Origin of the sequence: Halopiger aswanensis, assembly GCF_003610195.1 — an archaeon.
Taxonomy (GTDB): Archaea; Halobacteriota; Halobacteria; order Halobacteriales; family Natrialbaceae; genus Halopiger; species Halopiger aswanensis.
Genome location: NZ_RAPO01000003.1, coordinates 1 through 110664 on the forward strand (window position 1 = coordinate 1; position 110664 = coordinate 110664).

109 protein-coding genes, 6 tRNA genes and 1 other RNA gene (1 of these 116 only partly in view) are annotated in these 110664 nt (G+C 65.2%); 47 read left to right on the forward strand and 69 right to left on the reverse strand.

Annotation, left to right across the window (positions count from 1 at the left end; genetic code table 11):
* On the reverse strand, nt 1–1658 hold a 1658-nt coding region (locus ATJ93_RS13960), incomplete at its 3' end, for an archaea-specific SMC-related protein (protein ID WP_120245288.1).
* 269 nt (nt 1659–1927) lie between these two features.
* On the opposite strand from ATJ93_RS13960, the gene ATJ93_RS13965 reads away from it, so the two are divergent.
* The gene (locus ATJ93_RS13965; protein ID WP_120245289.1) at nt 1928–2356 is read left to right on the forward strand and encodes a hypothetical protein; all 429 of its coding nucleotides are present in this window, start codon (nt 1928–1930) and stop codon (nt 2354–2356) included.
* Nucleotides 2357–2414: 58 nt separating this feature from the next.
* Here the strand turns inward: ATJ93_RS13965 and ATJ93_RS13970 are convergent, their stop codons facing one another.
* Nucleotides 2415–3410 carry a succinylglutamate desuccinylase/aspartoacylase family protein gene (locus ATJ93_RS13970; RefSeq protein WP_120245290.1) on the reverse strand — a complete coding sequence of 332 codons (996 nt, stop codon included), beginning with the start codon at nt 3408–3410 and terminating at the stop codon, nt 2415–2417.
* A 140-nt stretch (nt 3411–3550) separates the two neighbouring features.
* Between ATJ93_RS13970 and ATJ93_RS13975 the strand changes: the two genes are divergently transcribed.
* From ATJ93_RS13975 to ATJ93_RS14000, 6 genes are all read left to right on the forward strand, one after another.
* Entirely contained in the window at nt 3551–4069 is a 519-nt protein-coding gene (locus ATJ93_RS13975; RefSeq protein WP_120245291.1) for a peptidylprolyl isomerase, read from the forward strand.
* A gap of 204 nt (nt 4070–4273) precedes the next feature.
* Nucleotides 4274–9256 (forward strand): PAS domain S-box protein, encoded by a 4983-nt coding sequence (locus tag ATJ93_RS13980; protein WP_120245292.1) that lies wholly within the window; start codon nt 4274–4276, stop codon nt 9254–9256.
* Between the two features lie 88 nt (nt 9257–9344).
* Nucleotides 9345–10334, forward strand: a complete 990-nt coding sequence (locus tag ATJ93_RS13985; protein ID WP_120245293.1) for an oxidoreductase — start codon at nt 9345–9347, stop codon at nt 10332–10334.
* Nucleotides 10335–10420: 86 nt separating this feature from the next.
* Nucleotides 10421–10765 carry a ferredoxin gene (locus tag ATJ93_RS13990; RefSeq protein ID WP_120245294.1) on the forward strand — a complete coding sequence of 115 codons (345 nt, stop codon included), beginning with the start codon at nt 10421–10423 and terminating at the stop codon, nt 10763–10765.
* Nucleotides 10766–10853: 88 nt separating this feature from the next.
* Nucleotides 10854–10937, forward strand: a tRNA-Leu gene (locus ATJ93_RS13995).
* 428 nt (nt 10938–11365) lie between these two features.
* Entirely contained in the window at nt 11366–11806 is a 441-nt protein-coding gene (locus ATJ93_RS14000; RefSeq protein WP_120245295.1) for a universal stress protein, read from the forward strand.
* Between the two features lie 284 nt (nt 11807–12090).
* On the opposite strand, the gene ATJ93_RS14005 is transcribed toward ATJ93_RS14000, so the two are convergent.
* The 6 genes from ATJ93_RS14005 to nadA all read right to left on the reverse strand — a co-directional run bounded on the left by ATJ93_RS14005 (nt 12091) and on the right by nadA (nt 18911).
* Nucleotides 12091–13638: a TrkH family potassium uptake protein gene (locus ATJ93_RS14005; RefSeq protein ID WP_120245296.1), complete on the reverse strand. Its 1548-nt coding sequence runs from the start codon at nt 13636–13638 to the stop codon at nt 12091–12093.
* Nucleotides 13638–14306 (reverse strand): potassium channel family protein, encoded by a 669-nt coding sequence (locus tag ATJ93_RS14010; protein WP_120245297.1) that lies wholly within the window; start codon nt 14304–14306, stop codon nt 13638–13640. Before ATJ93_RS14010 ends, ATJ93_RS14005 begins: the two co-directional genes overlap by 1 nt.
* Nucleotides 14307–14607: 301 nt before the next feature.
* The gene (locus ATJ93_RS14015) at nt 14608–15303 is read right to left on the reverse strand and encodes an RNA 2'-phosphotransferase (protein ID WP_120245298.1); all 696 of its coding nucleotides are present in this window, start codon (nt 15301–15303) and stop codon (nt 14608–14610) included.
* An 86-nt stretch (nt 15304–15389) separates the two neighbouring features.
* Nucleotides 15390–16205: a carboxylating nicotinate-nucleotide diphosphorylase gene (gene nadC / locus ATJ93_RS14020; protein ID WP_120245299.1), complete on the reverse strand. Its 816-nt coding sequence runs from the start codon at nt 16203–16205 to the stop codon at nt 15390–15392.
* 6 nt (nt 16206–16211) lie between these two features.
* Nucleotides 16212–17762: an L-aspartate oxidase gene (locus ATJ93_RS14025; protein ID WP_120245300.1), complete on the reverse strand. Its 1551-nt coding sequence runs from the start codon at nt 17760–17762 to the stop codon at nt 16212–16214.
* Between the two features lie 15 nt (nt 17763–17777).
* On the reverse strand, nt 17778–18911 hold the full coding sequence (gene nadA, locus ATJ93_RS14030) for a quinolinate synthase NadA (protein ID WP_120245301.1): 1134 nt from the start codon (nt 18909–18911) through the stop codon (nt 17778–17780).
* Between the two features lie 204 nt (nt 18912–19115).
* Between nadA and gfo6 the strand changes: the two genes are divergently transcribed.
* Both gfo6 and ATJ93_RS14040 read left to right on the forward strand, forming a co-directional pair.
* Nucleotides 19116–20186, forward strand: a complete 1071-nt coding sequence (gene gfo6, locus ATJ93_RS14035; protein ID WP_120245302.1) for a D-xylose 1-dehydrogenase Gfo6 — start codon at nt 19116–19118, stop codon at nt 20184–20186.
* 62 nt (nt 20187–20248) lie between these two features.
* Complete coding sequence (locus ATJ93_RS14040) at nt 20249–20788, forward strand: lamin tail domain-containing protein (protein ID WP_120245303.1); 540 nt, start codon at nt 20249–20251, stop codon at nt 20786–20788.
* Nucleotides 20789–20792: 4 nt separating this feature from the next.
* Here ATJ93_RS14040 and ATJ93_RS14045 read toward each other — a convergent pair whose 3' ends face one another.
* The 4 genes from ATJ93_RS14045 to ATJ93_RS14060 all read right to left on the reverse strand — a co-directional run bounded on the left by ATJ93_RS14045 (nt 20793) and on the right by ATJ93_RS14060 (nt 24157).
* On the reverse strand, nt 20793–21260 hold the full coding sequence (locus ATJ93_RS14045) for a DUF2267 domain-containing protein (protein ID WP_120245304.1): 468 nt from the start codon (nt 21258–21260) through the stop codon (nt 20793–20795).
* A 105-nt stretch (nt 21261–21365) separates the two neighbouring features.
* Nucleotides 21366–21761: a HalOD1 output domain-containing protein gene (locus tag ATJ93_RS14050; protein ID WP_120245305.1), complete on the reverse strand. Its 396-nt coding sequence runs from the start codon at nt 21759–21761 to the stop codon at nt 21366–21368.
* A 104-nt stretch (nt 21762–21865) separates the two neighbouring features.
* A complete protein-coding gene (locus ATJ93_RS14055; RefSeq protein WP_120245306.1) occupies nt 21866–22522 on the reverse strand; it encodes a helix-turn-helix domain-containing protein in 657 nt (218 codons plus the stop codon).
* A 60-nt stretch (nt 22523–22582) separates the two neighbouring features.
* Nucleotides 22583–24157: an amidohydrolase gene (locus ATJ93_RS14060; protein ID WP_120245307.1), complete on the reverse strand. Its 1575-nt coding sequence runs from the start codon at nt 24155–24157 to the stop codon at nt 22583–22585.
* A 139-nt stretch (nt 24158–24296) separates the two neighbouring features.
* Here ATJ93_RS14060 and ATJ93_RS14065 point away from each other — a divergent pair, with 139 nt between their 5' ends.
* The 3 genes from ATJ93_RS14065 (at nt 24297) to ATJ93_RS14075 (ending at nt 26615) form a co-directional block, all read left to right on the forward strand.
* Complete coding sequence (locus ATJ93_RS14065) at nt 24297–24716, forward strand: hypothetical protein (protein ID WP_120245308.1); 420 nt, start codon at nt 24297–24299, stop codon at nt 24714–24716.
* 88 nt (nt 24717–24804) lie between these two features.
* Complete coding sequence (gene hmgA, locus ATJ93_RS14070; RefSeq protein ID WP_120245309.1) at nt 24805–26055, forward strand: hydroxymethylglutaryl-CoA reductase (NADPH); 1251 nt, start codon at nt 24805–24807, stop codon at nt 26053–26055.
* 74 nt (nt 26056–26129) lie between these two features.
* The gene (locus ATJ93_RS14075) at nt 26130–26615 is read left to right on the forward strand and encodes a GNAT family N-acetyltransferase (RefSeq protein ID WP_120245310.1); all 486 of its coding nucleotides are present in this window, start codon (nt 26130–26132) and stop codon (nt 26613–26615) included.
* Nucleotides 26616–26624: 9 nt separating this feature from the next.
* Here the strand turns inward: ATJ93_RS14075 and ATJ93_RS14080 are convergent, their stop codons facing one another.
* The 3 genes from ATJ93_RS14080 to ATJ93_RS14090 all read right to left on the reverse strand — a co-directional run bounded on the left by ATJ93_RS14080 (nt 26625) and on the right by ATJ93_RS14090 (nt 28809).
* Nucleotides 26625–27149: a DUF5817 domain-containing protein gene (locus ATJ93_RS14080; protein ID WP_120245311.1), complete on the reverse strand. Its 525-nt coding sequence runs from the start codon at nt 27147–27149 to the stop codon at nt 26625–26627.
* 86 nt (nt 27150–27235) lie between these two features.
* Nucleotides 27236–27898: a hypothetical protein gene (locus tag ATJ93_RS14085; RefSeq protein WP_120245312.1), complete on the reverse strand. Its 663-nt coding sequence runs from the start codon at nt 27896–27898 to the stop codon at nt 27236–27238.
* Nucleotides 27895–28809 (reverse strand): GAF domain-containing protein, encoded by a 915-nt coding sequence (locus ATJ93_RS14090; protein ID WP_211334065.1) that lies wholly within the window; start codon nt 28807–28809, stop codon nt 27895–27897. Before ATJ93_RS14090 ends, ATJ93_RS14085 begins: the two co-directional genes overlap by 4 nt.
* 168 nt (nt 28810–28977) lie before the next feature.
* Here ATJ93_RS14090 and ATJ93_RS14095 point away from each other — a divergent pair, with 168 nt between their 5' ends.
* Nucleotides 28978–29319 carry a cupin domain-containing protein gene (locus ATJ93_RS14095; RefSeq protein WP_120245314.1) on the forward strand — a complete coding sequence of 114 codons (342 nt, stop codon included), beginning with the start codon at nt 28978–28980 and terminating at the stop codon, nt 29317–29319.
* A 292-nt stretch (nt 29320–29611) separates the two neighbouring features.
* Here the strand turns inward: ATJ93_RS14095 and ATJ93_RS14100 are convergent, their stop codons facing one another.
* From ATJ93_RS14100 to ATJ93_RS14115, 4 genes are all read right to left on the reverse strand, one after another.
* Nucleotides 29612–30823 carry an ABC transporter substrate-binding protein gene (locus tag ATJ93_RS14100; RefSeq protein ID WP_120245315.1) on the reverse strand — a complete coding sequence of 404 codons (1212 nt, stop codon included), beginning with the start codon at nt 30821–30823 and terminating at the stop codon, nt 29612–29614.
* 128 nt (nt 30824–30951) lie between these two features.
* The gene (locus ATJ93_RS14105) at nt 30952–31404 is read right to left on the reverse strand and encodes a GNAT family N-acetyltransferase (RefSeq protein ID WP_120245316.1); all 453 of its coding nucleotides are present in this window, start codon (nt 31402–31404) and stop codon (nt 30952–30954) included.
* Between the two features lie 135 nt (nt 31405–31539).
* Nucleotides 31540–32817: an isocitrate dehydrogenase (NADP(+)) gene (gene icd / locus ATJ93_RS14110; protein ID WP_120245317.1), complete on the reverse strand. Its 1278-nt coding sequence runs from the start codon at nt 32815–32817 to the stop codon at nt 31540–31542.
* Between the two features lie 263 nt (nt 32818–33080).
* Nucleotides 33081–33389 (reverse strand): hypothetical protein, encoded by a 309-nt coding sequence (locus ATJ93_RS14115; protein ID WP_120245318.1) that lies wholly within the window; start codon nt 33387–33389, stop codon nt 33081–33083.
* Nucleotides 33390–33481: 92 nt separating this feature from the next.
* Between ATJ93_RS14115 and ATJ93_RS14120 the strand changes: the two genes are divergently transcribed.
* Together ATJ93_RS14120 and map are read left to right on the forward strand one after the other, a co-directional pair.
* Nucleotides 33482–34462 (forward strand): isoaspartyl peptidase/L-asparaginase, encoded by a 981-nt coding sequence (locus ATJ93_RS14120; RefSeq protein WP_120245319.1) that lies wholly within the window; start codon nt 33482–33484, stop codon nt 34460–34462.
* A gap of 371 nt (nt 34463–34833) precedes the next feature.
* The gene (gene map, locus ATJ93_RS14125; RefSeq protein WP_120245320.1) at nt 34834–35748 is read left to right on the forward strand and encodes a type II methionyl aminopeptidase; all 915 of its coding nucleotides are present in this window, start codon (nt 34834–34836) and stop codon (nt 35746–35748) included.
* 106 nt (nt 35749–35854) lie between these two features.
* Here the strand turns inward: map and ATJ93_RS14130 are convergent, their stop codons facing one another.
* Complete coding sequence (locus tag ATJ93_RS14130; protein ID WP_120245321.1) at nt 35855–36055, reverse strand: DUF7835 family putative zinc beta-ribbon protein; 201 nt, start codon at nt 36053–36055, stop codon at nt 35855–35857.
* Between the two features lie 277 nt (nt 36056–36332).
* Between ATJ93_RS14130 and ATJ93_RS14135 the strand changes: the two genes are divergently transcribed.
* Nucleotides 36333–36872 carry an HIT family protein gene (locus tag ATJ93_RS14135; RefSeq protein ID WP_120245322.1) on the forward strand — a complete coding sequence of 180 codons (540 nt, stop codon included), beginning with the start codon at nt 36333–36335 and terminating at the stop codon, nt 36870–36872.
* Between the two features lie 111 nt (nt 36873–36983).
* The gene (locus tag ATJ93_RS14140; protein ID WP_120245323.1) at nt 36984–37907 is read left to right on the forward strand and encodes a mechanosensitive ion channel family protein; all 924 of its coding nucleotides are present in this window, start codon (nt 36984–36986) and stop codon (nt 37905–37907) included.
* A gap of 6 nt (nt 37908–37913) precedes the next feature.
* Here ATJ93_RS14140 and ATJ93_RS14145 read toward each other — a convergent pair whose 3' ends face one another.
* The gene (locus ATJ93_RS14145) at nt 37914–38150 is read right to left on the reverse strand and encodes a glutaredoxin family protein (RefSeq protein WP_013879366.1); all 237 of its coding nucleotides are present in this window, start codon (nt 38148–38150) and stop codon (nt 37914–37916) included.
* Nucleotides 38151–38624: 474 nt separating this feature from the next.
* Between ATJ93_RS14145 and ATJ93_RS14150 the strand changes: the two genes are divergently transcribed.
* Nucleotides 38625–39554 (forward strand): nucleotidyltransferase domain-containing protein, encoded by a 930-nt coding sequence (locus ATJ93_RS14150; RefSeq protein ID WP_120245324.1) that lies wholly within the window; start codon nt 38625–38627, stop codon nt 39552–39554.
* Between the two features lie 476 nt (nt 39555–40030).
* Nucleotides 40031–40846, forward strand: a complete 816-nt coding sequence (locus ATJ93_RS14155; protein ID WP_120245325.1) for a DNA-directed RNA polymerase subunit epsilon — start codon at nt 40031–40033, stop codon at nt 40844–40846.
* 18 nt (nt 40847–40864) lie between these two features.
* On the opposite strand, the gene ATJ93_RS14160 is transcribed toward ATJ93_RS14155, so the two are convergent.
* Complete coding sequence (locus tag ATJ93_RS14160) at nt 40865–42337, reverse strand: M28 family peptidase (protein ID WP_120245326.1); 1473 nt, start codon at nt 42335–42337, stop codon at nt 40865–40867.
* Between the two features lie 96 nt (nt 42338–42433).
* Between ATJ93_RS14160 and pepF the strand changes: the two genes are divergently transcribed.
* From pepF to ATJ93_RS14180, 4 genes are all read left to right on the forward strand, one after another.
* Nucleotides 42434–44227: an oligoendopeptidase F gene (gene pepF / locus ATJ93_RS14165; protein ID WP_120246007.1), complete on the forward strand. Its 1794-nt coding sequence runs from the start codon at nt 42434–42436 to the stop codon at nt 44225–44227.
* 214 nt (nt 44228–44441) lie between these two features.
* Nucleotides 44442–45674 (forward strand): proteasome-activating nucleotidase Pan2, encoded by a 1233-nt coding sequence (gene pan2 / locus ATJ93_RS14170; RefSeq protein WP_120246008.1) that lies wholly within the window; start codon nt 44442–44444, stop codon nt 45672–45674.
* 310 nt (nt 45675–45984) lie between these two features.
* The gene (locus ATJ93_RS14175) at nt 45985–46470 is read left to right on the forward strand and encodes a pyruvoyl-dependent arginine decarboxylase (protein ID WP_120245327.1); all 486 of its coding nucleotides are present in this window, start codon (nt 45985–45987) and stop codon (nt 46468–46470) included.
* A gap of 95 nt (nt 46471–46565) precedes the next feature.
* Nucleotides 46566–46964: a DUF5811 family protein gene (locus ATJ93_RS14180; protein WP_120245328.1), complete on the forward strand. Its 399-nt coding sequence runs from the start codon at nt 46566–46568 to the stop codon at nt 46962–46964.
* Between the two features lie 181 nt (nt 46965–47145).
* On the opposite strand, the gene ATJ93_RS14185 is transcribed toward ATJ93_RS14180, so the two are convergent.
* The 3 genes from ATJ93_RS14185 to ATJ93_RS14195 form a co-directional block, all read right to left on the reverse strand.
* Nucleotides 47146–47580, reverse strand: coding sequence for a DUF6276 family protein (locus ATJ93_RS14185; protein ID WP_120245329.1), 435 nt, complete (start codon nt 47578–47580; stop codon nt 47146–47148).
* 79 nt (nt 47581–47659) lie between these two features.
* The gene (locus tag ATJ93_RS14190) at nt 47660–48409 is read right to left on the reverse strand and encodes a V-type ATP synthase subunit D (protein ID WP_120245330.1); all 750 of its coding nucleotides are present in this window, start codon (nt 48407–48409) and stop codon (nt 47660–47662) included.
* A 153-nt stretch (nt 48410–48562) separates the two neighbouring features.
* Entirely contained in the window at nt 48563–48766 is a 204-nt protein-coding gene (locus ATJ93_RS14195; protein WP_120245331.1) for a zinc ribbon domain-containing protein, read from the reverse strand.
* A 57-nt stretch (nt 48767–48823) separates the two neighbouring features.
* Between ATJ93_RS14195 and ATJ93_RS14200 the strand changes: the two genes are divergently transcribed.
* Nucleotides 48824–49171: a hypothetical protein gene (locus ATJ93_RS14200; protein ID WP_211334066.1), complete on the forward strand. Its 348-nt coding sequence runs from the start codon at nt 48824–48826 to the stop codon at nt 49169–49171.
* A gap of 156 nt (nt 49172–49327) precedes the next feature.
* On the opposite strand, the gene ATJ93_RS14205 is transcribed toward ATJ93_RS14200, so the two are convergent.
* From ATJ93_RS14205 to ahaH, 8 genes are read right to left on the reverse strand one after another with little or no spacing between them, the layout of a single operon-like run.
* Nucleotides 49328–50737 (reverse strand): ATP synthase subunit B, encoded by a 1410-nt coding sequence (locus tag ATJ93_RS14205; RefSeq protein ID WP_120245332.1) that lies wholly within the window; start codon nt 50735–50737, stop codon nt 49328–49330.
* 2 nt (nt 50738–50739) lie between these two features.
* Complete coding sequence (locus tag ATJ93_RS14210; RefSeq protein WP_120245333.1) at nt 50740–52503, reverse strand: ATP synthase subunit A; 1764 nt, start codon at nt 52501–52503, stop codon at nt 50740–50742.
* Between the two features lie 3 nt (nt 52504–52506).
* The gene (locus ATJ93_RS14215; RefSeq protein ID WP_120245334.1) at nt 52507–52839 is read right to left on the reverse strand and encodes a V-type ATP synthase subunit F; all 333 of its coding nucleotides are present in this window, start codon (nt 52837–52839) and stop codon (nt 52507–52509) included.
* Nucleotides 52836–53885 (reverse strand): V-type ATP synthase subunit C, encoded by a 1050-nt coding sequence (locus ATJ93_RS14220; protein WP_120245335.1) that lies wholly within the window; start codon nt 53883–53885, stop codon nt 52836–52838. The genes ATJ93_RS14215 and ATJ93_RS14220 overlap by 4 nt, the downstream gene beginning before the upstream one ends.
* Entirely contained in the window at nt 53882–54463 is a 582-nt protein-coding gene (locus ATJ93_RS14225; protein WP_120245336.1) for a V-type ATP synthase subunit E, read from the reverse strand. The genes ATJ93_RS14220 and ATJ93_RS14225 overlap by 4 nt, the downstream gene beginning before the upstream one ends.
* Nucleotides 54464–54486: 23 nt before the next feature.
* Nucleotides 54487–54759 carry a hypothetical protein gene (locus ATJ93_RS14230; RefSeq protein WP_120245337.1) on the reverse strand — a complete coding sequence of 91 codons (273 nt, stop codon included), beginning with the start codon at nt 54757–54759 and terminating at the stop codon, nt 54487–54489.
* Nucleotides 54760–54762: 3 nt separating this feature from the next.
* Nucleotides 54763–56997, reverse strand: coding sequence for a V-type ATP synthase subunit I (locus ATJ93_RS14235; protein WP_211334067.1), 2235 nt, complete (start codon nt 56995–56997; stop codon nt 54763–54765).
* A 4-nt stretch (nt 56998–57001) separates the two neighbouring features.
* The gene (ahaH, locus tag ATJ93_RS14240) at nt 57002–57334 is read right to left on the reverse strand and encodes an ATP synthase archaeal subunit H (protein ID WP_120245339.1); all 333 of its coding nucleotides are present in this window, start codon (nt 57332–57334) and stop codon (nt 57002–57004) included.
* A 156-nt stretch (nt 57335–57490) separates the two neighbouring features.
* Here ahaH and ATJ93_RS14245 point away from each other — a divergent pair, with 156 nt between their 5' ends.
* Nucleotides 57491–58114, forward strand: a complete 624-nt coding sequence (locus ATJ93_RS14245) for a methyltransferase domain-containing protein (protein WP_120245340.1) — start codon at nt 57491–57493, stop codon at nt 58112–58114.
* Nucleotides 58115–58124: 10 nt separating this feature from the next.
* Here ATJ93_RS14245 and ATJ93_RS14250 read toward each other — a convergent pair whose 3' ends face one another.
* Nucleotides 58125–58619 carry a type IV pilin gene (locus ATJ93_RS14250; protein WP_120245341.1) on the reverse strand — a complete coding sequence of 165 codons (495 nt, stop codon included), beginning with the start codon at nt 58617–58619 and terminating at the stop codon, nt 58125–58127.
* Between the two features lie 104 nt (nt 58620–58723).
* On the reverse strand, nt 58724–59992 hold the full coding sequence (locus ATJ93_RS14255) for a DUF7096 domain-containing protein (protein ID WP_120245342.1): 1269 nt from the start codon (nt 59990–59992) through the stop codon (nt 58724–58726).
* Nucleotides 59993–60036: 44 nt separating this feature from the next.
* Here ATJ93_RS14255 and ATJ93_RS14260 point away from each other — a divergent pair, with 44 nt between their 5' ends.
* Entirely contained in the window at nt 60037–61494 is a 1458-nt protein-coding gene (locus tag ATJ93_RS14260; RefSeq protein ID WP_245977582.1) for a helix-turn-helix transcriptional regulator, read from the forward strand.
* Between the two features lie 46 nt (nt 61495–61540).
* Here ATJ93_RS14260 and ATJ93_RS14265 read toward each other — a convergent pair whose 3' ends face one another.
* The gene (locus tag ATJ93_RS14265; RefSeq protein WP_120246010.1) at nt 61541–62338 is read right to left on the reverse strand and encodes a hypothetical protein; all 798 of its coding nucleotides are present in this window, start codon (nt 62336–62338) and stop codon (nt 61541–61543) included.
* 444 nt (nt 62339–62782) lie between these two features.
* The gene (locus ATJ93_RS14270) at nt 62783–63778 is read right to left on the reverse strand and encodes a radical SAM protein (protein WP_120245343.1); all 996 of its coding nucleotides are present in this window, start codon (nt 63776–63778) and stop codon (nt 62783–62785) included.
* A gap of 260 nt (nt 63779–64038) precedes the next feature.
* Between ATJ93_RS14270 and ATJ93_RS14275 the strand changes: the two genes are divergently transcribed.
* The gene (locus tag ATJ93_RS14275; RefSeq protein WP_120245344.1) at nt 64039–65175 is read left to right on the forward strand and encodes a DUF373 family protein; all 1137 of its coding nucleotides are present in this window, start codon (nt 64039–64041) and stop codon (nt 65173–65175) included.
* Between the two features lie 61 nt (nt 65176–65236).
* Here ATJ93_RS14275 and ATJ93_RS14280 read toward each other — a convergent pair whose 3' ends face one another.
* The 4 genes from ATJ93_RS14280 to ATJ93_RS14295 form a co-directional block, all read right to left on the reverse strand.
* Nucleotides 65237–66079 carry a polyprenyl synthetase family protein gene (locus ATJ93_RS14280; protein WP_120245345.1) on the reverse strand — a complete coding sequence of 281 codons (843 nt, stop codon included), beginning with the start codon at nt 66077–66079 and terminating at the stop codon, nt 65237–65239.
* A gap of 57 nt (nt 66080–66136) precedes the next feature.
* Complete coding sequence (locus tag ATJ93_RS14285) at nt 66137–68842, reverse strand: methyl-accepting chemotaxis protein (RefSeq protein ID WP_170155584.1); 2706 nt, start codon at nt 68840–68842, stop codon at nt 66137–66139.
* Nucleotides 68843–69034: 192 nt separating this feature from the next.
* Nucleotides 69035–69988: an electron transfer flavoprotein subunit alpha/FixB family protein gene (locus ATJ93_RS14290; protein WP_120245347.1), complete on the reverse strand. Its 954-nt coding sequence runs from the start codon at nt 69986–69988 to the stop codon at nt 69035–69037.
* Nucleotides 69985–70776 (reverse strand): electron transfer flavoprotein subunit beta/FixA family protein, encoded by a 792-nt coding sequence (locus ATJ93_RS14295; protein ID WP_120245348.1) that lies wholly within the window; start codon nt 70774–70776, stop codon nt 69985–69987. Before ATJ93_RS14295 ends, ATJ93_RS14290 begins: the two co-directional genes overlap by 4 nt.
* Nucleotides 70777–71090: 314 nt before the next feature.
* Between ATJ93_RS14295 and ATJ93_RS14300 the strand changes: the two genes are divergently transcribed.
* Nucleotides 71091–71585 carry a TRAM domain-containing protein gene (locus ATJ93_RS14300; RefSeq protein ID WP_120245349.1) on the forward strand — a complete coding sequence of 165 codons (495 nt, stop codon included), beginning with the start codon at nt 71091–71093 and terminating at the stop codon, nt 71583–71585.
* Nucleotides 71586–71803: 218 nt separating this feature from the next.
* Entirely contained in the window at nt 71804–72262 is a 459-nt protein-coding gene (locus tag ATJ93_RS14305; RefSeq protein ID WP_120245350.1) for a Tfx family DNA-binding protein, read from the forward strand.
* Between the two features lie 185 nt (nt 72263–72447).
* On the opposite strand, the gene ATJ93_RS14310 is transcribed toward ATJ93_RS14305, so the two are convergent.
* Both ATJ93_RS14310 and ATJ93_RS14315 read right to left on the reverse strand, forming a co-directional pair.
* Nucleotides 72448–72723, reverse strand: coding sequence for a PadR family transcriptional regulator (locus ATJ93_RS14310; RefSeq protein WP_013879332.1), 276 nt, complete (start codon nt 72721–72723; stop codon nt 72448–72450).
* Nucleotides 72724–72984: 261 nt separating this feature from the next.
* Complete coding sequence (locus ATJ93_RS14315; RefSeq protein WP_013879331.1) at nt 72985–73179, reverse strand: cold-shock protein; 195 nt, start codon at nt 73177–73179, stop codon at nt 72985–72987.
* Nucleotides 73180–73656: 477 nt separating this feature from the next.
* Here ATJ93_RS14315 and ATJ93_RS14320 point away from each other — a divergent pair, with 477 nt between their 5' ends.
* The 3 genes from ATJ93_RS14320 to ATJ93_RS14330 all read left to right on the forward strand — a co-directional run bounded on the left by ATJ93_RS14320 (nt 73657) and on the right by ATJ93_RS14330 (nt 76556).
* Nucleotides 73657–74382 (forward strand): queuosine precursor transporter, encoded by a 726-nt coding sequence (locus ATJ93_RS14320; RefSeq protein ID WP_120245351.1) that lies wholly within the window; start codon nt 73657–73659, stop codon nt 74380–74382.
* Between the two features lie 86 nt (nt 74383–74468).
* Complete coding sequence (locus ATJ93_RS14325; protein ID WP_120245352.1) at nt 74469–75566, forward strand: aminopeptidase; 1098 nt, start codon at nt 74469–74471, stop codon at nt 75564–75566.
* Between the two features lie 375 nt (nt 75567–75941).
* Complete coding sequence (locus ATJ93_RS14330; RefSeq protein WP_120245353.1) at nt 75942–76556, forward strand: DUF309 domain-containing protein; 615 nt, start codon at nt 75942–75944, stop codon at nt 76554–76556.
* A gap of 337 nt (nt 76557–76893) precedes the next feature.
* Here the strand turns inward: ATJ93_RS14330 and azf are convergent, their stop codons facing one another.
* Nucleotides 76894–77637, reverse strand: coding sequence for an NAD-dependent glucose-6-phosphate dehydrogenase Azf (gene azf, locus ATJ93_RS14335; protein ID WP_120245354.1), 744 nt, complete (start codon nt 77635–77637; stop codon nt 76894–76896).
* Nucleotides 77638–77771: 134 nt separating this feature from the next.
* On the opposite strand from azf, the gene ATJ93_RS14340 reads away from it, so the two are divergent.
* The 3 genes from ATJ93_RS14340 to ATJ93_RS14350 all read left to right on the forward strand — a co-directional run bounded on the left by ATJ93_RS14340 (nt 77772) and on the right by ATJ93_RS14350 (nt 79585).
* Complete coding sequence (locus ATJ93_RS14340) at nt 77772–78143, forward strand: dihydroneopterin aldolase family protein (RefSeq protein WP_211334068.1); 372 nt, start codon at nt 77772–77774, stop codon at nt 78141–78143.
* 107 nt (nt 78144–78250) lie between these two features.
* A complete protein-coding gene (locus ATJ93_RS14345; RefSeq protein ID WP_120245356.1) occupies nt 78251–78964 on the forward strand; it encodes a hypothetical protein in 714 nt (237 codons plus the stop codon).
* Between the two features lie 153 nt (nt 78965–79117).
* The gene (locus ATJ93_RS14350) at nt 79118–79585 is read left to right on the forward strand and encodes a DUF5790 family protein (protein ID WP_120245357.1); all 468 of its coding nucleotides are present in this window, start codon (nt 79118–79120) and stop codon (nt 79583–79585) included.
* Nucleotides 79586–79676: 91 nt separating this feature from the next.
* On the opposite strand, the gene ATJ93_RS14355 is transcribed toward ATJ93_RS14350, so the two are convergent.
* The gene (locus tag ATJ93_RS14355; RefSeq protein WP_120245358.1) at nt 79677–80420 is read right to left on the reverse strand and encodes a creatininase family protein; all 744 of its coding nucleotides are present in this window, start codon (nt 80418–80420) and stop codon (nt 79677–79679) included.
* Nucleotides 80421–80567: 147 nt separating this feature from the next.
* Here ATJ93_RS14355 and ATJ93_RS14360 point away from each other — a divergent pair, with 147 nt between their 5' ends.
* Complete coding sequence (locus ATJ93_RS14360; RefSeq protein WP_120245359.1) at nt 80568–80915, forward strand: DUF5789 family protein; 348 nt, start codon at nt 80568–80570, stop codon at nt 80913–80915.
* A gap of 37 nt (nt 80916–80952) precedes the next feature.
* Here ATJ93_RS14360 and ATJ93_RS14365 read toward each other — a convergent pair whose 3' ends face one another.
* Entirely contained in the window at nt 80953–82917 is a 1965-nt protein-coding gene (locus ATJ93_RS14365) for an ABC transporter ATP-binding protein (RefSeq protein ID WP_120245360.1), read from the reverse strand.
* Between the two features lie 75 nt (nt 82918–82992).
* Nucleotides 82993–83484 carry a DUF192 domain-containing protein gene (locus tag ATJ93_RS14370; RefSeq protein ID WP_120245361.1) on the reverse strand — a complete coding sequence of 164 codons (492 nt, stop codon included), beginning with the start codon at nt 83482–83484 and terminating at the stop codon, nt 82993–82995.
* A gap of 60 nt (nt 83485–83544) precedes the next feature.
* Here ATJ93_RS14370 and ATJ93_RS14375 point away from each other — a divergent pair.
* A tRNA-Val gene (locus ATJ93_RS14375) sits at nt 83545–83618 on the forward strand.
* Nucleotides 83619–84239: 621 nt separating this feature from the next.
* On the opposite strand, the gene ATJ93_RS14380 is transcribed toward ATJ93_RS14375, so the two are convergent.
* Nucleotides 84240–84686 carry a DUF7344 domain-containing protein gene (locus ATJ93_RS14380; protein WP_120245362.1) on the reverse strand — a complete coding sequence of 149 codons (447 nt, stop codon included), beginning with the start codon at nt 84684–84686 and terminating at the stop codon, nt 84240–84242.
* A 225-nt stretch (nt 84687–84911) separates the two neighbouring features.
* Between ATJ93_RS14380 and ATJ93_RS14385 the strand changes: the two genes are divergently transcribed.
* Together ATJ93_RS14385 and ATJ93_RS14390 are read left to right on the forward strand one after the other, a co-directional pair.
* Nucleotides 84912–84985: transfer RNA gene (locus ATJ93_RS14385), tRNA-Phe, on the forward strand.
* Nucleotides 84986–85323: 338 nt separating this feature from the next.
* Nucleotides 85324–86076, forward strand: coding sequence for a sulfite exporter TauE/SafE family protein (locus ATJ93_RS14390; protein WP_245977584.1), 753 nt, complete (start codon nt 85324–85326; stop codon nt 86074–86076).
* Between the two features lie 78 nt (nt 86077–86154).
* On the opposite strand, the gene ATJ93_RS14395 is transcribed toward ATJ93_RS14390, so the two are convergent.
* From ATJ93_RS14395 to ATJ93_RS14415, 5 genes are all read right to left on the reverse strand, one after another.
* Nucleotides 86155–86910, reverse strand: coding sequence for an ABC transporter permease (locus tag ATJ93_RS14395; RefSeq protein WP_120245364.1), 756 nt, complete (start codon nt 86908–86910; stop codon nt 86155–86157).
* Complete coding sequence (locus tag ATJ93_RS14400; RefSeq protein ID WP_120245365.1) at nt 86910–87758, reverse strand: ABC transporter ATP-binding protein; 849 nt, start codon at nt 87756–87758, stop codon at nt 86910–86912. The genes ATJ93_RS14395 and ATJ93_RS14400 overlap by 1 nt, the downstream gene beginning before the upstream one ends.
* A gap of 91 nt (nt 87759–87849) precedes the next feature.
* Entirely contained in the window at nt 87850–88680 is an 831-nt protein-coding gene (locus ATJ93_RS14405) for an ABC transporter permease (RefSeq protein WP_120245366.1), read from the reverse strand.
* On the reverse strand, nt 88677–89840 hold the full coding sequence (locus ATJ93_RS14410) for an ABC transporter substrate-binding protein (protein ID WP_120245367.1): 1164 nt from the start codon (nt 89838–89840) through the stop codon (nt 88677–88679). Before ATJ93_RS14410 ends, ATJ93_RS14405 begins: the two co-directional genes overlap by 4 nt.
* Nucleotides 89841–90452: 612 nt before the next feature.
* Nucleotides 90453–92435 (reverse strand): ABC transporter ATP-binding protein, encoded by a 1983-nt coding sequence (locus tag ATJ93_RS14415; RefSeq protein ID WP_120245368.1) that lies wholly within the window; start codon nt 92433–92435, stop codon nt 90453–90455.
* A gap of 326 nt (nt 92436–92761) precedes the next feature.
* Here ATJ93_RS14415 and ATJ93_RS14420 point away from each other — a divergent pair, with 326 nt between their 5' ends.
* A complete protein-coding gene (locus ATJ93_RS14420) occupies nt 92762–93622 on the forward strand; it encodes an aldo/keto reductase (protein ID WP_120245369.1) in 861 nt (286 codons plus the stop codon).
* A gap of 5 nt (nt 93623–93627) precedes the next feature.
* Here ATJ93_RS14420 and ATJ93_RS14425 read toward each other — a convergent pair whose 3' ends face one another.
* The gene (locus ATJ93_RS14425) at nt 93628–94923 is read right to left on the reverse strand and encodes a hypothetical protein (RefSeq protein ID WP_120245370.1); all 1296 of its coding nucleotides are present in this window, start codon (nt 94921–94923) and stop codon (nt 93628–93630) included.
* A gap of 289 nt (nt 94924–95212) precedes the next feature.
* Nucleotides 95213–95284: transfer RNA gene (locus ATJ93_RS14430), tRNA-His, on the reverse strand.
* Nucleotides 95285–95462: 178 nt separating this feature from the next.
* Here ATJ93_RS14430 and ATJ93_RS14435 point away from each other — a divergent pair.
* Nucleotides 95463–95918: a DUF5814 domain-containing protein gene (locus ATJ93_RS14435; protein ID WP_120245371.1), complete on the forward strand. Its 456-nt coding sequence runs from the start codon at nt 95463–95465 to the stop codon at nt 95916–95918.
* Between the two features lie 21 nt (nt 95919–95939).
* Here ATJ93_RS14435 and ATJ93_RS14440 read toward each other — a convergent pair whose 3' ends face one another.
* Nucleotides 95940–96368 carry a ribbon-helix-helix protein, CopG family gene (locus tag ATJ93_RS14440; RefSeq protein WP_120245372.1) on the reverse strand — a complete coding sequence of 143 codons (429 nt, stop codon included), beginning with the start codon at nt 96366–96368 and terminating at the stop codon, nt 95940–95942.
* A gap of 146 nt (nt 96369–96514) precedes the next feature.
* Here ATJ93_RS14440 and ATJ93_RS14445 point away from each other — a divergent pair, with 146 nt between their 5' ends.
* Both ATJ93_RS14445 and ATJ93_RS14450 read left to right on the forward strand, forming a co-directional pair.
* Entirely contained in the window at nt 96515–97483 is a 969-nt protein-coding gene (locus ATJ93_RS14445) for a VOC family protein (protein WP_120245373.1), read from the forward strand.
* 3 nt (nt 97484–97486) lie between these two features.
* The gene (locus ATJ93_RS14450) at nt 97487–98176 is read left to right on the forward strand and encodes an alpha/beta hydrolase (RefSeq protein WP_120245374.1); all 690 of its coding nucleotides are present in this window, start codon (nt 97487–97489) and stop codon (nt 98174–98176) included.
* A 44-nt stretch (nt 98177–98220) separates the two neighbouring features.
* On the opposite strand, the gene ATJ93_RS14455 is transcribed toward ATJ93_RS14450, so the two are convergent.
* The 4 genes from ATJ93_RS14455 to ATJ93_RS14470 form a co-directional block, all read right to left on the reverse strand.
* On the reverse strand, nt 98221–98856 hold the full coding sequence (locus ATJ93_RS14455) for an RPA family protein (RefSeq protein WP_120245375.1): 636 nt from the start codon (nt 98854–98856) through the stop codon (nt 98221–98223).
* A gap of 1 nt (nt 98857) precedes the next feature.
* Nucleotides 98858–99787, reverse strand: coding sequence for a replication factor A (locus tag ATJ93_RS14460; protein ID WP_120245376.1), 930 nt, complete (start codon nt 99785–99787; stop codon nt 98858–98860).
* A 137-nt stretch (nt 99788–99924) separates the two neighbouring features.
* Nucleotides 99925–100518 (reverse strand): MogA/MoaB family molybdenum cofactor biosynthesis protein, encoded by a 594-nt coding sequence (locus ATJ93_RS14465; protein ID WP_120245377.1) that lies wholly within the window; start codon nt 100516–100518, stop codon nt 99925–99927.
* A gap of 119 nt (nt 100519–100637) precedes the next feature.
* Nucleotides 100638–100710, reverse strand: a tRNA-Asn gene (locus ATJ93_RS14470).
* A gap of 126 nt (nt 100711–100836) precedes the next feature.
* Between ATJ93_RS14470 and cca the strand changes: the two genes are divergently transcribed.
* Nucleotides 100837–102276: a CCA tRNA nucleotidyltransferase gene (gene cca, locus ATJ93_RS14475; protein WP_120245378.1), complete on the forward strand. Its 1440-nt coding sequence runs from the start codon at nt 100837–100839 to the stop codon at nt 102274–102276.
* A gap of 45 nt (nt 102277–102321) precedes the next feature.
* Here the strand turns inward: cca and ATJ93_RS14480 are convergent, their stop codons facing one another.
* The 3 genes from ATJ93_RS14480 to ATJ93_RS14490 all read right to left on the reverse strand — a co-directional run bounded on the left by ATJ93_RS14480 (nt 102322) and on the right by ATJ93_RS14490 (nt 105322).
* Nucleotides 102322–103350 (reverse strand): histone deacetylase family protein, encoded by a 1029-nt coding sequence (locus tag ATJ93_RS14480; protein WP_120245379.1) that lies wholly within the window; start codon nt 103348–103350, stop codon nt 102322–102324.
* 7 nt (nt 103351–103357) lie between these two features.
* Nucleotides 103358–103789: a histone family protein gene (locus ATJ93_RS14485; protein ID WP_120245380.1), complete on the reverse strand. Its 432-nt coding sequence runs from the start codon at nt 103787–103789 to the stop codon at nt 103358–103360.
* Between the two features lie 66 nt (nt 103790–103855).
* On the reverse strand, nt 103856–105322 hold the full coding sequence (locus ATJ93_RS14490; RefSeq protein WP_120245381.1) for a single-stranded DNA binding protein: 1467 nt from the start codon (nt 105320–105322) through the stop codon (nt 103856–103858).
* A gap of 340 nt (nt 105323–105662) precedes the next feature.
* Between ATJ93_RS14490 and ATJ93_RS14495 the strand changes: the two genes are divergently transcribed.
* Nucleotides 105663–105735, forward strand: a tRNA-Arg gene (locus tag ATJ93_RS14495).
* Between the two features lie 364 nt (nt 105736–106099).
* On the opposite strand, the gene ATJ93_RS14500 is transcribed toward ATJ93_RS14495, so the two are convergent.
* The 3 genes from ATJ93_RS14500 to ATJ93_RS23705 form a co-directional block, all read right to left on the reverse strand.
* Entirely contained in the window at nt 106100–106435 is a 336-nt protein-coding gene (locus tag ATJ93_RS14500) for a DUF7344 domain-containing protein (RefSeq protein WP_120245382.1), read from the reverse strand.
* 111 nt (nt 106436–106546) lie between these two features.
* A complete protein-coding gene (locus ATJ93_RS14505; RefSeq protein ID WP_120245383.1) occupies nt 106547–107218 on the reverse strand; it encodes a helix-turn-helix domain-containing protein in 672 nt (223 codons plus the stop codon).
* Nucleotides 107219–107267: 49 nt separating this feature from the next.
* Nucleotides 107268–107642 carry a HalOD1 output domain-containing protein gene (locus ATJ93_RS23705; RefSeq protein WP_170155585.1) on the reverse strand — a complete coding sequence of 125 codons (375 nt, stop codon included), beginning with the start codon at nt 107640–107642 and terminating at the stop codon, nt 107268–107270.
* A 298-nt stretch (nt 107643–107940) separates the two neighbouring features.
* On the opposite strand from ATJ93_RS23705, the gene ATJ93_RS14515 reads away from it, so the two are divergent.
* On the forward strand, nt 107941–108249 hold the full coding sequence (locus tag ATJ93_RS14515; protein ID WP_170155586.1) for a HalOD1 output domain-containing protein: 309 nt from the start codon (nt 107941–107943) through the stop codon (nt 108247–108249).
* Between the two features lie 10 nt (nt 108250–108259).
* Here the strand turns inward: ATJ93_RS14515 and ATJ93_RS14520 are convergent, their stop codons facing one another.
* On the reverse strand, nt 108260–108601 hold the full coding sequence (locus tag ATJ93_RS14520) for a DUF7344 domain-containing protein (protein ID WP_120245384.1): 342 nt from the start codon (nt 108599–108601) through the stop codon (nt 108260–108262).
* A 132-nt stretch (nt 108602–108733) separates the two neighbouring features.
* An RNA gene (rnpB, locus tag ATJ93_RS14525) (RNase P RNA component) lies at nt 108734–109249 on the reverse strand.
* A 105-nt stretch (nt 109250–109354) separates the two neighbouring features.
* Between rnpB and ATJ93_RS14530 the strand changes: the two genes are divergently transcribed.
* Nucleotides 109355–109954 (forward strand): TIGR00296 family protein, encoded by a 600-nt coding sequence (locus ATJ93_RS14530; RefSeq protein ID WP_120246012.1) that lies wholly within the window; start codon nt 109355–109357, stop codon nt 109952–109954.
* Nucleotides 109955–110193: 239 nt separating this feature from the next.
* Here ATJ93_RS14530 and ATJ93_RS14535 read toward each other — a convergent pair whose 3' ends face one another.
* On the reverse strand, nt 110194–110664 hold the 3' portion of the coding sequence (locus tag ATJ93_RS14535) for a chlorite dismutase family protein (RefSeq protein ID WP_120245385.1). It continues 267 nt past the right edge of the window; the window shows 471 of its 738 coding nt (coding positions 268–738); its start codon lies beyond the right edge, outside the window — the gene reads right to left on this strand; the stop codon is at nt 110194–110196.

Below are 110664 nucleotides of genomic sequence, written 5' to 3' on the forward strand. Positions count from 1 at the left end.
TCGCGGACCGTCTGGCCGACGCGTTCGATCCAGATCCGGTCGATGTTCTCGTACTCGAGAATCTCGAGGACGGTGTCCATGTGCTCGTTAAACGACTCGACGGCCTCGCGCTCGATCCGGTCGATCCGGGTGCGCAGGTCCTCGAGTTCGTCGCGGATCTCCTCGCGGCGAGCCTCGAGGTCGTCCTGCTCCTCGAGGGCCGATTCGATCTCCTCGATCTCCTCGGTCGTCGTCTCCAGCTCCCGCTCGAGCCGCCCCAGCGAGAACTCGAGTTCGTTGGCGCGGCGGTTGAGTTCCAGCAGGCTCTCCTCGTCTCCGTCCTCGTCCTCCTCGGGTTCGGCCTCGGCTTCCAGCGCCGCGGCCTCGTCCTCGAGTTCGTCGATTTCGGTTTCTAGGTCGTCCTGCTGTTCGGTCAGTTCCTCGAGATGCCCCTCGCGGCGCTCGATCTCGTTTTGAACGTCGGTCAGCCGTTCTCGGAGACGCTCGCGTTTGCGTTCCGTCTGTTCGATCTCGCGTCGCTCGGCTCGCAGCGACTCGATTCGGTCTTCGATCTCGTCGCGCTCGCTCAGTTTCTCCTCCTGGAGCGAGCGGAGCCGTTCGATCGTCGCCTCGATTTCGCTGCGCTGGACCTCGCTGCCGCAGGTCCAACAGCGGACGGTCTCGTCGTCCTCGAGCAGCGCGTCGGTGACGGTCCCGTCGTCGCTCGCGCCGTCGTCGCCCTCGGCCAGTAGCTCCCGAATCTCGGGGTGGGAGCCCTCGAGCATCTCCTCGTTGAACTGGACGATGCTCTGCAGTTGGCTCACGACGCCGTCGATCGACTGGGACTGGCGCTGGAGCCGGTCGATCTCCTCGTCGATGGACTCCCGATCCATCGCGTCGGTCTCGGGTAACTCGTCGCGCTCGGCTTCGATCTCCTCGCGCTCCTCGCGCAGCGCCGCGAGGCTCTCGCGTTCGGTCTCGAGATCGAAGCGGACGTCCTCGAGTTCCGAGCGGCGCTCGCGCAGTTCCTCGAGCTTTTCCTCGAGTTCGTCGGACTCGGCCTGCTGGTCGTCGGCCTCGTCTTCGGCCTCCTCGATGGCTTCCTTGACTTCCTCGAGTTCGGCGCGTTTCTCCTCGATCTGGGTCTCGATGTCGGTGCGCTGGCGCTCGAGTTCGGGCAGGTTACTCTTGAGCGACTCGAGGCGGTCGAGTTCGTCGGAGATTTCGTCCTTTTCGGCCGTCAGCCGAGTGATCTCGGCCTCGATCTCGTCGGTGTCGATCGGCCGGAGGATGATCTCGCGGAGATCGTCCTGCGTCGTCACCGCGCGCCGCGCCGGGTTCGACTCGAGCAGGAAGGCGAAGAGTTCGGCGAGTTCCGGATCGTCGAGGTACGGGTCGCCTTCCGTGACGACGGTGTTTCCGGCCCGTCGAAGTTGTCGGGTGTACGTGTCGCCGTCGAGTTCGAGTTCGACTTCGCCCTCCTCGGCGTCGGCCTTGAGAGACGCAGATTCGCCGCCGAGTGCGGCCATGAACGCCTGGAGCAGCGAGGTACGGTTGGTCGCGTTCTGCCCGGCCAGAACTGTAACCCCCGAATCGAGTTCGACTGTCGTTTCGTTGATGCCGCCGATATTTCGGGCCCAGAGTTGGGCCTCGCGTGGTACGGACTCCTGAGTGGCCATTGTTAGTTACTTTCCTATCCGAGTGATAAACCTTTGGTGGAAGGCGAAGCCGATGCCTCCGTGCGATACTCTCACGACTGAATTCGGCTGAACTGGGCCTATGCTTATCCCCGGAATAGGAAAGGTCGCCCGCGACCCTACGGCTTCGTCAACGCCCCGAATCGACTCGTTCGACTCACCGGTCGGCCGAATTCCGGCGGTGGTCCGTCGATCGTCGTGCGGCCGTTCCGGTGCTTCGGTTTATATACGAAGCCGCGGCCAAGCGCGGCATGCCGACTCGAAACCGCCGGTCGCGGCGAACCGCGATACGGACGATCGGCTCGCTCAGCGTCGGAGCGCTCGGCCTCGCCGGGTCCGCGGGCGTACGAGCCGACTCGAGCGCTACCGGAGACGACTGTGATGGCGATGCGGGCGCCAGTGGCGGCGATGGTACCGATAGCGGCCACGACGACGCCGGTGACACTGTCGACGACGTCCCCGACGGCGCAACGCGCTACGTGGCCGTCGTCGATCGGATCGTCGACGGCGAACACGTCGTCCTCCTGCTCGAGAAGGAGGGCGAACTGGTCGACCAACTCGTGATTTCGGTCGACGAGTTCGACGAGATCGCGGAGGGAGACCTCCTGCTCGTCGACGTGAACGACGGCGAGTTGCGCGACTACGAGCACATCGACGAGCGACCGCCCGGCGGCGTGTGAGCGGACGCGTATGAACGGTCGATACGCGTGACGGGACGAACAGGACGGACGAGACGACCTACGCCTCGCGAACCAGCGCGACGCTCGCCAGCTGGTCGCCGGCCACGACGGTCGCCTCTCGCGTGAGGGCGTAGAGAATTCCGTCGCGGTCCGCGACGGCCTCCTGCAGCGGCTCGTAGGTCGTCGGGTTGTACACCGTTCCGAGGACCGTCCCCTCCATCACTCGATCGCCGACCTCGAGCGACGGCTGCGGTCGGAACAGCCCGGAGTCGGCGGCGCTGACCTGCCCGAGGTGGTTGCGCGCGAGCGTCTGCTCGCGGTCGGGTACGTCGCCGGGGAGCATCTCGAGGTGCCGGAGCACGTCGAGCAGCCCGTCGACGCCGCTTTCGACGACGTCGTCGAGGATCTGCTTGTTGTGGGCGAGTTCGGGCGTGATCGAGGGGATGCTTTCGTTCGAGGCGGCGACCCGGAGCTTCCCCGCGAAGTTCCGGCGGTGCCACTCGTCGTCGGCGTCGTCGTCCGCCTGTTCGCCGAGCAGGAGCGCAGTGCCGAACGCCTCGGCGAGCCGGCGGGAGCGCGCGTCGCCCTCGCGGAAGACGACGTGGGGGTGCATGTCCGGACTGCCGGTGTGGAGGTCGACGATGGCGTCGGCCCGTCCGGCGTACTCCCAGAGGCGGGCGGCCATGCGCTGGTGGAGGCTGCCGTCGGCGTCGCCGGGCCAAACCCGGTTCATGTTGGGGTTGACGCTGTCGATGATCTCGGGCGTCGTGTAGGAGACGCGATCGAAGGTGAGCGGGTTCGCGACGGGGACCGCGACGACGGTTCCCGACAGGGACTCGAGCGGGAGGCGGTCGTGAAAGCGCCGGAGGACCTCGGTGCCGTTGACTTCGCGGCCGTGCTGGGCGGCCTGGACGTAGAGGGTCGGCGCCGGGTCGTCGGTCGGTTCGTCGGCCGATTCGTCGCCGCGGTAGGTGTGGACCGTCGTCGTGAGTTCGACGCCGGAGGGGAGTCGCGCGAGCGTCACCGTCTCGGACGTGTGCGTCCCGGTTCCCATACCGATCCTTTGCGATCCGGCGGTATGTACCTGCGGGGGCCGTTTGCCGGCCGCGGGGGCGGGTGCGGGACCGAGACGGCGGAAACTGAGCGAATCGCGAGACCACTACCGTTTTCACCCGCGCTGCCGTCGCGGTGGGTATGGGAGACCTTACTGCAACCCTGCACACGAGCAAGGGCGACATCGACGTCGAACTGTACGACGAGCGCGCACCCCGCACCGTCGAGAACTTCGTCGGGCTCGCGACCGGCGAGCGGACCTGGACCGATCCCGAAACGGGCGAGGAAGTCGACGGCGAGCCGCTGTACGACGACGTGCTCTTCCACCGGATCATCGAGGACTTCATGATCCAGACCGGCGACCCGACCGGCACCGGACGGGGCGGCCCCGGCTACCAGTTCGACGACGAGTTCCACGACGAACTGCGCCACGACGACGCGGGCATCCTCTCGATGGCCAACTCCGGCCCGAACACCAACGGCTCGCAGTTCTTCATCACGCTCGACGCCCAGCCTCACCTCGACGACCGCCACGCCGTCTTCGGCAAGGTCACCGACGGGATGGACGTCGTCCGCGAGATCGGCAGCGTCTCGACCGACGCCAACGACCGGCCGCAGGAGGACGTGCTCCTCGAGTCGGTTACCGTCCACGACGAGTAACGAACCCGGTCCGAACCGCGCCGTCCGATCGCTCCCCGCAGTTGCGACACCGTCACCGCTCGAGCGGGGGTCCGATCGGCCGGTCGCTGGCGGGTCGATCGGGAGCGGTTCGATCAAGTAGACGCTCGGTTCGCTGGCGGGTTTGTTTCGGACTGACGTACCAGACAAAGACGTTTTACCGACGGCACTGCTGTATATCGGTGAATGGGATCGTCGTCCACCGACGCGGACCACAGCGCGCAACTTCGTCGTCAGGAAGCGATCGCGGATCTGAGTCAGCAGGCGCTCGAGACGGGAGCGGCGGCTATCGACCAGTTGTTGGACGACGTGACGACCGCCGTCGCGGCGGCGCTCGACCTCGAGTACTGTACGATCGTCGAGAGCCAGGCCGACGGGACCGGCGCCGTCTACAGGGCCGAAGGCGGCCTCGAGACCGACCGCATCGGTGCGACGGTGACCGCAGACCGGTTGGCGCAGATCGAACGCGCCCTTCGCGCCGACGGACCGGTCGTCAACGAGTTTCCCGCAGACGGGGGTGTCCCGACGCCGCTGGCCGATCGCGGCGTCATCGACAGCGCTGCCGTGCGGATCGGGCCGCGCGACGATCCGTGCGGCGTCCTGAACGCGTACGCGACCGATCGCCGCGCGTTCACCGAGGACGAGCTGGCCTTCCTCGAGCGGGTCGCAGCCGTCCTCGCGTCGGCGGTCGAAAACGCCGACGCGAGGCGCGACCTCGAGCGGACGGAGCGACGGTTCGAGGCGATCTTCGAGGACCCGAACATCCTCGTCGGCCTGCTCGAGCCCGACGGGACGGTGATCGACATCAACGGGACGGCGATGGAGTACGTCGCGGCGGACCTCGAGGACGTGACCGGCGAGCCGTTCTGGGAGACGCCGTGGTGGGGCGAGGGCGACGACGTTCGAGACGACGTCCGGGAGTGGACCGAGCGAGCAGCGGCCGGCGAGTACGTGACTTTCGAGGCCGATCTCACCCGTCCGAGCGGGGAGCAGTACACGCTCGAGGGCGCGTTCCGTCCGGTTACGGACGACGACGGAAACGTGACGTCGGTCATCGTCTCGGACCGCGACGTCACCGTACGCGAGGAGCGCGAGCGCCGGCTGTCGACGCTGATGGACAACGTCCCGGGGATGGTCTACCGCTGCGAGAACGAGCGGGGGTGGCCGATGGAATTCGTCAGCGACGCTTGCGAGGATCTGACCGGCTACGACCCCGGGGCCCTCGAGCGCGACGAGGTTAGCTGGGGCGAAGACGTGATGGTGCAGGCGGACCGCGAGAAGCTGTGGCAGACGGTCCAGCGCGAGACCGTCTCGGACGAGGATGGTCACACGTTCTCCGAGACCTACCGCATCGAGACGGCCGACGGAGAACGACGCTGGGTCAGAGACTACGGGCGGGGACTCTTCAACGAAGACGGCGACCTCGTCGCCGTCGAAGGGATTATCGCGGACATCACCGAGCGCAAGCGCCTCGAAGCCGAACTCGCGGAGAGCGAGCAGCGCTACCGCACGCTGGTCGAGCACTTCCCGAACGGCGCGGTCGCGCTCGTCGACGAGGATCTGACCTACCGGACGGTCGGCGGCAGCCCGACCGACACGGCCGGCGTCACGGCCGACGAGGTCGAAGGAAAAACGGTTTCCGAGGCCGTGCCGCAGCCGCTCGCCGACGAACTCGTCCCCCGCTACGAGCGCGCCCTCGAGGGCGAGTCGAGCGCGTTCGAGACGGCGATCGACGGCCGCGTCTTTGACTTTCACGTCGTCCCGGTTCGGGACGACGACGGCGAGGTGTTCGCCGCGCTCGGCATGTCCCAGGACGTCACCGAGCGCTACGAGTACGAGCGGGAGCTCGAGGACGCCAAATCGCGACTCGAGGCGGCGACCGAAGCCGGGGCCGTCGGAACCTGGGAGTGGCACGTTCCCGAGGACCGGATGGTCGTCGGCGAGACGTTCGCCGAGACGTTCGGGGTCGATCCCGAGTCGGCCCGCGACGGCGTCCCGCTCGATCGGTTCCTCGAGGCGGTCCACGAGGACGACCGCGATCGAGTCGAACGGAAGATCGAAGCGGCCCTCGAGTCCTGCGGCGAGTACGAGGCCGAGTACCGCGTCCGCAACGCCGACGGCGAGATCCGCTGGGTGGTGGCCCGCGGTCGCGTCGAGTGCGACGCGGACGGCGACCCCGTCCGGTTCCCGGGTGCGGTCACCGACATCACGGAACGGAAGCGCGCGCAACTGCAACTCGAGCGGACGACCGACCAGCTCGAGACGCTGTTCGACGTCCTCCCCGTCGGCGTCATCGTCGCCGACGGCGACGGTGAGATACTGCAGGCCAACGACACCGCCGAGGAGATCTGGGGCGGCACCGCGTTGGACGCCCGCTCCGTCGAGGAGTACGAGAAGTACCCGGTCTGGTGGGCCGACTCGGGCGAGCGGGCCGCGCCCGAGGAGTTGACCCTCGCGCGGGTGCTCGACGGCGAGGAGGTGACCGACCCCGACATCTTCGAGATCGAGACCGACGACGGCGAGCGCCGGATCATTCGGGCGGAAGGAATGCCGATCCGGAACGACCGCGGGGAGGTGATCCGCGGCGTCGCCACCATCACCGACATCACCGAGCGCCGGGAGTACCGGCGCAAACTCGAGGAGAGCGAGCAGCGCTACCGGACGCTGATTGACAACTTCCCCAACGGCGCCGTGGCCCTGTTCGACGAGGACCTGCGTTACCGGATCGTCGGCGGCACCGCCTTCGAAGAGATCGGCGACGCCGCGGAGACGATCGTCGGCAAGACCGTCCACGAGCGGTACCCCCCAGAGCTGGCCACTCGGCTGGAGACGGCGTTCGAGGACGCGCTCGAGGGCGAGGCCAGTTCCTTGGAGATCGCGTTCTACGACCGCGACTGGATGACCCACACGGTCCCCGTCACGGACGACGACGGCGAGATCTTCGGCGGGATGGTGATGGTCCAAGACATCACCGAGCGCAAGGAACGCGAGCAGAAACTCCGCGAACGGGAGCGCCGGCTCGAGCAGTACAAGGAGTACACCGACGCGATTCTGGACGCGATCGACGACGTGTTCTACGTCGTCGACGAAAAGGGCGAGCTCCAGCGGTGGAACCGGAGCGTGGCCGAGGTGACCGGCTACGCGGACGAAGAGATCGACGCGATGTCGCCGACGGAATTAATCGCGCCTGACGATCACGAGGCCCTGTTTGAGGCGATCCGGGACGGCTTCGAGACGGGTTCGACCAGCGCGGAACTGACGGTCCGGACCGCCGACGGCGAACACGTCCCCTTCGAGTTCAACGCCTCGCGGCTTGCGGATCCGTGGGGGAACACCGTCCTCGCGGGCATCGGACGCGACATCACCGAGCGGCTCGAGCGCCAGCGCCGACTCGAGGAGAGCGAGCGGCGCTACCGGACGCTGGCTCAGCACTTCCCCAACGGCGCCGTCGGCGTCTACGACCGCGATCTCGCGTATACGCTCGCGGCAGGCGAGGAACTCGGCGCGACGCTCCCGCCCGCGGATCGGCTCGAGGGGAACCTGATGCCCGACATCTTCCCCGAGCACACGGTCGGGGACCTCGAGCCGGTGTTTCGGGCGGCCGTCGAAGACGGCGAGACCACCAGTACGGAGACAACGTTCGGCGGCCGCCACTGGCGCGTCTGGGCGACGCCGCTGCGCGACGCCGACGGCGAGATCTTCGCCGGATTGAGTTTCGCGCAGGATGTCACCGAGCAGGTCGAGCGCCAGCGCCACCTCGAGCGGTACGAGACGATCGTCGAGGAAGTTAACGACGGCGTCTACGTGGTCGACGAGGACGGCCGCTTCACGACGGTCAACGAGACGTACGCTGACATGGTCGGCTACGACCCCGACGACCTGATCGGCGAACACGTCTCGCTCGTCGTCGACGACGAGGTGGCCGACCGCGTCAGCGACCTCGAGGAGACCGTCGCCGGCGACGCCGAGTGGCCGACGGTCGAGGCCGATCTGCGGACCGCCGACGGCGACACCGTCCCCGTCGAGGCGAGCTTCGCGATGTTGCCCGAGGACGGCGGCGAGTGGCACCGAGTCGGCATCGTCCGAGACATCAGCGACCGGAAGGAGCGGGAACGCCAGCTCGAGGAGTCCGAGCGGCGCTACCGAACGCTGATCGAGAACTTCCCGGACGGCGCGGTCGGGCTGTTCGACGAGAATCTCACGTACACGGTCGCGGGCGGCCAGCTGCTCGGCGAAGCTGGCGTTCAGCCGGACGACCGCGTCGGAAATAGCGTGTACGACACCTACCCGGACGAGGTCGTCGAGGAAATCGAACCCTACTACCGGGCCGCGCTCGAGGGCGAATCCAACACCTTCGACGTCGAGTTCTACGGGCGACAGCTCCACGCGCACACCCTGCCCGTCAGGAACGCCGACGGCGACATCTACGCCGGCATGGTCGTCGTGCAGGACGTCACCGAGCGCCGCGAGTACGAGCGGAAACTCGAGCAGTCCAACGAGCGCCTCGAGCGGTTCGCCTACGCGGCCTCCCACGACCTCCAGGAGCCCCTGCGGATGGTCACGAGCTACCTCCAACTCCTCGAGAACCGCTACGCCGAGGCCTTCGACGAGGACGGCCAGGAGTTCCTCGCGTTCGCGGTCGACGGCGCCGACCGCATGCGCGACATGATCGACGGGCTGCTCGAATATTCGCGGGTCGAGACGCGCGGCGATTCGTTCGAGCCGGCGGACCTGAACGCGGTCGTCGACGAGGTATTGGCGGATCTGCAGTTCCGCATCGAGGAGACCGACGCCGAGATCTCGGTCGCGGACCTTCCGGAACTCGAGGCCGACGCGAGCCAGCTCCGGCAGGTGTTCCAGAACCTGCTCTCGAACGCGCTCACCTACAGCGGCGACGAGCCGCCCCGGGTGCACGTCAGTGCCGACCGGCGCGGCGACGAGTGGGTGCTCTCGGTCGAAGACGACGGGATCGGCATCGATCCAGCCGATCAGGATCGGGTGTTCACGATCTTCGACCGGCTCCACAGCCGCGCGGAGTACGACGGCACCGGGATCGGGCTGGCGCTGTGTGAGCGCATCGTCGAGCGCCACGGTGGCGAGATCTGGGTCGACTCCGAACCCGGCGAGGGCTCGACGTTTTCGTTTACGCTCCCTGCGTCTCGCGACTGAGCGCCGCGACTGAGCGCGAACACGGGCCGATACCGGTAACGCCTCCAGCTACCCCATCCGTTTACTCGGAGCGGACCGTACCGTGCGTATGGGCTGGACGGCCGACGACATCCCCGATCAGAGCGGACGCACCTTCGTCATCACCGGCGCGAACAGCGGCATCGGCCTCGAGGCGACCCGCGAACTCGCGCGCAGCGGCGGCGCCGTCGTCATGGCGTGTCGGAGCGTCGAGCGCGGCGAGGACGCGGCCGACGACGTTCGGGAGGCCGTTCCCGACGCCGACCTCCGCGTCGAGGAACTGGACCTGGCGGACCTCGAATCGATCCGGGCGTTCGCGGATCGCCTGAAAGACGACGCGACGATCGACGTGCTGATCAACAACGCCGGCGTGATGGCGATTCCGCGCAGCGAAACCGCAGACGGGTTCGAGACGCAGTTCGGCGTCAACCACCTCGGCCACTTCGCGCTCACGGGACTGTTGCTCGACCGGCTCGCCACCGGCGACGAGGGCGGGGACGACGACGGCGACGCCCGCGTCGTCACCGTCTCGAGCGGCGTCCACGAGCAGGGCGAGATCGACTTCGAGGACCTCCAAAGCGAGCGGACCTACGACAAGTGGGACGCCTACGCGCAGTCGAAGCTGGCGAACGTCCTGTTCGCGTACGAACTCGAGCGGCGGTTCCTCACGGGCGACATTTCTGCCAAGAGCATCGCGGTGCATCCGGGCTACGCGAACACGGGGTTGCAGACCCGCGGTCCCGAGCAGAGCGGCGACCGGCTGCGGAAGGCGGCGATGCAGCTCATGAACACCCTGTTCGCGCAACCGGCCGAGATGGGCGCGCTCCCGACGCTGTACGCTGCAACGTCGCCCGAGGCCGAGGGCGGCGCGTACTACGGCCCCGGCGGCTTCATGAACATGCGCGGGACGCCCGAGCGGCAGGCCTCTTCCGACCGGTCCTACAACGAGGAGACCGCCCGCCGGCTGTGGGCCGTCTCCGAGGAGCTGACCGACGTTACCTACGACCTGCCCCGGCCGAAGAACCACGCGGATCTCGAGGAAGCGGTCGCGACGTCGTAGCGCGGTGCTCGAGTTGGGGAATTGGATGTACGCGGACATTCGCCCCGACCGTAATGCGAAAGGCTGCTCGCCCGAATTCACGAGTAATGAGCGACGACGACAGCGTCATCCAGCGCGCCAGCGACGTCGGGTCGGCGGAGGCGCCGCCGGTCGAGGAAAAGCCCTACAAGATCATCTTCGAGGCCAACAAGTGCTTCGGCGCGGGCAAGTGCGCCGAGGTCAGCGACAACTGGGAGATGTCGATCGCCTCCGGGATGGCCCAGCCCAAAGCGTACTTCATCGACGACGAAGACCTCGAGCACAACGTCCGTGCGGCCGAGGTCTGTCCGGCCAAGAAGGACGACGGCTGTATCCACGTCGTCGACCGCCGGACGGACGAGGAGATCGCGCCGGATCCCCACGGCGACGGGACGCTGAGCGTCGACTGGTAACTCGAGCGGGTCCGGCGGTAGGACGAACCGCTCGAGACACACCGAAACGCACATCCCGACCCGGCGTCAACCAGCGATTGCCTTCTGTGCGAGGGTAGCCAAGCAGGCCAACGGCGGTGGGCTTAAGACCCGCTCCCGTAGGGGTCCTTGGGTTCAAATCCCAACCCTCGCATGTCGCCGCGAACACACCGTGAGCGGCGACTGCGTTTGCGGATTTGAACTACGCCAGTCGCAGCGTCCGAACGTAGTGAGGACGACCGTCTGGAGGTGGTTCAAATCCCAACCCTCGCAGATCTTTCCGAATCGCTCGTGAGCAGCGACTCCACGACGCGGACGATTCTATCGGCGATTCTCCTCTCGAGCCCAGACGTCGCTCGAACTAGCAACTGATCCGGACCATCCCTGACCGACAACTCGTCTGGGTGCCGTCTATCGGAGGAGATCGTATATAACGATAGAGTATTTATTCCTACTGTAGATTACCGATACCCGAATTAGATACGATTAAGTTACGGAATCAAGAAGGAAGCTGCAGAGACACATGATGACCGACACATGTCGGACCCATCTCGAGCGAGCGATCGAACGCGGAGGAAACAAATGACGAAGTCGCTGCTCACCCACCTGCTCGTCCCGATAGCGAACGAGAAGGATGCCACCGCGACGTGTCGCGGCCTCGAGTCGTACGTCGGCGCCGAGACGGAGACGATCACCGTCGTCCACGTCATCGAGAAGGCGGGCGGCTACATGGATAAGGCGCCGCTCGAGGCGCGAGAACAGCAGGCCGAGCGGGTGTTCGAGATCGTCGAGGGCCACTTCGCTGACGGTCCGCAGGTGCGACGGGAACTCCGGTACGGAACCGACGTGATCGACGAGATCGTCGCAGCGGCCAACGAGTTCGACGTCTCGGCGATCGGGTTCACGCCGCGGTCGGAGAGCCGGGTTCGCGAACTGCTGGCGGGCGATCCCGCGTACCGGCTGATCACCGAGAGTCGGCATCCGGTCATCGTCTTCTCGGACGCGACGGAGCAGGAATCCTAACCTAACGATCTATCTGGTAATCGTCGGCGCGGGCAACATCAGCACAAATCTGATTCGACCGCTTCCGGACGGCTATCTCGTCGTTGCACTCGAGCGAGACGGCGACGTGCGGTGCGGTCTTCCGACGGTTGAATCTGTACCGTGATCGGCTCACCAGCTGCCGCCGCTCGGTCGACTATCGCTGCGGTCGCGATGCTCGACTCATTGCTGGGACGCAATCGGTGTCGCCGTCTCGAGTGAAAGGAGAATCAAGCCGGCTCTGGGAATCCAGCCCCGTACCGAGGTTAGCGATAGAGCCCGGCGCGAAGCAACATCCCGCGGAACAGCACCAGCACGGGGATGATCTCGAGGCGACCGACCCACATGTTCAGCAGGAAGACGACCTTCGCGGGCGTGGGCATCTCCGGCCCCGTAATCCCGGCGGAGAGCCCGACCGTACTCTGGGCGCTCATCACCTCGAACAGCACGTACTCGGCGCGGACGTCGGTCGGCAGCGTCGCCAGTAGCACGGCGACGCCGACCGCCAAGAAGAGCAGCCAGAGAACGAACACGATCGCCGCCTCCTCGAGTTCCCTGCTGGCCTGGGCCTCGCTGAGCGATCGGTCGCCGATCCGGAGCCGGCGGACCGCCGAGGACGGCGTGAAGATCCCGGCGATCCGCCAGCGGGCGCCCCTGACCAGCGTGATCGCTCGGATGAGCTTGATGCCGCCGACGGTCGACCCCGCCGCGGCGCCGGTGAGCATACCGGCGCAGACGATCAGCGTCGCGTCCGCGGTCCAGATCTGTTCGGCGCCGTTGCCGATCGCCGTCGTGCCGAATCCGGCGTTCGAGGTCCCCGAAACGAACTGGAACAGGCCGTAGCGGAACGACTCCTCGAGCGTGTCGTAGGTTCCGCGGAGGTAGAGCGTGCCCGTCAGGACCAGCGAGCCGATGGAGAACCAGATGAATACCCAGCGCGTCTGCAGATCGGTGTAGAAGTTCTCGAGTTCACCCTTGAACAGGAGGTAGTGAACGGGGAAGGCGATGCTGCCGGCAACCATGATCGGGATGACGGCGTACTCGATCGCGGCGCTGTCGTAGTGGCCGATCGAGTCGGCGTGAATCGAGAACCCGCCGGTGGCGATGCCGGTCATCGCGTGGTTGATCGCGCCCCACAGCGGCATGCCGGCGACGAAGAGCAGCGCGATCCCGCCGACGGTGAGGATTACGTAAATCTTCCAGATTTCCCGGACCGTCGAGATGATGCTGGGATGAATCTTCGTCGACCGGGCCTCGCTCTCGTACAGCGTGAGCGAGCCGCTGCCAGGACGTGCCAGAATGGCGACGGTGAGGACGATGACGCCGACCCCGCCGATCCACTCGGTAAAGGAGCGCCACCACAGGAGCGTCGCCGGCAGTTGTTCCTCGGTGTGAGCCATCGTCAACCCGGTCGAGGTGAAGCCGCTGAGACTCTCGAAGATCCCGTTCAGCGGATCGCGGAAGGCGGCGGTCGTCTCGTTGAGTGCCGGGGCATTCGCCCACGCGGGGAACGGGTCTATCGCGATCGTCCACGCGATCAACAGGAACGGGAGGCCGCCGAAGACGCCCACCGCCGCCCACGCGGCTGCTGCGATGAGCATCCCGTGGAGTTTGTCCGGTTCGGGCGCGTCGGAAAACTGGCGTACGAGTCCGGCGCCGAGACCGAACACGATGAGCCCTGCGGCGATGAGGGGCGGAATCGCGTAGAACTCGTCGTAGAGAATCGCTACGCCGGTCGAAACGAACATCATCAGCGAAATGATCCGCAGGATGCGCCCGACGTCCCGACCGACCGTCCGAAACTCGACTCTCATTACTGTGAACCCGTAAACGCCGCGACCGCATCCGACAGCGTCGCGTCGTCGGTAAAGACAGTCACCGTATCGCCGGCGTGAATCGTCGTTCCTCCCTTCGGCGCTCGCACCTCACCGTCGCGCTCGAGCGCGACGACGAGACAGCCGTCGGGGAGTCGGCCCTTCTCTTGGGCCGTCGACAGCACCTGCCCGTTCATCGGGGCGTCGTCGGTGACGGTTAGCTCGATCAGTTCGGTCTGATCGTCGAGTTCGATGAAGTCGCTGACGTTCGGGTAACGAACGGAGTGATAGAGGTAGTCGGCGATCAGCCGCTGGGGGTTCTCGATCAGGGACACGCCGATCTTCTCGAACACCGGCAGGTTTTCCGGCTCGTGAACGACGCTGACGAGGTTGGGCACGTCGTGTTCCTGCGCGAGCAACATCACCATGATGTTGACCGCGTCGACGTCCGTCGTCGAAATAACGGCGTCTGCACGGTCGATGTCGGCATCCTGCAGCGTGCCGTGGTTCGTCGCGTCGGCGTTCAGGACGAGGCAGTCGTACTCCGCCGAGACCTCGTTAGCCCGTTCCTCGTCGGTTTCGATGACGACCACGTCGTTGCCGTCGTTGACCGCGAGATCGATCAAATTCGAGCCGATGCTTCCCGCGCCGATGATTACGATATACATGTGAATCTCACCAGGGAATGGCCGCCGGACGCGGCCCGCTTGCGCTCGTCAGCGCCACCGCAGCCGCGATCCGTCGACCGCGTGGAGGGCACGCCGATCCGGTTCGCTACCGGTATCGTCGTCGGATCTTATGCTATTGATTACGGATTGCCCAATATAAACTCACCCATATTACGTATTCGATAATGCCGTCAGAATCCAAATGACATTCGGGCCACAGATGCGAACGGGACTACGGAGAGCCGCCGAGGTGCGCCACCGCTCTCGAGAAGCCGGGTATCCGCGATCGAGTGTCGGCGGACTACGCCGCCGACGCTGCGCGCTCGAGGTACGCGGGCGGCACCGCGTCGGTCGTGTACGTTTCTTCGCCGCGCTTGGTGATCCGACGGCCATCTGCGAGCATCGCCGCGGCGTCGACGACTAATACGACCGGCTCGGCGGCGTGGCGCTGTCCGACCCGTCGGGCCGCCTTCCGGCTCTCCGAGAGGTGGACCTGCTGGCGCGACATCGGCTTGAGCCCCTCCTCGCGGATCGACGCGAGATTCTCGGGCGCGGTGCCGTGGTAGAGGTCGTCGGGCACCGGCGAATCCGTCGGGTCCGAGGCGCTTTGCGCCTCGCTCTCGAGGTCGACGTCGACCGAGTGGCCGTAGGCGGCGCGGACGCGATCTGCGTCGGAGCCGCCGTCGCTCCCCGTCCGCTCGAACCGTCCCTTCGGATCCGTCGCGATCACGCCCGCGACGTGGCGTTCGTCCGCCCAACCGTACTTGCGCTCGACCGCAGCCACGAGGTCCGCGTAGGCGGTCCAGCCGCGCTCGTCGAGGTCGATGCCGGCGTCGTCGGGGAAGTGCCGGAGCGCACCGCTCATGAACTTCGAGAGTCGCTGCCGGCGTTCACCGGAGAGCAGTTCCGAGCCGCGCTCGCCGCAGGCGGGACAGCCGTCGCCCTCGTCGGCGGAGAACGGTCCGTGCGTCGGACAGGTTCGAATCGGTGCCGTCACGGATATGCGGATGTGGACGCTCGAGCGGAAAAGGTCGCTTGGTCCGCAGTCATCTCGGCGCTCGACGCCGCCCGAGACCCGTACCGCTACTCGCCGGTCCGGAACGACAGATCCAGCGACGGCGCCGAGTGGGTCAGCGACCCCATCGAGATGACGTCGACGCCCGTCGCGGCGTAGTCGGCGACCGTCTCGAGGGAGATCCCGCCGCTGGCTTCCGCGAGCACCCCCTCGTAGTCGGCGAGCGCGTCGACGGCCTCGCGCGTCTCGGCGGGCGTCATGTTGTCCAGCAGGACGATGTCGGCGCCCGCGTCGGCCGCCCGCGGCGCGTCCGCAACCGTCTCCACCTCGACGTCGAGCTTCGTCGCGAACGACGTCCGCTCTCGGAAATGCGCGACGGCGTCCTCGAGCCCCATCTCCGCGATGTGGTTGTCCTTGACCATCACCATGTGCGAGAGATCGAGCCGGTGGGTGTCGCCCCCGCCGGCGACGACGGCTCGTTTCTCGAGGCCGCGCAGGCCCGGCGTGGTCTTGCGCGTCGCGGCGATGCGTACGTCGTCGGATTCGGTCCGGGCACGATCGACGACACGACGGGTCCGTGTCGCGATCCCCGAGGCGTGCCCGGCGAGGTTGACCGCGACGCGTTCCCCGCGGAGTACGTCCTGTGCGTCTCCCTCGACCGCGAGTAGTTCGTCGCCCGAATCGACGTGAGTGCCATCCTCGAATCGATCGACGACATCGACGCCGAGGTAGTCGAAGACGCTCGCGGCGGCCTCGAGGCCGGCGACGACGCCCGATTCCTTCGCAACGAGGCGGCCGCTCGTCTCGCCGGGGACGTGATTCGTCACGTCGTGGTGGCCGACGTCCTCGCGGAGCCAGCGGTCGATCTGCGCGTCGGTGATCATGGCAGGTTAGTCGTCTGCGGGCTGCTCCCGTTCCGCGGGTTGTTCGTCGGTGTCGTCGACGACGTAGTGACACCCCCGCGATTCGGTGTTCTCGCTCGCGGCGCGGGCGATCAACAGCGCCGCGACGCTGGCGTTCCGAAGCTCGTAGAGCTCGCGCGACGTCCGCGTGCGGATGTACGCGTCGACCTCCCCCTTGAGCCGCCGGAGAACGCCGTGGGCGCGGGCGATCTCGTCCGGATCGCGCTCGAGGCCGAGGTACTCGTCCAACGTCGCCTGCAGCCGGGTGAACTTCTCGGCGGCGAACCGCTCGGGGAGGTCGGGGTCGCGGTTGCGGAGTTCGGGGGCGTCGACGATCTCGGGCTCTGGAGCAGTCTCGACCACGTCTTCGCCAGCGCGGAGCCCCCAGACCAACCCCTCGAGCAGACTCGTACTCGCCAGGCGGTTCGCGCCGTGGACGCCGGTGCGCGCGCACTCGCCGACGGCGTAGAGTCGGCCGAGCGTGGCGCGGCCGCGGTCGTCGACGTCGATCCCGCCACAGCAGAAGTGCTCGCAGGGTGCGACCGGAATCTCGCTCTCGAGGCCGCGCTCGCGGCACTTCTCCGCGAGATCGGGGAAGTCGGCCTCGAACTCGAGGGGGCTGACGTCGAGGACGACCTCGCCCGTTTCCGCGCGCTCGCTCGCGACCGCGCGGGCGACGACGTCGCGGGGGGCGAGTTCGGCGTCGGGGTGGTAGTCGGGCATGAACCGATCGCGGTCGGCGTTGCGGAGAACGGCGCCTTCGCCGCGCAGGGCCTCTGACAGCAGGAACGGGTCCTCACCCGCATAGGCCGTCGGATGGAACTGAACGTACTCCATGTCCGCGACGTCGGCCCCGGCGAGCGCCGCCATGGCGATGCCGTCGCCGGTGGCGTCGTCCGGGTTAGTCGACCGCGAGTAAAGGGCGCCGATACCGCCGGTCGCCAGAATCGTCGCGCCGGCGTAGATGGGGTGACCGTCGGGTTCCTCGTCGCTGAGAGCGCCGTATACTCGTCCCTCGTGGGTGATCAACTCGAGGGCGGCCGTGTCCTGCCGAACCTCGATGCGGTCGTGGTCGTCGACGTAGTGCAGGAACGGCCGCAGGATGTGCGAGCCGGTAGAGGCGTCGACGTGGAGGATGCGCTCCTCGGAGTGGGCGGCCTCGCGGGCGTAGTCGAACGCGCCGTCGCCGTCGTCACTGCGCTCTGCCTCGTCGAACTCGATCTCGAGCGTGTCGATGAGCACGTCCTCGACGGCGTCGTCGGCGTTTTCGACGAGCACGTCGACTGCGTCGGGATCGGCGGTACCGTCGCTGGCCGCGATGATGTCTTCCTTGAGCGACTCGGGATCGCCGCGGGTGGTCGAGATGCCGCCTTGCGCCCAGTCGGTACTGGCGTCGTCGGGGCGTTCGGCCTTGGTCACCAGGAGGACGTCGGCACCCTCGCGGGCGGCGGCGAGCGCGGCCGCGCAGCCGGCGATGCCGCTGCCGACGACGAGAACGTCCGCGGTGTCGTACGCGCGGTCTTGAATAGTATCTGTCATCGTTGGTCGGTATCGTTAGATCTCGAGCATTCGATCGAGCGCCACCTCGGCGAGTTCCTTCTCCTCCGGGGCGACCTCGATCACGTTGCGTTCGCGACCCGCGACGAGTTCCTCGAGGACCCACGTCAGGTAGTTGGGGTCGATCTGGCGCATGGCGTTGCAGTCCATACAGGCCTCGCCGCAGAGGGGCAGCACCTCGACCTCGGGGTGCCACCGCTGGAGGTGGTTCGTCAGGTGGATCTCGGTACCGATCGCCCAGGTTTCGCCGGAGTCGGCGTTCGCGACGGTCTCGCAGATGGTGCTCGTCGAGCCGACGACGTCGGCGGCCTCGACGACCTCGCGGCGGCACTCGGGATGGACGACGACGTTCGCCTCGGGGTGGTCCTCGCGAATCTGGTCGATGTGCTCCTCGCGGAAGCGCTCGTGAACCTGGCAGTAGCCGTCCCAGAGGATGATGTCGCGCTGGGCGACCTCCGCGGCGTCCTTCCCCTCGGGGTCCCACGGGTCCCACTCGACGATCTCGTCTTCCATGCCGAGTCGGTGCGCGGTGTTCTCCCCGAGGTGCTTGTCGGGGAGGAACAGGACCTTGTCGCCCTTGTCGAAGGCGTACTCGAAGGCTTTGTGCGCGTTCGAGGAGGTACAGACGAGCCCGCCCTGGCTCGCGCAGAAGGCCTTCAGGTCCGCGTAGGAGTTCATGTAGGTGATCGGCACGATGTCGGCGTCGGGCGCGGCATCGGTGATCTCGGCCCACGCGCTGTCGACCTGCAGGGCCTCGGCCATCCCGGCCATCGGACACGACGCCTCCATCGACGGGAGAATCACCGTCTGGTCGTCGTCCGTGATGATATCGGCGCTCTCGGCCATGAACGTCACGCCGCCGAAGATCACGTACTCGGCGTCCGCGTTCGCGGCCTCCTTCGAGAGCTGGTAGGAGTCGCCGACGAAGTCCGCGTGCTCGACGATCTCCCGGCGCTGATAGTTGTGCCCCAGCACGACGACGTCGTCGCCCAACTCTTCGAGCGCCGCCTCGATGCGCTCCGTTCGCTCGTCCGCGTCGAGCTCCCGGTAGCGCGGCGGTAGCTGCTCGAGGTTGTCGTATTTGAACAGACTCAGATCAGTATCCAGTTCCGTCGTTTCCATTGTGACCATCGTGCGACACCTGTGGGTACTCTCATCTCACAGAGCACTATTGAATAAATTTTCCCTTCGATACCTGATTTCGGCGGATTACCATCGACTGGTCACGGTATCGAATCATCAAAATCGGTCGTTCAGGCCTGAAAACAGGTCCTCGAGCCCGATTGTCCGCCGATCGTGGATTGCTGTCTTTTCGGTGCAGTCCCTAGCGGTGGTATGGCACTCGAGGACGCGTTCGACGACTTCACGCGCCGCGACTGGGCGGAGACGACCGTCGACGGCACGGTTCGGCTCGCTATCGTCGGAATCGGGGGCTTCGCCCGCAACCGCGCGCTCCCCGGAATCGCCGCGGGGGAGTACTGCGAGACGACCGTGCTGGTCACGGGGTCGCCCGATCGCGCGCGAACGATCGCCGAGGAGTTCGACGTCAACCACGTCATCGACTACGACGCGTTTCGGGCCGGCGATCACGCGGAGACGTACGACGCGGTCTACGTCGCGACGCCGAACGCGACCCACGGCGAGTACGCGATCGCCGCCGCCGAGCACGGCAAACACGTCCTCTGCGAGAAGCCGCTCGAGACGACGGTCGAGCGCGCCGAGGAGATCGTCGACACCTGCCGAGACAACGGCGTCGCGCTGATGACCGCCTACCGGCTGCAGACGGAGCCGGTGGTCCGCCGAACGCGCGAACTCGTCCAGAATGGGGCCATCGGGACCGTCGTCCAGGTTCACGGCGCCTTCTCGCACCCGTTGCTGGAACACACCGGGCCGGAGACGTGGCGGCTCGATCCCGATCTCGCCGGCGGCGGCGCGCTGGTCGATCTCGGCGTCTACCCGCTGAACACCACTCGATACCTCCTCGGGTGCGAGCCGACCGCGGTCTACGCGACGACCCACTCGAGCGGCGGCCCGTTCGCGGCCGTCGACGAACACGTCGCCTTCCAACTCGAGTTTTCGACGGACGCGACGGCCTCCTGTACGGCGAGTTTCGACGCCCACGCGAGCAGCCAACTCGAGCTAGTCGGGACCAACGGCAAGATCGCGATCGCGTCGCCGTTCGGGGGCGTCGTCCCGCAGGATATCGTCGTCGAGAGCGGCGAGATGCGGATGGAGTACACCGGGCCGCCGGTCGACGAGGTGCGCGAGGAGTTCGACTACTTCGGCTACTGCGTGCTGACCGACACCGATCCCGAACCCGACGGCGCGGACGGCGTGGCGGATCTACACGCGATCGAGGCGGCCTACGAGTCAGCCGAGACCGGACGGCGGATCGACCTCGAGTGACAGGTTGAAATCGCGGTTTGACCTTGGGTCAGGACTTTATCCCGAGCCGACGAGTAGCAACCGTGAACCGGCGCACCGTCATCGCGGCGAGCGCGTCCGGCATTGTCGCGGGAGTCGGCGGCTGCCTCGCACCGCTCGAGCGCCGGAACCCGTCCGCCGGGACGGACGACGGCGTGCGTATCCTCGGCGTCTACGCGGCCGACGCGGATCGTGACTTCATCGACGGCCCGTATATCGCCCTCGAGAACGGCGCCGACGAACCCCGAACCGTCTCCGGATACGTCGTCGAGTATCCCGCCGATCGTCGGTACCGAATTTCGGACCTGACGCTCGAGGCGGGGGCGCAACTCGCAGTCATCCACGAATACGGAGCCGATTCGACCCTGCTCTCGAGCCCACCGGTCTACCTCCGGTATACGGGCGGTGAAAGCGACGAAGACACCGGTGCGGCAGGGTCCAGCCTCGAGCCGGACGGAACCGTCCGCGTCAAGGACCCAACTGGTGCCGTCGTGGCCGAAGCCCGCTACGAGGCGTTCGGGTGCGACGGCGGGACCGCGACGACTGCGGCGGGCGACGAACTCGAGTGCCGACACGGAGGGTAGCGATCTATCCCTGTTGCTGCTCCCAGGGCGTCGTCTCGGCGTCGACGAGTTCGAACAGTTCGCCGTACTCCTCGGGGAGCTGGGCTTCGATGTTGCCCATCTCGCCGCCGGGAACCTGCTCGTTCAGCAGCGCCACGACCGCCTTGGCTCGGAACACCGCGTCGGATTCATCGATTCCCGACGGCCGGCCGTAGCCGGTCTCGAGGTCCAGATCCTCGTAGTTCAGCCGCTCGTGGACGCGGGTGACGAACTCGTCGAAGTCGAACTGCTGGCCGTGGTCGGCCTCGAGCAGGTAGCGATCGATCTCCATCGGCAGCGGGCTCGCGATGTCCGTCGCGGCGCCCTCGCCGATCCGTTCGCCGAGCGTCTCGAGGACGGCCCGCGTCGTGCGGACGGCTTCGGCCTGTCGGCCGGCTTCGATGCGGTGCTGTACTTCGCCCACGAAATCGGTGTAGCTCGTATCGGACGCCATGGTGGATCAAAAGGCACTGAGGACGGCACCGGGGAAAGCCACTCCACCGGAATGCGCAAGTTTGAGCGGCCGCCGTAACGGGGCAGCATCGGCTCGACCGCGTCCTCAGTTGCGTTCGGCGTCGGTTCCGGAATCGTGTGCTGTCTCGACTCCGGATGCGGAGGCGGACTGCGCCGACGGCTGCGGTAACGCGGCCGTCACGGCATCCGCGCCGGGACGATCGTAGATCGAAATTCGACCGTCGGACACCACCCGGACGTCCAATCCTTCGACGACGGCAGTCGCGTCAATCACGGACCCGGTCGTGCGCGCGTGGTTAACCAGTGCCTCGAGCGCGCCGGTGTCGGTCGCCTCGACCAGCGGCGGGATCGACGCGGGGTCCCGATCGGCGACGGTCGCGATCGCAGTGACGATCGCATCCAGCAGTTGGTCGGGTGCGGACGGATCGAAGTGAGTGCGGTGGACGAGCGCCCGATCGTGATCGTCGAGAACGGAGTTCATGGGGTGTGTACTCCCGTTGACCGGTTGAATCGGCGTGCGGCATATGCCCGGTTTTATATAGCCCGGCTGGACGGTGCGGTCAGTGGCACGCCAGCGGCCCACGGTCACCGGCGAACGGTGTTCTCGACGAGCGCACGCAGTCCCCGCCGGAGCCGGCTGCTCACCGCGGACGACGAGACGCCGAGCCGATCGGCGAGATCAGCGATCGAGGCGTCCCGCGGCTCGTTGAAGTAGCCAGCATCGTACGCGGTCGCGAGCGTTTCCCGCTGAACCGGCGTCAACCCGTAGCCGCCCGAGTCCCCATCGCCCTCGTCGGCGTGATAGAGCCGGTCGACGATAACGTCGACGTCCTCATCCCGGCAGTAGGTTCGAAACGCCCGCAAGTCGTCGAGGTCGGGCACCTCGAGGGTCGCCGCCCAGCCGCCGGGTGCGCTCTCGGCGCGGAGGACGCGCATGCCGAGGTCCGCGGCGCGGGGCAAGACGAGTCGCTCCCGCGACGTCAGGCGCATCCGATAGACGCGGAAGTCGCCGCCGTCGATGATGATCGACGGCTCCGACACCGTCGGATCGTCGGCGATGGCCCGATCGAAGCGATCGAAATCGCCGCCGTACACCTCGAAGAAGAGGTAGTACTCGCCCGGCCCGGCGATCGTCTGGTACTCGAGTTCGGCGGTCACCTCGGGAACGGCCTCGATCGTCGGTGCGAGCACGAGCTCCGGATGGGCGAGCGTGAGTTCGGCGATGACTCGCGAGGCGCTCATACCGCAGCGTTGACCGCCGAAGACAATGAGGGTTGGTACCGATCCCCGATACCCAATCGGCTACCGGTCTCGGGCGTCGAAGACCGGCTCTCCGTCGACGACCGTCATCGCCACGTCGATCTCGTCGATTCGGTCGGGATGCTCCCACGGCGACTCCTCGAGCACGACCAGATCCGCTCGTTTGCCGACCTCGAGGGTCCCCAGCCGGTCTTCGTCGAAGCCGGCGTAGGCGGCGCCGAACGTGTACGCGCGCAGCGCCTCGGTCACCGAGAGCCGCTGGTCTTCGGTCGGTGCGTTGACCGCGTAGTGGATCCCCAGCAGCGGGTCCAGCGGCATGCAGTCCGAGCCGAACGCGAGCGGGGCACCCGCCTCGAGGGCTTGCCGGAACCGGTTGGTCCGCTTGCGTCGCTCCTCGCCGAGTCGCTGGTCGTAGAGGCCGCCCTCGTCGGCCCACCGGTGGAAGTTCGGCTGCATCGAGGCGACGATGCCCGCGTCGGCCATGCGCTCGAACTGTTCGTCGGTCGCGAGTTCGGCGTGTTCGATCCGGTGGCGGCTCCCGGCGGGATCGGCGGTGTCCTCGAGTCGCGTCAGCGTCTCTTCGATGGCTTCGTCGCCGATAGCGTGGACGGTAAGCTGGAAGCCTTCGTCGTCGGCGGTCGCGACGAGGTCACCGAGTTCGTCGGGATCGACGACCCACTGGCCGGTGGCGCCGTCGGCGGCATCGGCGTCCGCATCTGCGTAGGGTTCGCGGAGCTTCGCCGTCTGGCTCCCCAGGCTGCCGTCCGAGAAGGACTTGATCGCGCCCGTCTGCACCAGGTCGCCGCCGGCGTCGGTCGTCAGCCCGACGTCGACCAGGCTCTCGAGGTGGTCGCTCCAGTAGTCGATCCGCACGCGCAGCGGGAGGGCGCCGTCGGCGGCCAGTTCGCGGTAGACGCGGGGCGCCTTCGAATTGCGAACCTTGTCGTGGACGCCGGTGACGCCGAGTTCGACCGCGCGCTCGGTCGCCGCCTCGAGCACCTCGCGCATCGCCTCGCGGTCGGCCGTGATCGTCCGTCTGACCGCTTCGGCGGCGTCCTCAACGGCGACGCCGGTCGGCTCGCCGTCCTGGTAGTGGAGGTCCGACTCCGGAAGATCGTCCGCCAGCCGCTCGAGCGCGACCGAATTCAAGGAGGCGGTGTGCAAGTCGACCCGCAGGGCGGCGACCGGCCGATCCTCGCTCACTGCGTCGAGATCGTCGCGGGTGAGCCGGCTCGAGCGATCCGCCCACTCGCTCTCGTCGTAGCCGAAGCCGAGGATCCAGTCGGTACTCGCGTCATCGTCGACGATTCGCTCGGCTTCGGCGCCGAGCAACTCGAGGCACTCCTCGGCGCTGTCGGCCTGCGAAAGGTCCGCGTGGACGAGGTGCTGGCCGAGTTGCTCCATGTGCGTGTGGGCGTCGATGAAGCCGGGCAAGACGACCCGTCCGTCGCAGTCGATCACCTCGGTCTCGACGCCGTCGAGGAACTCGACCTCGTAGGCGTCCGCGAGACGGACGATTTCGCCGTCGCGGACGGCCATGGCTTCGTAGACGGTATCGGGCTCCGTCAGCGAATGGATCTCCGCGTTCGTAAACAGGCGGTCTGCGGCCTCGGTCATGCTTGCAAGCGCGCGTGCGAGGCGCAAAACGGTTGTGAAGGCGGCCGTTCGCTCGCGGTAGTGCACGACGGTACACCGAAGGAATGTCCACCGTGTAACAAGAAGCAACGTTGATAGTTCCGCGATACGATTCGCCCCTATGGTCTCCCGCGAGAACCGCGTCATCGCCGGTTCGTTCGTCCTCTTCGTGCTCGCGATGGTCGGATGGTTCGTCCTCGAGAATGCAACCGGTATCGCCGACGGCGATCACCCTCTCGTCATGTTTCTCGTCCTCTACGGGCTACCGGTCGTCCTCCCGCAACTGTACCTCGCGGCCACCGGCGACGGGGGCGTGACGCCGCGGACGCGGGTGCGGTTCGCGGTGGCCTTCTCCGGGCTGTTCGCGCTCGTCACCGTCGGCAGCGCCGGCGTCCGGTGGTCGTGGTCGACCGCGTTCGACGACCTCGAGATGCTCCAGTACACGCTGCTCGGCGCGATCGGTATCGGCGCGTTCGGCGGCTTGTTCTGTTACGAGGTGCTCGCGGGCTATCGCTCGAGTATGGCGGATACCGCGCCGTGAGCGGAACCGGCGTCGAAACCGTCCCGCACCGCGTCGCCCCAGACGGGAATCAGCAATCCTTAGGACCGGGCGGCCGCTCCTCTGAGTCATGACCAGCGATTCGGATTCGAATTCCGACCCGGCCACCCTCGCCGATCGGGTGCAGGACGGCGACCTCCGCATCCACGAGCTCGAGGAGCACGCCGACTACGACACCGCCGCCGAAGCCCGCCGGCTGCTCGTCGAACGGGAGACGGACGCCGACCTCGAGGCGGTCGGCGACTACACGTTCGACGCCGAGCAAGCGGACCCGAACATCGAGAACATGATCGGCGCGGCGCAGGTACCGATGGGCGTCGTCGGGCCCGTCCCCATCGACGGCAGTGCGGCGGACGGCGAGCACTACCTGCCGCTCGCGACGACCGAAGGCGCGCTGCTGGCCTCGGTCAACCGCGGGCTCTCCGTGATCCGCTCGTCGGGCGGCGCGGACGCTCGGGTGACGAAAAACGGCATGACGCGCGCACCGGTCTTCCGAGTCGACGGCGTCGCCGAGGCCGCCGAGGTCGTCGAGTGGGTCAACGACAACGTCGCGGCGCTGCGCGAGGCCGCCGAGTCCACGACCAGCCACGGCGAACTGATCGACGTCGAACCCTACGTCGTCGGCGACTCGGTCTACCTGCGCTTCGCCTACGACACCAAGGACGCGATGGGGATGAACATGGCCACGATCGCCACCGGCGAGGCCTGCGAGGTCGTCGAAAGCGAGACGCCGGCCGACCTCGTGGCGCTCTCGGGCAACCTCTGCTCGGACAAGAAACCCGCCGCGGTCAACGCCGTCGAGGGCCGTGGCCGCTCGGTTACCGCCGACGTCGTCATTCCCGGCGAACTCGTCGAGGAGCGCCTCCACACGACCGCCGATGCCATCGTCGAGGCCAACACCCGAAAGAACCTCACTGGGAGCGCCAAGGCCGGCAGCCTGGGTTTCAACGCTCACGCCGCCAACGTCGTCGCCGCGGCCTTCCTCGCGACCGGTCAGGACGAGGCCCAGGTCGTCGAGGGCGCGAACGCGATCACGACGATGGACACGCGCGATTCGGACGGCGACGGCCCCGCGGACCTCTACGCCAGCGTCTCGCTGGCCTCCCTCGAGGTCGGCACCGTCGGCGGCGGTACGAAACTCCCGACCCAGGCCGAGGCGCTGGACGTCCTCGGGCTGCGGGGCGGCGGCGACCCGCCGGGCTCGAACGCCGACGCGCTGGCCGAGATCATCGCCGTCGGCGCGCTCGCCGGCGAGCTCTCCCTGCTCGCGGCGCTATCCTCGCGCCATCTGGCGAGCGCTCACGAGGATCTCGGTCGGTAGCGACTCGAGTGACTCGGGGACCGAACACCGGGACGGATGACAGCGTATATGTTCCACCTGTGAGATGAACGCCTGTGTCGCTGGAGTGTACGATTCGTCCCGCCGCACCCGACGAGACGGAGGCCATCTTCGTCGTTCACGTCGCGGCGATTATCGCCCACGGCCCCTCAGCGTACACCGAGAAACAAGTTGCGGCGTGGGCCGCGAAGACGGACGGAACCGATAGATACGCGGCCTCGATCGAAGATCCGTCGACTGAAATCGTCGTCGCAGAGGTCAACGAGCGTATCGTCGGCTTCGGCGAACTCGACGTCGGAAACGGCGAGATCGAATCTATTTTCGTCGATCCCGACTGGGGCGAACGCGGGATCGGGTCGTCGCTCCTCCGCCACTTCGAGCAGCGGCTCCGCGACGAGGGATTTAGCCGTGTTCGGCTCCGAGCCGCGCTCAACGCGGTGGGCTTTTACGAACGCCGGGGATACGACCCCGGCGAGCGAGTAACGACGCGGACGACGAACGACGTCGCTCTCGAGTCGCGCTGGATGGAGAAGCCGATCTGAATCGATAGCTTAGAGCAGTCGGTACCGCCCGCGACTCTCGCTCACGTCGCCGCGTCGCGTCAGTTTCTCGAGTCCCGTCCGAACGTCCTCGGCAGAAACGCCGCGCTCGCCGGCGTACTCGACCACCTCGTCCTCCGTCGGCCGCTCGAGTTCCCGCAGCGCGTCCCGGATGATTTCCTTCTTGCTCCCGCTGCGGGTCGGCCCGCGCGGATCGCGGTCGCCGGCGGCTTCGACCGCCTCGACGTCCAGTCCGGACTGCTCGAGGTACTCGTCGTCGTCGACGACGCCGTCGGCGACCTCGTCCTCTAAGGCGTCGAACGAGTCCAGTTCGGCGAAGGCCTCGCCCTCGCCCTGGCGGTTCGCGAGCATCGAGGCGCGCACGTCGCGGGCGTGGCTCGCGTCGTCGGTCTCGACGAACTTCTTGCGCTTCTCGTAGGCCTTCCGGGCGCCACAGCGGGGACACTGGGTCGTCTCCGATCGCCCTTCGATGATCCAGAGGTTCGAACACTCGCTACAGCCGACGACGGCGTACATGCTCGTCTCGAGGTGGGTTCGGGCGGTAGTTGAACCTTCGGACCGCGGCTCAGTCCACCGTCGCTCGACAGAAACGAACCGCCGCCCTACAGCGAAACCTCGAGCGTCTCGTCGGTGCCCGCGAGTCCCGACACCGAAAGCGTCGCCGATTTCCGCCCCGTCTTTTCGACGTCGATGCGAGCGGTGAACGAGGTCTCCATCCCGGTGAGCATGCTGTTGACGTCCGTCTCGAGGTCGGCGCTCGTGTCGAACGCACAGATCCCGACGCCGTCGCCCCGGCGGAGTTCCGTCAGGAAGTTCGAGTTGAGGAATCGGTAGACCGAGCGCGCGTCCTCGATCTCTTCGCAGATAGTCGAGCAGAGGAAAATGCCGGTCCGGAACCGGTCGACGGACTGTTGCGAGGTGGCAACGAGACTCGAGAACTCCATCCCCAACCCCGTCAGATCGGAAATATCGTCGACGATCGAGATACCGTCGCCGTTGCCCCGTCCCTCCCGGGCGAGCACCGACGACCGGGAGCCCGCGTCCGCACCCGCGCTCGCCTGATTCAGCGACCGCCGAACCGCGTGGCCGCGCTGTTCCGTGGTCAGAACGATACTTTGTTCGTCTTCCGACGCGGCGACGAGCGCGGCGAAGACGGCCTCGAGCGCGTCGGCGTCGTCGCCGGTCAGCAGGATCGAGGTTCCGCTGTCGATTCCCTCGATCGGGAGCGAGTCGACGCCGAACTGGCCGGATCCGGCGACGCTCATCGGTCCACCTCCGCCTCTGCACCGGTACCGGCACCCGCCGGCGCGTCCGTCGCCGTCGCGCGGCTCTCTCGGACGGTCTGGCGAAGCTCGAGGATCTCCATCGCCGTCGCGGCGTACTGTTGGAGCGTCTCCCGCTCGGCCGGCGAGTAGCCCCGCGCTTCGTGGTCGAGCACGCAGACCTGGCCGATGACCTGCCCGTTCGGCGCGGTCATGTTCGCGCCGGCGTAGGAGACGATTCCCAGGTTCTCGAGTTGCGCGTTCCGGTTGAACCGCTTGTCGTCGGCGATGTCTTCGACGACCATCACGTCCTCCTGAAGCATGCTGTGGGTGCACATGGTATCCTCGCGGGTCAGCGAGTCCCAGTCGGCGCCGGTGCAAGCCAGGAAGTTCTCCTCGTCCTCCTCGATCAGCCCGATAAAGGAGACCGCGACGTCGAAGTGGTCCGCGATCAGGTCGGTCAGCCGGTCGAAGCTCTCCTCGATCGGCAGTTCGTCGATATCGTACTCCTCGAGCGTCTCGAGGCGCTCGTCCTCGTCGTCCGGCGCGAGGAAGCCGACCTGCGCGCTGTGATCGATCACGTCGTTGACGACGAAGCCCAGCCGATCGTCGGCGTCGGGCAGGTCGCGGTTGAGGTACTCGACGATCACTTCCTCGAACGATTCGGTATCGATATCGGCGGGCGAGACGTCCGTAAAGAGGACGCAGGGCGTCTGCGGCGCCTCCGCGCGCAGCGCGTCGACGACGTCCATGCCGGTCCCGTCCTCGAGTTCGTAGGCGGTCACGACGCCGACGACCGGCTCGTCCGCGAGCGTTTCGGTCGCCGCGTCGACCGACGTAGCCTCGACCGCGGTCAGTCCGTCGTCCGCATCGATCGTCGACGCGACCGACGAGACGCGTTGGTCAGAATCCACACAGAGAACAGTTCTGGTCATTCCGCAGTAGATACCGAGAACCGTATTAAAAAGCGTCTGGCCAACGATAACGGACTGTTGACAGGTGCGAGCCGGCGAAGCCGGCGAATCCGGCGGCGTTCGACGACCGCCCCGAGAACTATAGGCTCTCGGCGGGTTCCCGTACGCATGGAGCGGACATCGCTTTCCGACCTCGAGATCGCGGAGGCAGCCGACGGCGTCCACCTGGCGCTGATGGCCGGCACCGAGTCGATGAACGTCCAGCACTTCGAGATCGAAGCCGGCGCGACGGTCGAGGAGCACAGCCACCCCCACGAGCAGACCGGGTTCATCTACGAAGGGGAACTAACCTTCCTGACCGACGGCGAGGAGCTCACCTGCGGCCCCGGCGATTCCTACGCGATTCCGGGGGACCAGCCCCACGCGGCCGAGAACCGCGGCGACAAACCGGTCCGGGGCGTCGACATCTTCAGCCCGCCGCGGGAGAATCCGAGTTGGCAAGGGGAGTAGGGACTGTGTATCGACTGTTGACCACCGTTTTCTCGAGCGCTGCGGTATCGCGGCCGTTCGTAAACAGCTAGTTGACCGCCGCACTCGAGTTTCTGGTCGGGCCGAGGCGCCGCGGTGTCGACGCTCGCTTCGGCTGCCGGCGCGTTCCTGCAGGTGCTCGTCCTCGTGCCGGTAGTCGGACTCGTCGGGCGGTACGCTCGAGAACAGATCATCGATACGTGACTGGTCATCTCCGAGTCACCGCCGGTAGGCGGTGATCGTAGAACTCGGTTGGAACCGGAGATCTGCGGTCTCAGATGTTCCCTTCGATGATATCACGTACGCGCTGTCGATCGAACAATTGGTTCGATTCCGGCACGTCAGGGAACGAATCTGCGTCGAACTCGCCAAACTCCTCAGGGAACAACTGCTGACAGACCATCTCCGTCTGCAAGAGATTGACCAGCGGTCCCTGCGAACCGAAGGCGCCCGGATAGATCGCGCCATTCCGGACAGCAGTCAGTCGGTCGCCAACTGCGTACTCTTCCATCGGCGTAACATACTGTTCACGGAACGCCGCCGCCGAAAACCGGTCCGTGTCACCCGTCGTTCCGATCCCCCAGTGGACGATGATCATCTCCGGATCGACTTCGAGCAGTTGTTCGTAATCGATCGTCCCCGCATCAACCATCTCGTCCGAGAATGCGCTCTCGATACCGAGGTCTCGGTATGGCTTCATTTCAATGCCCTCGATCTGCGTGTTCATCGGATAGAAGGTCCCCTCGCTGGGGTCGGACGCACTGTTAATGAGCGCAATCTCCGGCCGTTCCTCTTCGGGGGGTAGTCGCGACCGAACTTCGGTCCGTAGCTCACGGTGGATGTCCGCCAGCGCTTCGTATCGGTCGTGCTCCTGAAAGAGGTCCGCGAGCCGTTCGAACGCGTCGTACAGCGAGTACAGTTTGTAATTATGCCACTCCCGCCGTCGAAGGATATTGTTCCCGAAGAACGGAGCCACATTCTGGCGGATCTCTTTGGTGTCCGATCGATCCCACGAGTCGTCCCACCCCGTTTCGTGCATATAGTTGGGATCCATCAGAATTACGTCGGGGTCGAGTTCGTAGAAGATCTCCTTATCCCAGCCCCCCGCCGACAGCGATTCCGTTTCCGAGACCGGCGGGACGTCGAGTCCGTACGGCTCGAAGAGGAATCCCGGAATCATGTTCGTTGATGTCAAAAATCCGTTCCGCTTTCCGAGAGCAAACGCCATGTCTGCCCACTCGCCGTTGTTCACGATGTATGTCTCGGGGACGCCGTCGAAGGTATGACATCCCGAGGGTTCAATGCACGCTTCGTACGCTTCGTCCGTTCCCATTGACTGACCATCATCGGTCGTCGACTCAGAAGTGGAATCGGAACCGTTCCAGCCGGCACATCCTGCGAATAGGCCGCCGGTAACGACCGCCCCGCCGTACTTGATCCAATCGCGTCGCGTCGCCGCGTCCTGCGTCGCGTAATTGCGCTCCATGTCTTTAGGCTAGCCTAAAACAACAAAGTAGTTACGGGTTCAACATATCGACACCACCCATACTGGCAATTAAATGTAAACAGAACCAGGCGGTCGGAACAGGAGTCAGACAACCGGTTGGAGGCCGATCACTCGAGGGACTTGCGCATTTCGATGTGCGGAATTCCCGCTTCGTCGAACTCCTCGCCGCGACTTTCGTAGCCGAGCGAGCGGTAGAACCCCTCGACTCGAGTTTGGGCGTGGAGTTTGATCGCCTCGAACCCGCGCTCTCGAGCCGCCTCCTCGGTGGCACACATTAGTTCGCGGCCGACGCCGGCCTCGCGGTGGGACTCGAGGACGGCGACGCGTTCGACTTTCCCGACGACGTCACCGTCGTCGGTCTCGTACTCGCGCAGCCGCGCGGCGCCGACCGGCTGGCCGCCGGCGTAGGCGACGAAGTGGACCGCGTCCGCGTCCGGGTCGTCGTGTTCGTCGTACTCGAGGTCCTCGTCGACGCCCTGTTCCTCGACGAAGACGGTCTGTCGGACGGCGAAGGCGTCCTCCCGTTGCTTATCGTCGTCGACGACGTGTACGTCGGTCATCGCGACGGGGTAGGGAGTCGCGTCGTGAGAACGTTACGACACGGTCCGACCGGTGCCGGAACGCGCAGTTCCCGCTGAGCCGCGAGGAGCGATAAAAACGAAAGAGAGCGATCTTGCGGATCGTCGCCGTACGACTTACGAAAGCTTCTCGATGTTGTCGACGACTTCAGCCGTGTACTCGCTGGTCGCGAGCTTCTCGGCGTCCTCGAGCTGACGCTCGAGGTCGTAGGTGACCTTGCCGGAGGAGATGGTCTCCTCGACGGCGTCGCGGATGAGGTCGGCGGCGTCGTCCCAGCCGAGGTAGTCGAACATGAGACGGCCCGAGAGGATCATCGCGGTCGGGTTGGCCATGTCCTGGCCGGCGCGCTTGGGCGCGGAGCCGTGGACGGGTTCGGCGAGCATGCGACCCTTACCGAAGTTGCCGCCCGGTGCGATGCCGAGGCCGCCGATCTGGGCGCCCGCGGCGTCGGAGAGGTAGTCGCCGTTGAGGTTCGGCATGGCGAGCACGTCGAACTCGTCGGTGCGCAGCTGCATCCACTGGAGCATCGCGTCGGCCAGTCGCTCCTCGACCATGACGGCGCCCTCGGGGATGTCGATGTCGTCCTGCTCCTCCCACAGCGAGTCGGGTGCCGCGAAGACCTCGTCGTCGGGGTACTCCTCGTCGGCGACCTCCATGCCCCACTCGGAGAACTGCCCCTCGGTGAACTTCATGATGTTCCCCTTGTGGACGAGCGTGACCTTGTCGCGGTCGTGCTCGAGGGCGTAGTCGATAGCCTCGCGGACGAGGCGCTTCGAGCCCTTCTCGGTGATCGGCTTGATGCCGATGCCGACGGGACCGTCGTGGATGGTCGAGTCGAAGCCCATCTCGTTCTCGATGAAGTCTCGAACCTTCTCGACTTCCTCGGTGCCTTCCTCCCACTCGATGCCGGCGTAGACGTCCTCGGTGTTCTCCCGGAAGGTCACCATGTCCATCTGCTCGGGCTCGGACATCGGCGACGGGACGCCGTCCAGGTAGTAAGTCGGCCGGACGTTCGCGTACAGATCGAGCGTCTGGCGCAGCGCGACGTTCAGCGAACGGAAGCCGGCGCCGACGGGCGTCGTGAGCGGGCCCTTGATCGCGACGCGGTGTTCCTTGATGGCTTCGACCGTCTCGTCGGGGAGGTTGACGTCTTCCCCGTACTTCTCGCGAGCGGACTCGCCGGCGTAGACGCGCATCCAGTTGATCTCGCGTCCGGTCGCTTCCGCGGCGGCCTCGAGGACTTCCTGTGCGGCGGGGCCGACGTCCTGCCCGATTCCGTCGCCGTGGATGATCGGGATGATCGGGTTGTCGGGCACCTCGAGCTCGTCTTCGGTACCCTCTTTCAGCGTAATCTTTTCCCCGTCGTCAGGGACCTCGATTTTGTCGTAGCTCATTTCGTCTGTACGGTGCCCCGATGGGGGTAAAAGACCTACCATTTCTCTCGCCGTCCGTGAACGTCGTTCGTCGATTAGCAGGGGTCGTATTCGTCGATAACGATGTGCGACAGCGCGTGTAATCGCGAAAATCCCGCTGGATCGGAATTCACGGTTGTATAAACATTCGTCGTATAACGGGCGTATCGGACTAAAGATCCAAACTTGGGGTCGACGATACTCGCGGGAGAACGCCGGCAAACCCGGCATTCGTCTATATTGTATTATCGTGAAGGTCTATCCTGGTCGCACCGCGCCCGCTCTCGGCCAGTGTCGTCGTCCCAGTAGCGGACGATCGTCGCGACGCCGAGACAGACTGCTGCCAACCCGAGAACTCCAACGACGATCCCGACGATGCTCGTCAGCCAGGATTCGGCGGATCCAACCCACAGGACGGTCCCGAGCGTAATTCCGACGACGACCTGTGCCGTACCGACGTCAACCGGATCCCGCGGCTCCGCGCGCAGCACGCGGCCGAGCGCAACCGCCGACATGACGGCACAGAATACGACGAGGAGGGCGACCGGCGTCATCGTCGCCGTCGGTTCACAAGCCGCGGTCGTAAGTGTGGGGGTTTCGATTCAATCCCAGAAGATCGTTATCCCGGGCGTCCGTCCGACGGCGTATGCAGCTACTCGTTCACGGTGGCGCCGGCAGCGAGCCTGACGAGCCAGAACCCAGGGCAGCGGTCCTCGAGCGGGCGGCCGAAGCCGGTGCGGAGCACTCTTCGCCAGTTGACGCGGTCGAAGCGGCGGTGAACGTCCTCGAGTCCTCGCCGCGGTTCAACGCCGGCGTCGGCGGCGCCGTCCAGAGCGACGGCGAGGTTCGGACGGACGCCGGGATCATGACCGACGATCGGTCGGTCGGCGCGGCCTGTTCGATGCCCGGCGTCGAGCACGCGGTCAGCGTCGCCCGCGTCGTCATGGAAGAAACGCCCCACGGGTTCGTCTCCGCCGACCACGCCGTCTCGCTGGCCGAGGCGTTCGATATCGAAACCGGCGTCGACCTCTGGGCGGATCGCACGCGCGAGCAGTGGGCCGACCTCGAGCCCCCGACCGGCGGGACGATGGCGGAACTCGAGTGGATCCGCGAGCGGTACGGGAACGCGGATCCGGGCGGCCGTGAGTCCGATGCCGAGTCAGGCGCCGATTCAGAACGAGCGTCGACCACCGATACCGATGTCCACGACCACGACAACGCTGAACGAGGTCCAGCGAGCCGCGATCCGCGGGATCACGACACCGTCGGCGCCGTCGCAATCGACGGCGACGCCCTCGCGGCGGCGACCTCCACCGGCGGCCGGTGGCTCGCGCTCGCCGGGCGAGTCGGCGACGTCCCGCAGGTCGGGTCCGGCTTCTACTGCTCGCCCGCCGCGGCCGTGAGCGCGACAGGTGCAGGCGAGGATATCGCTCGAGTCACGCTCTCACGTCGGGTCGCGAGCCACGTCGAGCGCGGCCTCGATGCCCAGACGGCGGCCGAAACGGCGATCGAGGAGTTCGCCGAACTGACCGGCTCGAGTGCCGGCGTCATTACCGTCGACGCGGCGGGAAGACTCGGCTCGGCGTACAACAGTGGGGCGATGCAAACGGCGCGAGCGGAACGCTAATTGGATCATCTACAGTCCGCAATCGATTTCGACTCCGACTCCAACTTCGACTCTGAGTCCGAGTTCCATCTCAGGTTCTAGCTCCCGAGCGGAATCACCTCGAGACCGCGACGAGGGTCCACCTGTAGACGGACAATTCGGCGGTCTCGAGGCGACCCGGTTCACGATCACGACGCTCGTCGAACTGATCGCCCGGGGTAGTCGCTGGCGCTCTCGCGCCAGTCGAGAAACGGAGACAGGAGGGTATAATTCGGCGCGACCGTTTCGCAGCGTTCCGGGCGGTTTACGTGACGTTAGGGGGACAAACGACAGCATTCGATGCGCCACCCGGAGGCGGAACCTCTTTTTGTCGACCGATCCAACCCGGGAACATGGCCGAATCCGACGCAGACGTGGACCTCGAGTCCGAGAAGTACGAAAAACACCGCGAAGCGGGCGAGATCCTCGCGCAGGTACGCGAGGAAGCAGCCGAACGCGTCGAGGTCGGCGCGAGCCACCTCGAGGTCGCCGAGTACGCCGAGGATCGGATCCGCGAACTCGGCGGTGAACCGGCGTTCCCGGTCAACATCTCGATCGACGAGGAGGCCGCCCACGCCACGCCGTCGATCGACGACGACACCACCTTCGGCGAGGAGATGGTGAATCTGGACATCGGCGTTCACGTCGACGGCTGGCTCGCCGACACCGCGATCACCGTCGACCTCTCGGGTAACCCCGAACTGGCCGAAGCCTCCGAACAGGCGCTGGAGGCCGCCCTCGAGGTCGTCGAACCGGGCGTCGAGACCGGCGAGATCGGCGCCGAAATCGAGGACGTCATCGACGGCTACGGCTACAACCCCGTCGTCAACCTCACCGGGCACGGCCTGGGCCACTGGGAACAACACACCAGTCCCAACATCCCCAACCGCGCCGTCTCGCAGGGGGCGACCCTCGAGGTCGGCGACGTCGTCGCCATCGAACCCTTCGCGACCGACGGCGGCGGCAAGGTCACCGAAGGCGCCAGCGAGGAGATTTTCGCGCTCGAGCACGAGGGAACCGTCCGGAACCGCCAGGCTCGCGCGGCGCTCGATCAGATCACCGAGGAATTCAAAACGCTCCCGTTCGCGACGCGCTGGCTCGAGACGGATCGCCCGGAAATGGCGCTGCGACGGCTCAAGCGAAACGACATCGTCCACGGCTACCCCGTGCTCAAGGAGGACGACGGCTACCTCGTCAGTCAGAAGGAACATACCGTCATCGTCACCGAAGACGGCTGTGAAGTAACGACGAAGGGCGAGAACGAGTAGTCCAGTATCGCGGTTCCCCAACCGGTGACGCCCGTGCGGGCGGCGATCTGGAGCGGAGAGCGGAGAGAGATCGGGGCGGTGGTTCGATTGCAGTTCTGGGGCCGGATTACGCGTTGTTCATCCGCGGACTCGTGCGGTTGCCACAGCGCTGGCACTCGCTGACGCGGTAGGGCTCGCGGGAGAACTGTGAGTTTTCCTCTTTGAGGCTCTCGGTTCGAATCTGGACCGACACCTCGTGGAGCGTCTCCAGGTCGCAGTCGTCACAGTATTCGGTCATCCCATTGAATGAGTCATCTGTCGTTGCCATTACCGGTTTACTTGCGTTAGTCTTAGCTTAAAGCCCCGCTTCATTTCGAGATCTGAGTCGAAACGCCCCGGAGCGGGCCGCTCCGGGACGAAACGTCCTAAGATAGTTCGATATCGTTTATGTGTATTTCTCAGCGCGTATGTAACGTGAACAGGAATTTCCTGAAATCGTAGTAATTTGCTATTACCAACGGCCGCTGTCGGCAGTTCTTGCCACGACTCGTCGCGTGCCGCGCTCGTGCGCAACCAGTATAGGGCCGGCGCGAGTGACCTCGCGTATGGAGCAGGTGTTCGCACCGTGGCGGATCGAGTGGATCAGACGCGACGAGACGAACTCCGACATCGAGGACTGCGTCTTCTGTGAGTTGCCCGAACGGGACGACGACCGGGAAAACCTGCTCGTCGCGCGTAGCGAGCACGCCTTCGTCATGCTGAACAACTACCCCTACAACCCGGGCCACCTGATGGTTATTCCTCACTGTCATACCGGCGACTACGGTGAACTCGAGGACGAGCAGTTGCTCGACCACGCCCAGTTGAAACAGCGCACGTTCGACGCGCTCGAGGAAGCGCTCGAGCCCGACGGCTTCAACGCCGGACTCAACCTCGGCGACGGCGCCGGCGGTTCGATCGACGACCACCTGCACACGCATGTCGTCCCGCGCTGGGAGGGCGACACGAACTTCATGCCGGTCATCAGCGATACCACGGTTATCGTCGAAGCGCTCGAGGACACGTACGACAATCTCCACGATGCGTTCGCCGGGCAGGACGGGGCGGTCGTCTCGGACGAAGACAGCGCCGTCGTCTTCGAGTGATCGGCTGAGTCGACGTCCAGTTCTCAGGTCGACCGCATCGGATCATCACCGCGAGCAGGAGGGCGACTGCCGGCCGAATCCTTGTCCCTCTCGCCGTCGAACCCGGCTGGCGTGTACGTACTGACCCGACTCGAGGAACTGCTCGCGGCGTACCTGACGCTGCTGGACAACGTCGCGACATTTCTCTTGACGGCCCTCCTCGCGTACGCGGTCGGTCGCGTCGTCGTCCTCCCGCTGCTCGGACTCGCGATGGACTACCGCGGGACCGAGCGGACACTCCGCGAGGGGCTCGAGCAGGTCGCAGCCGCCGGCGTCATCGTCGGCGCGGTCGTCGTCGGGCTCTGGATCGCCGGCCTCGACTTCCTCCTCGAGCGAGCGGCGATCCTCGTCGCCGGGTTGACGGTCGCGCTCGGCTTTGCGGCGCAGAACGTCGTCGGCAACTTGGTCAGCGGCGTCTTCATCGTCACCGATTCGACGTTCAATATCGGCGACTGGATCCGCTGGTCGGAGCAGGAGGGGGTCATCGAGGACATTCGCTTCCGATCGACGCGGGTCCGGACCTTCGACAACGAGGTGATCACGGTGCCCAACTCCGAACTGACCGCGAACGCGGTCACCAACGCCGTCCTCAACGAACGGCTTCGGCTGACGGTCCCCGTGTCGGTCAACTACGACGACGACCTCGAGACAGTTGCCGCGGTGCTCACGGACGCGGCGGACGACCACCGCGATATCCTCGAGCACCCCGAGCCGACTGTCCGTATCGCGGACCTCGGCGACACCGTCGACGTCGTCGCGGCCTTCTGGATCGCCGATCCCGACCGCGACACCTACGCTCGAGTCCGGTCGTCGTACGCCCGCGAGATCGTCGACCGCCTCGATGCCGCGGGGATCGATCTGGGGCAGGCGAATCCCCAGGCGCTCGAGGGAGAGATCGGCGTAGTACCGCCATCGGAAGTCGCGTCAGAATGGGGCCCGGCGTGGCTTTCGACCGCCGAGTCGGGATCGGAGGCGTCGGAATCCGACGTCTCGTAGTCTGGTTCAGGCGTAGCTCGTCTCGAGGAAGTCGAGAATCCGCTCGGATTCGGCCATCGTCACGCCGTACTCCTCGTCGACGATGACCGGGACCTGTCGCTGCCCGGAAACGCGCTTGACCTCGTCGCGCTCGGAGTGGGGCGCGTCGACCCAGACGCTCTCGTAGTCGATGTCGAGCTCCTCGAGTCGGTCGGCGACGGCCTCGCAGTACGGACAGCCGTCGAGCTGGTACAGCGTTACCATAGGCGCCCGTTCGCGTCGAATCGACAAAAGGGTAGGTGCCCGCGTTACACCAGGGTTCGTACGTAGCCTCCGATCGTCCGACGAATACCCTCCATCTCGATACAGCGAGCACCCCTGGCCCGCTTTAAGTGTCTCTGGTCACAAGGTGGAGCTATGACGGAGGAGTGCCGGTTCTCGTGGTAAACTTCACTTCTAGTGTCGACTCCGGCGTTCGACGGGCCCGCCCACCGCGAACCCGTATCGCTTTAAGTGCCTCTACTCACAAGGAGTAGATACGACAGGAAGTTCTTCAGCCGAATTTTCCTCTTCGGGTTTCGTCGCTGCCAGCGACAGCTAATTCGAACGACGGTCAGCACCTGACCTCGACCCCGTTGTTCCTTTAAGTGCTTCTGGTCACAAGGTAGAGCTACGAAGGGAGATTCTCCCGGTCCTCGCTGTCTTTTCCGCAGGGCGTGCCGTAATCTCGGTCAGTACATGGTAGCCGTTCCGGACCGCGTCCGCAAACGGATCGACGAGCAACTCACGTCCCTCGAGCAGCGCCACGACATCACTGTCGCGTTCGCGGTCGCTCGCGGCAGCCACGCGTGGGGCGCTGCGAGCCCGAAGAGCGACTACGACGTCGGCTTCGTCTACGTCCCCGACGACCTCCGGACCTACGCGCACCTTGAAGGGGCGAGCGAGACGATCACCGAGAGCCGCAGCGATGTCGAATATCAGGGCTCGAACGTCCGCAAGTTCGCACAGTTGCTCGCCGACTCTAACGAGGGCGCGATCGAGCTCCTGCGGAGCCCGGTTCGGTACCGCGTCGCGTACGACCCCGCCGACCTAACTGATTACGTCACGCGCGCGTACAACCCGATCGAGTGCTACCACGACTGGCGGGCGATCGCCGCAAACAACTACCGGAAGTACCTCTCGGACCACCTGGTCCGCAGCGACGACGCGATTTTCCCGATCCTCGAGCGGACCGAGGACGGGTACGTCGTCGAAGCGGACGACAGCAACGCCGAGACGGTGACGATCGCAGCCGACGACGAGCGCTTCGAGGAAACGCAAACCCGGCCCACAGTCAAACGGAATCTCACCGTTTACCGTGCGGCGATGTACGCCCGCTACCTGAAAGAAACCGGGGAGCGGGGTGGCCACGACCTGCCGGCGATCGACTTCGGAGCGTTTCTGGCTGAACAGGCACCCTCCGTCTTCGACCCCGATCGAATCGATCGGGCGCGGGTGCTGCTCGAGCGGAAACGTCGCGGCGAGGGTGGCGTCCGTGTCGACGATCAGGTCGGGCGCGAGTTCGCCCACCCGCCGAAGCAAATCGATCCTGCGGTCCACGCGCGGGAGGGCCCTGATCACGAGCGATTGAACGCGTTCATCGACGACGTAATCGCAGCGGTTCGATGATCGGGCCCCTCGCCGATGGCGGACGCACCAGTCGCCGACCGTCGACGCTCCTTTAAGTCACTCTGGCCATAAGGTAGAGCTATGACGGGAGGTCGTCGTTTCTCACGTTCTCAGCTCAGTAGCAATGGCCATCAGGAGGTCTCACTGTGAGTATCGGTGTCCTCGGCCCGGTTTAAGTAGTGCTGGTCACGAGGCAAAGATACGAAGGAGATTCTCCCGCGCGCTATCCTCCGTAGTCGCTTGTCCGTCGCTGCTACGACTACTACGTCGAACGTGATTTGATACGCCCGATCATCGCCGGCGTTCTTTAAGTGTCTCTGGTCACAAGGTGGAGCTACGAAGGGCTTTTCGAGACGACTCCTCCGATCGATCAGCGACGGTACTCTCGTCGATCACGGATGATTGCGGTTTATTCGTAGAGACCCCGCAGAAACGAGCGAGCCTTTTTCCGTCTCCCTGTCTGAGCGAATACCAAGATGAGAGACGACGGTTCCGAACCCGGTCCGGGCGGTCCAGACGGTGTCGGCCGCGACGCGGCCGTCGCCGACGAGTACGGCGACGAGTCGTACGGAGCGCCCGGCACCGGCGTCGACCCTGACCCCGAACGCCGCCTCGAGACCCGTCCCGGGTCCGGATCGCTCTCCCGCGCGGACGTCCAGCGCGACTCGACGGTCCGCCAGTGGGGCGTCGTCACGCCCAGCGCGACCGTCATCGGTCGTCCCGAGTCCCCCGACGCGGACCTTTCGGAGAGCGTCCGCCGCCTCCACGACGAACAGCACGCGGCGACGCCGGGCTACAGCGAGCGCGCCCACCGGCTGGACCGACTGCGAACGACTCAGGCGCTGTGCAACGCCCTCGAGGTGACGCCGTGGCAACGGGACCTCGCGCTCGGCGTCATGGACGAGATCGATCTGACGGCGTTCGGCAGCCAGCGCGCGATCGAGAAGGTCGCGCTGGTCGTGATCCGTCACGTGGTCGACGTCGACCGGCGCTCGTACTTCGGGCTGGACGACATCGACGCGCAGGCGCTGTCGGCCGACCGCATGGAGGAACTGTTCGCTCAGTACCGCGCCCACGACATCACCGAGGAGGAGACGTTCAAGAAGCTCGCCGCGAAGTACGGCCTCGATACAACGAGCCTGAACCGGCTCCGGCGCGTCCTGAAGGAACAACTCGAGGACGAACTGCCGGCCTACGGTCGCAACCCGTACCGCGACCCGAACCTGCCGGGCGTGACCGACCGCAACGAGTCCCCGAACCCGGCCGACGAGGCCGACAGCGAACCGGCCTGAGATTCGGACGCGACGCAATCAGTCCCACGTCGGTGGCCAGATCTCCGCCGCTCGCATTCCCGGCTCGTACTCCTGTTCTCGGAGGCGCTCGCGTAATGCTTCCTCGTCGATTCGCGGCACCGACCGGTGCGTTAACTCGCGCACGAGCAGCGCCGTCAGCATGGCGTGTTCGCGCAGATTTCGCGGATCGACCTTGTCCCGCGTGTCCGCGGTCGTGTGCCCCCAGCCGCGGCCCCGCTCGCGTCCCTCGGGCGGCTCGCTGTGGAGTTGCAGCGACGGAACGCTAGCGCGCAGGAACGGCCAGTGGTCGCTGAACGGGTGCGGGTCGGGTTCACGAACAACCGGCTGTCCCGCCTCGCTCGCGACGTCCTCGGCGAGATCGGCGAGCGGCTCGGACCCGTGGGAAAGCGCCCGCAGGTTCCGGAACCGACCCGCGCCGTCGACGTTGACGACGGCCCGCACCGACTCGAGGTCCAGTCGGTCGGCCAGCGCCTCGGCACCCAAGAGGCCGATCTCCTCGCAGCCGACGCCGACGATCCGGACGGTACACTCGAGAGCGTCCTCGATGTCGGCGAGGATCTCGCTCGCGGCGGCGACGGTCGCGATGCCGCAGCCGTTGTCCAGCGCGCCCTCGGTGATGTCGTGGGCGTCGTAGTGGGCGACGACCACCACCTCCTCGTCCGTCTCCGGCCCGAGTTTCCCGTAGACGTTCTGACTCGAGCCCTCTCGAGTCTCCGCGTCGAACCGAATCCGCGCTCGCGTGCCCCGTTCGGCGTACTCCGAGAGCCAGTCGCCCGTCTCGGCGCTGACGCCGATTCCGGGGACGGCCGCCTCGGCGTTGAACTTCAGCGCGCCCGTCGGCGGGAGTTGGCCGGGAACGTGATTGGCGAAGACGAACGCCTCCGCGCCAGCGTCGACGGCGTGGCCGAACTTCTCCATGCGGTGGACGAACCGCTGGCCCTCCGGCGTGGTCGTGCTCGCGAGGGCGATCGCCCCCTCCAGATCGGCGTCCTCGATCTCCGCGGGGGTTCCGTGACCGACGTCGACGAGCGGCCCTTCCACCTCGGCGGGCGGCGCGTACGGGAGCGCGATCGCCTCGAAGGAGCGCTCGACGCGGCCCGCATCCGTCGCGTCGCCGTCCGCGTCTCCGTTCTCGTCGTCGCGCCGATCGTCGGTCGCGCCGGTCGCCGGATCGCCACCCAGAACGGTGAACGCCGTCGTGCCGCGTTCCCACCGCTGCATCGGAAACTCCTCGAGCCGGACGTCCTCGAGACCGACCGCCGAAAACGTCTCGCGGACGATCTCGGCGGCTCGGCGCTCACCAGCGGAGCCGCCCATCCGATGGGGGAGTTCGGTCAGTCGCGTCAGCAGCTCCCAGGCTCGATCGTCGGTCCACGCGCGACCGAGCGCGCGCTCGAGGGTCGCGTCGTGGTTGCCGTCGCGCTCCCGATCGTGGTCGCGGTCACCGTCGGAATCGTCCGCCCCGTCCATACGAACGCATTCGCCTCGAGCGGCAAAAATTTCCGGCGCGCACACCGCCTGTGGGTCTCCGACACGCTTTACCACCTTCGTTCCGAAAACCGGGCTATGAGTTCCGTACCCGAACGTTCCGAGATCGACGAGGAGTACACCTGGGATCTCGAGAGCGTCTACGCGACCGACGAGGACTGGGAGGCGGCGTACGAAGCGGTTGCCGAGCGCGTCGAGGAGCTACAGACCTACGAGGGACAGGTCACCGACGACGCCGAGACGCTGCTTTCGGTCCTCCAGTTGCGCGACGAGATCATGCGCGAGGTGTCGACCGTTTCGGCCTACGCCCGGATGCGCCGCGACGAGGACACGACGAACCAGCAGTACCAGGCGCTGACCGCCCGCGCCCAGTCGCTGGCGGCCGACGCCCAGTCGGCGGCGTCGTTCATCGACCCCGAGATTCAGGAACTCACCCGCGAGGAGTTCGACGAGATGGTCGAGGCGGAACCGGACCTCGAGACCTACGACCACTACGTCGACGACGTCCTCCGGATGAAACCCCACACCCGCTCGGCCGAGGTCGAGGAGGTGCTCGCGGAACTGAGCGAGGTCACCGGAGCGACCGGCGAGGTGTACAACATGCTCTCGAACGCGGACATGGAGTTCCCGACCGTCGAAGACCCTGAAGGTGAGGCGGTCGAGATCACCCAGAGCAACTTCACGAACCTGCTCAAACGGCCCGATCGGGATTTCCGTCAGCGCGTCTACGAGGGCTACTTCGACGAGTGGGAGTCCGTCCGGAACACGGTCGCCTCCGCCTACAAGAACAGCGTCAAGGCCGACGTCAAGACGGCGCGCGCTCGCAACTACGACACCGCCCGCGAGGCCGCGCTGGACGGCCCGAACGTCCCCGTCGAGGTCTACGACACGCTCGTCGATACCGTCCACGACAACCTCGACAAGCTCCACCACCACACCGAACTCAAGCGCGAGGCGCTGGGCGTCGAGGACCTCCAGATGTGGGACCTCTACATGCCACTGACCGGCGACGAAGGCCCCGACCTCGAGTACGATCAGGCCACGGAGTACGTCGTCGACGCCCTCGAGCCGCTGGGCGAGGAGTACCAGTCCCGCGTCGCCGAGGGGCTCGACTCGCGCTGGGTCGACGTCTACGAGAACGAGGGCAAGCAGTCCGGCGCCTACTCGGGCGGCACCTACGATACCCAGCCGTTCATCCTGATGAACTACCAGGACGACATCTCCTCGATGTACACGCTGGCCCACGAACTCGGCCACTCGATGCACTCCGAACTGACGAAGGAGGAACAGCCCTTCGTCTACTCGGGCTACGAAATCTTCGTCGCCGAGGTCGCCAGCACCGTCAACGAGGCGCTGCTGACCAACCACCTCCTCGAGACCGTCGACGATCCCGAGTTCAAGAAGCACGTCCTCAACGAATTCTTAGAGCGCGTTCGCTCGACGCTCTACCGGCAGACGCTGTTCGCGGAGTTCGAACACGAGGCCCACCGCCTCGAGGAGGCGGGCGAGGCGCTCACCGCCGACCGACTGGACGAACTCTACCGCGAGCTCAAGGCCCAGTACTACGAACCCGCCGCGATCGACGACCGGATCGCCCGCGAGTGGATGCGCATCCCGCACTTCTACCGGGCCTTCTACGTCTACCAGTACGCGACCGGCATCTCGGCCGCGCTCGCGATCACGGACCGAATCTTCGATCAGGGTGCCGAAGCCGCCGACGACTACCTCGAGTTCCTCCGGCAGGGCTCCCGCGAGTACCCGCTGGAGCTCCTGCGGATCGCCGGCGTCGACATGAGCAGTTCCGAACCGATCGACCGCGCGCTCGAGACCTACGGCGACCGACTGGACGAACTCGACGCGCTGCTCGAGTAACTGAGCCGCCCGCGAGCACGGCTGCGACCGTCGATCGCAGTTGAGTACAGAGTCACAGCCACCCGTCGTCTTTTCCGTCGACCCCGCACCGAGCGGCCGCCACTGTAATCACGGTGACACCGTCATTTGCAGGCTCCATACGCGTGACCGACCAGAAAACCGTCCGGGACCCAAAGGCACATTTATCGCCGGGGACTTATCCGTGTACGTCAAGATGTCTCGAAGCCCCTCTCTTCCCGAACGACCCCATCGCGATATCGACCCCGATCTGCCCGACGACGAGCGGCTCGAGGCGCTGCGCGATCATTTCGACGATATCGTCGACGTCCACGAACAGCTCTCCGACCAGCTCGACGAGGCCGAGAAGCGCCGCGAGCAACTCCGCGAGAAAGTCGACCGCGTCGAGCGCGAGAACGAGACGCTCAAGAGTTCCTCGCTGTACATCGCGACCGTCGAGGACGTGATGGCCGACGACGAGGTCGTCGTCAAGCAACACGGCAACAATCAGGAGGTCCTCACCGAGGTCTCGCCGCGCGTCGCCGACCGCGTCGAACCCGGCGATCGCGTCGCCGTCAACGACTCCTTTGCGATCCAGACCGTGCTGGACGCCGAGACCGACGCGCGCGCCCAGTCGATGGAGATCACCGAGAAGCCCGAGGTCGGCTACGAGGACATCGGCGGCATCGACGAGCAGGTCCGCGAGGTCCGCGAAGCCGTCGAGCAGCCCCTCTCCGAGCCCGAAGTCTTCGACGAAGTCGGCATCGAACCGCCCAGCGGCGTCCTGCTGTACGGCCCGCCGGGCACCGGCAAGACGATGCTCGCGAAGGCCGTCGCCAACAAGACCGACGCCACCTTCATCAAGATGGCCGGCTCCGAACTCGTCCGCAAGTTCATCGGCGAAGGCTCGCGGCTCGTCCGCGACCTCTTCGAGATGGCCCGCGAGCGCGAGCCCGCCATCATCTTCATCGACGAGATCGACGCCATCGCCACGACGCGGTCGGAGTCCAAGACCTCCGGCGACGCCGAGGTCCAGCGCACCATGATGCAACTGCTCTCGGAAATGGACGGCTTCGAGGCCCGCGGTGAAATCCGTATCATCGCCGCCACCAACCGCTTCGACATGCTCGACCGCGCGATCCTTCGTCCGGGCCGGTTCGACCGCCTCATCGAGGTCCCCGAACCCGACCGCGACGGCCGCGAGCAGATCCTCGAGATCCACACCCGCGACATGAACATCGCCGATGGGGTCGACTTCGACGCCCTCGCCGACGATACTGAGGGCTACTCCGGGGCCGACATCGAGAGCCTCGCCACCGAGGCCGGCATGTTCGCTATCCGCAACGAGCGCAACGAAGTCACTCACCAGGACTTCGTCGAGGCCTTAGAGAAGATCGAGAACGACGACTCGAGCGACGTGATCTCTTCGGCCGGGTACTTCTACCAATAAGAACGAAGTTTTGCTCTACGGGTGCGCCTTCGGCGCACCCTCGGCAAAAATCCGATTAAAAGCACTCCTCCTTCCTCTCCGCTCGCTGCGCTCGCTTCGAGTCAGTCGTCGGCCCGCTCGCTCAGCCTGCGGCTTCGCTCGCGGTCAATTTCGGTGGGATAGCCTGCCCTCCCCCGACTCGCAGCGTCCTCAGTTCTTCGGACACTGCTCGCGGCCACCGTGGTTCGATCAGGTGGGTTCGGTGTGATCCGTCCCCTTCGAGCCACCCGCGAATCGCAAGCCCTTACGCCGCTCGTCTCCGAACACGGATATGACCTCGAGTACGATTCGCGTCGTCTGGGGTGTCGCCTCGGCGCCCACGGCGATGGCCTCTTACGACGCCGCGCTGGCGGAAGCGGGCGTCGAGAACTACAATCTCGTTTCCGTTTCCTCCGTGATCCCGGCGGGTGTCGACGTCGAGGCCGTCGGCACGGCGCCCGACCTCGGTCCCGCTGGCGAGCGCCTGACCGTCGTCGAAGCGCGTGCCACGTCCGCAGGACCCGGTCGGGTGAGCGCGGCGCTGGCTTGGTCCCAATCCGTCGACGACGGGCCGGGCCTGTTCTACGAGACGGCCGGTGAAATGGACCGCGAGGACGTCGAACGACGCGTCCGCGAGGGGCTGGCCGCGGGGCAGGAACTTCGCGACTGGGAGTTTACCGAGCCGCGGGTCGCGGTCGAGAGCGGCCAGGCCGAGTCCGGAACGTACACGACGGCGCTGGTGCTTGCCGTCTACGGCGAGAGCGAACCGATTCTCTGACGCGCACGACAGCGCTCGAGACGGATGCGGAGGAAGACTGTACGAAGCCGAACCCTTTTGATCCGTCGGACCCATGATATCCATACACACTTCTCATGAACGGAAATACGCCGTACGCAGGGTTGCCGGGAGAGACGGCCGCAGGGCAGCGCGCCGCAGCGGACGTTCCTGACATCTCGAGCGCACAGAAACGGCTGCTCCACCGCGACGTCTCCCGGATTGCGGCCCGCACGCGGGAGTTCCTCCCCGACGAGTACGTCGTCGACTCCCAGATCTCGACCGGCGCCACCGGGCCGCAGGTGACCGTTGCCGTTCGCCCTCCGGTCGGCCACGCCGTCAGTGCCGGCTTCACGCCGAATTTCGAGGACGACGCGTCCGAAGGCGAGGTTATCGATCCCGACGAACGCGACGAAGTTGCCCGCGGGCTGGCCGCCAGCGCCGCGCTCCAGATGAAACAGGCGATGAGCAGTAACGTCAAGCCGACCGGGAAGTAGATCGAGAGTCGACCGCGGCGTTGCGGTAGGGTTTACGATCGCTGACCCCCTCGTATCGCGATCGGGTCCCCATTTTGCTTCCGACTTCGGTTCCGTCTCTGACTCCAACTCTGACTCCGGTCTCACAGAACGGACCCTACTCTATGCACCTCGAGTCGAACGACGAGCGACGAGTGCACGTTCAGTACAGCAGTTGCTCGAGTTGGTGCTGGCGCCGCTCGAGATCGATCGCTGGCTCGACTTCGGGATCGGCAACAAGGCGGTCGATCACGAGAAGCGGATCCGTCCCGGCGCGTTCGACCGCGCGGAGCAGCGACTCGATCGCCGAGCGGTTCGTCGCTAGTGACGAACACAACCCGAGCGCGAGAGCCAGCGGGATCGCTCGCTCGGGTTCAGTTGGGAACGCATCGCTGACACGGCGGAAGTCGGGGTCGTACTCATCCGCGTTCGGTTCTTCCGCTCTCGCGGTAGCAACGGACTCGAGCGTAAGACAGTGCGGACAGAACGCGACGGTTCGGGCTTCATCGGGTGCGTAGTCTCGGTACTCGTCGGGAACCGAAACGCAAAGCATCGACGTCCGACACTCGGGACAGGACTGAGATTGTGAATGGACCATCGAAACTGAAAGACAAATTGACGGGCGACGAGGGTACTGGGGCGGCGGACGTCCGCTCGTGTGTACTGTGGTGGGAGCGTTACTGGTTCGCCGCAGGCGACTGCGCGGCGGTATCGGGCTGGACGTCCTCGAGTTCGTCCTGTTCTTCTTCGGCTTCCTTCGCCTCAGCTTCCTCGGCTTCCTTACGCTGTTCTTCTTTCTCCTCGGCTTCCTTCTTCTCCTTGATCTTCTTCAGGCGGAAGGTCTCCTCGCGCTCTTGCTCCTCGAGTTTCTGCTCGATGTACTCCTGGCTGTCGTAGAGTTCGGGCAGGAGCTTGAACTCCAGCGCGTTGACGCGGCGCTTGGCCGTCTCGATCTCGCGGAGCATCTTTTTCATCGCCGTCTCGACCTCGGCGGCGAGAATGATGCTCTCGAGGAGGTCCTCGTAGGCTTCGGCGGCCTCGTCGATGCGGGCCGACGAGCCCATGATCCCGTAGCCGCGCTCGTCGAGACTCTTGGAGACGCGGGAGGATTCGATCTGCGGGACGACGACGCCCATGATGTTCTTGGACTCGGTGGTGATCTCGGGGTGTTCCTGCAGCGCGGCGGCGGCCCCGCGAACCGCGACGTCGCCCTCCATGGCCCGTGCCATGTTGATCTTCTTCTGGGCCTGTTCGTAGTCGTCGGCCAGATCACCGCGGACGTCCTGGGCCTTGTCCAGGATGTCCATGAACTCCATGATCAGCCCGTCCCGTTTCTTCTCGAGTGTGCCGTGCCCCCGCTCGGAGAGTTCGATGCGGTCCTCGATCTCCATCAGGTTCTTGCGGGTGGGCTTGACGTCCTTGGCCATCTTGGGGGAACCTTGCGCCCCCAGTCGGATAACTGTTTACAGTTTTTTGCGGCGTCGGTCGCGAGAGCGCGTCCGTCGCCGTGCTCGTCCGGACAACGGCAGCGCCGCCGTCGAACTCGAGGCGGTGTACGAAACCGAGTCTCGACGACCGGCTCAGCCCAGGAAAAGGTCGACCATATTCCCCGAGGTCTGGCCGCGATACAGCTCGGAGTAGCCGCAGTTCGTACAGCTGACGACCATGAACTTGCGGTTCTGGATGTCGAACATCTTCGAGAGACCGGAGCCGGTCGTTGCGATCTCGTCCATTTCGGTCTCCGTGTGCCCACACTTCGGACAGCCGCGCTCGTCGTCTTTCATATCTCGACGTTCGTGTCATTCGATAAAGTCTTTGTGCTCGAGCGGACAGCGCTAGCTATGTCCGCCGCGTTCGTCGTCCTCATGCTCCTGTTCGCAGTGGCGGTCCCGCTCGTGCTCTGGGTGGCGATCGAGAACGAGACGTCGAATACAACGGTCGTCGACCGCGCGGACGCCGAGCGGATCGCGAAAGAACGCGGCGGCCGAGGTGGGTCACGATCGAGCACATCGGCTTCGGAGCCGACGGCTGACTCAAGCGGGTCCGACCGGGAGCACGCGATCGCGGATCGAGTCGACGACGATCGTGACGAGACTACCGGGTGGGGGAGTCCGTCGGAACACCGGGGGGACGATTCGTCGTGGGACGTCGACCGGGAGAACGGGACTCGAGACGACCGGCACCGCTAATCTCCGTATCTTTCTCACACGGAAGCGGTTGTCGTAGACATGCGGGAATTGCATCGCGACGGAGAGCGACCGCTGACTGTTCGACGGTAAACCAAGGAAAAACGGTCGATCGAAAGTGCGATCCGAGAATCGGAAGTGGCGAGCGACGAGCCGCGATCAGTCGGCCGTCACTTCGGCCGCTTCGGTTTCGTCCTCGCGGTAGTGCTCCTCGATGAGTTCCTCGTCGATACGGTTGAGTTCCGCCTTCGGGAGATCCGACAGCAGGTCCCAGCCGAGCTCGAGGGTGTCCTCGATCGAGCGGTTGGTGTCGTACCCCTGCTGGACGAACTCTTCCTCGAAGCGGTCGGCGAAGTCGAGGAACTTGTTGTCCCGCTCGGAGAGGGCTTCGCGACCGACGATGTTCACGAGGTCGCGCAGGTCCTCACCCTCCGCGTACGCGGCGTACATCTGGTCGGAGACGTCGCCGTGGTCCTCGCGGGTCAGGCCCTCGCCGATACCGTCGTCCATCAGCCGGGACAGGCTGGGCAGGACGTTGATCGGCGGCTCGATACCCTGGCTGTTTAGGTCCCGATCCATCACGATCTGGCCCTCGGTAATGTAGCCGGTCAGGTCCGGAATCGGGTGGGTGTCGTCGTCGCCGGGCATCGTCAGGATCGGAATCTGCGTGACTGATCCGTCCTTGCCCTCGATACGACCGGCGCGCTCGTAGAGCTGGGCCAGGTCGGTGTACATGTACCCGGGGTAGCCACGGCGACCCGGGACCTCCTCGCGTGCGGCACCGATCTCACGGAGCGCCTCACAGTAGTTGGTCATGTCCGTGAGGATGACCAGCACGTGGTAGTCCTTCTCGAAGGCCAGGTACTCGGCCGTGGTGAGCGCGAGTCGCGGCGTGACCTGGCGCTCGACGGCCGGGTCGTCCGCGAGGTTCATGAAGACGACCGACCGCTCGAGTGCGCCCGTGCGCTCGAAGTCGTCCATGAACTCGTTTGCCTCTTCCTGAGTAATGCCCATCGCGCCGAAGATGACGGCGAACTCCGAGCCGCCTTCGCCCTCTTCTTCCGGCACGGTCGCCTGTCGCGCGATCTGGAGCGCGAGTTCGTTGTGGGGCAGGCCGGAGCCGGAGAAGATCGGCAGCTTCTGGCCGCGAACCAGCGTGTTCATGCCGTCGATGGCGGAGACGCCGGTCTGGATGAACTCCTCCGGATACTCCCGCGAGTAGGGGTTGATCGCCTTCCCGACGATGTCCTGTCGCTTGTCCGGGACGATCTCCGGGCCGCCGTCGATCGGGTTCCCGGAGCCGTCGAGCACCCGCCCGAGCAGATCCTCGGTGACGGGCATCTTCATCGTCTCGCCCAGGAAGCGCACGGAGGCGTTGCGGTCGATGCCGCCGGTCCCCTCGAACACCTGGATCGAGACGATGCCCTCGCTCGATTCCAGTACCTGTCCGCGCAGGGTCTCACCCTGCGGCGTTTCGATCTCGACGATCTCGTCGTACCCGACGGGCTCGTCGACCTCGGCGAACACCAGCGGACCGCTGATTTCCGTGATCGTTTGATATTCTTTCATCGTTAGTACAGTGCTCGCAGTTGTTCCTTGAGATCCGCTTCGATCTCGTCGATGAAGTCCTCCCAGTCCTCGGCAGTACCCATCCGGTTGAGCCGCGGCGCGGCGTCGACGTCCTGAATCTCGTCGACCGGGACGCCAGCGTCAAGCGCCTCGAAGGCCTCGTCGTTGAACGTCTTGATGGCCTGGAGCATCCGGTAGGTCTTCTCCGGTTCACAGTAGGTGTCGACGTCGTGTAAGGCGTTCTGCTGGAGCCAGGCCTCACGCAGGTAGCGAGCGACCTCGAGCGTGAGCTGCTGGTCCTCCGGCAGGGCGTCCTTCCCGACGAGCTGGACGATCTCCTGCAGTTCGTCCTCCTCGTCTAACACGTCGACGGCCCACTGGCGAACCTCGGCCCAGTCGTCCGCGACGTTCGACTCCCACCACGGGTCGAGCTGGTCCTTGTACAGCGAGTAGGACTCGTTCCAGTTGATCGAGGGGAAGTGCCGACGCTCCGCGAGGTCGGCGTCCAGCGCCCAGAACGTCTTGACGATACGCAGCGTGTTCTGGGTGACCGGCTCGGAGAAGTCGCCGCCCGGCGGCGAGACCGCGCCGACGACCGAAATCGAGCCTTCGCCGCCGCCCAGCAGCTGGAACTTGCCGGCGCGCTCGTAGAACTCCGAGAGCGCAGCCGCGAGGTACGCGGGGTACCCCTCCTCGCCGGGCATCTCCTCGAGTCGGGAGGAGATTTCGCGCATGGCCTCGGCCCACCGTGAGGTGGAGTCGGCCATCAGCGCGACGTCGTAGCCCATGTCGCGGTAGTACTCCGCGATCGTGATGCCCGTGTAAATGCAGGATTCGCGGGCTGCGACGGGCATGTTCGACGTGTTGGCGATGAGGCAGGTCCGGGCCATCAGCGGGTTCCCGGTCTGGGGGTCCGGCAGTTCCGGGAAGTCCTCGATGACCTCGGTCATCTCGTTGCCGCGCTCGCCACAGCCGATGTAGACGACGATGTCCGCGTCGGACCACTTGGCGAGTTGCTGCTGGGTGACGGTCTTTCCGGACCCGAACGGACCCGGAATGGCGGCCGTTCCGCCCTTCGCGAGCGGGAACAGCCCGTCCTGGACGCGCTGCCCGGTCACGAGGGGCTCGGTCGGCGTCTCCTTGTCGCCGGCGGGGCGGGCCTCACGGACCGGCCACTCCTGGCGCATCTGGATCTCCTCGCCGTTGTCGAGTTCGACGACCGTCTCCTCGACGGTGAACTCGCCGCTCTCGACCGACGTCACTTCGCCGCCCTCGTAGTCCGGCGGCACCATGACCTTGTGGTCGATCGTGACGGTCTCGGGAACGATCCCGACGACGTCACCGGGTTCGACCTCGTCACCTTCCTCGACTTCGGGGGTGAACTCCCACTCCTTCTCGAGGTCGATACCGGGGGCGTCGACCCCGCGGTCGAGGAACGCGGTCCCCATCTTGTCCTCGAGGACGTCGAGCGGGCGCTGGACACCGTCGTAGATGGAGTCCATCATGCCCGGTCCGAGGTCGACGGAAAGGGGCTCGCCCGTGTTCTCGACGGGTTCGCCCGGGCCGACGCCGGACGTTTCCTCGTAGACCTGAATCGTGGTCAGGTTCCCTTCGATCTCGATGACCTCGCCCATCAGCCCTTCGTCGCCGACGTAGACGACGTCGTTCATCCGGGCGTCGAGGTCCGTGGCGGTCACAACCGGACCGCTCACGCTTTCGATTACACCGTCTTCGTCGACGGATTCGATGTCTTCTGCCTGGCTCATAGTTTAGCTCTCTTCGTCCTCTTCCATCAGGTCGATACCGATCGCACGCTTGATCTGGTCGCGCAGTCCGCCGCCACCGGTGCCGCTCCCGATGGTGACGACGACCGGTTCGACGCTCGTCTCGACGTTCTGGCGAACGCCTCGAGAGAGGTACTCGAGGTCGTCGTCGTGCATGACGACGATGCCGACGTCGTCATCGTTCAGAACGTCCGTGACGGCGTCGTCTAAGTCTGTGCCTTTCTCGTCGTCCGGCACGTTCTCGAAGCGACGGACTCCCGCGAGGCGGAAGCCGGTCGTAAACTCCGGACTGCCGACGACTGCGATTTCCTGGCTCATAGGATCACCAGTTCCTCCTCGATCTCGCTTTCCTCGAGTCCGACCTCGCGGCCCCGCGCGATCGCGCGGATGTTCTCGACCTCGCGCTCCTTGGCGAGGATGTACGACAGCACGGCCGACACCGACACCGGGTAGATGCTCGAGAGGGTGTCCGCGTACTCGAGCAACGCAGCGTCTAGTGCGTGCTCGAACTGGATAAGGCTGTCAGCGTCGCGCAGCCGATCGAGTGCACCCGAGAGTCGATCGCCGTACCGACTGTCGTCGATGTGGTCGACGAGTTCGTCGTAGTCGGCGACGAGCCGACTCAGCTCCGATTCGTCGAACAACACGCCGCCTGCGATGTAGTAGGCCGCAGGATCGAGGTCGGCGCCGCTGCGTGCGAGCCGCAGGGCGTTGCGGGCGTTGCGGAAGTCGATCTCGGCTTCCAGAAACTCGACGTACTTCGCTTCCGGCCCCTCCTCGGGACGACCGAGGTCGTCGAGCAGGTGCTCGTAGAACTCCCGGTCTAAGGCGTTCTCGAGCGGGACGAGTGTGCCGGTCTCCTCGAACTCCTCGAGCCCCGCCGAGAGCGGCTCGTAGTAGATGGTGTCCGAGAGGAGTTCGACGACGTCTTCGATCTCGTCGACCTCGAGCAGTCGATCGAGCATCGCGTCGTCGAGTTCGCCGGCACGGATGAGGTCCGTCTGGATCTCCTCCGCGGGCGTGTCGGTGTAGATCCCGCGGATGATCGTCTTGACGTTCCAGACGTCGAACTTCCGGAGGTACCGGCTGATCAGGTCGTAGAGCCGTCCCTCCGCCCAGTCCAGCAGGTCCTGGAAGTGCTTCGCGAGGTTGCGGTTCAACGCGTACTCGATCAGATCGACTCCCGAAAAGCGTGCCCCGAGCTCGTTGATCTCACGTTCGTACTCCGACTCCTCCATGAACCGAGCGATCTCGCTCGGCCCCATTCGGACCAGCTTGCGGTAATCCTCGTCGTCGAACAGCTTGGCTCGTCGCGACCGAACGCGAGCGTTGACGTACTCCGTGTTCGAGGCACCGAGGCTCATTGTTCGAAGAGTCGGTTGCTGATCTCCTGGAGGTTATCTTCCCAGACGTCCTCGAGCACCGAGTCGAAGGTGTTGTTGACCCGGACGCGGGACTGGTCGCTCTCGACGACGACGCCGCCGAGGCAGTCGTACTCGCCGGCGTACTCGTAGCCGTCGTAGTCCTCGAGGATCGACTCGATCAGTTCCTGGTCGTCCTCGCGACCGTAGACGTTGACGTCGTCGCCCGCGTCGAACTCGGTACCGGCGGCCTCGAGCAGGTCGCGAGTGAGCTCCTCACGGGAGTCTCCGTCGAGCGAGGCGAGTTCCTCCTCGACCTGCTCGCGGACCTCGCCGAGGACGTCTCGGCGCGCCTCCAGGCGCTTCTGTTTCGCCTCCAGCTTCGCGCTGGAGAGGCGCTGTTCGCGCAGTTGGTCGATCTCGCGGTCGACCTCCCGCTCGGCCTCCTCGAGGGTCGCCTCGGCGTCCGCCTCGGCGGCCGACTCGATCTCGTCGGCTCGAGACTCGCCCTCGGCACGGATTTCCTCCGCACGCGCGTGGGCCTCTTCCCGAATGTCTTCAACGACTGTGTCCAAACTCATTGGTGAAAGAAACGGGAAAGGGGTTATCCGACGATGAAGACGACGACCAGAGCCAGGATCACGAGCGTCTCAGGCAGGACGGTCATGATCAGCCCGGGAACGAACAGGTCGTCGTCCTCGGCCAGTGCACCGACGGCAGCCGCACCGATACCGCGCTCGGCGTAACCCGATGCGAGCGCAGCGAGACCGACCGCGATCGCAGCGGCACCCGCGTCGTTCAGGAACGGCGCGGCTTCGCCGGCGGTTTCTCCGTTCTGCAGTACAACTTCCGTGAACGCTGTCAGTGGTTCCATCATTGGTTAGTCCTCGCTGTAGGTTCGATCGTGTCCGAACGGTTCGTATTTCTCCCCACCGCCGTCATAAAACTTGTTAAAGAACTCGACGTACTCGAGGCGCACAGCCTGTAAGCCGGCGCTTGTCACGCCAAGCGCTAACACGACGAGGTGTCCGACGACTAGAATGACGAGGCCGCCGAGCAGCCCTGCGGTCCCCGAGTGCATGAGGCCGCCGAAGATGACCTCGGCGCCTTCGCCGTAGTGTTCGGCGACGTAGCTCGGTTCGTGGTTCCGCAGGAAGTGGAATGCGCCCTCAGGGTCCTCGTACCCGCCGAAGAACAGCAGGTTGACCACGAAGGCCATGCCGGCCTTCGCGAGCAACACTGCGCCCATTCGGGTGTACGAGAAGACGTTGACGATGACGTCGATGAACTCGACTGCTTCGATCGGTTCGCTGATGATCAGCAGCGCGAACCCGATGAAGAAGACGAGCAACGGCGCCGAGAGCGGGAAGTCGGCGAATCCAAGCGGAATCGTCACGAGTACCCACTCCGGGAAGCCAGTGAACCCGATGGGGAACGGACCATCGCTCGCGAACGTCTCGAACAGGAAGCCGGGCTTCGTGCCCGCTGCCTGCCGCGAGAAGATCCAGATCCAGATGCCGTTGAGCATCAGGAGCCACGAGCCGCTGTGGAAGACGGCGTCCTTGACGCCGTGGCTGAGGTTCTCGTAGAAGTCCAGGATGTACCCGATGTTCAGGTGGACGATCCCGGCGAGCACGCTCACGACCATCCAGCCGAGTGCGAAGTCAGCTGCCGCCGGCTCGAGACCCTTGTTGAGGGGCAGGAGCTCGCTGTGCAGCAGGTCGTGGAACAGCACTTCGCCGAGGATGTGCAGTCCGAAGATCTCGCCGTAGATGATCCCGAACAGGATCGTGAACACCCCGGCCCAGATGGCGACGCCGCCGAGGCTGGTGATGCCCTTGCTGTCGAACTGGGTGGCCATGTACGCGCCGATGGCGACGTACAGGATCCCGTAGCCGACGTCCCCGATCATGAACCCGAAGAACGCCGGGAACGTCAGGAACAGGAAGATCGTCGGATCGAGTTCGCTGTACTTCGGCCGGTTGACCGCCTGGACCAGCACCTCGAACGGCTTGGCCGGTCCGGGGTTGTTCTGGACCGTCGGCGGTTCGTCGCCCATCGTCACCGCGGAACCGCCGTCGGTGACGGCCTTCTGGGGCTCCTCGTCCGCCTCGGGGGACGGCTCGTCGTCCTCGGCTTCGGCGGCGGGTGCGCCCTTCTGGACTTCCTCCGTGTGGGAGTGGGCACCGTGACGGTCGTAGTCGGCGCGCTCTAACTCCTCGATCTCGACGCTGTCGCCGACTGCGTCCCGCAGCGCGGAGCCAAGTCGGTCGTACTCGTCGGTCGGAATCCAGCCCTCGGCGACGAACGCGCGGTCCGTCGTCGCGAACTGCAGCGGCGCCTCCGCGCGCTGGACCTCGATCGACAGTTCGTTCTCCGCTTGCAGGAGGAACGGCCCCTCATCGAGGCGAATTTCTGCGAGTTCGGCGTCGATCTCCTCGAGACGCGACTCGAGGTCGGCCTTGCGCGACTCGAGTTCGTCGACGTAGGCCGACGGGCTCTTCTCGGTATCGGGCACCTCGTGACGGGTGAACTCGACACCGACGAGTGCGTCGTCGATCGGATTCGCGCCGGCGTCCTCGGTCGGCGCGGCCGCGACGGCGACGACGTCGCCGCCGGTGAACGTCTCGTACGCGCGGATCTCGTCGGACGCTTCCAGGGCCTCTTCGATGGCGGCGACGCGTCCTTCGCCGACGACGACGTCGATCGTCTCGTACCCCGACAGCAGGTCGAGGTCGATGCCCAGCTCCGCAAAGGGTGCGACGCGGTCGATCCGCTCCTCGACCTGCCGCAGGTCGTCGCGCACGTCGCTGCGCTGGTCGTCGAGCTCGTTGACCCGCGTGCGGATCTCTTCGAGCCGGTTCTCCCAGTCCTCCGCGAGCCGTCCCCGTTGGGGTTCGACGTCCTCGGACTCGGACAGGTCAAGCGTGCTCTCGAGGGCGCGAACGGTCACCAGCTTCTCGGAGGCGTCGTCAGCCCCTTCGATCGGGTTGCCGTTGTCGAAGCCCTCCCAGGAGCCGTCGTAGTCCGAGAGGTGGACGAGGTTCAGCTCGTGGATCGTCTCGATGACCGTGGGCATGACGCCCTTGGAACCGGCCACCGAGACCTTGCTCATGCGCTCAGGTCTGAGCATGGACGTCCTCCTGGAACAGTTCGACGACGTGGTCGGTCACTTCGTCGACCCGATCCCGCGCGCGGTCGGCGAGTTCCGCCCGCTCGCGCTCGCCCTCCTCGAGGACGCGCTCGCACTCCTGATCGATTTCTTCGCGCGCCTCCTCGAGGCGGCGCTCTTTGAGTTCCTGTGCCTCTTGGTCCGCTTCCGTGCGAATCTCCTCGGCTCGTTCCCGGGCCTCGGCTATTCGCTCGTCGCGGTCCTGTTCCGCCTCTGCGACGATTTCATCGGCGTCCGACTCCGCCGACTGTATTCGTTCGAGAACCTCTGGCCTCGGCATACTCTAAGCAAGCGAACGTTTGATAGAGCGCGTATATGGTAGTTGCGAAAGCCACCCGCGCACCGGTCGCGCGATCGACGGGTAGCTTTCGATTACCGAACCCCGACGGAACCGGGAACAGCAGACATATCCCGATCCGACCGAAACTCACTCCCGATGGGAATTCTCGAGAACAAAGCCCGGGCCCGGCTGTTCTACAAGTACCTCTCGAAGGTCTACGACCAGGTGAACCCCTTCATCTGGACCGAGGAGATGCGCGCGGACGCCCTCGAGTTGCTCGATCTCGAGGACGACATGACGGTACTCGACGTCGGCTGTGGCACCGGGTTCGCGACCGAAGGACTGCTCGAGCACGTCGACGAAGTCTACGCGCTCGACCAGAGCGAACACCAACTCGAGCAGGCCTACGCGAAGTTCGGCAAGCGGGCGCCGCCGGTCCACTTCCACCGCGGCGACGCCGAGCGACTTCCCTTCGCGACCGACACCTTCGACGTGGTCTGGTCGTCGGGCTCGATCGAGTACTGGCCGAACCCGATTCTCGCCCTGCGAGAGTTCCGTCGCGTCCTGAAACCCGGCGGCCAAGTGCTGGTCGTCGGCCCGAACTATCCCGACAACGTCCTCGCGCAGTATCTGGCCGATTCGATAATGCTGTTTTACGACGAGTACGAGGCCGACGCGATGTTCAAGATCGCGGGCTTCGAAGACGTAAAACACGCGTTCATGGGCCCCTCCTACGATCCAGAGGTTGCGATTACGACGATCGGGCGTGCGCCGGAGTAAGCCCCCTCGCTCATCTCGCAATCGCCTCTAGGTCCGCGATCACCCGGCCACCGATAACCAACCTGACCCGGACCGGATCCCCCATCTCGAGCGGCGGATCGTTCGTCGCGGCGACGGTAAACGACGCTCGTTCGCCAGCGCTCCACTGCGGATCGGCCTTCGCGTTGAACGGCCCCGTCGGCGCACCGTCGTATCCGGTTGCACCGACGAACGGGACCGGCGGCTGCTCGGATAGCTCCGCCCCGTCGACGATCACCGTGATCGACAGTTCCCGAACGTCGACGGTCCCGCCAACCCGGTGTTCGATCGCAATCGTCGATCGGTCGCTATCGGCCGATAGTTCGAATGCCATTGTCGTCGCCGATGACGCGGGCACCCACGTCGAGACGCCGACCAGAAGCACGCCCGCGACACAGACCGCGATGGCGAGCAGAAGAATCGTTCCCACGACGGGACTGACGCTTCGATCGGAAGGCCATCTGCGAACCGGTGCTCGCCTGGTCACGCCGGGTTTGGTTGCGGTTTACTATATAAACAGTCGGATCGAAACGGCGATTCGAACTCCCGTCTCGCAGTACGAAGTAACGAACCGAGAGGGGCGGTCGGTAACTACTCGTCGGCGTCCGAAGGCGAAACGGTCGCGTTGAGGATTCCGGACGACGTCTCAGTCTGCAATTCGTACTCGTCGCTCGGCGGGATGATCCAGCGCGTCCCGTCATCGGCATCGGTCGTCCCGATTTCGACCCCGTCGATCGAGATCGTCGCCGATTCCGGCTCGTCCAGCGAATCGGTAACGGTCACCTCGACGGGGCCGTTCGCGGGCGTTTCGTTGAGCGAGAGTTCGAGACCGTTGCCTGCGTACATCCGCTCATTGGTTACGGGCAGTGAACCGATCGAGAGCTTCTGAATCTCGTGATAGACGTTGCCCGTTCCAGCGTCGAGGTGGATCTCGAGCGTACCGTGATTGTGGAAGTACTCGATCGAGTAGAATCCGCGTTCAGCGCTGTGAGCCTGCATATTCGGGAACGGATCACTGATCGACTCCGAAGCCCACGGATACAGTTCGTCTGCGCGGTCGATCGATTCGTATTCCTCGAACTGATCCGGCTGAGTAAGGTCACGGTTGTCGAACCGAACCGTCTCGGAAAGGTAGTTTCCGCCGTCCACCATCGAAAGTCGATAGCCGTTCTGCGAGGTCTCAAGGCGCACCGAACTGGGCTCCGTCGCCGGATATTGTAGTGCAGTGGCGAGGTCGGTACGAATCGCGGTGCGGCGGAAGTCGAGGACAGCCCGATCAGCGCCCAGGTTCGAGTTCGAAAGCGAATAATCATTTGTCCGGTATGATTTCGCTTCGAGATCGGCGATCGCACCGTCGAGTATCTCTGCCTTCTGGTAGTTTCGGGCAATCGTGCCAAGAACCTCAGCTGTCGATCGTTCGCCGTTAGCGTGTGCACGGACAGCCTCTCGTTCACTCTGCTCTAAGGTATCGACCTGATCCTGAATTCGGGAGTAAGCTGTCTCGATCATCTCAACCCGTTCGTCAGGGGTCGCATCTTCGAACTCGCTATCGGCGAGGACATACTGCTCGTGATCGATCCGGAGGCCGTCGTCTGCGCTCGCGAGCGCCGCGCCGAGATCCGGCTTGTATTCGACGTGATCTTCTCGAACGTCACCAGCGAGTGGAAGCCGATTCGTTGTGTTCTCAATTTCGACTGGAGTTGATTGCGTCTCCGCCGTCTCTTGTTGGAGAGCAGGGAGTGTAGCGGACCCGTCCCGAACATGCTCGGTGTCAGTAGCCAACATCGCGCTACCGACCGTCGTCGCGGGAAGCGAGAGGACGAGTACCAACGCGAGGAGGGCAGGAATCGCGCGGTTCATCGTCCTACCGTATGTACTCCTGATATAAAAGCAGGTCGCACCAGTTGTACTCTTGCTTCTCCAGTTTTAGCGGTCGAATACGGCAAATAAGTGACTGGTATTTACGTTTTACGGCGTTTCACACGAGGAGGAGACGTTTTATTCGTCGATGGAAAGGGTTTTTTTCTCGGGGAAACCACCCGTTGGTACGCATGCGGTTACTCCCCGCCGTTACGCTTGCCCTCACTGTCCTCCTCGCGACGGCTGCTTTCGGGCCAGTTGCCGTCGCATCGACGGCTTCGACTACCGGAGCCGACGACCACACACCGACCACTATCGATCGATCTCTCTTGCAATCTCTTCCGATCGACCAATCGACCGCGGACACGACTCAGTTCCAGTCACAGCAACCAATCATCCAAGAGCAAGAACCGCTTCCCGCAGCCGATCCGAAACAGATCATTCGGTTGAACGTCTCCGAAAAGGGTGACGTTCGATGGACGATCGAAAGTCGGTTCATCGTAACCGGCGAAGATGATATCGAGACCCTCGAGGAGTATGCGGATGCTATCAGACGCGGCGATGAGGACACTCGGTACGACGCACAACTGTTCGAACCGTACGTCTCGCAAGCCGAAGCATCGACCGGTCGTGAGATGACGATCGAAAATGCAAAGCTGGCGGATCCTGAATTCCGCACGCTCGACGAAGAACACGCTAGTACCGAAGGCGATGAGGAAACACAGATTGGCGTCATCGCATACTCGTTTACATGGACGAACTTCGCGAGCGTCGACGGGGACCGGATCTACTTCGGTGATGCGTTCCAAGCAACCGACGAAGAGAATGAGGTTTGGCTCTCGCTATACGATGGACAACGGCTCGTCGTCGAGACACCTCAAAATTATGCGCTCGAGACCCCGTCGTCGCTATCATGGGACGGGCCCCATCAGTTCGAAGCCAGTGAACTCGAGATCGTCTTCCTCAGAGGATCGACCGGACCGTCATCGCCCGTGCCGAGTTCAGTATGGTTGGTGGGTTTGATCGGCGTGATTTTGATTGCAGCCGGACTTGGCGGGTATCTGGCGTATCGCTACGCACAGCGGTCGGAGTCAATCGGAATTCCCCTCGATCCAGGACGAGTCACCGACGAAATCACGGTCAGAAGGCCTGAAGATCAGGTGACATCCGATTCGGCAGCTACCGATCCTGAAACGAGCGATTCTGCACACAGGAACGATACCGGATCACCGGAGCCACCTAGTACACAGTTCGAATACGAGGAGTCCGACGACGATATCGACCCCGAACTGTTGAGCGACGAGGAGCGCGTCCACCGGATGCTCAAGCGAAACGGCGGACGGATGAAACAGGCGACGATCGTCAAAGAAACGGGCTGGTCGAATGCGAAAGTCTCGCAGTTGCTCTCGCAGATGGACGACGACGGCGAGATCGAAAAGCTACGGATCGGTCGGGAGAACCTCATCACGCTCCCCGAAGTCGATCCGACGGAAGTCGATTAATCGCCGGTCCGGAGTGATTCCGAGTCCGGCCTCGAGATATTCGCAGTTAGTTCTCGCTCGCGTTCGAATCGTCCTCGGTGGTCGTCGCTGACTCCGTCCCCTCTCGATCGTCGCCGTCATCGTCGGAATCCGCACTCGACTCGGGGTTGAAGTAGATCTCCGTCCCGACGGAGTCGTAGATGTCGTCCCAGTCCTTGTCCTCGTCCATCAGGAAGACCTCGACGGTCAGTGGCCCCTCGCCGAACGCTTCGATGCCGGCCGGTCGAACCTCGATGTGGAACGTGCCGTTCTCCGCCATGCGGACGTGCTCCGTTCGCTCGACGATCTTCTGTTCGTCCTCGTTGATCTTGACGAAGAAGTACGGTTCGCCGACCACGTCACCGTGCTCCGCCGGATCGACGCGCTCCATGCTCGTGTTGACGACGACCTCGAGATTGAAGTTCGAGTAGCCCTCGCCGTCGGCCGCGGGTTCCGTGTCGACGAACTCGACGCTCTCGATTCGGTCCTCGCGTTTGTCTTCCAGCGGCCGGTTCGGCTCTTCCGGCGGGTACCACTCCGCGTCCGCCGTGTTATCGGCTTCGTCGCCGGTCGCGTTCTCCTCCTCTGTCTCGTTCGTCGGGTCGTCAGTGTCGGCCGTCCCCTCGTCGCTCAACTCGTCGTCCGGACTCGTCGACTCGTTTTCGTCCTCGGTTTCGTTCGTCTCGGTACCCCCGACGGACTCGTTCTCGAGGTCCGCCGTCTCGTTCGATTGGCTCTCGGTGACGCCCTCGAGGGCGCTACAGCCCGAAAGGGCGACCATCAGTGCGACTGCGACCACAGCGAGCGTTCGGACGTTGAATCGCATCGTAGTCGCTCGTAGCGGAAACGGCGCCATTATTACAACCTCGATAAGCGTCATCCGGGACACCATCGAGAACCGGCAGGAGGAGCCCCGAGAATCGAATTTTTCGTCCGGTTGAGCGCAGCGGAACGGTCGTTGCGCGGCGGACAATCGAGATATCTCAACTATAACCCTCGTTCTAGCACCAGTTTCTCGAGCGTAATCGCGAGTGTGCGTCGCCCATTACTGTTCCAAAAATCTGCACCAAAAAGCCGCCCGTTCGCTCCGCTCACTCGCGGTGCAACCACTACGCTAGCGGCGTCCGTTCGACGACCTGCCCGTCGTAACTCGGGTACTGCTCGACGATTTACGCGCACCTTTTTCTCGTCGGGTTCGCTCCGCTCACCCTCCTCCAAAAATCTGCACCAAAAAGCCGCTCGTTCGCTCCGCTCACTCGCGGTGCAACCACTACGCTAGCGGCGTCCGTTCGACGACCTGCCCGTCGTAACTCGGGTACTGCTCGACGATTTCGCCGTCCTCGAGGTCGCCTTCCTCGATCATCTCCTCTAAGAGCCACCAGGCGACCTCGACGTGGTTCGACTTGACGGTGTAGAACTCCTCGGGGACGCCCAATTCTTCGAAGCGTTCGGGATCAGCGTACGTTTTCCCGTAGACGAGGGTGCCGTCGTCGGTAACGTCGTCGAACTCGCGGCGGACGTTGCGGGCCATGCGCTTCAGCCGACGGCGGTGCTGGGCGGCGTCCTTGAACACCGAGGTACAGAAGTAGACCTGCTCGTGATCGCCCATCACCTCGAGGATTTCCTCCCGCGACCCGTCGACGGCGCTCATGTGATCTTCCTTGAGTTCGAAGCCTTGCTCCTGCATTCGGCGGTAGTTGCCCTGGGACATCTCGAACTCGTTGACGTTACAGAAGTCGGCGGCGCCCTCGTCCAAGAACTCGAGGAATTCCTCTTCGGCCCGAATACCCGGAATCTCGAAGGCGGGCGTGAGCCCCTCTTCGCGGGCGATGTACAGAATCTCCTCCCATTCGGTGCCGTGGAGGTCGCCCCACTGTTCGTAGGGCGGGTGGAACCGGATTTCGTCGAGTCCGGCCTCTGAGAGGCGGCGCATGTTCTCGCGGCCGCCGGTGATGCCGGTGTAGAGGTGGGTGTGGTGGTCCTCGCCGAACTCCTCTTTGAGCAGGGAGAGGTAGTGGCAGGTTCGGTCCAGCGCCTCCTGGGGCTCGCCGCCGGTGATCGAGGTGCCCAGAGCGTCCATCCGCTTTGCCTCGGCGATGACGTCCTGGTCGTCCTCGACCCGTCGCTCGTTGGCGTAGACGTCGGTGACGTTCTTGCGGTTCTCGCCGAGCGGGCAGTAGAAGCAGTCGCGCTGGTCGCAGTAACCGTAGACGAACAGGACCATCTTGCCGCCTTTCGCGCACTGCTCACAGCCCTTTGAGATCATCTACTCGCACTGAGCGGTTCCAGCGGAATAAGCGAACCGGGTTCGAAACGGTGTGTGAGTGGGTGTCCTCCGACGGACCGCGGTTCAATTCTCGAGAGCGAATCGGAACGAATAGAAGCAAGCGTCGGATGCGAGATGCGAGCGGATAGACGGGAGATAATGACTGTTTACGGCCGAGTAGTAGTCGCTATTACCTCACTCGATACCGATCGCTCGGGAACCCAGAAAACGGAAATACCACGCCCGCGAACCACGAACCGATGCTGCTGGTCCTGTGTGTCGACCTCGACGACGACCTCGGTCGCAAGACCGGCTTCACGACGCCGGTGATCGGTCGCGACCCCGTCGAAGAGGCGGCCATCGCCCTTGCGACCGAAGACCCCGAGGACTCAGACGTCAACGTCATCTTTCAGGGGTTGCACGTCTACGACGATCTGGACGAGCGCGACGAGAGCGTCGAAGTCGCCGTCGTCACCGGAAACGAGGACGGCGACGTCGCCGCCAACCGCGAGGTCGGGGACGAAGTCGACACCGTCCTGGCGAGTCTCTCGACCGCCGAGGACGTCACCGCCCTGGTCATCACCGACGGGGCGCAGGACGAATCCGTCATCCCCGTCATTCGGTCGCGAGTCCCTATCGACGGCGTGCGCCGCGTCGTCGTCCGCCAGGCCCAGAACTTGGAGTCGATGTACTACACCATCAAGCAGGTGTTGGACGACCCCGAGACGCGGGGGACCGTCCTGATCCCGCTCGGCATCCTGCTGCTAATCTACCCGCTCGCGCTGATCGGCAGCGCCCTCGAGATGCCCGGCTTCGTCCTCGGAACGACCTCGGCGCTGCTCGGGCTCTATCTCATCTCCCGCGGGTTGGGGCTGGGCGACCGACTCGATACGGCAGTCGAGCGCGCCCGGCGCTCGCTGTACGCCGGCCGGACGACCCTGCTCGCGTACGTCGTCGCCGCGGCCCTGTTCGTCCTCGGCGGCGTCAGCGGAACGAACGAACTCGAGACGATCCAGGAGTCGACGGCCGGCGAAGTCAGTGCGCCGGTCATGCTCGCGGCGCTGGTCTACGGCTCGATCCAGTGGCTCGCCGCCGCCGGCGTGACGACCAGCCTCGGGCAGATCACCGACGAGTACATCGCCGGTTCCCTCGAGTGGCGGTACCTCAACGCGCCGTTCTACGTCGTCTCGATCGCGCTCGTCCTGCGCGCGGTCAGCGCCTTCTTCCTCGATAAGGTGGAGATCAGCTACCTCGCGACGGCCCTGACCGCCGGCACGCTGCTGGGTATCGCGAGCACGCTCGCCTTTGCAGTACTGGAGTCGCGGTACACGGACTCGGACGCCGAGAGGGAAGCCGATGCTGACGCCGAGGGCAGGCGCCAGACCGATAGCGCCTGACTCCGGGTCGTAATCCGGGCGGTGAGAAACCGAGTATCGAATCGACGCTTCTACTACTGCCTTACCGCTCGCGCTCGACGACGAATTCCGCCAGCTCGAGCAGGTACTCCTTGGCCTCGGGATCGGCGACCTCGACCCGATCGAGCGCGTCGATCGCGCGGTCGGCCTCCGCTCGCGCGCGTGCGTTCGCTTCTTCGGGCGTGAGGTCCGTCACCTGGACGACCGAGGGGCGCTCGAGGGCGGCGTCGTGGCCGGTCGGCTTGCCGAGGTCCTCGGGATCGGCGACGGCATCTAAGACGTCGTCCCGGATCTGGAAGGCGATGCCGACGCGCTCGGCGTACTCGCCCAGCGCCTCGACGGTGACCGGCTCGGAGTCGGCGGCGATCGCTCCGAGTTCGGCCGCGGCGCGAAAGAGGGCGCCGGTCTTGCGGCGAGCAAGGGTCATGTACTCCGCTTCGTTGGCCGGCTTGGCCGAGAGCTCCGTCGCCTCGCCGATGCCGAGTTCGACCATCGCGTCGGCGACGACTCGGGTTGCGTCCGGATCCGTCGAGAAGAGGCTAAAGGCTTCGCCGAGCAGGCCGTCGCTGGCGATAATCGCCGGCCCGTAGCCGAACTCGGCCCAGGCGCTTGGGGTCCCGCGGCGCAGTTCCGAGCGGTCGATGATGTCGTCGATGACGAGCGAGGCGTTGTGGACGAGTTCGATGCCGACGCCGAACTCGACTGCATCCTCGGCCGTTCCGCCGACCGTTTCGCAGGCCAACACCGTCACCATCGGCCGCACGCGCTTCCCGCCGGACAGCGCGACGTGGCGAACTTCCTCGTTGAGCGTCTCGGGATCGACCCCGTCGATGACGTCGATGAGACGCTCCTCAATTAGCGCCCGACGGCGCTCCAGAAGTTCCATTGGCGGGCTTTAGGAGAGGGTGAAAAAGTAGGTGACGGTTCGGCGCCTCGAGTTCGATTACTCGTCGTTCGATCGATCGAACTGGAACGAGTCCGAGAGCGGGTCCGTGCCGTCGTCCGTTTCGACGGCCTCGCTGTCGTCCTGCACGTCGCCGCTCTCCGCGTCCTCGATGGCGTCGTCAACCGAGTCCGTGCCGTCCGTGTCCTCCGCGTCGGTCGAGGACTCCGACGGTCCGGATTCGGCGTCCGACTCGTTCAGTTCGACGCCCGATTCGTCGAAGGAGATTACCTCGTCGCCCTCGGCGATATCGTCGTCCGCGTCGTCAGCGAGTTCGAATCCAGCCGCGTCGTCGCTCGCAGCGCCATCGTCGGTACCGCCGATCACATCCTCACTGTCGGTGCCGCCGATCACGGTCTCGGCGTCCGAATCGTCGTCCTCGTCGCTTTCCCACGCCTCGTTCGACAGATCGGTCTCGAGCGCGTCGCCGTCGGCCGCGTCGAAGTCGGCGTCCGAAACGGAATCGAACTCCGGCTCCGACTCGAGGTCCGCAGCGGCACCGGGGTCGACGTCCGCGTCGGTCTCGAAGCTATCGAGCGTCTCCGAGAGGTGGGAGGCGCGGTTCGCAAGTTCGCCGGCGCTGCGGGAGACTTCGGTGAGCGCGGTCGTCTGTTCTTCGGCGGCAGCCGCGACCGTCTCGCTCTCGGAGCTGGTCTGTTCGGCGATCGCCGCGACGTCGTCGACCATCGCGACGACCTGCTGGGTCGAGGCCGCCTGTTCGTCGCTGGCGTTGGAGATTTCCTGCACGCCGGTGTTGGTCTCGGTCGCGTAGTCGGCGATCTCGTCGAGCGCGTCCGCGGCGCGTTCGACCGAGTCGGTGTGCTCGGAAACCCGGTCGCTGGTGCGCTGGACCTCGGTTGCAGTGCGGTCGGTCTGCTCTTTGATCTGTTCGAGTCGGTCTTCGATGTCCGCGGCCGCTTCGCGGGTGTCCTCGGCGAGTTCCTTGACCTCGCCGGCGACCGCCGAGAAGCCCTCGTTGGAACTGCTCGAGCGCGAGGCCTCGATGTTGGCGTTCAGCGCCAGCATGTTGGTCTGCTCGGCGACCTCGGTGATGAACTCGAGCAGGTCGTCGATCTGTTCCATTTCGGCCTCGAGGCGTTCGATCTCCTCGACGGCGGACTCGGAGTCGGTTTCGATCTCCTGCATCCCCTCGATGGCTTCCTGTGCGGCTTCGCGACCGCGTTCGCCGGTCCGGGCGGTCCGTTCGGCGAGTTCGGCGACCTGGTTCGAGGAGGCCGCGATCTCCTCGATGGTCGTCGAGAGTCCGTTCATCTCCTGGGTGACCGACTGGAGACTGTCGTTCTGGCGGTCGGCACCCTCGGAAATCTCCTGAATGGATTCCGCGACCTGCCCGGAGGCGGAGCGGACCTCCTCGCTCGAGGCGGTCACTTCCTCCGAAGCCGTGGCGACCTCGGTCGCGAAGGACTTGACCTCGGCCGTCGTCGCCTCGATTTCGGCGATCATGTCGTTGAACTCCGTGGCGATTGCGGTCATCGCCTCGTTCTCGCTTTCGGGATCCATCCGCGCGGTGAGATCGCCGTCGGCCGCGGTCTGCATCACGTCGCTGTACTCGTCGGCCTTCGCCTCGAGGTGGGCGTTGAGCCGCTCCGCCTCGGCGCGGGCCTCCTCGGCCTCCTCGCGGGCCTGGGTCGTCTCCTCGATCTGGGTCTGCAGCGAGTCGCGCATGCTGTCGAACCCGTCATAGAGGCGTCCGATGCTGTCGATCCGGGGGGAGTCGAGATCGACGTTGAGGTCGCCCTCCTCCATGCGGGCGGCCTTCGTGGTCAGCCGGTCGATCGATCTGGAGGTGTTCCAGCCGAAGACCGCGCCGACGAGGCCGATGAGCAACACGGCGCCGACCGTCGCGAGCGTGCCGTAGAGGCGAACGTCCTCGACGAACCCGTAGGCCTGCTCGGTCGGCGTGTGCACGAGCGTCACCCAGTCGGTGCCGGGGACCGACGCGTAGCCGACGACGTAGGTCTCGCCGGCGAACGCGTCGTCAGTCGTGAGCACGCCCTCGGCCGGCCCGGCCTCCATGCCGCCGGACTCCATCGATCCGGCGTCGGTCAGCAGCTGGTCGGCTTCGTCGTAGTCCTTGAGCAGACCGCTTCTGGTCTCGCCGAAGGCGATCGTGCCGCTCGAGTCGACGACCATCGTCCGAATGCTGTCGGTGCTACTGATGGAGTAGTCGCTGACCGGCACCGTGTAGACGAGCACCCGTCCGTCGGGCACGTCGCCGGAATCGGTCACGTACGCGACGCGCGCCGTGGAGTCGTCGTACTCGCCGCTCTCGTACGCGTTCGTCACGTACGTATCACTCCGCTGGTCGAGCTCGTCGACCCAGTCACCCTCGAGTTCGGTGCCTTGGTCGACGAGCGAACTCGCGATGACGTCGCCGTTCGTCTCGAGGTAGTGGACGTTTACTTCCCCTGCGCCACCGCCGTCGAGATCGGCGACTTCGCTGTCGATGTAGGCCTGTGCTTCGGATTGATCGGCAGAATCGAGCCCGCTGTAGCGAGCGATCGATTGGACCGTCCGTCGATTATCCTCGTGGAACTCCTGGACCGCCTCCGACTGCTGGAGCGCGAGCGTTTCGTAGTTCTCGTAGACGTTCGACTGGACGCCGTCTTCGATCTGTGCGGTCCCGACGACCCCGATTGCACCCACCGAGATGCCGATGACCAGCAAGATGATCGCAAATTTCAACGAATAACTCCTGCGTATAAATTTCGGCACAATAGCCCGAATCCTTGGAGACATAGGCAGAGGTGACTATCAACAGATAATAAATCTTCGTGTTCGCAGAACGACGCTGGAACCGAATATCTCGAATAGACACCACGGTCAGCGGAGGGAGAAACCGATAGAAATAGCCGCAGCGAATTCCCAGCCGGCGAATTAGCTAAATTCCGCCGTCAGCGCCGGCACGACATCGAACAGGTCGTCGACGATCGCGTAGTCCGCGATATCCATGATCGGCGCGTTGGGATCGGTGTTGATCGCGACGATCGTGTCGGACCCCTTCATTCCGGCAACGTGTTGAACGGCACCGGAGATGCCGATCGCGATGTAGACGTCCGGCGTGACGACCTTTCCGGACTGGCCGACCTGTCGGTTCTTGGGCAGCCAGCCGTTGTCGACGATCGGCCGGGAGGCCGATACCGTCGCATCCAGCGCCTCCGCGAGGTCGAAGACGAGATCCAGATTTTCCTCCTCCTCGATCCCGCGACCGACGGAGACGAGCACGTCGGCGTCGCTGATGTCGACGTCGCCGCCGGCAACCTCTTCGAACCCGTTGACGGTCGAACCGAGCGCGTCCTCGTCGATCGTCACGTCGGCGGGTTCGATCGCGGCGTCGCCGGTTCCTTCCGCGGCGGGCCACTCCGCGCCGCGGATCGTCACGACCGCGGGGCCCTCGAGTTCGGTCGTCGTTTCGACCTTTCCGCCGTACATCTCGCGGGTGGCGGTCAGCGTCTCGCCGTCGGTCTCGAGGCCGACGACGTCGGTGACGATCGGCACGTCGAGTGTAGTCGCGACGGCGGGCGCGTAGTCCAGTCCGTTGACGCTGTTGGGCGTGAGGACGTACCGCGGCGCGAGTCGGTCGTAGAGTTGGGTGATCGCCTGCGCGTAGACGCCGTGGTTGAACTCCTCGCCGTAGTCGACGGTGTGGACGACGTCGACGCCCTCTCGATCGAGTTTCGACGCGAAATCCTCGACGGTACCGCTGATGACGGCGACGTGGAGATCGCCGCCGGTTTCGTCGGCAAGCAGACGGCCGGCGGTGAGCAGTTCGTAGCTGACGTCGCGCAACTCGCCGCGTCGGTGATCGGCGACCGCGAGGATATCAGTCATTGTGCCACCCCCTTGTCGCGAAGCAGATCAGCAAGTTCCGTTGCTGTCTGTTCGGCATCGCCCTCCCAGACCGTCACGTCGCTCTCGCTTTCGGGTTCGTACATGTCCGTCAGCGAGAGTTCCGGTTCGATCGCCGCCGCGTCGATACCGAGGTCCGCGAGTCCGACGACATCCAGTTCCTTACGCTGGGCCTGGCGGATCCCCCGCAGACTGGCGTACCGAGGCTCGTTGATCCCCGTCTGGACGGTCAGGACGGCCGGCAGTTCGACCTCGGTCAACTCCTCGACGCCGCCCTCGAGTTCGCGCCGGACCGAGGCGGTGCCGTCCTCGAAGTCGTGCTCGAGGTGGTTGACGACGGCCGCCCACTCGTAGCCGAGCGCCTCGGCGACCGAGACGCCGGTCGCGCCGAAGTTATCGTCGCCGGACTGAACGCCCGTCAGGACGAGATCGGGATCCTCCTCCGCGATGACGGCGCCGAGGAGGTCCCGCTTCGCGCCGACGTCGAGGAGGTTGATCTCCTCGAGCGCGTCGTCCCAGACGCGGATCGCGCGGTCGGCGCCCTTCGCGAGCGCCTGGCGGATCGTCTGCTCGCAGTCTTCGGGGCCGATGGTAACGGTGACGACTTCGTCGGCGATCCCCGCTTCCTGCAGTTGGACGGCCTCCTCGACGGCGTAGTCGTCCCACTCGTTCAGATCGGCACCGAGATACCGCTCGGCGATCTCCGTGCCTTCGATCTCGAACTCGTCGTCCACGGTGGCGACTTCCTTGACCGTGACGAGTATTTTCATGGGGTATGACTCCACGCCCCAGCCGTAAACGTTTTCGAAACAATTCACACCGGGTTTACCGTTGTCACAGTGCAAGCCCGTGGCGGTCCGATCGAACCGTACGTCGGGCAGAACGATTAGTGGCGGCGACACTCAAGGCGGCACACTTGCCACGGCGGTCGATCGTCTCGATGGTGCCCGCGGAAACGGCGACCAGTCGACGGAACGACGACCGTCACGACCGACACTGCAGTAACGCAGAGTAGCCGAACGGCCGTCGTTCCCGCCGCGTACGAGACGGAAACGGTTTAACGTCGCCACTGGTACTACGATTCATGGCAGACTGTCCGCTCGCCGACGACTGTCCGAGCTTCTCCGAACGGATCTCGGGAATGGGGTGCCAACACTACGGTGATCGAGGGGGCAAGGAGTGGTGCCAGCACTACAACCAGCCCATCGAGGATCTGAAGACCCAGCCCGTCAAATCCGGCGAAGAAGTCGTGCTCGACATCGTCGACATGCACGAAAGCGGCGCCGGCGTCGGCCGCACCGAGGACGGCTTCATCGTCCTCGTCGACGGCCTGCTGCCCGAGTGCCGCGCTCGCGTCGAGATTACCCAGGTCCACAGCAACCACGCCCGCGCAGAGAACCTCGAGCAGCTTCCGATGGACGGGGAGGAAGAGGAACCCGCAGACGCGGACGACGATTCGGACGACGACGCGGACGCGGACGAGGCCACGGCGGACGACGAGAACGAGGACGAGGAGACGGACACCGGGACCCGCGCTCGCGAACGGCTCGGCAGTCGCGAGAACTTCTGGGGCTCGTAGTCGGCGCGGACAGGACAGCCAGTCGCCGGTCGCCGCGCCGCGCAACCGCGGCGATCGGCCGTTGTACATCGACCGGTTGGAGATCGTTTTCGGCCGCAAACTCACGAGTGAGCGACGCGGCCGCCCCTCGAGACCGGGGAAGCTTTGATCCTACCGCATCATAGCACCGGTATGAGCGTGCGGCCGAGCCGATTCGACCGGCGGTGGTCACCGTGGCCATGATCGACGACATCGAGAACCTCCTCGAGGAGATCGGGTTCGATCCCGACTCGAGCGTGTTGACGCACCGTCAGGCACAGGTACTCGCGCTGCGGGAGCGAGGGATTTCGCAGGCCGACATCGCCGAGGCGCTCGGTACTTCGCGCGCGAACGTCTCCTCGATCGAGTCGAGCGCGCGGGAAAACTTAGAGAAGGCCCGCGAGACGGTCGCGTTCGCGGAGGCGCTCCGGGCGCCGGTTCGCGTCCGCGTGCCTGCGGGCACTGACCTCTACGACGTGCCCGACCTCGTCTACGAGGCCTGCGACGAAGCCGGCGTGAAGGTCGATTACACCGCGCCGGACCTGATGAAAGTCGTCAGCGACTCGGCAGGCTCGGCCGTCTCGGGGCGCGAGGTATCGACGCCGCTTATCATCGGCGTCACCTCGAAGGGGATGGTGCGCGTTCGCCATCAGGAGTAAGGCTGTCCCCAACGGTTCCGTTCCCCGGTCTGCGTGTGACTGTTCAGTCGCGATTCCGATCCAGCCGGCGGACCTCCCGGGACGAGACGCTACTGCAGTTACGTTCGACACGAGATGTGCCTCTCACAGTCCGATCGGCCGTCGAGCGACACGGACTAGAACGGACGGTGCACCGGCCACCGTAGTCACTCCTCGATGTACTGGCGCTCCCACTCGCGGCGCTCTTCGATCGCCTGTACTCCCTGGTCGCTGATCTCGTAATAGTTCGTCCGACGGTCGAGCTGTCCCTTCTCGACGAGCCCCTTGTTGACGAGGGTGTCCAGATTCGGATACAGTCGTCCGTGATTGATATCGGCGCTGTAGTACGACTCGATTTCGTCTTTGACGTCTTGGCCCGACGGTTGGTCGGCGCCTGCGATGACGTACAGGAGATCCCGCTGGAATCCGGTCAGATCGTCCATGTTTCACCCGTGTGATCACACCAAGAGAGCGACTATTTGTTATCTATCGCGTATCACGCCCCCGTAGACGGTTTCAAACGGACTAATACAGCGTTAGACCGCGTACTCGGCGTTTCCGGTATCGTACACTCCTCGAGATTGTGATACAACAGCGTCGCTCGAGCGCCGAGCGATCGATTGCGGAGCGTCGTCACTCGGACGGTCGGTCGCCAAAAAACTGATTTGTATACTGAAACCCGTTACCGAACGCGAAGCACCGTGTTACAGGCGGGTGACGTTGGTGGCGCGGGGGCCCTTGGGGGCCTGTTCGATGTCGAATTCGATCTCTGTGCCTTCTTCGAGGTCCGGGCCGCCAACGTCTTCCATGTGGAAGAATACGTCTTCGTCCGCGTCCTCAGTCGAAATGAAACCGTAACCGCCTGTGTCGTTGAAGAAATCAACGTTGCCTTTCGCCATTGCAACCGTACGAACCGGCCCCACACGTATAACAGTTGTGCTACAATTAGTGTTTTGAAACGAAGATAATTTTCGATAGAACTGGGCAAACAGTCCTCGAGCGGAACAGAATCGGATAGAAACGATTGTATTCGAACCCGATACGATGCCGTTAATCGATCCGAATCGTAACCGTCGTCAGTCCACGAGCGGCGTTCGTCGGGGCGCTCGAGCGAGTTGCGGCGGTACTGCCGATTCGCTACGAAACAGAATCTGGCGAGATAACCGGTAAAGGGATCGATCTCGATAGTGACCGATCGGTCAAAAGTTCGTGTCGCCTCGGTGGGACACACCCGGCCGTACTCGAGTGCGATCGGTTCGCATCATCGCACAGTCATCGTTCGGCCACCCTTCGATCCGCACTCGAGAGTAACGACGGCGTACTCGAGTCCGACTCGAATAGTATCGTTTAGGTGTATCCGACAGCGAGCCGACGGTATGAGTCACGCACGAGCCACTACCGCGCCGACGATCGCGCAGGTCGCACTGATCGGCCTGTTCGTCACGGCGCTCGTCACCGCCCAACTAACAGCGTCGAAGGTGCTCGCGTTCGAACTGCCCGTTGCGCTCCCGATCACGGGCTCGCAGCTCGCGCTGCCCGGCGCCGCGCTCGCGTACGCGCTCACGTTCCTCGCGAGCGACTGTTACACCGAACTCTACGGTCGCCGCGCGGCCCAGATCGTCGTCAACGTCGGCTTCCTGCTGAACTTCATCGTCCTCGCGCTGGTCTGGTCGACGATCGCCGCACCTGCTGCGCCCTCGAGCGTCGACCCCGCCGCCTTCGAGACGGCCCTGGGCGCCTCGACGAACGTCGTCATCGGGAGCCTGCTGGCCTACGTCGTGAGCCAGAACTGGGACGTGATCGTCTTCCACCGCATTCGCGAGGCGACCGGCGCGCGGATGCTCTGGCTGCGCAACATCGGCTCGACGGCCACCAGCCAGGCGATCGACACCGTCATCTTCGTCTCGGTCGCCTTCGCCATCGCGCCCGCCGTGCTCGGCGTCGGCGCCGTCCTTCCGACGAACGTCCTGCTCTCGTTGATCGTCGGCCAGTACCTGCTGAAGTTCGCGATCGCGCTGCTGGACACGCCGATCGTCTACGCCGTCGTCTCGCTCGTGCGCTCCCGTGAGGGGATCACCCCCGACGACGCGCATACGGCCTGATTTTCGCTGCCGCCCGTTTTGTCAGCCGGTCCGAACCGATCGCGTCGAACGGAGAGCGTTTAGTGGCGCGCTCGAGAGGAACGGGTATGGACGAACGCGTCCGCGAACACGCCGACGTACTGGTCGACTGGAGCGCCCGCGTTGAGGAGGGAGACGACGTCATTCTCTCGGTCGGACCCGACGCCCACGAACTGGCAGTCGCCGTCGCCGAGAAACTCGGCGAGCGAGGGGCGAATCTGCTCGCGACCTACAGCACCGGGGAGATCACGCGCGCGTACCTGCGGGCTCACGACGGCGACTTCGACGAGAACCCGGCGCACGAACGCGCGCTGTTCGAAAACGCGGACGTCTACCTCTCGCTGGGCGGCGGCCGGAACACGAGCGCGACGGCCGACGTACCGAGCGAGACGCGGCAGGCCTACGGGAACGCCCGCACGGAGATCCGCGAGGCGCGCTTCGACACGCGGTGGGTCTCGACGGTCCACCCGACGCGGTCGCTCGCCCAGCAGGCCAACATGGCCTACGAGGAGTACCAGGACTTCGCCTACGACGCCATTCTGCGCGACTGGGAGTCGCTCGCCGACGAGATGGCCAACATGAAGGACCTGCTCGACGGCGGTTCGGAGGTCCGGCTCGTCTCCGAGGGCACCGACCTCACGATGGCGATCGACGACCGCACCGCGGTCAACAGCGCCGCCTCGGTCGCCTACGACTCGCACAACCTCCCCAGCGGCGAGGTCTTCACCGCGCCGTACGCCACCGAGGGCGAGGTCACGTTCGACGTCCCGATGACGCTGCACGGCGAAGCCGTCCGGAACGTCCGCCTCGAGTTCGACGACGGCGAGGTCGTCGAGTACGACGCCGAACAGGGCGCGGACGTGATCGAGGAGATTCTCGAGACCGACGAGGGGGCGCGTCGACTGGGCGAACTCGGCATCGGGATGAACCGCGGCATCGACCGCTACACGGACAACATCCTCTTCGACGAGAAGATGGGCGAAACGGTCCACCTGGCGCTGGGGCGGGCCTACGACGCCTGCCTCCCCGAGGGCGAGTCGGGTAACGAGTCGGCGGTCCACGTCGACATGATCACCGACATGAGCGAGGACTCGCGACTCGAGATCGACGGCGAGGTCGTGCAGCGGAACGGGACGTTCCGGTGGGAGGACGGCTTCGAGGCGTAAAGCGAAACGAGATCGGACGCGACAGTACTCGAGCGGGGATCGGCGGATACCCTCGAGTAGACAGCGTTTACGATCGCCGTTGCCGGCACCTAGAGCAGGAACCGAGTTCATACTAATGGGCGATCCTGCCGTTTCGTCGAGTACCGCCTTGACCGGTGGCGGCGAATAACCGGTCGGGATGCTCGGCGTCCCGCTCCCCGTTTCGACAGTTGTCTGCCCGCCCCGCCGGAGGCGGCACGTATCCGGCACTTTTTATACTCCATCCCCCTCGGCGGGGCGCAGTATCGCGTCAGTTCGGTGCGGAGCGACGCTTCGCGGCCCCAACAGCAGCCGCGCATCCGTGACGTTCTCGAGTCTCGAGCCCCTATCGCGGATATGCGCAACCAGCTCCGGGCCGGCGCCGCCATCTACAACGACGGCCGCTACCACGCCGCCCACGACGCCTGGGAAGACCGGTGGCTCGAGTGCGAAGACGGGACCGACGACGAGCAGTTGCTCCACGGGTTGATTCAACTCTCCGCCGCGGTCCACCACGCCCACGACGGTAACTGGGAGGGCGCCGTCGGGCTGGCCGAAAGCGCCCGCGAGTATCTCGCGGGGAGCCCCGCAGATTACCGCGACCTGAATCTCGAGGGGATCCGCACATACCTCGCCGCGCTCGCGGCCGATCCGGAGCTAATCGAGCGCCGAGCGCCGGTGCGACTCGAACACGACGGCGAGGTGCCGAAATTGGCCACGCTCGACTTCGAGGAAACGATCGTCGCCGCACCCGTCCTCGCCGACGAACTGGGGTACGACGCGGACCCGATCGAACGCGCGTGCGAGTATGCACAGCGGGATCTATCCGAGGGGGAAGACGACAGTCGGTTCATCACCCTGTTGTTCGACTTCGTCCGCGAGGAGGACGCTCGCGGAATCGTCTTCCAGCGACTCACCCAGCACGTCGACCGGCGAGCAGCGCGCGAGTCGGACGTCGAGGGGCTGTTTTAACCGATATCGACCGCGCCGTCGGCGGAAGTCAGTACGTTTTCCTACCGGAACCCCGAATGTCAGCGTGAGCTATGTCCGACTTCGTTTCCGTCACGTGCGACCAGTGTGGTGACGAGTTCAAGGCATACCCCGACGCGAACGCGGCCGACCGGGGCTACTGCAGTCCCGCGTGCGCGCTCGAGGACGCGTAACGTCCGACAGACGCCGAACGATCAACGATCGGCACTCTCTCAGGTTGGTCCGAGCCGGAATCGTAGCTGCATCCGGTTCGGACGCGTTATTTTTGGCAGCTACCGTCCGCCAGGAGCGACCGGCGGGCAGAAGGCAGAAAAGCGAGTCAGTCGTGACGCGCGGAGTTGTCCTGGGGCTCGTAGCCCAGCACCTCTCGAGCGCGTTCGATGGAGTAGTACTTGCGGTCGTTGTCGGAGATTCCGTAGACGATTTCGTAGCCGTAGTCGGCCGCGATGCAGCGATCGAAGAGGTGGGCACAGTCGCGGTAGGAGAGCCACATCGCCTGGCCCCGTTCGTAGTCGATCGGCGGGTGGTCCTTGGTGAGGTTACCGATGCGGACGCAGACGACCGAGAGGTCGTACTCGTCGTGGTAGTACCGCCCGAGCGACTCGCCCGCGGCCTTCGAGACGCCGTAGAGGTTGCCAGGCCGCGGCAGTTCGGTGCCGTCGAGCAGGTAGTCGTCGTCCGCGCGGTACATCTCGGGCGTGCGTTCCTCGGTCTCGTAGTGACCGACGGCGTGGTTCGACGACGCGAACGCGACCTTCTCGACGCCGGCGTCGACGGCGGCCTCGAAGACGGTCTGGGTGCCGTCGATGTTGTTCGTCAGGACGCTATCCCACGGCGCGTCCGGCCGCGGATCGCCGGCGAGGTGAATCACGGCGTCGACGCCCTCCATCGCCTCGCGGACGGCCTCGTCGTCGGTGATGTCCGCGACGACGAACTCGCCCGGGTAGTCCTCCGTCGGCGGATCCCGATCCAGCAAACGCCACTCGTACTCGTCCGCGAGGCCGCCGAGGATAGCGTCTCCGACCCGCCCCGCAGCCCCCGTGAGCAGGACTGACTGTGCCATTCGTTGTTCGGTGGAAAGGAAAGCGGCGATAAGTACCATGCGGTTCCGCGCCGGCACGGTCGTCGCTGACACGCACGTCCCGGAGAACCGAACGGATCGGAACCCCCTTCCCGGCCGCGCGCGAGGAAATCAGTATGGCAGACACCGCGCCGACCACCGCCGAAGCCGCCTGCTTCGAGGCCGGCATCAAGTTCGGCACGCTCTACCACCAGTTCGCGGGCACCCCGCTCTCGCCCGACAGCGCCGCGAGCATCGAGACCGCCATGGAGGAGGCGATCGAAAACCAACCCCACTGTACCGACGTCACTGTCGAGGTCCAACGGGACGCCCTCGAGGCCGAACTCGCCGATTCAGCCGCCGACTACACCGAGCTGACCGGTCGCTTCCTCGAGGTCGAGATCGTCGTCGACTACGAGGGCTGCGAGGTCCTCACGCGGATGGCGATGGAGGACGGTTACCCGCTGATGAAAGTCGTCTCGGTTCGAGATGCAGACGATTCTGTGTAACGGGTAGTGGCGCTGTCGATTCTCGAGTCGCTACCCACCAACCCCCTCATTTCCATCAGATATATCGACTCGAAACTGTTAAATTTAGCCAACGTTCGAACGATACTATGGGCTCGGTATCCACGAGACGCATCTCGATCGCACTCACCACGCTCCTCCTCGCGGTGGCCGCAATCGGCCTTACCGCAACGCCGCTGGTCGCACAGGAAACCGGACACGTCAGTTCGGAACTGACGATTACCGTGACGGACGACGGCGAGGTCGAATCCCAGGAGATCCACCAGGAGCTGCCCCTCGAGATGGCCGAGGGAATGGAGGCGATGATCGCGACGGACGAGTACGACGACTTTGCGGAGTACCTGGCCGAGACGATCGTCGAGGCCGAGAACGGCGTCGGCGACTACGAGTCGGCCGAGACGCGGGAGGAAGACGACGTCTACGTCGTGGACCTGACCCTGACCGACATCGAGACGGACGAACTCGACGACACGGCGATCACGGTCGCGGACGGGACCGTCAGCGTCGAAATGCCGGGCAGTGCCGATCCCGTATACGGGGGCGAAGGCGTCGACGGGGCCGCGTTCGCGGCCGGCGGTGAGCACACCGTCACCGTCGAGATGCCCGGCGAGATCCGCGACTCGAACGCACTCGAGGAGGACGGAACCGCCGCGACGTGGCACCTCCACGAGGAGATGCCCGAGACACTGACCGTCGAATCCGGAACCGGCGGCGGGGACGACGGCCTTCCCGGCTTCGGTCCCGCGGTCGCGATCTGTGGTTTCCTGCTGGGGACGCTCCTGCTCGCCCGACATCGAACGTAAAGCAGTCGTCGGGTCCTTCTCGTTCCAGTCGCGACGGCCTCGAGAAGCCTTTCGAAATCCACCCGCCGTTCGGCGCGTATCGCCCCTCAGGAGCCCGGTTTCACTTTCACTTTCGGGCGACCTTTTAACCTCGGGCCCCGTGAAGGTGGACACATGAGCCAAGCGACGTTCGGCGACGACGAGGAACTGTTCGGCGAAGCAGCCAACGAAATGCGCGAGGACGTCGAATCCTCGCTAGCCGAGGCCTGGGCGGCGCTGCCCGACGCCGACGACGTCTGGGACGCCGACGCCGACAACGTATTGGGCGTGCTCAACGGCCTCAACTCCGCGCTTGACGCCGGCGACGCCGAGGATCACCTCCGCGACGCTAAGAAGTGGTTCACGATGGGCCAGCGCGCCGACGCCTTCGAAGATGCCGACGACTTAGAGGCTGAGATCGCCGACCTCGAGGAGGCAATCGAGGACATCTCCGAGGCGGGCGAGCAGGTCGGCGAACTCACCTCGACGATTCCGGCGCTTCGCGGGACGCTCGAGGATGCGGGCCCGAGCGATGAAGATGACGACGCGGAGGAGGCCGACGCCGAATCCGAGGACGAGGAGGCCGAGGAGGACGAGGAGTAACCGCCGCTCGACGCATCGCACCGTCTCGATCGCCGACCACCCATAGGTTCATCCGTGCCGCTCGAGTGTCCCGTAGCGGCGTCGACCGCGGCTACCGGTGTTCGGGCCGCGAGACGTCGCGCTCGGCCACCGCCTCGAGCAACCTGACCAAGGCGTCCGTCGCCAACTCGAGCAGTTCCTCGCCCCGTCGTGCGTCGCCGTCGTCGGGGTCGCCGACCACACCGTTTTCCGTGAACTCGGCCGAATCGTAGGCCAGATTCGCGTAGCTGACCCACTCCCCCCACCGATCGGCAGCTCCAGCCTGGGCCTCGTCGATGCGGTCCTCGCGGATCAGTTCCGGCTCGAGATGGCGGATGAGACTCGTCTCGAGGGGGCCGCCGTGGCCCATGTCGCTCGAGTGCTCGCCGACGGCCTCGAACCAGGTGAACGGGACGGCGTAGGCGTCGGTGTCGTCGCTGCGGGTGATCGTCCCCCCGACCTCCCGCAGGGCGTCGACGTTGCCGCCGTGGCCGTTGACGATGACGACGCGGTCGAAGCCGTGGTGCGCGAGGCTCTCGACGGCTTCGCGAACGTAGTCCCGAAACGTGTCCTCCGAGACCCACATCGTGCCGGGGAACTGGCGGTGTTCCTCGGCGATCCCGACGGGAATTGCTGGCGCCCGGACGACCTCGCGGTCGATCCGGTCGCAGCCGGCATCGGCGATCGCTTCGGCGGTCAGGACGTCGGTCCCGAGCGGCGCGTGGGGGCCGTGCTGTTCAGTGCTCCCGACGGGGACGACCGCGAGATCGGTGTCGCAGTCGCGGACGTCCGTCCACGTCGCGGTGCGGAGATCCATGCGCGAGTACTCCGAGCGCGCAGACATGAAACCGTCGGTGACGTCGGTGCAGCGTCGCGGCTCGGTCGGCGATGGGCAGCCGTCGACCCGGCGTCCGTGGCGAACGCAGGGTCAACCCGTTTCCGATCCGTTGACGTATGGCCGGGTATGCCAGACGAAGACCGCGAACTCGGCGTCGAACTCGGCGACCTCGGCGACGAACTCCGGAACCAGGAGTATCCGATCAGCCAGGACGACCTGCTCGAGAAGTACGGCGACGAGGAGGTCGGCATGGGCGGCGAGGAGACGATGACCCTGGAGGAACTCATCGGCCCGATGAACGAGGACGAGTACCAGGATTACGGCGAGGTCGAGCAGTCGATCATGAACATGGTCGGCGACGACGCGATCGGGCGGAAGAACTACAGCGACCGCACGCCGCCGGCGTCGGGCGAACAGCGCCAGGACGAGGGGGCGCCGGATCAGGACGGACAGGAAGGACAGGAGTCGTTCTAAGTCTCGCGGCGATTCTATCGGCTACCGTCGACCGCCGTCAGTCGTCATCGTCTCCGACGTCGACGTCCACTTCGGTTCGCGCCTGCCGACGCTGGGCGCGCTCGATGAACTCCTGCGGTAACTCGTCGATCTCGCCGGCCTGGACGCCCCAGAGGTGCGAGTACAGCCCCTCGTTTTCCAGCAGTTCCTCGTGAGAGCCGCGTTCGACGATCTCGCCGTCCTCGAGGACGAGGATCTGATCCGCGTCCTTGATCGTCGAGAGGCGGTGGGCGATGGCGAAGGTGGTGCGGTCTTCGGCGAGGTCGTCGATCGAGCGCTGGATGAGCATCTCCGTCTCGGTGTCGACGTCGCTGGTCGCCTCGTCTAACACGAGGATGTCGGGGTCCTTGAGGATCGCCCGCGCGATGGAGATGCGCTGGCGCTGGCCGCCCGAGAGTTTGACGCCCCGTTCCCCGACCTCGGTGTCGTAGCCGTCGGGCAGGTTCTGGATGAAGTCGTGGGCCTCGGCCATCTTCGCGGCCTCGATCACGTCCTCGCGGTCGGCGTCGAAGGTGCCGTACTTGATGTTCTCCTCGACGGTGCCGTAGAAGAGGAACGTGTCCTGACTGACGTAGCCGATCGAGTCTCGCAGGCTCTCGAGAGTGACGTTGCGGATGTCCTGCCCGTCGACGGTGATCGCGCCCTCGTCGACGTCGTACATCCGGAGCAGGAGTTTGAGGACCGTCGACTTACCTGCACCCGTGGGACCGACCAGCGCCAGCGTCTCGCCGGCCCGGACGGTGAAGTCGATGTCGTCGACGATCGTCTCCTCCTCGTCGTAGCCGAAGGTGACGTGGTCGTACTCGACGCGGCCCTCGCGCACCTCGAGGCCGCTCGCGTTCGGGTTCTCGGCGACGAGGTTCGGTTCGTCCATCAGGCCGAACATGCGCGCCGAGGACGCGCGGGCGCGCTGGTACATGTTGATGATCTGCCCGAACTGCGCCATGGGCCAGATAAAGCGCTGCGTGTAGAGGATGAAGACCACGAACTCGCCCTCGCTCAGCGTCCCGGTGAAGGGACCGGGCGGTCCCTGGAAGACCCACAGGCCGCCGACGAGGAACGTGACGACGAAGCCGATCCCCGCGAGGACGCGCAGCCCCGGGAAGAACTTGATGCGGGTCTCGATGGCGTCCCAGTTGGCGTCGAAGTAGTCCTGCGAGACGTCCTCGACGCGCTCGGACTCGTACTCCTCGGTGGTGCTCGACTTGATCACCTGAATCCCGCCGAGGTTGTTCTCGAGGCGAGAGTTGACCTTGCCGACGGTCGAGCGGACGGCGGCGTACTTCGGCTGGATGATCTTGACGAACAGGTAGGTGAAGCCGGCGATCAGCGGCACCGGCAGCAGCGCCACCAGCGCGAGTTGCCAGTTGTAGGCGAAGAGGATGACGCCGATGCCGACGATCATCACCGCCATCCGGAACAGGGAGTTCATCCCGTCGTTCAGGAACCGCTCGAGGCGGTTGACGTCGTTCGAGAGGATGGACATCATCTCGCCGGTCTGCTTGTCGGCGAAGAAGTCCATGTTCAGCCGCTGCATCTTGTCGTAGGTGTCGGTGCGGATGTCGTGCTGGATGTTCTGGGCGAAGGCGTTGAAGCCCCAGTTGCGAAGCCAGTGAAAGGTTGCGCCGAAGAAGAAGGCGCCGGCGATAACGCCGATGGTCAGGTAGAACTGGCCGAGCTGCGTCGCGGGAATGTACGGTTCGACCAGGCTGCCGCCGAAGGGTAACGCCGCCGCGTAACTGCTGACTTCGTCGCGAAACACCGCGTCGAGCGCGACCGCCAGCATGATCGGCGGCAGCAGATCGAGAACGCGGGCGACGATACTTGCGAGCACGCCGACGATCGCCGGGAAGGCGTAGTCGCGCCCGTACTCGAGGAACAGCCGCTTCATCGGGTTCTCGATCTCTTCGCGTTGCTCCTCGAACGGGTCGTCCTCCTCCCAATCGACGCCGCTCCCGCTCATCGGCTCGAGTTTGGGATCCGCGCCAATAAGGGTTGCTACGAATCGAAACAGTTCGGTTCCGGATCGACCGGACAGTTACTCGTACTCGATCTCGACTTCGTCGCCGACGGCCATCCCGGTCTCGTTCGCGTAGCTGCGAGGGATCTCGAGCACCCATTTCGCCCGGCCGGTGTATCGGAGATCTTCGCCGTCCTCGTCGGGTTCGGGGGCGCGTGCGTGTTCGATCCCCGTGATTTCGCGGTCAGCCCCGATGAAGACGATGTCGATAGGGAAGTCCATCTCCCGCATGACGTACGTGCGATCGTCCTCGCTCGAGTGGACGAACAGCATTCCCTCACCCGACTCGAGAGAATCGTGGTCGCTGAGGCCGGTGTACTGCTCCTGACGGGTATCCGCGACGGAGACGTTGACGACGGCCTTCGGCTCCCCGCTGTTGTCGAGCACGCGAACTTCACCCCGATCGACGTGCCAGGGCGCCGAGACGAAGCCGGCCTGCACGAGGACGACGCCGACGAGCAGGACCAAAACGACGGCGAGCAGCGCTTGCCAGACGCGCTCGAGTGTCATACGCGAACTGCGCGGCGAGAAAGTAAAGGTTATTCGGACGGCGGGACTTGGTTCGAATGCGGGCTCGTGGTCTAGCTGGTCATGACGCGGCCTTTACAAGGCCGAGGTCGGTGGTTCGAACCCGCCCGAGCCCATTTCTCTGGCGAACAACGTGAGCCAGAGACATGTCTCGAAGGCGGGTTCTAATCAGGGAGGAGTTTACTCCGACCGTGGTTCGAACCCGCCCGAGCCCACTATTTCTGTCGCGAACAACTCGTGAGCGACGGTATCGTGATGCGAGTGGCGGTTCGAACGACGGAACGAGCGAGCGGCAGCGAGCGAAGTTCAGGTGGTTCGAACCCGCCCGAGCCGTTTCATCACCCTCGAGTCGTCCTGGCGCCGCCCGGGCCGATCTTACTCGAGCCTGTCGCACCACCGACCAGCACTGTGTGCGATCGTGACGAGACTGCGTTCCATACGCAGTGCAACGGCACGAGCGCAGGTCTTCAGATCACCTCGGCTAATCAGTTAGTAACCGGGGGTAACATCGTGAGGGCATCCGTTTCAGCCGGTTTCAATCTGTAGGACACATCCGGGAACTGGTAACTCCGTATCGTTTCCCTTCCGACCGCAAGCAACGGTACAAAAGGAGGCGCCCGGACGTGCTCCGATCAGCCTCGAGTCGGTCGTGAATCCGTGCGACCTCGAGTCCAGTCTAGCAGTAGCCGCTCGGCTATCCTCGGTCGATCGCACGCCACGTGCGATCGGCGGCCCGCTTACTGCTTGAGGCGAGCGACGTTCTCCCGGATCGAACTGAAGAAGCCCTCACCGGATTCGGCTTCCAGCGCCGCGTGCAGCGTCGAGTTCTCCGGTTCGTCCTTGACGACAACCCGGAGGTACGGCTCGAGCTGCTTGAAATTGTCCGCGAGGACGACGGTGTGGTTGTCCTCGTCGTGGTCGACGACGCCCGCGTCGGCCAGTTTCGGGACGTGGCACTGGACCGACGAGACGTAGACGCTCTTGTACTCGTTTTTCTCGACGTCGTCCGGGTGGACGTCGTGTTCCCAGCCGGCGACCTGCTCGGCCAGCGTCGAGAGTTCGATCGGGTCCTCGCGACCCCGGAGCGCGTAGAGCAGGTATCGCCGACGCCGATTCGCGAGTAACTCGAGGATGGTGTCGGCCGAAAGCTCTTGCGCCTCCTGACTCGAGGTAAGTGCTTCCATAACACGATGTTACTCCCCGGTGCGGAAAAGGGTGTCTTGAATATCCGCAAATCCGACAGGCGGTCGCTAACCGATAGAAACCGGAGCCTATGGGGAAATTACTGTTCGTTTATTGCTTCCTCACAACTGGGATATCGGGGTGGTACCACGACACCTATGAGAACGAGTCGAATGCCGCTTCCGATTCGAAATCCTTTTTTATATCATCGACCGAGAGATGAGTAAGCCGCCTTAGCTCAGACTGGGAGAGCACTCGACTGAAGATCGAGCTGTCCCCGGTTCAAATCCGGGAGGCGGCATTTCTGTCGCGAACAAATCCGTGAGCGACGGAAATGGAATTCTGACCGGATTCGTAACTCTGGAAGACGAACGAAGTGAGTCTTCCTCCGGTTCAAATCCCGGAGGTCCATACTGCTGCTGCAACGGACACCGGTCGAGTTGTGTGTCCCGATTTTGAGCAGATCAGCACTGGATAGCGGCGGCGATTTGAGCCCCGAGTGAGCCGGTTTGCTTGTGGGGCCGACGGAGGCTGAAGCCGATGCGCGAGCGTGCGAGCACACGCAGTCGGCGAGACGGGCGCGCTCTGCAAGGCCAACAGCTACCCACCGGAGACGGGTAGCCGGAACCGAGAATCGTGGTGCTCGCCACCGAGGTACTGATCGCCCTCCTCGCGCTTTCGTTTCTCGGCGGCGTGATCGTCGCGACGATCGGTCCGGGAGGCATCCTCATCGTCACCGGACTGTACCTGCTCACCTCGCTCTCGAGTAGCGAAGTCGCGGGGACCTCGAGCGCGATCTTCACCGTCGGAGCGGTCTTCGGGAGCCTGATCTACGCGCGGTCGGGCGAGATCGACTGGCGGGTCGCGGGCGTCGTCAGCGCGGCCGCCGCCGTCGGCACGTGGATCGGCGTCCAGGCGAACGCCTCTCTCTCGCGACAAGCCTACGGTGTAACGCTGGCCTTCCTGCTCGCGATCGTCGGCTGCAACATCGTCTATCGGGAGTACCGGGACCTCGAACCGCGCGTCGAACTCGGACGGGGTCGGCGGGACCTCGCAGCGTTCGGCGCCATCGGGCTCGTAATCGGCGTCTTCGGCGGGCTGTTGGGAATCGGCGGGGCGGCGCTGTCGGCGCCGGCGCTCGTGCTGGTCGGGATCCCGATGCTCGTGACGATCGCGGTGACCCAGATCGTCGTGGTGTTCACCGCGCTCTTTACGGCGGTCAACTACCTGCTCCGCGATGCGATCGTCCTCGGACTGTTTGCGCCGATTACGGCGGCGTACCTCGGCGGCGTCGGGATCGGTTGGCTGCTCGCACACCGGATCGACGCGGATCGACTGAAATTCGCGCTGGGCGTCGTGCTGATCGGACTGGCGGTTTCGCTGGTCGTGTGAATCGGAGCGGCGACGGCGGTAACTGTCGTCGGACGATCGGTTGCGTCTCGGAAACACGAGAGCCGAAAACGGCGGCGTTCAGGTCGGCTGATTCTCGCCCCAGTTCAGCTGCCAGTCGCCGACGAATCGAACGATCGCCGAGGAGAGCGCGCCGAGCAGCCCGATGGTGATGATGCCGACGATGATCGTCGGGTACGAGCCGCTCGTGTAGGCCGACCACGTCAGGAAGCCGAGGCCGGTGCCGCCGGCGACCATCTCGGCGGCGATCAGGTTGACCCACGCGAGCCCCATGCCGACGATCATGCCGGCGTGGATCGCGGGCAGCGCGCTGGGGTAGATGACGTGGCGGAACGTCTGGTAGGAGTTCGCACCGAGCGACTGGGCGGCCCGCGAGTACTCCACCTCGACGCCGCGCGCACCCTGAATTGTGTTCAGCAGGATCGGGAAGAAGGCGCCGAGGAACGTGATGAACATGATCGAGAGTTCGGCGGCCGGCAACACGAGGATCGTGAAGGGAATCCACGCGATCGGCGGGATCGGCCGAAGCATCTCGAGGGCGGGGAAGGTCAGATCGGCGAACGCCTCGTAGCGCCCGATCAGTAGTCCCAGCGGGATCGCCAGCGCCGCCGCGACGGCGAACGAGACGAACACCCGGATCGTGCTCTGGACCGTCGAGAGCCAGAAGTCCTCGCGGTAGAGTTCGGCGACGTAGGCGTCGATCACCTCGATGGGCGTCGGCAGTCCCGAGAGCAGCCCGAAGCGACTGGCGACGAGCCAGAGGAGCGGCACCGCAAGGATCGAACCCGCGCGGACGAGTCGGCGTCGGGAGTCCATCAGCCGCCAGCCTCCTGTTCGAGCGCGCGCTCGGCCTCCTCGCGGATGACCGACAGCGCCCGTTCCCGGAGTTCGGTGAACCGATCGGTCGTGACGACTTCGCGGTCGCGCGGGCGGTCGATATCGACGTCGATGACGTCTTTCACCTGGCCGGGTCGGGCCGTCATCACGATCACGCGATCGGCGAGCAGGATCGCCTCCTCGACGTCGTGGGTGATGAACAGCACCGTCCGGTTGTCGCGCTCCCAGACCTCGAGCAGTTTCTCCTGCATGATCTCCTTGGTGAGGGCGTCGAGCGCGCTGAACGGCTCGTCCATCAGCATGATGTCCGGATCGTTCGCGAGCAGGCGGGCGAGTTCGGCCCGCTGTTGCATCCCGCCGGAGAGGCCGGGCGGGTACGAGTCCTCGAACCCGTCGAGCCCCATCTCGTCGAGGATTGATTCGGCGCGGCCCTCCTCGACCCCGTCGCGCATCTGCGGGCCGAACTCGACGTTCTCCTGGACCGTCTTCCACGGGAACAGGCGGTTCTCCTGGAAGACGACGCCGCGCTTCGGATCGGGTTCGGAGACCCGGTTTCCGTCGACGAGGACGTCGCCCGCGGTCGGCTCGAGGTAGCCGGCGATGCAGTCCATGACGGTGCTCTTCCCGCAGCCCGAGGGGCCCAGAATCGCGACGAACTCCTCGGCATCGACCTCGAGGTTCATGTCGTCGACCGCGACGACGTGCTCGCCGTTGGGATCGTATACCTTTCGTAGGTCGTCGATCGTTATCTCGCCGGTCTTGCCGGTCGTACCGGAGGTCGGTCCTGCGGTCGTCGAATCGTCGGGGGGTGTGTTGGGTTTGCTCATAGTAGGTTTGCGTGTCGGTCGGGTGGTAGACGGGGGACGGTTGCGGAGACGGGACGATCGGTCGCGGTTGCGCTTGCGCTTGCGTTCACGTTCACTCGACCTCCTGCCAGCGGGTGAGGTAGTCGCCGATCCGGTAGACGGCCGCGGCCGAAACGTAGCCGAGGGCGCCGATCGCGATCATGCCGACCGCGACGACGTCGGTCTGGAGCAGCCGGTAGGCCTGGAAGATGATGTAACCGATGCCGACGCCGCCGGCGATCATCTCCGCGGCGACGACCGTGATCCACGCCAGACCGACGCCGATCGAGACGCCGGTGACGATCGACGGCAGCGTCGCGGGGACGATCACGTGGCGAAACACCTGGCGCGACTCGGCGCCCAGGCTCGAGGCCGCCTGCACGTACTCCTCCTCGACGGTCCGGACGCCCTCGACGGTGTTAACGAGGATCGGGAAGAACGACCCGACGAACACCACGAAGATCACGCCGCTGCGGAACGTCGGCAGTAGCAGGAGGGCAATCGGCACCCAGGCCACCGGCGGGACCGGCCGGAACACCTCGAGCCCGGGGAACAGCGCGTCCTCCCAGCGCCGGCTCGTGCCGATCGCCAACCCGAGCGGGATGGCGACGAGGACCGCGAGCGTGACGGCGACGAGGACCCGCAGCGCCGAGTAGGCCGCGTGCTCGTAGATCGTCTCGCCGCCCTCGGTCATCGGCGCGCCGCCCAACGCCGAAACTAGCGTCTGCAGCGTCGTCTCGGGGCCGACGAACTTGTCGAACCCGAGGAAGCCGACGCGGACGGCGAGCGACCAGCAGGCGAGAAACAGCGCCACCGACAGCAGCTGGCGGAGTCGCTTCGAGGGGAACGGGACGGACAGTTCGCCGACCTGGCGCTGGAGCCGGTCGATCGGTTCGGCGCTCATCGCTCGGCCCCCCGGAGCGGCTCCCAGTCCGCCTCGTCGTCGTCCTCGAGTTCGTCGATCGCCGCCTGTAGCGGCTCGGTGCGGTAGCGATCGTCCGGCGGCACGCCGTCGATGACGCCCTGGTTCTCGGCGAGGAACGCCGGCGCCTCCTCCTTCATCAGCCGCTCGGCCTCGTCGACGGCCTCGTAGTCGGTGTAGAACAGCATGCGCTCGACGTCGGGGTTGACGTCGATGTTCTCGTAGAGGGTCGCGTGCAGCGTCTCGCGCTCGTAGTCCCGAAGCTGTCCCTCCTGCTGGATCAGGTCGATCGTCCGCTCGGGATCGGTCGCCATGATGTGTTTGGCCTCGAGTTCGGCCTTCAACCAGCCGCGCGCGGCCTCGGGGTGGTTCTCGACCAGCGAGTCCAGCATCAGGAGCCCGGCGGCGTCGTACGCGTCGTAGTCCGCGCCGGTGAACAGGTATTCCGCGGCGCCCTCCTGAATAACCGACCGCGAGGGAGAGGGTTCCCAGCCGGCGCCGGCCGGGATGTTCCCCTCGCGGATGTTCGTGACGATCGTCTGCATCCCCTGATCGGAGAAGTCGGGACTGATCCCCTCGTCCTGCACCGCCTCGAGGAGGAACCGGTGGGTGCAGGCGCCGGTAGTGACGCCGATCTCGCGGCCGTCCAGATCCTGCGCGTCCTCGATGTCGACGCCCTCGGGGACGAAACAGAGGTTGCACTGCTGGCCCGCCGAGAAGCCCGCGATCGCGACCATGTCGATCGCCGTCTCGTCGTTCGCCATCGCGGTGATCGTCGGCATGTCGCCGGTGTAGCCGATGTCGTTCTGTTCCGAGATCATCTTGTTTCCGACCACCGCGCCTTGGAGGGCGACCTCCCAGCTCGCGACGGAGTACTCCTCGGGGAGGTACTTCTCCGCGAGGCCGGCGTGGCGGATTACGAGCGCCGACCACGACTCGGTGTAGAAGGGCTGGTAGCCGACGATAAACGCCTGGTCGTCGAAGCCGGCGAGAGCCCCGCCGAGGACTTCGCCGCCGGTGCAGCCGGCGAGCGCGCTCGCGCCGATCGCGCTCGAGGCTCCGAGTAGCCGTCGCCTGCTCACCCCCGTTTCGGTCGTCGATTCGTCGGTTCGTCGATGTGAATGTCGTCCGGTAGCGTCCATAGAATATTCCCTCGCTGGTCCGTGTCGCTGCAATTTCGCTCGGCGGGGTCGTCCCCGACGGGAAGAGCAGTCACCTATCAGCTATTATCGATAGCTGGGGAGAAGGAGCCGGCCTGCAGGTGCAGTCCGCTCGAGGGCAATACGCCCTCGTATGCGCCGGTTATTCGACGCCCGCTCGGGGGTAGCGCGTATCGACATTTGGAGCGAAAGTGTTGCGTACTCCCGAATACGGACACCGGTGCGGCGGTTGCGCCGCCACCTTCGAGAAGCGAAAGTGCCGATCCGACGGGTGCGGCGCCGGCTCGGTGGTGCGGCCGCGGGATCAGCGCGCGAGCCGCCGGTCGAGTCAGTCGTAGGCGCGCGAGCGGATCTCGGCGGGAAACTCGCGGCCGCCGTCGAAGAACGCGGTCTCGAATCGATCCGAACGTCAGCAGCAGCGTATGCGTCGGCGACCGTCGGCTCGAGTTCGCGGACCGAATCGGCCGGGAGGTCGCCGTCGTCGGTCCGTGCCTGCGCAACAGTGCCGTCGGGACGACCACATGAGAATCGGTGACGGTTCACCGGCCGTCGATCGGCGAACGGCGGCGCCTGCCGACGCACACTGCGTCCCGACTACTGCCCGGAGGTCCGATCGATCGCGTCGTCGATGAACTCCTCGGGCAGTTCGTCGATCTGGCCCGCCTGAACGCGCCAGAGGTTCGCGTAGAGGCTGTCTCGCTCGAGGAGTTCGTCGTGGGTCCCGCGTTCGACGATCTCGCCGTCATCGAGGACGAGGATTTTGTCGGCGTCGCGGATCGTCGAGAGCCGGTGGGCGATGATGAACGTGGTCCGGTCGGCGCTGAGGCGGTCGAGCGAGCGCTGGATGAGCATCTCCGTCTCGGTGTCGACCGCGCTCGTCGCCTCGTCGAAGATCAGGATGTCCGGATCGCCGACGACGGTCCGGGCGATCGAGATCCGCTGGCGCTGGCCGCCGGAGAGCCGGACGCCGCGCTCGCCGACCTGCGTGTCGTAGCCCTCGGGGAGTCGCTCGATGAACTCGTGGGCTTCGGCGACCTTCGCGGCCTCGCGGATCTCCTCGTCGGTCGCGTCGAACCGACCGTAGGCGATGTTTTCGCGGATCGTGCCGCCGAAGAGGTACGTCTCCTGGCTGACGTAGCCGATCGACTCGCGCAGACTCGCGAGGGTGACGTCCCGCAGGTCGTAGCCGTCGATGCGGATCGAACCCTCGTCGACGTCGTAGAGTCGGAGCAGCAGTTTGAGCACCGTCGACTTGCCCGCGCCGGTCGCGCCGACGAGCGCGACGGTCTCCCCTGGTTCGGCCTCGAAGGAGACGTCCTTCAGCACCGGATCGGTCTCGTCGTCGCTCGAGTCCCGGCCCTCCTGCGCGTCGGCCGCGACGGTGCCGCCGTCGGGTTCGGCGTCCGCCGGCGACGGGATGGCGTTCGCGTAGTCGAACGTGACCGAATCGTACTCGACGTGGCCGTCGACGGCGGGGAGTTCCTCGGCGTCGGGGGCGTCCGTGATCCTGACGGGCATGTCGAGCAGCCCGAAGACGCGCTTGCCGGACGCGCGAGCGTTCTCGTAGAGGTCGACGACGCTGGCGATGTCCCGCATCGGGTTGCGAATCCGCTGGCTCATAAACAGGAAGGTGACGAGCGTCCCGACCGACAGCTCGCCGGTGAACGGCCCCGGCGGGCCGCTGACGAGCCAGACGCCGCCGACCAGGAACGTCATTCCGAAGGCGACGTTGGTGAGGAACCGGGATCCGGGGTGATAGAGCAGCTCGAGCTTGATCCGCCACCAGTTCGATTCGAAGTAGTTCCACGAGACGTCGTTGACCCGCTCGTTCTCGTACTCCTCGGTCGCGGTCGACTTGATGAGTTGCATCCCGCCGAGGTTGTTCTCGAGGCGCGTGTTCATCGAGCCGACGGCCGACCGGATCGCGTCGTAGGCGGGCTCGACGAGGCGGTGAAAGAGGAGGGTGCCGACGGCCAACAGCGGAAGCGCGCTCAGCGTCACCAGCGCGAGTTGCCAGTTCAGGTAGATGAGGATGGCCGTGACGCCGAGGAGGACCGCCGCGATCCGGGAGGCCCTGACGAACGCGTCGTCGAAGAACCGCTCGAAGTTCGAGACGTCGTTGTTGAGCACGCTCATCAGTTCGCCGGTGTCCTCGGACTCGAAAAAGCCCATATCGAGCCGCTGGAGCTTCCGGTACGTCGCGGTCCGGACGTCGTGCATGACGCGATGCGAGAAGTAATCCATACAGAGGCCGCGAGCCAGCGAGGAGACCGCCAACAGGAGGTAGCTCCCGATAATCAGGCCGAAGGAGAACCACAGTTGTCCGGCCCGATCGCCCGGAATCCACGCCGCGGGGAGCAGGGGGAGTTCGTAGCCCCGGGTCTGGTTAAAGACGGCGTCGATCGCCACGCCGAGGATAAACGGCGGCACCAGCGACGCTCCCCGCTGAATCAGGTTCAACACCAATCCGACACCGAAAACGGCCCAGTGGTCGCGACCGAACGTCGTAAAGATACGAACCAACGGCTTGGAGACGCGGTCGCGATAGGCCTCAAACGTACTCTTCTCGACAGCCATTCGGTCGTGCCGTCTTTCGGTACTGAGTACATAAAACCGTGGGCAGGGAGAACGTGGCACCGGTTTCAGTACGGGCTCGAGCGCCGCCGTGACGGCGATGAACGGCCCGCAGAGCGAACCCGCAGACGGTACGGCTCGAGAAACGGTATCGACGCGCTGAGAACGGCGTTTCGTATTCTGTCGGAGATAGCCGTCACATTGTACGGGAACCGAGCTGCGTTCGGCAGTGGTACGGAGTTGCGCTCCAGGGCGGAACGGACGCCGACGAACCCCACGAGGCTACCGCAACGACCACACCTATCAGGCTGCCGTCCAGATATAGGGCCGTGAGCAGCAACTCGATCGAAAACGAGAGCGACACGTTCGAGATCGGCGACACGACCGTCCACCGGCTCGGATTCGGCGCGATGCGTCTCTGCGGGGATGAGATCATCGGCCCGCCGGACGACGAAGAGACTGCACGCGAGGTCGTCCAGCACGCAGTCGACCTCGGCGTCGACCTCATCGACACCGCCGACTCCTACGGCCCCGGCGTGAGCGAGCGGCTCATCCGCGAGGCGATCGGCGACCGCGACGACGTGCTGGTCGCGACCAAGGCCGGCCTGCTTCGCAACCGCGAGGGCGACTGGCTCGCTCACGGCGACCCGGACTACATCCGCAATCAGGTCCTGACCTCGCTCGACCGGCTCGGGACCGACACGATCGACCTCTACCAGTTCCACCGTCCCGACGAGGACGTCCCCTACGAGGACTCCATCCAGACATTCGCCGAACTGCAGGACGACGGCCTCGTCGACCAGGTCGGCGTCAGCAACGTCTCCGTCGAACAACTCGAGACGGCCCGCGAGTACGTCGACGTCGCTACCGTCCAGAACCGGTACAACGTAGACGACCGCTCGAGCGCGGACGTGCTCGAGGTCTGCGAGCAGAACGACATCGGGTTCATCCCGTGGGCGCCGATCGACGGCGACGACCTCGACGCGCACGGCGACGTGTTAGACGAGATCGGCGACGAACACGACGCGACGCGCCGACAGGTCGCGCTGGCGTGGCTACTGGCCCACTCCGACGTCGTACTGCCGATTCCGGGCACCTCGGATCCCGACCACCTCGAGTCGAACGTGGCCGCCACGCAGCTATCGCTGTCGGACGAGGAAGTCCAGCGGCTGACCGACGTCGCGGAGTAGCCGACTTAGCCGCTGTTTTCGCTCTCGAACTGACCGGCGATCCGGTTGGAGAGATCCGTGAGGTAGAACGAGCCCCAGACCGCCGCGACGATCGCACCGACGACGTCGTAGACGAGGTCGACGATCGTATCGCTCAGTCCGTGTTGGGAGACGACCGCATCGATGCCGAGCACCCGCGCGCTCCAGTCGATGCCGAACTCGAAGAGCTCCCAGACGACCCCGAACGCGAGGACGAACACGAGGATGAAGGCGAACAGCATCGCCGGCGGGAAGTAGACCTCGTCTGTGTGGAGATCGATCGCTCGGACGACCGCGTAGCCGGCCGCGGCGACGATCGACGCCGACATCGTATGCGTCAGGCTGTCCCACTGCCCGATCAGGCCGTAGAACCCGGCCGAGCCCAGCGCGTGAAGGAAGACGGCCGCCGTCAGCCAGAAGACGATCCCCGGCTCGAGCGGGAGGCGAGCGTCGCGCTCGAGGACGGCGGGCAGGAACGTGATCGCCAGCGCGATAGCGGCGTTAGCGACCGTCGGCAGGTCCCGCGTGACGAGCCCGTACAGTAAGATTCCCGCAAGCGCGACCTGCATGACTCGAGCGAGGCGACGAACGATTTCGTCGGGGACGTCTAGCCGATCGCGAAGCAGCGGCGGCACGGGATCGGGTTCCGAGTCGGGTGCTGGCTCCTCGTTCTCGCTCGTCGCCGATCGTTCGGAGACTGGCTCGGAGTAGGTCTTGAAGAGCCGGTCAAAGAGCACGCCGGCCGCGAGGCCCGCGACCGCGGCGTAGGCGAAATCGATCATCATCGCGCGGTTTGCCGCGTCCTCCGACCGGCCCGTCAGGATGTAGTCGGTCCCGAGCGTCACGTCGGCGACCCACTGGGCGACGTTCCACGCGCCGGCGACGGCCAGCGTCGTCAGAACGACCAGCGCGATCGCAAAGCCGTGGGTCATCCGTACCGCCGTGAACCGGTCGATCTCGACGACCGCGACGAGCGCGATGGCGGCGACGGCGACGTACGTTTCGACGGTCGTCAGGAACGACTCGCCGAGCACCGTCGCGTGGACGATGGGGAGGAGCACGAGCACCAACAGCGTCCACGGCGGCATCGCGAGCGGATCGCGGCGCGCGATCACCGGAAGCAGGACGATCGCGACCGCGGCGAGGGTGAAGGCGAACCAGCGGTACGAGCGCGTCCCGCCGTGGCCGATCGCCAGCACGACGAGGACGATCGTGACGAGCCACGCCAGCGCCGCGTTCCGTCTCGGCTCCTCGCGCCGCGCACCGCGCCGAACGTCCGCCATACCCGTCGGTACGGGACGCTCCGTCTAAACGCGAGGGCATGACCACGCCGCCGCCCTCGATACGCGAGCCGATCTCGACTCATCGGCACGATGGCCGCTCCGTCATCGCGCCGCCTCGAGTTCCGTTCTGACGATGCCTGCGACTCGCCGGTTTGCTCGCGGCAAAACGTCCGGGTGCGAGAATCGAACCGTAGCCAGACGGTCGGCCTCACTCCGTTCGGCCGCTGCGACTGGCGGGGTTCGATTCTCTGACGACTTCTGTGGCTCACGAGTTTGTTCGCCACAGAAGGTCCGGGTGCGAGAATCGAACCCGCGTCTCAGCCTCCACAAGGCTGAAGGATAACCACTACCCCAACCCGGACACGCTTACGTGCTTACGTAGGACCGGTCGAACTGAAATACGTTACGACTCGAGAAACGGCGTGAGAAACCGGAACAAGGCCACCATCCAGTTGCGCCGTCGTATGCGGTGTACACTCCGGCCGCAGCGCTCGCGACCGAGACGCTTTTCGGGAGTCCGATCCTATACCCGCCAACGCGTGGCCATCACCGACAAGATCTACGTCAAGAATCACCAGCAGTTGAGCTCCCAGCTCGAGACGAATATCCCGAAAGGGGCGTTCAAGGGGGCGACGCTGGACATGCTCTTTCAGGGGGACGGCCTCGAGAAGTTAGATGATGCAACCCAGGAGCGGGTGCTCGACTTCTCGAGCGACTTCCTCGACTGTAGCTGCGACAACAACCCCTACTGCGGCTGCCCCGAGCGCAAGTTCGTCCGCTACCTCCTCGAGTTGCGCGCGGAGGGGCTCGGGCCGGACGCGATCGTCGACGTGATGACCGACGACTACATGGTCTACGCCTACCCCGGCGACATCCTCTCGTTCCTCGACGACGCGGTCCGGACGCTCGAGGCGGCCGAGGGGCTCGCGCGGGTCGACGGCGAATCGGAGAAGCGAGACGAGATTCGGCGGGCGAAGCAGGATCTCGCGCGGTAACGCAGTAACGCGATAACCCAGTTAGCGGAGCGGATACGATTCGTCGTCCTCGTCGAGTTCGTCGAGCAACAGCACCTCGTCCTGTTCGTCCTCGAGCCGGTCCTGCAGCTCGGTCACGTAGGACTTGTACTCGTCGAGTTGCTCCCGAAGGTGGTCGGCCTCGAGCTCGAGGCGCTCGTGTTCGCGGATGAAGCTCTTGGGGACTTCGACGGTCGGCGGGAACGAGAGGTCCTCGCCCTCGCCCTCGCCGTCCCCGTCGCCGGTCGCCGGGCCGGCGCCGAGTTCGTCCTCCGGGACGACCGCGACCTGTCCGTCGTGTTCGACGAGCTGGTCGACGTAGTCCCGGAAGACCGCGGACAACGAGATGTCGCGCTCCTCGGCGATGTCCTGGAGCGATTCGAACGCGTCCTCGTTGACGCGAAACGAGATCGTCTTGTTCTTGTTGCCCATTCTCACTATGAATCTCGGTTCGTCTCACTTAACAGTTTGTCAGACTCAGCAAATTCGACAGGCGGCGGGTTCGCCCCGAATTACCGGCGAATCCGCGTCCGGACCAGACACGCTATCCGCCTCGAGCCCCTACCCCGAGCCAGACTATGCTGACGGACACGCCGGGGATCCACCACGTGACGGGAATCGTCGGCGACGCCCAGGAGGCCATCGACTTCTACACCGGCGTGCTCGGACTCGCCCTCGACACGCAGACGGTGAACTTCGAGGACGTCCTCCAGCACCACCTCTACTTCGGCGACGCGGCTGGAACGCCGGGCACGGTCTTTACCGTCTTCGCCGACCCGCACGGCGATCCGGGTCGCGTCGGCAAACCGCAAGTCGAGCGGGTCTCGTTTCTCGTTCCGGACGAGAACCTCGCGTACTGGCGCGACCGCCTTCGCGAGCACGACGTCGCACTCGAGGACGACGAACCGCTCGAGCGCGAGCGGTTGGACGAACGCGTTCTCCGCTTCGAAGATCCGGTCGGGACGCACCTCGAACTCGTCGGCGGTTCGCCCGGCGAGATCGAAGCCGCCGCCGTCGAGCCGTGGACCGCCGGCCCGGTTCCGGACGACGTCGCGATCCGCGGCCTACACGGTGTCTCGGCGCTGTCCGTCAACCCCTACGCGACCGCGAGTACGCTCGAGACGCTGGGATTCGAGTACGAGGCGGAAACCGACGAGCGCGTGCGGTACCGGGCGCCGGGCGACCGGGCGACGGTCGTCGACGTCCTCGACCGCGAGGCGCCGTTCGGTCGGGAGGGGATCGGCACGCACCACCACGTCGCGGTTCGCGTCGAGGAAGAGGACGACCTCTACGAGTGGCGGAAACTGTTCGACGACCGCGGCTACGACGTCTCCCGCGTGAAGGATCGGCACTTCTTCCACTCGCTGTACGTCCGCGAGCCGGGCGGCGTGCTCTTCGAGTTGGCCACCGAAACCGACGGCGTTGCCGCGAACGATACGTCCAAATCGGGCACATCGCTGTACCTCCCCGAGTGGTTCGAGCGGGACCGCGATCTGATCGAGAGCCAACTGCCGGAGCTAACTGTTCCGGATATCGATTCAGCGTAAGCGATGACCGACGACCCTCGCCGTCCGATGGATTTCGTCTCCGGTCCTCACGGCGGCCAGCCGCTGCTAACCGCCGGCGCACCCGCACTGGCAGCCGAGGCGGCCCTCATCCTCTGTCACGGCCGCGGTGCCACCGCACAGGGCGTCGTCAACCTCTTCGAACCCGTCTACCAGCATGGCGTCACCGTCCTCGCGCCGCAAGCCGACCGCAGCCGTTGGTATCCGAAGTCTGCGTCCGCGCCGCGGACTGACAACGAACCGTGGCTCACCTCGAGCGTCGAGTGCGTCGCGGCGGCGCTCGAGGCCGCGCGAGAAATCGATATCCCGCCGGAGAAAACCGTCATCGCCGGCTTCTCGCAGGGTGCCTGCGTCGCCGCCGAGTTCGTTCGCCGGAATCCGCGGCGGTACGGCGGGCTCTGCTGTCTCTCCGGGACACTCCCTGGTGCGCTCGACGACGACTGGACGGTCGCCGAATCCAACGGCAGCGACCCGCTCGAGGGAACGCCAGTCCTCCTCGGGTACGGTGAAGACGATCCCCACCTCGAGCCCGACCGAGTTGCGAGAACGGTTCGGACGTTCGAGGATGCGGGCGCGACCGTCGATGAACGGGCCTATTCCGATACCGGACACGAGGTTACGGACGACGAGTTCGACGCGATAGCCGCGCTGCTCGAGGGGCTCCTGTCGACGTAGGCGCCAAAACAAAAACCGGCCGCGTCAGCGTTCGACGACGATCGTCAGGCCGTCGCTTCCGCGTCTTCGACCTCCTCCAGACTCTCGAGCGCCTGGATCACGTCGCGGCGGTAGTTCTCGACGGGCGAGTCGTACCGGTCGCGGGCCATCTCGGCGTACTCGTTGGTCGGGGCGGTCGAGCCGCTCTCGGGCGCTTCCTGCTCGCTTTCCCACTCCTGGAAGGCCTCGATGCGCTCGAGCGTACGTTCTGCGGTTTCGACGACCCAGCGGTCGCGGGTGTCGTCGTCGACGACCGCGATGTTCTCCGGGCGGAGGGAGACGTTGACCGTGCCGTCCTCCGTCTCGTAGGTGCGGGGTTTACCGACGACGGAAACGTAGGCCGGCGGCTCGGTGTCGCGAAGCGTCGCGGCCGCCTCGGGCTGGTACTGACCGGCGTAGACGAAGAACGTCCCGGTCGGGTCGACGACCCGGCCGCGCCAGTACTCGCTGTCCTCGCCGACGTCCTCGGTTTCGGTGAGCGTGCCGACGATGAACACGCGGTTCGCGCGGTCGCCCGTCGGGAGCAGGGCGTAGTTGGGCGCGCGTTCGTCGTCGCTTTCCTTGAACGAGTACGTCGAGTCGTTGAATTCCGATGCGAAGACGCGGCGAGCGACTTCGCGGGTGAGTTCTGCCTGGCTCATATCACATCGACCTCGCTTTGATCAGCAGGTCCTCTGCATCCGCCGGTCCGTCGAGTTCTTCGACCTCGTCGGCCAGCACGTAGCGGCCGAACGTCGGGCCCTCGATCCGGTAGTAGGTACCGACGATGTCGTCCGCAATCTCGTCGGCGACGATGGTCGTGTCTAAGGCGTCCATCGCCATGTCCTTGGCCTCCTCGAGGCTCAGCCCGGTCAGTTCCTCGGTGGCGTCCTTGTCGAAGATGACCTCGTGGGCGTCGATACCGTCGTCGACGACGGCCTTGATCCGGAGGTCGAACTCGCCCTCGACCTCGCCGTGTTCGTTACAGCGGCCGTTCTGCAGGACGCGGGTACAGTCGTCCTTCGGGCAGCGCTTGATCAGGCCGCTGCCGCTTTGCATGTCCACGAGCGCGCCCTCGATCTCGCTCGTGTCGTCGCCGACCTCGAGTTCCTCGTCGAGTTCCTCCACGACGGTCGTGCTGTTGAGTTTGACCGAGTACCGGCCCTGGTACTCGTCGGTGACGACGTTGCGGAGTTCGTAGACGCCGCCCTCTTCGAGCGTCGGCAGGTCGGATTTGGCCCACTTGGTGAACTTGATCGTCCCCGTCGGGTCGCCGAGCAGGCCGACCTGCGCGACGGAGTCGCTGCGGGGATCCCACAGTTCGATGACCTTCGCGGTGAGGTCGATCCACTCCTCGGGCTCGTCGACGTCCTCGATCTTGGCGGCCTCGCTCGAGCCGCCCGCGAGATCGTCGCGCTCTAAGCCGGCTTCCTCGAGGTAGTGGTTGGTGACGCTTCGTCGGGCCTCGTCGATCGGCACTTTGTACTCGTCGACGAGGGTCGTCAGCCGCTCCTCGATGTCGTCGACGCTGACGTCTATATGGTCCGAAAACTGGTCGTGAATATCGTCTGCGTGCTGTCGTACGTCGCTCATTGTGTCACGCCTCCTCTTTCGTTTCAACGGGAGGCATACGCCCATTCGCGCCGGATGGTATTTAAATCTCCGGCACCGGAGCGAAAGTGGACAGCGGGCCTGAGTCGCCCGAATCGGGGATACGGGCCGGCGACGGATTACTCGTCACCGTAGGCCGACAGCGACTGGTCGGTGGTGTCCTTCCGGTGGCGCGTGGCCAGGCCTGCGAGGTGGGGTGCCTCGGGGACGATCAGCTCCTCGCAGGCGGTTTGACAGGCGCTCCGACTGCCGGGCAGACAGAAGACCGGCGTATCGACCGCGATGCCGGCCGTCGCGCGCGAGGCCATCGCGCGCGTGCCGACTTCTTCCCACGAGAGCGAGCGGAACAGTTCGCCGAAGCCGGGCAGCTCGCGCTCGAACAGCGACGCGGTCGCCTCCGGCGAGACGTCGTCGGCGGTGACACCCGTTCCGCCGGTCGCAAGCACGACGTCGATATCCCGGCGCGCGACGAGGCTGCGTACGGCCGTCCGGATCGCCGAGTAGTCGTCGCGGACGAGTACCCGTTCCTGGACCTCGTGGCCCTCGTCCTCGAAACACTCCTGGATCATGTCGCCGCCCGGGTCGTCGGGATCGTCCTCGTCCGCCTGCGCGCGCGAACTCGAGACCGTGACGATTCCGACGTAGAGGGGATCGATGACGTCGTGACCGTGGTCGTCCGTGCTCCGCCTGTCGCTGTGATCCTGTGTTGTCATACGCGCGTGTGCGTGTCGGAGGCCGATAATAGCTCCCCTCGGATCGCCTTGAGTTCGAAAACGAGCAGCTACGAATCGGCGGTGCCGTAACTACCGGAACGAAGAGTGTTATGAAGAAGCGCCGAAGCCAGGACTCGAACCTGGGACAACCTCGTTAACAGCGAGGTGCTCTACCATCTGAGCTACTTCGGCTCATCTCCTGATTGGGTGGTGGATTTGATAGGGCTTTCGTTTTCACTTCTTGCGATTCGATACCTCATCACCCGCTGCTCGAGGGGTTCGATACCCTTTCACCCGCCGCTCGAGAAGGCTCCGATAATGAGCGACGAGCACGCAGACGCCAACGGAGGTGCGAGACGCAACGACTTCGAGCGCGTCCTCACCACCGTTCGCGAGCGCGTCGACCCCGACGCGGAGGAACGCGAGCGGTTGCGCGAGGTGGCTGACCGACTGACAGAGCGCGCCGAGGCGGCCGCGACCGATCTGTGTCCCGACGCCGACGTGTTGCAGGTCGGCTCGACCGCACGGAACACGTGGATCAGCGGCGACCGCGACATCGACGTCTTCGTCCGCTTCCCGCCGGAACTGGACCGCGAGACGCTCGAACAGTACGGCCTCGAAGTTGGCCACGCGACGCTCCCCGACGGCCACGAGGAGTACGCCGAACACCCCTACGTCAAGGGGACCGTCGAGGGGTTCGACGTCGACGTCGTCCCCTGCTTCCGCCTCGAGTCGGCCACCGAAATCCGGTCGGCCGTCGACCGGACGCCGTTTCACACGCAGTACCTCGAGCAACGGCTGGACGACGACCTCGCGGGTGACGTGCGCCTCGCGAAGCAGTTCCTGAAGGGGATCGGCGCCTACGGCAGCGACCTCCGAACCCAGGGGTTCAGCGGCTACCTCACCGAACTGCTGGTCTGCGAGTACGGCGGCTTCCGCGACCTGCTCGAGGCGGCGGCCGACTGGCAGCCGCAGGTCGAACTCGATCCCGAGGATCACGGCGAGCGCGAGACGGCTTCGCCGTCTCGGAACGAGGAGGGCGGCGTTGCCGACCTCCCATTCGACGACCCGCTCGTCGTCATCGATCCGACCGATCCCGAGCGCAACGTCGCCGCGGTCTGTTCGGCCGAGAACGTCGCCCGGTTCCAGCACTACGCCCGCGAGTTCCTCGCCGAGCCGGCGGTCGAGTTCTTCGAACCCGCAGATCCGGAGCCGCTGACGGAGTCCGAACTCCAAGAACACCTCGAGCACCGCGGAACGACGCCGGTCGCGGTGCGGTTCGACGCCCCGGACCTCGTCGAGGACCAGCTCTACCCGCAACTCCAGAAGTCTCTAGCAGGGATCACACAGGGGTTGGACGACCGCGGCTTCGACGTGTTCCGCGCGACGACGTTCGCCGACGACACCGCCGTCGTGTTCGCCGAACTCGCGGTCGCCGAACGACCGTCGGTCGAGCGCCACGAGGGGCCGCCCGTCCACGTTCCGGGTCACGCGGAGGGCTTCTACGACGCCTACGCCGACGACCCGGAGGCCTACGGCCCGTTCATCGCGGACGACCGATACGTCACCGAGCGCGAGCGCGAGTTCACCGCTGCCGCGGACTTTCTGGAGAGCGACCGACTCTTCGATGTCGGACTCGGCGCTCACATCGAGACGGTCCTCGAGGACGAGTACGAGGTGCTGGTCGGCGACGAAATCACAGGGCTGCTCGAGGAGTTCGGACGCGAACTGCGGACCTACTTCGAACCCCGGCCCTGAAAACGAGGCTCGAGCGGCCGCGGCGAGTTCGTGGCGAAAAGACGGTCAGCAGTCGATCTCGAGATCCAGTCCGTGCGCGTCGACGACGTCCTCGAGCGTCGCGACGGCGTCGTCGCTGCACTCGCCATCGGGATCGAGCGGCTCCCGCCCGTCGAAGGTCTCGTGGACCATCGCGACGCTGTCGGCGAGGACGTCCAGTCCGTAGCCCCCCTCGAGGACGAACGCGAGCGCGGCGTCGCAGTTCTCCGCGATGGTTCGCAGTCGATCGGTCATGAGGGCGTACGCCTCCGTCGAGAGCCGAATGCGCGAGATCGGATCGTGACGGTGCGCGTCGAACCCGGCGCTGACGAGCACCAGATCGACGTCGTGGGCCTCGAGGGCGGTCGCGATCGGCCCCTCGACGGCGGCGAGGTAGGCCTCGTCGCCGGTGCCGGCCGGCATCGGAACGTTCATCGTCGTCCCGCGACCGTCGCCCTCGCCGATCTCGTCGATCGCGCCGGTCCCGGGGTAGAGCCCCTTCTCGTGGATCGAGACGAAGAAGACGTCCTCGCGCTCGTAGAAGATGTCCTGGGTTCCGTTGCCGTGGTGGACGTCCCAGTCGACGACGGCGACGCGGTCGACGTCGTACTCGTCGTGATCGAGCGCGTGCTGGGCCGCGACGGCGGCGTTGTTAACGAAGCAAAAGCCCATCGCGTCGTCGACGACCGCGTGGTGTCCCGGCGGTCGGCCGATCGAGAATGGCGTCCGTCGGCCCGTCGCCCCCTCGAGGGCGGCCTCGACGGCCCAACACGCGAGCCCGCTGCTGTGGCGGATGGCTTCCCAGGTTTCCGGGACGGCGGAGGTGTCGGGATCCCAGTCCCCGCCGCCGTCGGCGCAGAACTCCCGGACCGATTCGACGTACTCCCGGTCGTGGACGGCGGCGATCGTATCGATATCGACGGGGTCGGCGTCGACGTACTCGACACCGTGTTTCTTCTTCAGTCGCTCCCTGATCGCCCGCAGCCGATCCGGCGTCTCGGGGTGGCGCGACCCGGGATCGTGTTCGAGACAGACCTCGCTGTAGCCAAATTGCATCGCGCGGTCACTCGAACAGCGAGAAGTACGTCTCGATGTCGTCTTCGGTGATGGTTCGTCGATCGGCGTGGCGCGCGAGGATCGCCGCCGACTCGGCGACGTTGTCGGCGTACGCCTCGAGAATGTCGGCGAGGGCGACACGAGCGTCCATCGAGACGCGATAGCGATCGTCGATCTCCAGTCGGGCAATCCGGTCGACCGGGGCGACCGGAAGTTCGAGGTCGTCCTTGTCGACGACCGTCTCGACGCCGAAATCCTCGGCCATCAGCGTCTTGCGCCCGTCTTGGGTCGCCCGTTCGGCGGCGTCGATCGCGAGTTCGCTCCCGTGTTCCTGAATCCGCGTTGCGAGTTCCTTCGACGCGTCAGCACTCACCCGAAGATCACCCGCGTTCCGCCGGATGATCGTATCAACCGGGGCGAACGGGAGTTCGACGTTCATATAATCATAGGCGAAGCTAACTCCCTTAACGCTTTTCCTAGCCGCTCGAGGAGGTTGCTCGGCCGTTCAGAAGACGTCGCTCGCCTCGAGGCGGCCGTCGCGGACGACCCCGCGGGCGGTTACCTCCTCGCCGAGCCCGACATCGGTGTCGGTGGCGACGCTCATGGTCGTCTCGCCGTCGTCTAAGACGACCGGGTCGCCGGCCTGGACGACGACGCCGGTGAACTCGATTTCCTCGCCGTCGGCGGGGTCGTCGTCAGTATCAGCGTCGGTGGCCGCTGCGGCGTCGTCGCTCGCACTCGAGTCGGATGGGGTGTCGGTATCGGCACCGGCATCATCGGAACCGGAATCGTCGCCGGCGAACGCCGACAGCCCTGCGTTGGCGTCGTCGGTCCCACCGCCGTCACCGCCCGCCTCGGCGGCGTCCGAATCGGACTCGAGGACGGTGATCGTCGACTGCCAGCCCGCGGAGGCCTCGAGGTCGTCCTGCCAGCCGTCCTGAATCTCGACGTCGCCGAGCGCGAGTTCGTCGCCGGGCCCGATGTCGATGTCGGCTTTCTCGCCCCACAGGGCGACGCGGATGTCGCCGGTCGCGTCCTGCACGCGGATGTTACGCACCTGGCCCTCGGAGCCGTCGTCGCGGTCGAAGGTCCGCTTGGGGTCGGCAGAGCGGACGACGCCCGCGAGGTCGACCGTCTGGCCGATTTCGACCTCTTCGATCGGCGTACTCTCGGGGACGTACTCGACGTCCTCGTCGACTTCCTCGACGGTGCCGCGGTTGCCGACGTGAAGCTCGAGGTTGCCGTCGCGTTCCTTGACGTAGCCGTCGACCACCTCGACGGTCGTGCCGGGCTCGAGTTCGGTCGCGAGATCGGCCTGCTCGTCCCACAGCGTCACGCGCACGCGGCCGGTTTCGTCGCCGACTGCGAGGTTCGAAACCTTCCCCTCGGAGCCGTCGTCGCGGTCGAACGTCCGCACGCTGTCGGTGTCGAGCACGACGCCGACGAGGTTGACGTTCGAGAGGCCGAGCGAGAGGTCCTCGACGGTGTGGGTGTCCGAGACCTGGACATCGACCTCGGTATCCGGATCCGGTTCCACGTCGTCGACGCTGACCTCGACGCCCGAGAAGCCCTCCTTCGGACGGCCCTTGATCCGCAGCACCTGTCCCTCCTCGAGTTCCTCGATCGCCGCCTCGGCGTGCTCGTCCCAGAAGGCCGCGCGGACGGAGCCGGTCTCGTCGGCGACTTCGACGTTGACGACGCGGCCGTCCTCGTCCTCGCCGTCGCGCTCGAAGGTGCGTACCTCGCCGATCGAGAGCACCTTCGCGACGAACTTCGCCTCCTCCATCCCGGGTTCGATGTCGGCGATCCCGCCGACCTCGCTCTCGCCGACCTCGTGAGCGACGAGCATCGCCGCCGTCTCCTCGTCCGCGAGTCCCCCCATCTGCTCGACTTTCGCCTCGACGGCCTCGCGAAACTCCTCGAGAGAGACGTCGGCCTCGAGGTCCTCGTATACGCCCTCGATGTCGCTCATTCTATGCTCGTGCATGGGTAGGCCGCGCATAAGCATTGCCCATTCGGTATGCAGTCTGCCTGGAGATACGGCGGTTCCGTCGACCGACTCGAGGGCTCCGTCGGGTGCGCAACCGACGCTCTCGAGTGCTCGAGACCTGCGGACGATCGCATACCGCTGCTGGCCGCGTCCCGATAGATAAACCTGCGGTTCAATTTCAATCCCGTCTCGCACAGCTCGAGTCGATCACCGACGCGTCGCCGCCGTCGTGTGAGTATCGGTCCCGTGACGGACGAGAATGCAACACAGAGCGGGGTACTTTCGAAAGGGCTTTAATGTCGAGGCGGGTACTGAGAGATGAGTCCTGATAGGGTAGTGGACTATCCTCTTGGCTTGCGGAGCCAGGGACCGGAGTTCAAATCTCCGTCAGGACGTTTTCACCGACGCAATACCACCGAGCAGCGCGAGGTGTACGCGTCGGTGTAAACTCATACACGGAGATTTGAGTAGGAAAGTCGCAGTGGTCGAGCGAAGCGAGACCGACCGTCTTTCCGCGTTCAAATCTCCGTCAGGACACTCACTTATCGCAGGCGCTTCGCATTGCTCAGCGGCTGCTCTTGCGTTCGGTCCTGACGTGCCCAACGCTCGCTGCGCTCGCGTTGGACTCCGTCAGGACGCTCGTGAAACGGCCGATCCTTCTCGAGCGGCGGCTACGAACTCCGAAGTAGTACAAAAGGCGACAGTTGGATAGAGTTCGAAGGAGAGACCCCGCAGCAGTCTCGAGCGTCGAGGACGACCTTACTGGGTAGAACCGACCGGCGACCGACCGTCGGCCACCACCGAAAGCAGTCGCGTGGCGTCCTCGAGATCGAGGGCTTCGATTCGCTCTCGGTGCGGGTCGTACTCGATCAGGCCCGCGTCCTCGAGCATCGGGACGTGGACGTGGACGAGCGAGAGGTAGACGTCCGTGACGGCGTCGGACGGAACGTCGGTGAGCGGCGCCGCGTACGTTCGGCTGACGACGGTGTTGGAAACGTCTCGAAGCGTCATCGAGTTCGTGCTCGCGAGCGCGGCGATCGCGTGGCGACGATACGGGTGGCTCAGCGCGCGAAAGAGGTGATCGTCCGGTGACACAGTATGAGACACGGGTGGGCAGTCTAGGCACCCGGCCGGGATGACGTCACCGGCTGTATATACACGGGTATATACCTGCTCGAGGCTCGAGTCTCGAGCCCCGCAGCGCGGTTACTCCTCGAGTTTCGGGTCCTCACTCGGCGGCGTCACGGCTAAGGCGTGCTGAATCAGGTTCTCGTAGCCGCGCTGGAGCCGCCGCGAGAGCGACTGTTGGCTGATGCCCAGCGAGTCGGCGACGTCGGTCAGCGAAACGTCCGTCGAGCGGTAGTACCCCATCTCCCAGGCGGTGACCAGCGCCTCGTGCTGTTTCGTCGTCAGCCCGTACTGGCCGCCCGCGCGGGGGTGGGCGCGTTCGTACAGTTGGGTGAGCGTGAACGGAATGTCGTGCTCGTCGCAGTACTCGCGGAACTGGTCGAGTCGATCGCGGTTGTTAAAGCGGATACTGAGTTCCCACTCGTCGCCCTGCGCCGAGGCCTCGAGGATCGTCGCCCCGACGGTCGTGTACGCGTAGACGATGGACTCGACGTTCTCGGTCCACTCGGCGCGGTACAGCGACGCCCGGTCGACGTCGTCGATGTGACGGAGGTGTCGGATCGAGGGATCGTCCGCAGCGGCGTCCTCGAACGCGACGCCGTCTTCGCCCGACACCCAGAAGTACGGGGTGAGCACTTCCTCGGTCGCGGCGACCCGCTCAGTCTCGATGATGAGTTCGGGCGCGGTCGCGAGCGTCTCGGCGAGCGCGAACGCGTCGGCGGGAACGTGGAATTCGCCGAAGAGACTCATCGCCGGTCGCTCCCCGTTCCCGCGCCGCTCGAGCCGGCGAACGGAGACATTACACCCCGTCCGATTGCCGCGGAGATTCGAGCGTCGAGGACTGTCGTCCGTGAATCCGGTCCGGTGCCCGCTCTCGTGATCGAGGCTGCGTCGTTTCGTCGTCGGCCTCGGAGACCGCGATGGTGATCTGGTGTTCGGAACCACCGGCTACGCTGACGGTGACGCGATACGCGGCATACGAGAACTCGATCCGCCCGCGCCGTGTCGTCCCGCCGTCTGTCGGTGCGAAGAGCGCCTCGAGCGCCTCGGGGTCGACGACGTCGTACAGCGGCGGCGAGAGATCGACTGGATCGACATCCGCCGCGTCTGCGATTGCTTGAACGAGCTGGACGGTGAGTGACTCGTCGTCAGCGACGGTATACTGGGTAGGCACATCCCGCCTAGCTACCGACTGCGTAAAAGTATCACTGTCAGAATACAACCATCATCTTCTTTGAAAGGGGTCGTTCGGATCGGCCATCGAAACGCGTATGTCCACGACCCAAAACGAACAAAACGGCCAGTAGCGCGACTCAAAACCGGTATTCGAAGCTCCAGAATCCCCGCTGCCTGACGGTGAATGCACTCACACTGGAACCCCGCTCGAGCACAATCGTGTCTATTTTTAGTGCGATACGGCCGGTTTAGATAGTTTTTTGTAAGACGATGTTGGCTCTCAGGCAGAGAACCGTATGGGATCGAAACTTCGTGACTCTTTCCGAGGCGATGCTGACGGAGAATCGCTACTGCGGCGGGACTGCGACGACACCGAACCGATTACGGTCGCCGTTATTGATGCCGTCTCGACGATGGCGGGCGTGGACCCGACCGCCCTGCCGCCGCTGTACGAAACGATCAATCCGGACGCGCTGGACGGGTTGTTCGATGCGGGATCCTCGGACGCAGAATCGGTCCGCGTCGCCTTTTCCTACGCCGACCACGAGGTCGTCGTTCAGGGCGGGCCGCCCGTGACCGTGACGGTGACGCCCGACGGGACGTAGCGGGACGACGTTACTCGTTTTGCGGTGCGATCGAAACGGTCGTCTCGTCGATATCGAGATAGGGCTCGAGATCGGTCGCATCCTCGAGGACGACGTCGCCGTTGCGCGCGTCGTACTCGAGAACGCCGTGATCGGCGAGTCGCGGAAGGTGATCGTGAAGCAGCCCGATTTTCGTGCGCTCGAACCGGTCGGTATCCGACTCGGCGACCGTGTCGTCCTGTCGGCGAGCGTCCGCGAGTCGCTCGGAGAGGGCGTCGATCGTCGTCGTCTCGGTCTCGGTCTCGAGGAGGGCAGCCACCACGCGTCTGCGGTCGGTATCGGCGAGGAGCGTAAACGCCTCGGCAGTGTTCATGGATGGGGATAGTTCAGAATCAATGAGCAAAAGGGCCGCTCCAAAATGGTTTGGTATGTCAATGAGAACGGATCGATCGCGGCGGTACAGAGCAGTGCGAGCGACGCAGTAGCGCCGCTCAGTGGGTAAAATCGGTGAGAGGAGTAAGCCCCCTTCTGTTCGGCCCGGCATTCGGCTGAGCGTCCGCGCCGTCCGCGACCCGAAGGCCGCGGGGCGTTCGGGCTACCACGGCACGGACTTGCACCGGTGAGGGTTCGCCGTTCCATCGATCCTCGGCCGTCGCAGTGCGGCCAGTCGCGCCGAGCGCGACTCGCGGGTTCGAACCGCGTTCGAACGACCGCACACGGCGGGCGGCATCCGCCGCTCGCCTGTCGGCAGTTCTCGCACCGAGGGTGCGAGAATCGCCCTTCCTCTGCGGGTTAGCTCCCCTTCCTCGCGGTCGGGTTCGCACGCATCATCGGTCGGGCCGAGACGTGTCGTTTCTGTTCCAGAGCCAGCGGTCTCCCGCTCCGGACTTGCGTCCGGTCACCTGCCCGAACTGGTGGGGGGACTTTCCTCGCGCGCGTGATGCATCCCAGGGGGATGAATCACGTTGCACAGGCGCGTCGTCACCGACGCGCCCGCCGCGGCAGCCGGGCTCTCTCTCCGGGTTTCCGTAGGACCTTGGCCGGAATAAGTGCCCCGGTCGATCCGTGGTACGGCTCTCGAACGGAATGGAAGCGTTTTAGGAGAACTATTCCCATGTACATCTGTATGTCCCAGCGACAGGGCGTCGACCTCTCCTACGAGGACGGCGCGCGCGCCGTCGAACTCGCGCGCGAAGCCGTCGAATCCTACGTACAACACGGGCAACGAGAACAACCGGGCAGCATGCGGGAAGCCTTCTACGAGCGGACGGGTGCGTTCGTCCGCCTCGAGTCGACGCGCGGCCGGGGGAGCCTGCGCGGCTGTGCCGGCGGCTACCGATCGGGCGACCAGCTCGGCCACGTCATCGTCGACGCGGCGATCGAAGCCGCCAGCGAGGACTCCTGTGGCTCCGAGGTCAGCCCCTCGGAACTGCCGAACCTGACCGTCTCGGTCTGTACCGTCAAGAACGTCGTTCTCACCGACGATCCGCTGGCCGACCTCGAGATCGGCACCCACGGCGTCGCTATCGACGGCGGCGAGGGCGGGTGGCTCTACCCGACCGTGCCGGTCGAGAACGGCTGGAGCGCACGCGAGTACCTCGATCGGACCTGTCGGAAGGCCAAGCTCGCGCCGGGCGCCTGGCAGGACGACGACGTGGTCGTGACGCTGTTCGAAGGGCAGGTCTTCCGCGAGCGAGACGCCGACGGCAGCATCGAAGAGGTCTAACGGCGAACGAAACGAACAGCGAGCAACGGACAACGGGCTGCAGACCGCGGACCGCGAACGCAAGTGGGGACGGGGTTGACGAAACGAGAACTTTCGATCCTATCGTTCGGTTTCGACGGCCGATAGCAGCCAGCGGCAGCGCCGGCGATCAGGAATCGTCGAAGCCGACCGCCTCGGCGTCCTCGAGACACCGCTCGCTGGCGTCCTCGTCGCTCCAGAGCCGGGCACTGGGACCGCCGTCACGGCGGCGCGAGTAACGGCGTCAGTTTCTCGACGACCGTGGACGGCGATTCCGGCCGGCCGATAACCACGGGCCCCTCGTCGACGTAGCGGTACTCCGGAATCGATTCGAGATCGCGGTACAGGTCGACAAACGCCTCGAGGTCGTTCGTTTCGAAGTAGGTGACGAACTCGTACTCCGAGAGACCGCTGGCGTGGTAGAGCTGGCGACGGATTCGATCGAGGTACGGAAGCGACACTTCGATGTGCTCGCGCATCCTCGCGAGGCGGTCGTCGGGCGGGAGCATCCACCACTCGGCGGTCTTCCGCACGGGGATGACGATCGCGTACTCCGGAGGCTCTGCCCCCTCGAAGCTGATGGCGGTCTCTATCGCGTCGAGATCGGGTGCCTGCGGGAGGTAGACGGGATCGCGGATCGCCCCGACGAACGCGTCGACTAGTTCCGAGCAGCGCCCGATTGGCGTCGTCCG

What these genes read in the sequence shown, in the direction of transcription:
- ATJ93_RS13965 (WP_120245289.1), top strand. Translation starts at nt 1,928, where the DNA reads ATGCCGACTCGAAACCGCCGGTCGCGGCGAACCGCGATACGGACGATC.
- ATJ93_RS13970 (WP_120245290.1), bottom strand. Translation starts at nt 3,410, where the DNA reads ATGGGAACCGGGACGCACACGTCCGAGACGGTGACGCTCGCGCGACTC.
- ATJ93_RS13975 (WP_120245291.1), top strand. Translation starts at nt 3,551, where the DNA reads ATGGGAGACCTTACTGCAACCCTGCACACGAGCAAGGGCGACATCGAC.
- ATJ93_RS13980 (WP_120245292.1), top strand. Translation starts at nt 4,274, where the DNA reads ATGGGATCGTCGTCCACCGACGCGGACCACAGCGCGCAACTTCGTCGT.
- ATJ93_RS13985 (WP_120245293.1), top strand. Translation starts at nt 9,345, where the DNA reads ATGGGCTGGACGGCCGACGACATCCCCGATCAGAGCGGACGCACCTTC.
- ATJ93_RS13990 (WP_120245294.1), top strand. Translation starts at nt 10,421, where the DNA reads ATGAGCGACGACGACAGCGTCATCCAGCGCGCCAGCGACGTCGGGTCG.
- ATJ93_RS14000 (WP_120245295.1), top strand. Translation starts at nt 11,366, where the DNA reads ATGACGAAGTCGCTGCTCACCCACCTGCTCGTCCCGATAGCGAACGAG.
- ATJ93_RS14005 (WP_120245296.1), bottom strand. Translation starts at nt 13,638, where the DNA reads ATGAGAGTCGAGTTTCGGACGGTCGGTCGGGACGTCGGGCGCATCCTG.
- ATJ93_RS14010 (WP_120245297.1), bottom strand. Translation starts at nt 14,306, where the DNA reads ATGTATATCGTAATCATCGGCGCGGGAAGCATCGGCTCGAATTTGATC.
- nadC (WP_120245299.1), bottom strand. Translation starts at nt 16,205, where the DNA reads ATGATCACCGACGCGCAGATCGACCGCTGGCTCCGCGAGGACGTCGGC.
- ATJ93_RS14025 (WP_120245300.1), bottom strand. Translation starts at nt 17,762, where the DNA reads ATGACAGATACTATTCAAGACCGCGCGTACGACACCGCGGACGTTCTC.
- nadA (WP_120245301.1), bottom strand. Translation starts at nt 18,911, where the DNA reads ATGGTCACAATGGAAACGACGGAACTGGATACTGATCTGAGTCTGTTC.
- gfo6 (WP_120245302.1), top strand. Translation starts at nt 19,116, where the DNA reads ATGGCACTCGAGGACGCGTTCGACGACTTCACGCGCCGCGACTGGGCG.
- ATJ93_RS14045 (WP_120245304.1), bottom strand. Translation starts at nt 21,260, where the DNA reads ATGGCGTCCGATACGAGCTACACCGATTTCGTGGGCGAAGTACAGCAC.
- ATJ93_RS14050 (WP_120245305.1), bottom strand. Translation starts at nt 21,761, where the DNA reads ATGAACTCCGTTCTCGACGATCACGATCGGGCGCTCGTCCACCGCACT.
- ATJ93_RS14055 (WP_120245306.1), bottom strand. Translation starts at nt 22,522, where the DNA reads ATGAGCGCCTCGCGAGTCATCGCCGAACTCACGCTCGCCCATCCGGAG.
- ATJ93_RS14060 (WP_120245307.1), bottom strand. Translation starts at nt 24,157, where the DNA reads ATGACCGAGGCCGCAGACCGCCTGTTTACGAACGCGGAGATCCATTCG.
- ATJ93_RS14065 (WP_120245308.1), top strand. Translation starts at nt 24,297, where the DNA reads ATGGTCTCCCGCGAGAACCGCGTCATCGCCGGTTCGTTCGTCCTCTTC.
- hmgA (WP_120245309.1), top strand. Translation starts at nt 24,805, where the DNA reads ATGACCAGCGATTCGGATTCGAATTCCGACCCGGCCACCCTCGCCGAT.
- ATJ93_RS14080 (WP_120245311.1), bottom strand. Translation starts at nt 27,149, where the DNA reads ATGTACGCCGTCGTCGGCTGTAGCGAGTGTTCGAACCTCTGGATCATC.
- ATJ93_RS14085 (WP_120245312.1), bottom strand. Translation starts at nt 27,898, where the DNA reads ATGAGCGTCGCCGGATCCGGCCAGTTCGGCGTCGACTCGCTCCCGATC.
- ATJ93_RS14095 (WP_120245314.1), top strand. Translation starts at nt 28,978, where the DNA reads ATGGAGCGGACATCGCTTTCCGACCTCGAGATCGCGGAGGCAGCCGAC.
- ATJ93_RS14100 (WP_120245315.1), bottom strand. Translation starts at nt 30,823, where the DNA reads ATGGAGCGCAATTACGCGACGCAGGACGCGGCGACGCGACGCGATTGG.
- ATJ93_RS14105 (WP_120245316.1), bottom strand. Translation starts at nt 31,404, where the DNA reads ATGACCGACGTACACGTCGTCGACGACGATAAGCAACGGGAGGACGCC.
- icd (WP_120245317.1), bottom strand. Translation starts at nt 32,817, where the DNA reads ATGAGCTACGACAAAATCGAGGTCCCTGACGACGGGGAAAAGATTACG.
- ATJ93_RS14115 (WP_120245318.1), bottom strand. Translation starts at nt 33,389, where the DNA reads ATGACGCCGGTCGCCCTCCTCGTCGTATTCTGTGCCGTCATGTCGGCG.
- ATJ93_RS14120 (WP_120245319.1), top strand. Translation starts at nt 33,482, where the DNA reads ATGCAGCTACTCGTTCACGGTGGCGCCGGCAGCGAGCCTGACGAGCCA.
- map (WP_120245320.1), top strand. Translation starts at nt 34,834, where the DNA reads ATGGCCGAATCCGACGCAGACGTGGACCTCGAGTCCGAGAAGTACGAA.
- ATJ93_RS14130 (WP_120245321.1), bottom strand. Translation starts at nt 36,055, where the DNA reads ATGGCAACGACAGATGACTCATTCAATGGGATGACCGAATACTGTGAC.
- ATJ93_RS14135 (WP_120245322.1), top strand. Translation starts at nt 36,333, where the DNA reads ATGGAGCAGGTGTTCGCACCGTGGCGGATCGAGTGGATCAGACGCGAC.
- ATJ93_RS14145 (WP_013879366.1), bottom strand. Translation starts at nt 38,150, where the DNA reads ATGGTAACGCTGTACCAGCTCGACGGCTGTCCGTACTGCGAGGCCGTC.
- ATJ93_RS14150 (WP_120245324.1), top strand. Translation starts at nt 38,625, where the DNA reads ATGGTAGCCGTTCCGGACCGCGTCCGCAAACGGATCGACGAGCAACTC.
- ATJ93_RS14155 (WP_120245325.1), top strand. Translation starts at nt 40,031, where the DNA reads ATGAGAGACGACGGTTCCGAACCCGGTCCGGGCGGTCCAGACGGTGTC.
- ATJ93_RS14160 (WP_120245326.1), bottom strand. Translation starts at nt 42,337, where the DNA reads ATGGACGGGGCGGACGATTCCGACGGTGACCGCGACCACGATCGGGAG.
- pepF (WP_120246007.1), top strand. Translation starts at nt 42,434, where the DNA reads ATGAGTTCCGTACCCGAACGTTCCGAGATCGACGAGGAGTACACCTGG.
- pan2 (WP_120246008.1), top strand. Translation starts at nt 44,442, where the DNA reads ATGTCTCGAAGCCCCTCTCTTCCCGAACGACCCCATCGCGATATCGAC.
- ATJ93_RS14175 (WP_120245327.1), top strand. Translation starts at nt 45,985, where the DNA reads ATGACCTCGAGTACGATTCGCGTCGTCTGGGGTGTCGCCTCGGCGCCC.
- ATJ93_RS14180 (WP_120245328.1), top strand. Translation starts at nt 46,566, where the DNA reads ATGAACGGAAATACGCCGTACGCAGGGTTGCCGGGAGAGACGGCCGCA.
- ATJ93_RS14185 (WP_120245329.1), bottom strand. Translation starts at nt 47,580, where the DNA reads ATGGTCCATTCACAATCTCAGTCCTGTCCCGAGTGTCGGACGTCGATG.
- ATJ93_RS14190 (WP_120245330.1), bottom strand. Translation starts at nt 48,409, where the DNA reads ATGGCCAAGGACGTCAAGCCCACCCGCAAGAACCTGATGGAGATCGAG.
- ATJ93_RS14195 (WP_120245331.1), bottom strand. Translation starts at nt 48,766, where the DNA reads ATGAAAGACGACGAGCGCGGCTGTCCGAAGTGTGGGCACACGGAGACC.
- ATJ93_RS14200 (WP_211334066.1), top strand. Translation starts at nt 48,824, where the DNA reads ATGTCCGCCGCGTTCGTCGTCCTCATGCTCCTGTTCGCAGTGGCGGTC.
- ATJ93_RS14205 (WP_120245332.1), bottom strand. Translation starts at nt 50,737, where the DNA reads ATGAAAGAATATCAAACGATCACGGAAATCAGCGGTCCGCTGGTGTTC.
- ATJ93_RS14210 (WP_120245333.1), bottom strand. Translation starts at nt 52,503, where the DNA reads ATGAGCCAGGCAGAAGACATCGAATCCGTCGACGAAGACGGTGTAATC.
- ATJ93_RS14215 (WP_120245334.1), bottom strand. Translation starts at nt 52,839, where the DNA reads ATGAGCCAGGAAATCGCAGTCGTCGGCAGTCCGGAGTTTACGACCGGC.
- ATJ93_RS14220 (WP_120245335.1), bottom strand. Translation starts at nt 53,885, where the DNA reads ATGAGCCTCGGTGCCTCGAACACGGAGTACGTCAACGCTCGCGTTCGG.
- ATJ93_RS14225 (WP_120245336.1), bottom strand. Translation starts at nt 54,463, where the DNA reads ATGAGTTTGGACACAGTCGTTGAAGACATTCGGGAAGAGGCCCACGCG.
- ATJ93_RS14230 (WP_120245337.1), bottom strand. Translation starts at nt 54,759, where the DNA reads ATGATGGAACCACTGACAGCGTTCACGGAAGTTGTACTGCAGAACGGA.
- ATJ93_RS14235 (WP_211334067.1), bottom strand. Translation starts at nt 56,997, where the DNA reads ATGAGCAAGGTCTCGGTGGCCGGTTCCAAGGGCGTCATGCCCACGGTC.
- ahaH (WP_120245339.1), bottom strand. Translation starts at nt 57,334, where the DNA reads ATGCCGAGGCCAGAGGTTCTCGAACGAATACAGTCGGCGGAGTCGGAC.
- ATJ93_RS14245 (WP_120245340.1), top strand. Translation starts at nt 57,491, where the DNA reads ATGGGAATTCTCGAGAACAAAGCCCGGGCCCGGCTGTTCTACAAGTAC.
- ATJ93_RS14255 (WP_120245342.1), bottom strand. Translation starts at nt 59,992, where the DNA reads ATGAACCGCGCGATTCCTGCCCTCCTCGCGTTGGTACTCGTCCTCTCG.
- ATJ93_RS14265 (WP_120246010.1), bottom strand. Translation starts at nt 62,338, where the DNA reads ATGCGATTCAACGTCCGAACGCTCGCTGTGGTCGCAGTCGCACTGATG.
- ATJ93_RS14270 (WP_120245343.1), bottom strand. Translation starts at nt 63,778, where the DNA reads ATGATCTCAAAGGGCTGTGAGCAGTGCGCGAAAGGCGGCAAGATGGTC.
- ATJ93_RS14275 (WP_120245344.1), top strand. Translation starts at nt 64,039, where the DNA reads ATGCTGCTGGTCCTGTGTGTCGACCTCGACGACGACCTCGGTCGCAAG.
- ATJ93_RS14280 (WP_120245345.1), bottom strand. Translation starts at nt 66,079, where the DNA reads ATGGAACTTCTGGAGCGCCGTCGGGCGCTAATTGAGGAGCGTCTCATC.
- ATJ93_RS14290 (WP_120245347.1), bottom strand. Translation starts at nt 69,988, where the DNA reads ATGACTGATATCCTCGCGGTCGCCGATCACCGACGCGGCGAGTTGCGC.
- ATJ93_RS14295 (WP_120245348.1), bottom strand. Translation starts at nt 70,776, where the DNA reads ATGAAAATACTCGTCACGGTCAAGGAAGTCGCCACCGTGGACGACGAG.
- ATJ93_RS14300 (WP_120245349.1), top strand. Translation starts at nt 71,091, where the DNA reads ATGGCAGACTGTCCGCTCGCCGACGACTGTCCGAGCTTCTCCGAACGG.
- ATJ93_RS14305 (WP_120245350.1), top strand. Translation starts at nt 71,804, where the DNA reads ATGATCGACGACATCGAGAACCTCCTCGAGGAGATCGGGTTCGATCCC.
- ATJ93_RS14310 (WP_013879332.1), bottom strand. Translation starts at nt 72,723, where the DNA reads ATGGACGATCTGACCGGATTCCAGCGGGATCTCCTGTACGTCATCGCA.
- ATJ93_RS14315 (WP_013879331.1), bottom strand. Translation starts at nt 73,179, where the DNA reads ATGGCGAAAGGCAACGTTGATTTCTTCAACGACACAGGCGGTTACGGT.
- ATJ93_RS14320 (WP_120245351.1), top strand. Translation starts at nt 73,657, where the DNA reads ATGAGTCACGCACGAGCCACTACCGCGCCGACGATCGCGCAGGTCGCA.
- ATJ93_RS14325 (WP_120245352.1), top strand. Translation starts at nt 74,469, where the DNA reads ATGGACGAACGCGTCCGCGAACACGCCGACGTACTGGTCGACTGGAGC.
- ATJ93_RS14330 (WP_120245353.1), top strand. Translation starts at nt 75,942, where the DNA reads ATGCGCAACCAGCTCCGGGCCGGCGCCGCCATCTACAACGACGGCCGC.
- azf (WP_120245354.1), bottom strand. Translation starts at nt 77,637, where the DNA reads ATGGCACAGTCAGTCCTGCTCACGGGGGCTGCGGGGCGGGTCGGAGAC.
- ATJ93_RS14340 (WP_211334068.1), top strand. Translation starts at nt 77,772, where the DNA reads ATGGCAGACACCGCGCCGACCACCGCCGAAGCCGCCTGCTTCGAGGCC.
- ATJ93_RS14345 (WP_120245356.1), top strand. Translation starts at nt 78,251, where the DNA reads ATGGGCTCGGTATCCACGAGACGCATCTCGATCGCACTCACCACGCTC.
- ATJ93_RS14350 (WP_120245357.1), top strand. Translation starts at nt 79,118, where the DNA reads ATGAGCCAAGCGACGTTCGGCGACGACGAGGAACTGTTCGGCGAAGCA.
- ATJ93_RS14355 (WP_120245358.1), bottom strand. Translation starts at nt 80,420, where the DNA reads ATGGATCTCCGCACCGCGACGTGGACGGACGTCCGCGACTGCGACACC.
- ATJ93_RS14360 (WP_120245359.1), top strand. Translation starts at nt 80,568, where the DNA reads ATGCCAGACGAAGACCGCGAACTCGGCGTCGAACTCGGCGACCTCGGC.
- ATJ93_RS14365 (WP_120245360.1), bottom strand. Translation starts at nt 82,917, where the DNA reads ATGAGCGGGAGCGGCGTCGATTGGGAGGAGGACGACCCGTTCGAGGAG.
- ATJ93_RS14370 (WP_120245361.1), bottom strand. Translation starts at nt 83,484, where the DNA reads ATGACACTCGAGCGCGTCTGGCAAGCGCTGCTCGCCGTCGTTTTGGTC.
- ATJ93_RS14380 (WP_120245362.1), bottom strand. Translation starts at nt 84,686, where the DNA reads ATGGAAGCACTTACCTCGAGTCAGGAGGCGCAAGAGCTTTCGGCCGAC.
- ATJ93_RS14395 (WP_120245364.1), bottom strand. Translation starts at nt 86,910, where the DNA reads ATGGACTCCCGACGCCGACTCGTCCGCGCGGGTTCGATCCTTGCGGTG.
- ATJ93_RS14400 (WP_120245365.1), bottom strand. Translation starts at nt 87,758, where the DNA reads ATGAGCAAACCCAACACACCCCCCGACGATTCGACGACCGCAGGACCG.
- ATJ93_RS14405 (WP_120245366.1), bottom strand. Translation starts at nt 88,680, where the DNA reads ATGAGCGCCGAACCGATCGACCGGCTCCAGCGCCAGGTCGGCGAACTG.
- ATJ93_RS14410 (WP_120245367.1), bottom strand. Translation starts at nt 89,840, where the DNA reads ATGGACGCTACCGGACGACATTCACATCGACGAACCGACGAATCGACG.
- ATJ93_RS14415 (WP_120245368.1), bottom strand. Translation starts at nt 92,435, where the DNA reads ATGGCTGTCGAGAAGAGTACGTTTGAGGCCTATCGCGACCGCGTCTCC.
- ATJ93_RS14425 (WP_120245370.1), bottom strand. Translation starts at nt 94,923, where the DNA reads ATGGCGGACGTTCGGCGCGGTGCGCGGCGCGAGGAGCCGAGACGGAAC.
- ATJ93_RS14440 (WP_120245372.1), bottom strand. Translation starts at nt 96,368, where the DNA reads ATGGGCAACAAGAACAAGACGATCTCGTTTCGCGTCAACGAGGACGCG.
- ATJ93_RS14445 (WP_120245373.1), top strand. Translation starts at nt 96,515, where the DNA reads ATGCTGACGGACACGCCGGGGATCCACCACGTGACGGGAATCGTCGGC.
- ATJ93_RS14450 (WP_120245374.1), top strand. Translation starts at nt 97,487, where the DNA reads ATGACCGACGACCCTCGCCGTCCGATGGATTTCGTCTCCGGTCCTCAC.
- ATJ93_RS14455 (WP_120245375.1), bottom strand. Translation starts at nt 98,856, where the DNA reads ATGAGCCAGGCAGAACTCACCCGCGAAGTCGCTCGCCGCGTCTTCGCA.
- ATJ93_RS14460 (WP_120245376.1), bottom strand. Translation starts at nt 99,787, where the DNA reads ATGAGCGACGTACGACAGCACGCAGACGATATTCACGACCAGTTTTCG.
- ATJ93_RS14465 (WP_120245377.1), bottom strand. Translation starts at nt 100,518, where the DNA reads ATGACAACACAGGATCACAGCGACAGGCGGAGCACGGACGACCACGGT.
- cca (WP_120245378.1), top strand. Translation starts at nt 100,837, where the DNA reads ATGAGCGACGAGCACGCAGACGCCAACGGAGGTGCGAGACGCAACGAC.
- ATJ93_RS14480 (WP_120245379.1), bottom strand. Translation starts at nt 103,350, where the DNA reads ATGCAATTTGGCTACAGCGAGGTCTGTCTCGAACACGATCCCGGGTCG.
- ATJ93_RS14485 (WP_120245380.1), bottom strand. Translation starts at nt 103,789, where the DNA reads ATGAACGTCGAACTCCCGTTCGCCCCGGTTGATACGATCATCCGGCGG.
- ATJ93_RS14490 (WP_120245381.1), bottom strand. Translation starts at nt 105,322, where the DNA reads ATGAGCGACATCGAGGGCGTATACGAGGACCTCGAGGCCGACGTCTCT.
- ATJ93_RS14505 (WP_120245383.1), bottom strand. Translation starts at nt 107,218, where the DNA reads ATGAGTCTCTTCGGCGAATTCCACGTTCCCGCCGACGCGTTCGCGCTC.
- ATJ93_RS14515 (WP_170155586.1), top strand. Translation starts at nt 107,941, where the DNA reads ATGGGATCGAAACTTCGTGACTCTTTCCGAGGCGATGCTGACGGAGAA.
- ATJ93_RS14520 (WP_120245384.1), bottom strand. Translation starts at nt 108,601, where the DNA reads ATGAACACTGCCGAGGCGTTTACGCTCCTCGCCGATACCGACCGCAGA.
- ATJ93_RS14530 (WP_120246012.1), top strand. Translation starts at nt 109,355, where the DNA reads ATGTCCCAGCGACAGGGCGTCGACCTCTCCTACGAGGACGGCGCGCGC.